The sequence below is a fragment of the Streptomyces sp. NPDC005141 genome (assembly GCF_053599975.1).
This window is the reverse complement of sequence record NZ_JBSFYW010000033.1, coordinates 1-100,691: the sequence shown is the minus strand read 5'-3', so window position 1 is coordinate 100,691 and position 100,691 is coordinate 1. Positions and strand designations below refer to the sequence as shown.

Here is a 100,691-nt window from a genome sequence, read left to right as displayed (position 1 = left end):
CGCACAGCACCAGGACGATCAGCACCACCCCGGCCGCCGCCAGCACCGTGTTCCACAGCAGATGACCGAAGCCGTTGTGCAGGACGGTGTTGTAGCCCGGGCCGGGAACCGCGGCGCCCCAACTCACCTGCCCCTGCTGATCAGTTCGGCGAGGCGACGGCCGGTCAGACCTTGCCCCTGGTGACCACCCAGCGGCCCTTGACCCAGTTGCCGACGGTCTCGTAGCCGGAGCGGAAGAAGCCGAGCCGGTTCAGCGTCAGGTCCGCCTCGGCGGCGGACTTGACGGGGGTGTAGCTGCTCGCGTCCTCGACCGGGCCGCCCGTGGTGTTCTTCGCGACGTACGGGAAGGGGTAGACGGGGCGGGTGGCGGTGGTGTTCCCGCCGCTGTCGACGGACCTGGTCGTCAGGCTGGCGGGGGCCTCGCCCCTGGTGACCCAGTCGGTCATGGCGGTCAGCGCGTCGAAGGTGTTAGGCCCCTGGCCGCCGCCGCAGTGCGCGACACCCGGGAGCAGGAACAGCCGGGCGAAGGCGTTGGTCGCCTCGGCGCCGCCCATGGCCTTCTGTACGGCCTTGTAGTACGCCATCGTGCCGACGGCCGGGATGTGCTGGTCGCCCAGGCCGTGCCAGAGGATCAGCTTCCCGCCGGCCTTCCTGAAGGCCGTGAGGTCGGGGTCGGTCGCGTCGTACATGCCCTCGCCGAGCGCCATGACCTTCTTGTAGTAGGCCGCGGTGAACCGGACGTCCTTGTACGTCAGGGTGGGCTGCGGGCTGTCGAAGATCTGGTACCTGAGGGTCTCGCGGACGAAGCTGATGTCCCCCGAGTTGCCGGTGGCCGTGGCCGGTGTGATGATCCCGGCCCAGTTCAGCTCGGAGCCGCGCAGCTGATAACCCGGGTACAGGAGCCTGCCGTTCTCGTCCGTCGGGCCCGCGTAGATCCGGCGCAGGGTCGTGACCTGGTCCGCCGTCAGGCAGTAGTCCGCGGACGTCGAGGTCCGGCCGGCCGCGCACCGGATGGCCGCCGGGTCCCAGGTGCAGCTCAGCGGGTCGGCGAGGATTCCGTCGGCGGGGGCCCCGCAGCCCTGGAGGACGGCCTTGTGCAGGTCCGCGAGGTCGGCGTTGGTGATCGTGGCCGGGCCGCCGCGGAGGTAGACGGACTGGGCGGTCCAGGCGTGCGAGAAGGTGTTCAGCGCGGTGAAGTTGTTGGCCGGAGCGCCGGCGATGATGCCGTCGAAGTCGGTCGGGTATCGCTGGGCCTCGGTCAGTGCCTGGTGGCCTCCCTGCGAGCAGCCGTCGAAGTAGGAGTGGGCGGCGGGCCGCCCGTAGTAGACCTTGATGATCGCCTTGGCCGCCTGCGCGAGCAGGTGGTCGGACTTGTAGCCGAAGTCCGCGCGCAGGGTCGGGTCGGTGGAGAAGAGTCCACCGCCCTGGTAGTGGCCCTCGTCGCTGGAGGCGACGGCGAAGGCGCCGCTGGTCAGCGGGACGCAACCGGCGGACGCGGGGGCGCTGTTCACGCTCGTGCTGCCGCAGAGGCCTCCGCAGCCGACCTGGAGGTAGTCGGCCTGCCAGCCGGTCTGGGGCAGCTTGATCTCGAAGTGGATCTGGGGGGCGATGACGCCCTTCACATCACAGGCCGCCCAGGCGCCGAGCGTGTTGGCGGATGCCGCGAGCTCCGTGGCCGAGGTGATCTCGAAGGGCACGCCGGGGGCGGCGGCGGCCAGGTCCTGCGACGCGACACCCGCGCAGGGCAGGACCGGTGCGATGCCGGAGGCCGTGTCGGTCGCCACGGCGGCGGACGCCGCGACGGACGTCCGGGTGCTGTCGGCCGAGGCGTTGGCGAGCGCCACGCTCGCTCCGGTCACGAGCGCGAGGGCGGTGGCGAGGGTCGCCATGAAGGTGGCTGATGTCCACCGGGGCCATCTGAGGAGCGTGGCCATGCTCGGTCTCCATTCGATCGTCGGAGGTGCGGGGGCGGGGGCGGGGGCGGAGGTGCGGGTGTGCGGAGGTGCGGGTATGCGGACGCAACCGTCCGCGGGCAGGGCGAAGCCGCGGCGGGCAGCGCGGATCGGACCGCGGCGGCGGCCGGTGCGTCGAGCGGGGAAGCGGCGCGCGTGGGTGCCCTGGAAGGTGTGGGTCGGGTCGGCCGCGCCCGTGGCCCGGGGCGGTGGGAGTGAGCGCCCGGGATCGGCGGCGGCGTGAACGACCGGGCCGGACGGGGAACGAGCGCCGGACTCGGCGCCGAGCGAGTACCCGGGACCGGGCGGGAACAGGGCGAGCGGTGCGTGACCGTGACCGTCGGTCAGCTCGTCCTGGCCGCGGACTCCGCTCGCGCGCGGACGTCCGCGCAGGATCGGCGCACGACCGCGGCTCCGGGTTTCGGCCTCCTTCCGCGACTCCGGCTTTGCAGTGGCGGTACAGCGAAGGAACGTAGCCCGGCGTCCGCGGCGACGCAATACCTGTCGACGGAATTGTCGACGATTTTGTCAGGAATCTTGGTTCCGGGGTGGTCCCGAACGCGCCGCGGCCACCATCGGGCGGGTGCCCGATGGTGGCCGCGGTGTACTGGCCCGGCTCGAAGGATCAGCCCGTGAGCCCCAACTCCCGGGCGATCAGCATCCGCTGGACCTCGCTCGTGCCCTCGCCGATCTCCAGGATCTTCGAGTCGCGCCACATGCGGGCGACCGGGTACTCGTTCATGAAGCCGTAGCCGCCGTGGACCTGGGTGGCGTCACGGGCGTTGTCGACGGCGATCGTGGAGGAGTAGAGCTTGGCGACCGCCGCCTCCTTCTTGAAGGGCTCGCCCGCCACGAGGCGGGACGCCGCGTCGCGCCAGCCGACGCGGGCCATGTGGGCCTTCATCTCCATGTCGGCGATCTTGAACTGGATCGCCTGGTTGGCGCCGATCGGACGCCCGAACGCGTGCCGTTCCTTGGCGTACTTGACCGACTCGTCGACACAGCCCTGAGCGAGACCCGTGGCCAGCGCCGCGATGGCGATGCGGCCCTCGTCCAGGATGCGCAGGAACTGCGCGTAGCCGCGGCCCTCCTCGCCCAGCAGGTTGGCCGCCGGGACACGCACGTCCGAGAAGGACAGCTCACGGGTGTCGGAGGCGTTCCAGCCGACCTTCGAGTACGGGGCCGCGACCGTGAAGCCCGGGGTGCCCGAGGGGACGATGATCGCGGAGATCAGCGGCTTGCCGTCGGGCTTGCGGCCGGTGACCGCGGTGACTGTCACCAGGCCCGTGATGTCCGTGCCGGAGTTGGTGATGAAGCACTTGCTGCCGTTGATGACCCACTCGTTCGTCTCGGGGTCGAGCCGGGCCGTCGTGCGGGTCGCGCCCGCGTCCGAGCCGCCGTCCGGCTCGGTGAGGCCGAAGGCGCCCAGGATCTCCCCGGAACACAGCCGGGGCAGCCACTCGGCCTTCTGGGCGTCCGTGCCGAAGAGATGGATCGGCATGGCGCCCAGCGAGACGCCCGCCTCCAGGGTGATGGCCACGGAGGAGTCGACCCGGGCCAGCTCCTCCAGGGCGATGCCGAGGGCGAGATAGTCGCCGCCCATGCCGCCGTACTCCTCCGGGAACGGCAGCCCGAACAGGCCCATGCGGCCCATCTCCCGCACGATCTCGTACGGGAATTCGTGCCGCTCGTAGAAGTCGCCGATCTTCGGCGCCACGACGTCATGGGCGAACTCCTCGACCGTACGACGGAGTTCTTCGAGTTCGGGGGAGAGGCGGTGGTCCAGGGACATGCGGATCACTCCTGGTGGGACTGAGTCGTTTTACCGAGTGCTTTGACGGTGCGGGACGGGCTGGGTCGGCCCAGTTGTCCGGCCATCCACACGCTTGTGGCGGTGAGGCGGCCGAGGTCGACCCCGGTGTCGATACCGAGGCCCTGGAGCATCCATACGAGGTCTTCGGTGGCGAGGTTGCCGGTCGCGGACTTCGCGTACGGGCAGCCGCCGAGGCCGCCCGCGGAGGCGTCGACGGTGCTGACGCCGTGCTGGAGGGCGGCCAGGGTGTTGGAGAGCGCCTGGCCGTAGGTGTCGTGGAAGTGCACGCCGAGCGCGCTGGTGGGCACGCCCTCCTCGTTCAGTTCGGCGAGCAGGGCCTGCACATGGCCCGGTGTGGCCACGCCGATCGTGTCGCCGAGGCTCAGCTCGTCACAGCCCATGTCCATCAGCGCCTTGCAGACGCGGACGACCTGATGGACCGGGACCGGGCCCTCCCAGGGGTCGCCGAAGCACATCGAGACGTAGCCGCGGACCGTGAGGTGCGCGGCCTTCGCGCGGCTCACCACCGGTTCGAACATCGCGAGCGACTCGTCGACCGTCCGGTTGAGGTTGGCCTTCGCGAAGGATTCCGTCGCGCTGGCGAAGACAGCCACGTGCCGGGCGCCGAGCGCCAGTGCCCGCTCCAGTCCGCGCTCGTTCGGGACCAGCACCGGAAGCGCCACCGGCAGATCGGTCACCTGCGGGAACAGCTGCTCCGCGTCGGCCAGTTGGGGAACCCACTTGGGGTGGACGAAGCTGGTCGCCTCGATCGTGGTCAGCCCCGCGTCCGCGAGGCGCCGGATGAACTCCGCCTTGACCTCGGTCGGAACGGTCTCCTTCTCGTTCTGCAGCCCGTCGCGCGCGCCGACCTCGTAGATCCGCACCCTGGCGGGCAGGTCCTGGGCCGGTACGGCCATCGGCAGGCCCGGTTCGGAAGTGCTCATGCCGTCTCCTCCACGGGAGTGATGACCGCCAGTACCTGGTCCATGGCGACCGTCGTGCCCGGTGTGACGTCCAGCTCGCTGACCGTTCCGGCGTGCGGCGCGGAGATGACGTGCTCCATCTTCATCGCCTCGACCACCAGCAGGCTCTGCCCGGCGGTCACCTCGTCGCCGACGGCGACCTTCACGACGGTCACCGTGCCCGGCATGGGGGCGGTCAGCGAATCGGCCCCGGAGTGCGCGGCGCCGGTGAGCGACGCGGCCACCGGGTCGTGATCGCGCACATGCCAGGCGTCGCCGTCGCGGCCGATCCAGTCGGCGGCGCGGTGGAAGGTGTGGCGCACCCCGTCGAGGGTCACCGCGACCCGGTCGGCGGTGACCGTGTGGGTGCCGCGCGGGGTGTAGTCCACGGGGTCGGCCACGCGGAGGGAGAAGCCCACCGGCCTGGGTGTGCCGCCGAGCCGCCATCCGCTCGGCACGGAGAACGGGTCGGTCCAGCCCTGGCCCGCCGGAGCCAGCCCGGCGAGCCGTACGGCCGCCGCCGCCTCGTACACCTCCTCCGGCACCTCCGCCGGGACCAGGCCCGCCGCCTCCCGCTCGACCAGACCGGTGTCCAGGTCGCCCGCCACCACGTCCGGGTGGGCCAGCAGACGGCGCAGGAAGCCCGCGTTCGTCTGGACCCCGAGGGTGACCGTCTCGGCCAGAGCGGCCCTGAGTCTGCGCAGCGCCGTCGGGCGGTCGGGGCCGTACGCGATGACCTTGGAGAGCATCGGGTCGTAGAGGCTGCCGACCTCGGTGCCCTCGGACAGGCCCGAGTCGGTGCGCACTCCGTCGCCCTGCGGCTCGCGCAGGGCGAGCACGGTGCCTCCGGAGGGGAGGAAGCCGCGCGCCGGGTCCTCGGCGCAGATACGGGCCTCCACCGCGTGTCCGGTGAGGCTGATGTCCTGCTGTTCGTAGGGCAGCCGCTCGCCGGCCGCGACCCGCAGCTGCCACTCGACGAGGTCGAGGCCCGTGACGAGCTCGGTGACCGGGTGCTCCACCTGGAGGCGGGTGTTCATCTCCATGAAGTAGTACGACGACGGGTCGCCGCCGGGGACGATGAACTCCACCGTGCCCGCGCCCCGGTAGCCGCAGGAGCGGGCCGCCTGGACGGCCGCCTCACCCATCGCGGCCCGCGTGGCGGGGTCGAGCAGCACGCTGGGCGCCTCCTCGATGATCTTCTGGTGGCGTCGCTGGAGGGAGCACTCGCGCTCGCCCAGATGCACGACGTGGCCGTGCCCGTCCGCGAGGACCTGGATCTCGATGTGCCGGGGGCGGTCGACCCAGCGCTCGACGAGGAGTGTGTCGTCGCCGAAGGAGGCACGCGCCTCGCGCCGGGCGGCGGCGATCTCGTCGGCCAGGGCCGCGGTGTCGCGCACCAGGCGCATGCCCTTGCCGCCGCCGCCCGCGCTCGGCTTCAGCAGCACCGGCACGCCGATCTCGCGGGCCGCCGCGATCAGCTCGGCGTCCGTCAGGCCGCTGCCCGACGAGCCGGGGACGACCGGGACCCCGGCCGCCTTCACCGTCTCCTTGGCGCGGATCTTGTCGCCCATCAGCGAGATCGCCTCGGGGGACGGCCCGATGAAGACGAGTCCGGCCTCCGCGCAGGCCCGCGCGAACGCGGCGTTCTCGGCGAGGAAGCCGTAGCCCGGGTGCACCGCCTGGGCGCCGGACCGGGCCGCCGCCTCCAGCAGCCGCTCCACCGACAGATAGCTCTCCGACGCGGGCGCCGGCCCGATGCGTACGGCCGTGTCGGCCTCCCGGACGTGCCGGGCGTCGGCGTCCGCGTCCGAGAAGACGGCCACCGAGCGCACGCCGAGCGCGCGCAGGGTACGGATGACGCGTACGGCGATCTCGCCCCGGTTGGCCACAAGCACCGTGTCAAACATGGGTCCCCTCACATCCGGAAGACGCCGAACTGGGGGTCACCCAGGGGCGCGTTGGCGCAGGCGGTCAAGGCGAGTCCGAGGACCTGCCGGGTCTCCATCGGGTCGATGACTCCGTCGTCCCAGAGCCGGGCCGTCGCGTAGTAGGCGTTGCCCTGACGCTCGTACTGCTGCCGGATCGGCGCCCTGAAGTCCTCTTCGTCCGCGGCCGGCCAGGACTCGCCGCGCGCCTCGATCTGGTCGCGCTTGACGGTCGCGAGGACCGAGGAGGCCTGCTCGCCGCCCATCACGGAGATCTTGGCTCCCGGCCACATCCACAGGAAGCGCGGCGAGTACGCCCGGCCGCACATCGAGTAGTTGCCCGCGCCGTACGAGCCGCCGATCACGACGGTCAGCTTCGGCACGCGGGTGCAGGCGACGGCCGTCACCATCTTGGCGCCGTGCTTGGCGATGCCGCCGGCCTCGTACTGGCGGCCCACCATGAACCCGGAGATGTTCTGCAGGAACACCAGCGGGATGCCGCGCTGGTCGCACAGCTCGATGAAGTGGGCGCCCTTCTGGGCCGATTCGGAGAACAGGATGCCGTTGTTGGCGACGATCCCGACCGGGTGTCCGTGGATCCGCGCGAAGCCGGTGACCAGGGTCTGCCCGAACTCGGCCTTGAACTCGGCGAAGCGCGAACCGTCGACCACGCGCGCGATGACCTCGCGCACGTCATAGGGGGTGCGGGAGTCGACCGGCACCGCGCCGTACAGCCCGTACGGGTCGACCTTGGGCTCGGTCGACGGCTCCACGGACCACGGGAGCGCCCCGCGCGCGGGGAGGGTGGCCGCGATGTTCCGGACGATCCGCAGCGCGTGCGCGTCGTCCTCCGCGAGATGGTCGGTGACGCCCGACACGCGCGCGTGGACCTCGCCGCCGCCCAGCTCCTCTGCCGTGACGACCTCGCCGGTGGCGGCCTTCACCAGCGGTGGGCCCCCGAGGAAGATCGTGCCCTGGCCGCGCACGATCACGGCCTCGTCGCTCATCGCCGGGACGTAGGCGCCGCCCGCCGTGCAGGAGCCGAGGACGGCCGCGATCTGCGGGATCCCGGCGCCGGACATCCGCGCCTGGTTGTAGAAGATCCGCCCGAAGTGCTCGCGGTCGGGGAACACCTCGTCCTGCATGGGCAGGAAGGCGCCTCCGGAGTCGACGAGGTAGATGCAGGGCAGGCGGTTCTCCAGCGCCACCTCCTGGGCGCGCAGGTGCTTCTTCACCGTCATCGGGTAGTACGTGCCGCCCTTGACGGTGGCGTCGTTGGCGACGACCACGCACTCGCGTCCGCTGACCCGGCCGATCCCGGCGATGACGCCGGCGGCCGGGGCCTGTCCGTCGTACATCCCGTCGGCGGCGAGCGGCGCCAGCTCCAGGAACGGGGAGCCGGGGTCGAGGAGGGTGTCCACGCGGTCGCGGGGCAGCAGCTTTCCGCGCGCGGCGTGCCGCGCGCGTGCCTTCTCGCCGCCGCCGAGCCGCGCCGCGGCCAGCTTGTGGCGCAGCTCCTCGCCCAGCGCACGGTGTGCCGCCTCGTTGGCCCTCCAGGCCTCCGACGCGGGATCTGCCGCGCTCGTCAGCTCCGGTGCCTCTTGCATCCTGCGGTCCCCTCACCAGTGGTCGACCAGTTAATGAGCGTTAACGCATTTCCTTCAGGTTAACGACCGCTAACCTCCCTGTCTAGAATTGATTTCATGGCCACCAGAACCGACGCCCCCACCCGTCGCGAGCAGATCCTCAAGGAAGCCGCCCGGCTCTTCGCCGAGCGCGGCTTCCACGGTGTGGGAGTGGATGAGATAGGAGCGGCGGTCGGCATCAGCGGCCCCGGGCTCTACCGGCACTTCGCCGGCAAGGACGCGATGCTCGCCGAGCTGCTGGTGGGGATCAGCGGGCAGCTGCTCACGGGCGGCAAGCGCAGGGTGGCGGAGGCCGGAGGGGGTGCCGAGGCGCTCCTCGACTCGCTCATCGAGGGGCACATCGACTTCGCGCTCGACGACCGCCCCCTGATCACCCTGCACGACCGCGAGCTGGACCGCCTCCGGGACAGTGACCGCAAGCTCGTGCGGCAGCTCCAGCGCCAGTACGTCGAGCTGTGGGTGGGGGTGGTGGTCGAGGTGTACCCGGAGCTGACGGAGCCGGCCGCCCGGTCGGCCGTGCACTCGGTCTTCGGCCTGCTGAACTCGACCCCTCACCTGGGGCGGCCGGGCGCGCTCCCGGGGCGCGCGGTGACCGCCGAGCTGCTGCACCGGATGGCGCGGGGGGCCTTCGGGGCGGCCGCGCCGGCTCCCGGGCGTGACGAGGGTCTCGGGGGGTGGCCCCTGGACGACTCTCGTGACTGACGGGTAACGTGATATCTGAGCAAGCGCTTAGACATGACCCAGGTATTCAGGCGGAGGTGGCGGCGGTGCGCCGTACTGTGTTCAACGAGGACCACGAGGCGTTCCGGGAGACCCTGCGCGCCTTCATCGAGGCCGAGGTCGTCCCGGTCTACGACGAGTGGTTCGCGGCCGGCCAGGCGCCGCGCGACTTCTACTACAAGCTCGCCGAGCTCGGCGTCTTCGGCATCCGCGTCGACGAGGAGTTCGGCGGCGCCGGCATCGACTCGTACAAGTTCGAAGCCGTGATGTACGAGGAGACCTCGCGCGCGGGTGTCCAGTTCGGCGGCTCCGGTGTGCACGTGCTGCTGGGCCTGCCCTACATCAAGACGCTCGCCACCGACGAGCAGAAGAAGCGCTTCCTGCCGAAGTTCGTCAGCGGCGAGGAGATGTGGGCCCTGGCGATGACGGAGCCGGGCACCGGCTCCGACCTCGCGGGCATGAAGACCACCGCCAAGCTCTCCGAGGACGGTACGCACTACGTCCTCAACGGCTCCAAGACCTTCATCACCGGTGGCGTCCACGCCGACCGCGTGATCGTCTGCGCCCGCACCTCCGCGCCCACCGCCGAGGACCGCCGCTTCGGCATCTCCCTCTTCGCCGTGGACACCAAGTCCGAGGGCTACTCCATCGGCCGCAAGCTGGACAAGCTCGGCCTGAAGACCTCCGACACCGCCGAGCTGGCGTTCGTCGACGTGAAGGTGCCCGTCGAGGACCTGCTCGGCGAGGAGAACAAGGGCTTCTACTACCTCGGCCACAACCTCGCCTCCGAGCGCTGGGGCATCGCCTTCGGCGCCTACGCGCAGGCCAAGGCCGCCGTCCGGTTCGCCAAGGAGTACGTCCAGGAGCGCACCGTCTTCGGCAAGACCGTCGCGTCCTTCCAGAACACCAAGTTCGAGCTGGCCGCCTGCCAGGCCGAGGTGGACGCGGCCGAGGCCGTCGCCGACCGCGCCCTGGAGGCCCTCGACGCGGGTGAGCTGACGCCGGCCGAGGCCGCCAGCGCCAAGCTGTTCTGCACCGAGGCCGCGCACCGCGTCATCGACCGCTGCCTCCAGCTGCACGGCGGCTACGGCTTCATGAACGAGTACCCGATCGCGCGCCTGTACGCGGACAACCGTGTCAACCGCATCTACGGCGGTACCAGCGAGATCATGAAGTCGATCATCGCCAAGGACATGGGCCTGTAAGGTCCGCGAAAAGACTGCACGGTACAACTGCCCCATGAGTGAGGCACTTGAGTCTCTCCTCGATCTGCTCGATCTCGAGCGGATCGAGGAGAACATCTTCCGCGGCCAGTCCCGGTCCGCCGTCGTTCCGCGCGTGTTCGGCGGACAGGTGGCGGCGCAGGCACTGGTCGCCGCCGGGCGCACGGTCCCCGAGGACCGGCTCGCCCACTCCCTGCACGCGTACTTCCTGCGGGTCGGGGACCCCGGCGCGCCGATCGTGTACTCCGTGGACCGCATCCGCGACGGCCGGTCCTTCACCACGCGCCGGGTGGTCGCGGTCCAGCACGGACAGCCGATCTTCCATCTCTCCGCGTCCTTCCAGACGTACGAGGAGGGCATGGAGCACCAGGCCCCGATGCCGCCCGCGCCCGACCCGGAGACGCTGCCCACGGCCGCCGAACTGCTCCCGCTGTACGCCGACGTCCTGTCCGACGCCGACGTCGTGGAACGCATCCTGGAGGCCCGCGAGTCCGTCGACCTGCGCTATGTCGACGCGCCGCCCTACGGCACCGTCGGCGAGGTCCGCGAGCCGCGCTCCCAGGTGTGGTTCCGCACCAACGGCAAGCTCGCGGACGACCCCCTGCTGCACGTCGTCCTCGCGACCTACGTCTCCGACATGACGCTCCTCGACTCCATCCTGCTCGCCCACGGGCGCGGCGGCTGGGTGACCGGCGACGTCGTCGGGGCCTCGCTCGACCACGCGATGTGGTTCCACCGCCCGTTCCGCGCCGACGAATGGCTGCTGTACGACCAGGAGTCGCCCTCGGCGTCGGGCGGCCGCGGCCTCGGCCAGGCCCGGATCTACACCCAGGACGGCAAGCTCGCCATCTCGGTGATCCAGGAAGGTGTGGTCCGCGTCCCGCGGTAGGCGGCCTTCCCCGGTAAGACTGAGGCATGACCGACACAGCGCAGGACGGCGGCGGCGAGAGCGTCTTCACGGTGATCGTCGCCGCCGTCGCCAATCTCGGGATCGCCCTCGCCAAGGCGGTCGCCGGTGTCATCAGCGGATCCAGCGCGATGCTGTCGGAGGCCGCCCACTCCGTCGCCGACACCGTCACGGAGCTGCTCCTGCTCACCGCGCTCAAACGCAGCGAGAAACCGGCGGACGAGGACCATCCGCTGGGCTACGGACCCGAGCGTTACATCTGGGCGCTGCTCGCGGCCGTCGCCACCTTCGTCGGCGGCGCGGTCTTCTCGATCTACGACGGCATCCACACCCTGGTGGCGGGGGAGGAGCTCGGCGACCCGCTCGTCTCGTACATCGTGCTGGCCGTCGCCTTCCTCCTGGAGGGCTTCTCCCTGCGGACGGGGCTGCGGCAGGCACGCGGCGAGGCCGCCCGCGTCGACGCCTCCTTCAAGACCTACCTCCGGCGCACGCCCGACACCGCCGTGAAGGCGGTCGTCATGGAGGACTCGGCGGCGCTGGTCGGACTGGTCCTCGCGGCGGGCGGCCTGCTCGGCGGACAGCTCACCGGATCGGGCGTCTGGGACGGCGTCGCCTCGCTGCTTATCGGGCTGCTGCTGCTCTACGTCGCCTGGGTGCTCGGCCGTTCCAACGCGGAGCTGCTGATCGGACGGCCGCTGCCCCGACCGATGCGGGAGCGGATCAGGGCGGAGCTGCTGGCGGTGGAGCACGTGGAGGCCGTGCTGGAACTGATCACGCTCATGCAGGGACCGCGCGAGGCGCTCATCGCCGCCAAGGTCGACTTCCGGGACGCGTCGACCGCGGCGCAGATCGAGTGGGCCTGCGAACAGGCCGAGGACCGGCTCCGGGCGGTGTTCCCCTCGGTGAGCAGGGTCTATCTGGACCCGACGCCGGGGTACGCCCAGCGGCGGTCCGAGGGGCTGAACCCCTGGCCGTGAAAGGCGGTTGAGGCGGTCCGGCGGTGCGGGTTGGATGGTGGCCATGACCTACGGGGAAGAGTCGTGGAGCCGGCGCGGGACCCGCGTCCGGGAAGCCTTCCTGGAGGCCGCCGACACGGTCGTCGGGCTGCTCGCCGAGCCCGCCGTCGCCGCGGCCTGGGAAAAGCCCAGCGCGCTGCGGGACTTCAGCGTCCAGGGACTGGCGGGGCACACCGTCTGGCAGGAACTCGCCCTGCCGGACCTGCTGGCGCGGCCGGTTCCGGTGGAGCCGGTGGTGTCGCTCCGGGAGTACTACCTGGAGCGGGTGACCTGGCTCGACGCCGGCGCCGACGGCGCGGTCGGCGTCCGTATCCGGCGCGGCGGAGAGGCGACGGCGGCGGACGGCCACGAGGTGCTCGTGGGACGGGCCCGAGCGGCGGTCGAACGGCTGCGGACCGAGCTGCACGGGACCCCCGCCGTACGGCCGGTCCGGATGCCGTCCTGGGGCGACTGGTCCCTCGACCTCGACGACTTCCTGCTCACCCGGCTGATGGAACTCGTCGTGCACGCTGACGACTTGGCCTGCAGCGTGGGCCTGCCGGCACCGGACTTCCCCGAGCGGGTGACCGCGCCGGTGGTCGACCTGCTCGCCCGCCTCGCGGTCCGGAGGCACGGGCCGCTGCGGGTGATCCGGGGACTCGCTCGCGCCGAACGCGCCCCCGGATCGATCGCCGGGATCTAGGACAGGTCCCAGGGGGCGCCGGGGCTCACGCCAGGCCCGCCGCGTCGAGCAGGTACGCCGTCATCGGGTCGTAGTGGCGCGGGCTGAGGACGTGGTCGTCGAGCGGGACCACGACCTGGAGCGTGCCCTCCGACTCGGCGAGGAAGAGGGCCGGGTCGTTGCTGTCGGCGTAGCCGACGGAGTCCAGACCGTGCCGGCCCGCGTAACCCGCCCAGCCGTGGTCGGCCACGACCAGATCGGGCAACGGGCGTCCCTCGCGCTCCAGTCCGGTGAGGATCGCGCGCATCGGCTCGCCCGAGTGCGTGTGCCACAGCGTGGCACCGTGCTCCAGGACCGCCACGTCCGCGAACTGCATGACATAGCCCTCGTCCGTCTGCAGCCCGTCCGGGATCACCACGATCTCGCAGCCGGCGGCGCGCAGGGCGGCGGCCGTGGCACGGTGCACGTCCAGCAGTCCGCCGGGGTGACCGGTCGCGAACAGCACCCGCTGCCGGTCCTCGGCCGCCTTGCGCAGCCGGGCCGCGAGGCGGTCCAGCGCGTCCACGGTCAACTCGGGGTCGATGGTGTCCTGGCCGTACCGGTATTCCGGGTCGTCGTTGACGCCGACCCGCTCCGCCATCACCGCGAGCACGTCCTGCTCGTCGGTCCAGCGGTCGCCGAGTTCCAGGCCGAGCCACCAGTTGCGCTCGCCGTTCGCCAGCTTGCGGTAATGGGAGAGGTTGTTCTCGCGGGGCGTGGCGACATCGCCCGCGATACGGGTCTTCACGAGATGGTCGACAAGTTCGGCGCGGCTGGGAGTCCCGGGTATCGGCATACGCCCATTGTGCCGGTGCGTTCCCGCCGAGGGCGCCGCTGTCCCGGTCGCTGGGACGTGCGTCACTCGGGTGTGCGGGACCCGGGGCGCGGCGGCGCCGGCCGACGGGCGGTCGGCTCCGTGCCGGCGCGCGCTGTCCGGCGGTCTCCGGCGGCGCGGAGGCCGGGACCGGCACGTCCTCGCGACGCCGGTTCCCGTGTCTCCGGCTCAGTCGTCCCGCAGCGCGAACCACAACTCCATCCGTACGTCGGGATCGTCGAGGTCCGTGCCCAGCAACACCGCACAGCGGGAGATGCGTTGGCGGACGGTGTTGCGGTGGACCGAGAGGGCCACCGCGGTGCGGTCCCAACTGCCGTGCAGGGAGAGCCAGGTGCGCAGGGTCTCGGTCAGGGCGGGGGTCCCGGCGACGGGAGCGAGGAGGGCGTGGGCGTGGGCCTCGGCGTCTTCCGGGGGAATGAGGTCCGCGAGCGCGGGCCGGTCGCCGTGGTGGACCAGGGGCGCCCGGGTCGCGCGGGCGCGGGCCAGCGCGCGGGCCGCCTGGGTGTCGGCGGCCGCCCACGCGTGCGGGCCCGCGGGCGCGCTGACCCCGCAGGTCCAGCCCGGCTGCGCGGTGGGCTCGCGGTCGCCGGGGACGAGGACGCGGACGACGTCGCCGCCCACGTCGACCAGCGCGGAGCCCAGCGCGGCCGCCAGCGCGGAGGCGGTGACGGCGTCCGGGGCGGGGCCGTCCCCGGCGGGGCGCGCGTGCACGACCACCCACCGCTCGCCGCCGAGCAGTGGTGCCACCGTCTCCGGCGCGGCCCCGAGCAGCAGCCGCACCAGGGCCGCCGACCGTGCCGCCCCGCTCCCGCTCTGGTGCTCTCCGGTCAGGAGGGAGAGCAGCACGGACGCGACGGAGGCGATCGTGTGGTCGCCGGGGTCGCGGCGCGGCGCGGCGACCCCCAGGACGAAGCCCTGGCCGCTGCCGAGGGCGTAGGCCGCGAGGTGGACGCCGCCCACGGTGTCGGTGGCGGAGGCGGGCGTGGGGCCGTGGGTCGCCCCGGGCCGCACGACACCGGCGAGCTCGGCGAGCACCTCCTCCAAGGGCGCGGGGGCGGGGGGTGCGTCGAGGGGGGGCCCGGTCGAAGGCGCTCCGGGCGAGGGCGTGCCGGGGGAGGGCGCTCCGGGTGACGGTGTTGCGGGCGAGGGTGCCTCGGTCCGGGGTGCCGGGCCCGGGACGGTCTCGGCCGCGGGTGTCCCGTCCGCGGGTCCCGCTGCTGTCGGGTGGGCCGGGGGCGTCGGCAGCGCCGGGTCCGTCGGGTGGGCGGCGGTCGCCGGGTGGGCCGGGTCCGTCGGGCATGCCGGGTCCGTCGCGGTTGCCGGGTGAGGCGAGGTCATCGGGGGTGCGGGTGCGGGGGGCGTCGGGCGTGCTGTCCTCGGCGGGCCGGACGGCGGGACCCTTCCGGCCCGGGCGAGCTCCGTGCCCTCGGGGCCGTAGAGCACGGCCCAGCCTCCCACCCGCCGGGCCAGCTGCCGGAGCACCGCCGGTACCGGATCGGGGCGGGCCGCTGCCGCCGCCAGGCTCTGCTGGGCCTCGGTCACCCGGCGGAGTTCGGCCAGCCGGGCCTGGGCCATGAGCTGCCACACCGCGCGGGCGACCCCGGAGAACGTCGTCTGGGGCGGGACCTCCAGCAGGGGCAGCCCGTACGTGTCGCAGGCCGCGACGAGGGCGCGGGGGACCGTGTCGTGGACCGGGGCCAGGCCGAAGCCCAGCGCAGCGCCGCCCGCCGCGACGATGCGGGAGACATAGCCGTCGAAGTAGTCCGCCAGGCCCTCGGCCTCGCTCGACCGGGGCGTGCCCCCGTCCGGGCCGGCCGCCTCGGGGACGTGGACCCCCGCCGTCAGCAGCAGCTCGCCGCCCAGCAGGTAGGGATAGGGGTCGGCCATCTCCGACGTGTGCGCCCAGTGGATCACCGTGTCGGGCTCGGCCGGCCCGGCGATCAGGCGCAGGGCCAGGTCCTCGCGGGCGAGGAGCGCCGACAGCGGCACCGGAGGTGTCGGTGGCACGGCCGGGACGGACGGTGACTGTGAGTCCGGCACGATGGACGGTTCCTCCATCCCGTTCGGGTCGAATGGATGAAACGTACACTTCGCAGTCGCTTTCCGGCCACCTAGTGTCGGTCCCGACCGGCAGCCGTGGGTACGGGCGGATGTCCCCGCGATCAGTTGCCGGCTCGTCCCCACCCCATCTGCACGACACGCCACCGAGCGCTCGGAGGAGACCCATGGCCGTCGACTACACAGTGATCGTCGTCTATCTGGCCGGCATGCTGGCCATGGGCTGGTGGGGCATGCGCCGCGCCAAGTCCAAGAGCGAGTTCCTCGTCGCGGGGCGCAGGCTCGGGCCCGCCATGTACTCCGGCACCATGGCCGCCATCGTCCTCGGCGGCGCGTCCACCATCGGCGGCGTCGGGCTCGGCTACCAGTACGGGCTCTCCGGTGCCTGGATGGTCTTCACCATCGGCCTCGGCCTGCTGGCGCTCAGTGTCTTCTTCTCCGCCCGCATCGCCCGCCTGAAGGTCTACACCGTCTCCGAGATGCTCGACCTGCGCTACGGCGGCCGGGCCGGTGTCATCTCCGGTGTCGTCATGTGGGCGTACACCCTGATGCTGGCGGTCACCTCGACCATCGCGTACGCCACGATCTTCGACGTCCTGTTCGACATGAACCGCACGCTCGCGATCGTCCTCGGCGGCTCCATCGTCGTCGCGTACTCGACGCTCGGCGGCATGTGGTCGATCACCCTCACCGACATGGTGCAGTTCGTGGTCAAGACCGTCGGCGTGCTGCTCCTGCTCCTGCCCATAGCGGTCGTCAAGGCCGGCGGGTTCAGCGAGATGAAGGCCAAGCTGCCCACCGAGTACTTCGACCCGCTGGGCATCGGCGGCGAGACGATCTTCACCTACGTGCTGATCTACACGTTCGGCATGCTGATCGGGCAGGACATCTGGCAGCGCGTGTTCACCGCGCGCAGCGACAGGACCGCCAAGTGGGGCGGCACGGTCGCCGGTACCTACTGCCTGGTCTACGCCGTGGCCGGTGCCGTCATCGGCACGGCGGCCAAGGTCATGTACCCGAAGCTGCCCAGCGCCGACACCGCCTTCGCGACCATCGTCAAGGACGAACTCCCGGTCGGCGTGCGGGGACTGGTGCTCGCCGCGGCCCTCGCCGCTGTGATGTCCACCTCCTCCGGCGCGCTGATCGCCTGCGCCACCGTCGCCAACAACGACATCTGGTCCCGGCTGCGCGGCGCCGTGAAGCGCGACGCGGACGACCACGACGAGGTCAAGGGCAACCGCGTCTTCATCCTCGTCATGGGCATCGCCGTGATCTGCACGGCGATCGCGCTCAACAACGTCGTCGAGGCGCTGACCGTCGCCTACAACCTGCTCGTCGCGGGCCTGCTCGTGCCGATCCTCGGCGGTCTGCTGTGGAAGCGCGGCACGGTGCACGGCGCGCTCGCCTCCGTCGTCGTCGGCGGTGTCGCCGTCATCGGCCTGATGGCCGTGTACGGCATCCTCGCGAACGAGCCGGTCTACTACGGACTGCTCCTCTCGCTGGCCGTGTACGTGATCGTCTCGCTGGCCACGCCGGCCACCGACGCCGCGGTGCTGGCCGCCTGGCGGGAGCGGCTCGCGGGCCGCGCCGCCGAACCCGTGTCCGAACCGGTCCCGGTTCCCCAGTAGAGTCGTACTAGTTGTACTTAGTTGTACATACGCGACGAAGCGTAGGAAAGAAGGCAATACCTCATGAGCAGCAACGAGACGCCCCGCGGCCCTGTCGACTCGTCCCGCATCCCGCGGTACGCCGGTCCCGCGACCTTCGCCCGGCTGCCGCGCCTCGACGAGGTCGGCACCGCCGATGTCGCCGTGGTCGGTGTGCCGTTCGACTCCGGCGTCTCGTACCGGCCGGGCGCCCGCTTCGGCGGCAACGCGATCCGCGAGGCGTCCCGGCTGCTGCGCCCCTACAACCCGGCGCAGGACGCCTCCCCGTTCGCCCTCGCGCAGGTCGCGGACGCCGGTGACATCGCGGCGAACCCGTTCAACATCAACGAGGCCGTGGAGACGGTGGAGGCCGCCGCCGACGAGCTGCTCGGCACCGGCGCCCGCCTGATGACCCTGGGCGGCGACCACACCATCGCGCTGCCCCTGCTCCGCTCCGTCGCCAAGAAGCACGGTCCGGTCGCGCTGCTCCACTTCGACGCGCACCTCGACACCTGGGACACGTACTTCGGCGCCGAGTACACCCACGGCACCCCGTTCCGCCGCGCCGTCGAGGAGGGCATCCTCGACACCTCGGCGCTGTCCCACGTCGGCATCCGCGGCCCGCTGTACGGCAAGCAGGACCTCACCGACGACGAGAAGATGGGCTTCGGCATCGTCACCTCGGCGGACGTCTACCGCCGCGGCGCCGACGAGGTCGCCGACCAGCTGCGCCAGCGCATCGGCAACCGGCCGCTCTACATCTCCATCGACATCGACTGCCTCGACCCGGCGCACGCGCCCGGCACGGGCACCCCGGAGGCGGGCGGCATGACCTCCCGCGAGCTCCTGGAGATCCTGCGCGGCCTCTCGTCCTGCAACCTGGTCTCGGCCGACGTGGTCGAGGTCGCGCCGGCGTACGACCACGCGGAAATCACCGCGGTGGCGGCTTCCCACACCGCCTACGAACTGACCACCATCATGTCCCGCCAGATCGCGGAGGCCCGGAACAAGTGACCCACGACCACGACCTGGTGCTCCGTCCGTCGGTGGCACAGACGGAGGCCGCGCTCAACTCGCCCCCCGGCCGCAACGGCGGAGACCTGGTCGTGGAGACCCTTTCCGGTCTCGGTGCGACGACCGTCTTCGGGCTGCCGGGCCAGCACGCGCTGGGCATGTTCGACGCGCTGCGCCGCTCCTCGCTCCGGTACATCGGCCTGCGCGTCGAGAACAACGCCGGGTTCGCGGCGGACGCCTACGGCCGGATCACCGGCGAGGCCGCGCCGCTGCTGCTCTCCACCGGCCCGGGAGCGCTGACCTCGCTCGCCGCGCTCCAGGAGGCCCGCGCCGCCTCGGCCCCCGTGCTCGCCATCAGCAGCCAGATCCCGACCGCGGGACTGGGCGGCGGCCGCCACGGCTATCTGCACGAACTCCCCGACCAGCAGGCCTCGTTCCGGGGTGTGGTGAAGTCGGTCCACACGGTCCGTACGCAGTCCCAGATCCCCTCCGCGATCGCGGAGGCCTGGGAGTCGGCGCTGACCGCCCCGCACGGGCCGGTCTGGGTGGAGATCCCGCAGGACGTCCTGCTCGCCGAGACGAGCCTGCCGGTGGTCACGGCGATGGACGCGACCCCCGAGGACGTGGTCCCGCGCCCCGAACTGACCGCGCTGGCCTCCCACTTGCTGTCCTCGGCCGTCCGCCCCGCGATCATCGCGGGTGGCGGCGTCGTCCGGTCGGACGCGTCCGGCAAGCTGCGCGCGCTCGCCGAGAAGCTGAACGCGCCGGTCGTCACCACCTTCGGTGGCAAGGGCGCCTTCCCCTGGGAGCACCCGCTCTCCCTCCAGTCCTGGCTGGAGGACCGGTACACGACCGACTTCCTGGAGGACGCGGACGTCCTGCTGGTGGTGGGCTCGGGCCTCGGTGAACTCTCCTCGAACTACCACACGTTCAAGCCCCGCGGCCGGGTGATCCAGATCGAGGCCGACCTCGGCAAGCTGGAGTCCAACCACCCGGCGCTCGGCATCCACGCGGACGCCCGCCTCGCGCTCTCCGCGCTCCTGGAGACGGTGGAGGAGCGGTCCGACGCGACGGCGGCGGACCGCGTGACCTCGGTGCTCGCCCGGGTCGCGGACCGTATCGCGGGCCAGGAACTCACCCTGGAACAGGACGTGCTGGCGTCCGTCCGCCGGGCCCTGCCCGCCACGTCGCCGTCCTTCTGGGACATGACGATCCTGGCGTACTGGGCGTGGTCGGCCTTCGACCCGCGCGGCGCCAACACCATGCACTCCGCCCAGGGCGCCGGCGGCCTCGGCTACGGCTTCCCGGCGGCTCTGGGCGCGGCGGCGGCCGACCCCTCCCGCCCGGTCCTCGCGGTCTCCGGCGACGGCGGCGCGCTGTACTCCATCGCCGAGCTGGCCACGGCGAAGCAGTGCGGTCTCCCGGTCACCTGGCTCATCGTGGACGACGGCGGCTACGGCATCCTCCGCGAGTACATGACCGGCGCCTTCGGCCAGGCCACCGCCACGGAGCTGTCCCGCCCGGACTATGTGGCCCTCGCCGAGTCGTTCGGGGTCCCGGGGGTCCGTACGAGCCCCGAGACGCTGGAGGAGGACCTGGCCAAGGCCCTGGCCGCCCCCGGTCCCTCGGTGGTCGTCCTCCCGGCGGTGCTGAAGATGTTCGCCCCGACCCACCTGGACTGACCGACCCACCTGGACTGACCGACCTGCCCGGACCGACCGCCGGGGAGCGTGCGACACACTCCCCGGCGCTTTGTCGTGCGAGGCCGCTCAGCGCAGGGACGAGCCGAACAGCGCCTTCGTGTCGGGCGCCGAGAGGGTCCTCGGGCCGAACGCGAGGGCGGACGTGGTGGTCAGGCCGGTCGTCGTGCCGCGCAGGACCCAGACCGCGCCTGCTGAGGCGTTCTCCGCGGTCGAGGACGCGGCGAGGTCCGGGTGGCCGTTGCCGTTGACGTCCAGGAGCGCGGTGCTCACGCCGAACCTGTCGTTCTTCTCTGCGACCCCGGAGATCCCGGCCGTGTTCTGGTGGAACGTCTGCGCGCCGGTGCCGGTGACCCCGGAGGCGCTGCCGTGCAGCAGGGCGATCGAACCGGCGTCCTTCAGGCCGTCGAAGTCCTCGCCGGGGATGCCGAGCGCGATGTCCGCGTAGCCGTCGCCGGTGACGTCGCCGACGGAGACGGCGGTGCCGAGCGCGTCGCCCTGCTCCTGGACACCCGGGAAGCCCGGCAGGTCCTGGTCGAAGGACTGCACGTTCGCGTCGGACAGGCCGGAGGCCGAGCCGAAGGCGACCCGCACCTTCTTGTTCCAACCGTCGGCGCCGACCACCACGTCGTCGAAGCCGTCGCCGTTGACGTCACCGATGCCCGTGCCCGTGCCGGTGCGGTTGGTGTCCGCCCCGGGAACCTGGCCGCGCGTGAAGCCCGCGCCGCCGCCGTACAGCAGGCGGTTGGCCCACTCGCCGTCTCCCGCGTAGGTCCACTGGACGATGTCGTCCTTGCCGTCGCCGTTGACGTCGCCGACCTCGCCGGAGGCGACGGGGCCGGTGATCGAGGACGGGCCGTCCTCGCAGCCGCCGTTGGTGGCGCAGGTCTCGTCGTCCGCCTCGTAGCCCCACCACAGGGATTTGTCGAGCAGGTTCAGAACGGCGGCCGGCTTGCCGGCACGCGACACCGGGCCCTTCCACAGGGCGGCCGGAGCGCCCGCGGGGTCGTCGCCGCCGACGTTCTGCGCGGAGAACAGGGCGAGGTCCGTCTTCCCGTCGCCGTCGAAGTCGCCGGCTTGCGGAGAGGCGCCGTACCCGGCGAGGGCCGTGCCGCCGGTGAGCCCGGAGGCGGAGCCCCACAGGACGACCGAGCCAGCCGTGCCGCCCCCGATCACGAGGTCGCTGAATCCGTCGCGGTCCAGGTCGCCCTTGGTGAAGGTGGCCCCGAAGCGCTGGTTCGCGGTGGCGGCGCCGGGAACCCCGCTGGTGGAGCGGCTGACGATCTTCTTGCTCGAGGTGGACAGGCCGCCGGCGGAGCCGTACACGACGGCCACGTAGCCGGCCCGGGCCTTGCTCGAAACGGTCGCGTCCGGGGCGCCGACGACCAGGTCGGCGTAGCCGTCCCCGTTGAAGTCGTCCCGGGCGTCCGCCGATCCGGGGGCGGCCTGGGCGGTGGCGGCGGTGAGGGCCCAGGTGCCGACCCCTCCGGCCAGCAGCGTGGCGGCGGCCAGGGGCGCGGTCAACCGCGCGGAGCGGCTTCTGCGTCGTGCTCGGGACATCGGGTGCCTTTCGTCGTTCCGGTGGGACGCGGTGGTCCGGCGCGTCCACGGAGTGCGACTCGGGCGGGGCGTCACTGGTTGTACGCCCTGAGGCCATTCATTTGTCACCTTCCGGCGCCCGAGGGCCCCGGTAGCCGTCTGGGCTCCCTTTACTACGGAGGGAGTCCAGACGGCTACTTCGCCTACCAGATCGCTTTCACCCATTCCGGGTGGTCGATGAACGGGTTGCGGTTGTGCTGGTAGGTGTCGTAGATGGCCTGGTTGCGCTTCTCCTCGAAGGCGCTCGGCGGGTCCTCGTCGTTCCACTGCTTGAGCACGGACAGCTTGCCGATGTAGGGGTTGCTGCCGTTGTTGACCTTCTCGTTGGGCTCGAGGTCGGCCCAGCCGTCGCCGCCCTCGTAGCGCACGGCCATGTAGAGGATCATGCGGGCCACGTCGCCCTTGTCAGCGTCGCGCGGCTCGAAGGAGTCGGAGTCGACGAGGCTGCCACCGCCGTTGGTGACCGTGCTGCCGCCGTTGTCGAAGTCCAGATTGCCCCGGATGCTGTTGACCTGGACGTCGGCCGGGCGCAGGTGGTGCAGATCCGTGCCGGGGCCGGTCGCCTCGCCGAAGTCGCCGTGCGACTTGGCCCAGGTGTGCTCGCGGTTCCAGTCGCCGACGTCGCCGCCGTTGAGGGACTTGCTGCGCGAGACACCGCTGTACAGCAGGATCACGTTGCTGCTGTTGTTCGGGTCCTGGTCGGTGACCTTCAGGGCGTTCCAGACCGCGGAGTACGAGATCTTGGTCTGGCTGCTGATGATCGTGTGCAGCGAGGACTTCAGGCTCGTGCCGGTCTTGCCGACCGCGTTCTTGTAGTACGTGCTGTCGTACGCGGTCGTCGTGGCGCTCGCGGGGGTCGCGGCCATGGTCGGCAGGGTGAGGCCGACGAGGACCGCGGAGGTACTCAGCGCCAGGGTCTTCCAGCGGCGTATGTGCGTGGCGGGCATCGTGGGGTGTCCGTTCTACGCGGGTTGAATGGAGCGGATAAACGGGAGGGTGACATGCACATGAGGTACCTGGGGTTAAGGAAAGGTGTCGGTTCTGTGTCGGGATTCAACAACTCGCCCGGCACGCGCCAGACTTGACATAAGGGACGGCCCCTGACCGGGAACGTGGGTCAGGGGCCGCCGGGTTACCGGTCGTGCGGGTCAGCCGACGTCGGACGGGTCCAGCCGGTAGAGCGTCGAGGTCGGCTGGCCACTCCGCGCGCCGGATTCGGAGTCGGACCCGGCGCCCGACTCGGACCCGGACCCGGAGTCCGAAGTGGACCCGGACTCCGAAGTGGAGCCGGACGACGCGGATTTGTCGTACACGCTCTCCTTCACCGCTGTGCCGTTCTTCTCCACCCACGTGGTGATCTGCGAGCTGAGCGTGTTGTTTCCGCCCATCCCGCCGCCCATGCCGCCGCCGAGCTGGATGTAGTGCAACTCGCCCTTGCGCACGAGCTCCTTGAGCTTGGTGAGGGTCATCGCCTTGTCGGAACCGGTGAAGCCGAACATGGAGATGACGGGCTTGCCGGTGCTCATGATCAGCTGTGCCGCGCCCTGCGAGTTCGACACCGCCAGCAGCCACTTGGCGCCGTCCTGGTGCTTCTCCAGATAGGAGACCAGGGCGCTGCTGGTGGTCCCGCCCATGCCGCCGCCTCCGCCACCACCGGAGGAGCCCGCGCCGCCGGGCCGCTCCGCGGTACCTCCCGGGACGCTGCCGCCGTCCGCCTGGCCGCCACCGGGGAACTCCCCGTTCCCGGCGTCCTGTTGGTCCGCATCCTGGCCGCCGCCGGGGGAGCCGCCCTGAGGCGGCCCGCCGTTCCCGCCGGGTGCCTGGCCTCCATTGCCGGGTGCCTCGCCCCCTCCGGGGAAGCCGCCCGTCTGTCCGCCCGCCTCGGCGTTCGGACCGCCCTGCGCGTTGCCGCCGGGGGCCTCGCCGCCGAATCCGCCCCGGCCGCCGCCGGGACCGCCGCCGAATCCCCCGCTGCCGGTGGCCGGCCCCGCGGTCGGGTTGGTGCCGCCCATACCGCCGCCACCGGCGGACGCGGGTTCGGCGACGGCGTACGCCGCCGGGCCGGCGAGGGCCGCGACGATCGCCGCGGCCACGGACGCGGTGAGCAGCCGGGCACGGTTGCCGGACCGGAAGAGGAACAGGCCGGTGATCGCCAGTGCCATGACCACCGCGACGGCCGGCCACAGCCAGCCGTTCCAGTCCGCGGCCCGGCGCAGCAGCACGACCGCCCAGATCGCGGTGACCGCGAGTCCGGCGGGCAGCACCCACCGCCAACGGGCGTCCTGGCCGCGGAAGGCGCGCAGCAGCATGACGCCGCCCGCGCCGGTCAGAGCCGCGATGCCGGGGGCCAGCGCGGTCGTGTAGTAGGGGTGCATGGTGCCCTCGGCCATGCTGAACGTCAGGTAGTGCAGGACGGTCCAGCCGCCCCACAGCACCAGCGCGGCGCGCTTGGGGTCGGTTCGCGGCGCCCGTCCGCACAGCACCAGGCCGCCGGCGAGCGCGATGCCCGCGAAGGGCAGCAGCCAGGAGATCTGGCCGCCGAGGATGTCGTTGAACATCCGGCCGAGGCCCGCGGTCCCGGCGAAGGTGCCCCCTCCGCCGCCCCCGCCGCCTCCGCCGTTGCCCTCGCCGCCCAGCACCCGGCCCAGGCCGTTGTAGCCCATGATCAGGTCCCAGGCGGAGCCGTCCGTGGAGCCGCCGATGTACGGGCGCTCGTCGGCCGGTACGAGCGAGACGGCGGCCGCCCACCAGAAGCTCGCGACGGCCAGGGCCACGGTGGCGAGCAGCAGGTCGCGGACCTTCTTCGCCCAGCCGAGGCGGGAGGCGTACACGTACACGGCGAGGACGGGTGGCAGGGCGATGTACGCCTGGAGCATCTTGGTGTTGAACGCGAGCCCGAAGCACACCGCCGAACCGAGCAGCGGCAGCAGCCGGCCGTCGCGGGTGGCCCGCAGGCCGAGGGCCGCGGCCGCGACCATCAGCAGGACGAGGGTGGTGTCGGGGTTGTTGTCGCGGTTGATGGCGACCGTGATCGGGGTGAGGGCGAGCACGAGCGCGGCGACCGCGGCGGCCGCGTGCCCGAAGTACCGCTTCACGCTCGCGTGCAGGATCCAGATCGTGCCGAGCGCGGCGGCGATCATCGGCGCCATCATCTGCCAGGTCCCGAAGCCGAGGACCCGGCAGGACAGACTCATGATCATGAGCGCGAACGGCGGCTTGTCGACCGTGATGAAGTTCCCGGCGTCGAGCGAGCCGAAGAACCAGGCCTTCCAGCTCTGCGTACCGCTGAGCACCGCGGCGCTGTAGAAGCTGTTGAGGCCGGAGGCCGACAGGTTCCAGGAGTACAGGACCGTGGCCAGGACGAGGATCGCGAGCAGCGCGGGCAGCGACCAGCGCGGCGCGGCCGGCACCGTCTCCGCGGGCTCCGCGTGCACGGGCGCCGGCGGCGGGGCGTGGGGAGTCGTGGGGGCGTCGGGCAATGGGTCAGTGGCAGACGTCACCACCGCACCATGACGCGAAGTGATGGGTGCGGACTGTGGTCCGCCTGGGGGTGAGCTGTGTGTCCGGACCCCTGTCCCCGTAACGCCCGGACCCCTGTCCCCGTAACGCCCGGACTCCACCCCTGGAACACCCGGACCCACACCCCTGGAACACCCGGATCGCGTGCTCGGAAAGCCCGTACAACTTTCGTACGTCCCTGCGAGTCATCTGGGGCGAGCGCGCCGGGGGCGCGTTCGTATCGGTTCAAGGGGATGGGAAGCCTCCATGACTCACCGGATAGCCCGGGGTGCCCGTGTGCTCGCAGCGAGCCTCGGTGCCGGGGTGATCGTGCCGTTCGCGTTCGCCGCGGCCCCCGCCGCCGCGACGGCGCCCACGGTCAGCTGTACATCGGCCAAGGCCGGCCTCGCCACCAAGCTGCAGAGGGACATCACCGCGGCTCTCGCGAACCGCAGGGGCACGGTCGCGGTCGCTCTCTACGACCGTACGACCAAGACCACCTGCACACTCCGCGCCACCACATCCTTCGACTCGGCCAGCACGGTGAAGGTCACGGTCCTCGCCGCGCTGCTCTGGGACGCGAAGAAGCACAACCGCTACCTGACGAGCACCGAGACGTCGCTCGCCACCGCCATGATCACAAAGTCGGACAACGCCGCGACCAGCAAGCTCTGGCAGCAGCTCGGGCTCACGAAGATCAAGGGCTTCCTGACCGCCGCGGGGATGACGAAGACCACGCCGGGCGCCGGCGGCTACTGGGGTCTGACGCAGATCAACGTCACCGACGAGCAGAAGCTGCTCAAGCTCGTCACCGCCAAGAACACGGTGCTCAGCGACAACTCGCGCGCGTACATCCTGAAGCTCATGGGCAAGGTCATCTCCTCGCAGCGCTGGGGGACACCGGCCGGGGCGCCCTCGACGGTCGCCGTGCACGTCAAGAACGGCTGGCTCTCGCGCTCCACGAACGCCTGGCGGGTGCACAGCCTCGGCACCTTCAACGGCGGCGGCCACGACTACATGATCTCGGTGCTCACGCACGGCAACAGCACCATGGACTACGGCGTCGCCACGATCCAGGGCGTCGCCAAGGCCATCCACAAGGACCTCGTGCCGGTCACCGTCACCGCCCAGCGGTACACGCCGACGACGACGCCGAAGGAGGCGTTCCCGGCCGTTCCCGCGAACTGAACCGGGCCGTACCTCCTCGTCCGCCCGCCGGCCGCCCCGCCCGGCGGGCGGCCGAATTGTTGCGGAGGGATGAAATCCGCTCCTTCCGGCGTTGGTGCCTTCCGGCGGAGTGAGATCTACGGAAGGCACCGGAGTGACGACGGAGCGGGGATGGGCACGGCGGCTCGCCGGGTACGCATGGCGGTACCCGAAGGACGTGGTGCTCGCGCTCGGCTCCTCGCTGGGCGGCATGGCCGTGATGGCGGTGGTCCCGCTGATCACCAAGGTGGTCATCGACGACGTCATCAGTGATCACAGCCGAGGCATGGCCCCCTGGGCGGGCGCGCTCCTCGGCGCGGCCGTCCTCGTCTACGCCCTCACCTTCATCCGCCGCTACTACGGCGGCCGGCTCGCCCTCGACGTCCAGCACGATCTCCGTACCGACATGTACGGGACGATCACCCGGCTGGACGGGCGGCGCCAGGACGAGCTGTCCACCGGGCAGGTCGTGGGCCGCGCGACCAGCGACCTCCAGCTGATCCAGGGTCTGCTCTTCATGCTCCCGATGACCATCGGGAACATCCTGCTCTTCCTGATCTCCCTCGGGATCATGGCCGCGCTGTCCCTGCCGCTCACCCTGGTCGCGCTGGCCGTCGCCCCGGCCCTGTGGTTCGTCGCCAAGCGCAGCCGCTCCAAGCTGCACCCGGCCACCTGGTACGCGCAGGCGCAGGCCGCCGCCGTGGCGGGCGTGGTCGACGGCGCGGTCAGCGGGGTCCGAGTGGTGAAGGGCTTCGGGCAGGAGGACCAGGAGACCGGCAAGCTGCGCGAGGTCGGGCGGCGGCTCTTCGCGGGGCGGCTGCGGACCATCCGGCTGAACGCCAAGTACACCCCGGCCCTCCAGGCCGTGCCCGCCCTCGGCCAGGTCGCGATGCTCGCCCTCGGCGGCTGGCTGGCGGTACGCGGCCAGATCACGCTGGGCACCTTCGTGGCGTTCTCCACGTACCTCGCGCAGCTCGTCGGGCCGGTGCGGATGCTGGCCGTCGTCCTCACCGTCGGGCAGCAGGCCCGCGCCGGCGCCGAGCGGGTCCTCGAGCTCATCGACACCGAGCCGTCGATCAAGGACGGCACCAAGGCCCTGCCGGCCGACGCGCCCGCCACCGTCGAGTTCGACGACGTGTCGTTCGGGTACGAGGAGGGCCGGCCGGTCCTGGACGGGCTGAGCTTCGAGATCCGGTCCGGCGAGACCCTCGCCGTGGTCGGCTCGTCCGGCTCCGGCAAGTCGACGGTCTCGCTGCTGATGCCCCGCTTCTACGACGTGACGCACGGCGCCGTCCTCGTCGGCGGGCACGACGTCCGCGAGCTGACCACCCAGTCGCTGCGCGCCGCGATCGGGCTCGTCCCCGAGGACTCCTTCCTCTTCTCCGACACCGTGCGCGCCAACATCGCCTACGGCCGCCCCGACGCCACCCAGGACGAGATCGAGACCGCGGCCCGTGCCGCCCAGGCCGACCGGTTCATCGCGGAGCTGCCAGGCGGCTACGACACCACGGTCGGCGAGCACGGACTCACCCTCTCCGGAGGGCAGCGCCAGCGCGTCGCGCTCGCCCGCGCGATCCTCACCGACCCGCGGCTGCTCGTCCTCGACGACGCCACCTCCGCCGTGGACGCCCGGGTCGAGCACGAGATCCACGAGGCTCTGAAGCACGTCATGGAGGGCCGCACGACCCTGCTGATCGCGCACCGGCGCTCCACCCTCAACCTCGCCGACCGCATCGCCGTCCTGGACGGCGGCCGGCTCGCCGACATCGGTACCCACGAGGAACTCCAGGCCCGCTCCGCCCTCTACCGGCGGCTGCTCACCGACCCCGACGAGCTGGGCGGGGTCTCCCCGGGACACGCCCTGCCGGCGGCACCGCGGGAGGACACCTCCGTACGCGACGAGCTGGACGCCGAGTTCGACGCCGAGCGCGGGCTGACACCGCGTCTGTGGACCGGCGACCGCGAGCCCAGGGACACCGCGCTCGACGGCATGCCCGGCACACCCGGACTCCTCGCCCAGGTCGAGGCGCTGCCCCCGGCCACCGAGCTCCCGGACATCGACGAGGCGGCCGCGGTCCGGGCCGAGGACTCGTACGGTCTGCGCAGGCTGCTGCGCGGCTTCCGGGCCCCGCTGCTCATCAGCCTCGCCCTGGTCGCCGTCGACGCGGTGATGACGCTGCTGCTGCCCGTGCTGATCCGGCACGGCATCGACGACGGCGTCACCCGGCTCGCGTACAGCGCCGTGTGGGTGGCGGCCGGGTTCGCGCTGGTCACCGTGCTCGTCCAGTGGGCGGCGCAGATCGGCGAGACCCGGATGACGGGCCGGACCGGCGAGCGGGTCCTGTACGCGCTGCGCCTGAAGATCTTCGCGCAGCTCCAGCGCCTAGGCCTCGACTACTACGAGCGGGAGCTCACGGGCCGGATCATGACCCGGATGACGACCGACGTCGACGCGCTGTCGACGTTCCTGCAGACCGGTCTGGTCACCGCCTTCGTCTCCGTCGTCACCTTCTTCGGCATCATGTTCGCCCTGCTCGTGATCGACGTACAGCTGGCGCTCGTCGTCTTCGTGACGCTGCCGCCGCTGGTCATCGGCACGTTCTTCTTCCGCCGGGCGAGCGTCAAGGCGTACGAACTGGCCCGCGAGCGGGTGTCGGTGGTCAACGCCGACCTCCAGGAGTCGGTGTCCGGGCTGCGGATCCTCCAGGCGTTCCGGCGCGAGGACGCGAGCGGGCGGCGGTTCGCGGAAGGCAGCGACAGCTACCGCAGGGCGCGGATCCGCGGGCAGTGGCTGATCTCCGTCTACTTCCCGTTCGTGCAGCTGCTGTCCTCGGCGGCCGCGGCGGCGGTGCTGATCGTCGGCGCCCACCGGATCGACGCCGGCACGCTCAGCACCGGCGCGCTGGTCGCCTACCTCCTCTACATCGACCTGTTCTTCGCTCCCGTGCAGCAGCTCTCGCAGGTCTTCGACGGCTATCAGCAGGCCACCGTCTCGCTGGGCCGCATCCAGGAACTGCTCCGGGAGCCGACGTCGACGAAGGCCGCCGACGAGCCGCTGGAGGTGCCGTCGCTGCGGGGGGAGATCGCCTTCGAGGACGTCGACTTCGCGTACGGCCCCGCGGACGAGGCCGAGGAGGCGCTCAGCGCGGTGTCGTTGCGCATCCCCGCCGGGCAGACCGTCGCGTTCGTCGGTGAGACCGGCGCGGGCAAGTCGACGCTGGTGAAGCTGGTCGCGCGCTTCTACGACCCGACGGGCGGGCGGGTGACGGTCGACGGCACGGACCTGCGCGACCTCGACATCACCGCCTACCGGCACCGGCTCGGTGTCGTCCCCCAGGAGGCCTACCTCTTCCAGGGCACCGTCCGCGACGCCATCGCCTACGGTCGTCCGGGCGCCACCGACGCCGAGGTGGAGGCCGCCGCCCGCGCGGTCGGCGCCCACGACATGATCGCCACGCTGGACGGCGGCTATCTCCACGAGGTCGCCGAGCGCGGCCGCAACCTCTCCGCCGGCCAGCGCCAGTTGATCGCGCTGGCCCGCGCGGAGCTGGTCGATCCGGACGTCCTGCTCCTCGACGAGGCGACGGCGGCGCTGGACCTGGCGACGGAGGCCCTGGTCAACCAGGCCACCGACCGGCTGGCGGGCCGCCGGACGACGCTGGTGGTCGCCCACCGGCTGACGACGGCCGCCCGCGCGGACCGGGTCGTGCTGATGGACCACGGCCGCGTCACCGAGGACGGCACCCACGACGAACTGCTCCGGCTCGACGGCCGTTACGCCGCGTTGTGGCGGACGTTCGTGGGTGCCCCGGAACCCGAGGAGCCCGTCAGCTCTTCGGCTTGATGTCGGAGATCTTCTTCGTCGCCAGATCCGACTGCACCGTCAGATAGGTGTACGTCGGATGCCGGTCGGAGCCCCAGGTCAGCCGGACCGTCGACCACGTGTGCCCGGCGCCGCTGTCGCCCGGCGTCACCTTCCAGGCGCGCGGCACGTCCTGGGCGCGCAGCACCCCGTCGGCGTGCCGGCGGTTCTCCCAGGTCGTCAGCCGGGAGCGCAGCCCCGAGCTCAGGTAGAAGGACCGCAGCTGGGTGCTGAGGCGGCCCGAGCCGGAGTCGGTCACGGAGTCGATGTAGGCGCCGTAGAAGTCGGCCACGCGGTCGTAGGCGGGACCGTTGCTCCCGCTGCGGGCGGGCGGTGGGGCGGTGGAACGCGCGACGGCCGGTACGGAGGCACCGGCGGTGATCAGAAGGGCCGCGGCGACGAGTGCGCGGCTGGTCGTGCGGGAGGGCTTGATGCCGGACATGGACTACCGCCTTTCGTTTCCTGATCAGTTGGACCCCGGGTAAACGGGCACGGTTGCCCCGAAAAAGGAAAAAACCTCGCACGGGTGAAGCGCGGACCGACCAAGCCGCTCCAGCGGTGCGCAACCATCCGCCATACGTTCCGCGTCCGTACACCAGTACGCTGATTGCTGCGGGAGGGACGACAGTGGACAGTGGTGCGATACGCCGACGGCTGGCGCTCGGCGTGGCCGTGCTGACCGCGTCCGGGCTGCTCGCGCTCACGAGCCCGGGAAGCGCCCACGCCGCCCCCTCCTCCTGCTCGGGCCGCAAGGTCCGCACGCTGCCCTTCACGACCGGTTCCGTGCACGTGTACAAGCGCGGCGGCTACGTCTGCGCCGCGACCTTCCCCAAGGCGCACGGCTCCCGCAAGCGGATGTCCGTCAGCGTGCAGGCACGCGGCGGCCGGCCGGTGATCGACGCGGGGCACTTCGCGCATCACGCGGGCCCGGTGACCGTGTACGCGGGCCACCGCTGCGTCCGGATCAAGGGCTCGGTCGGCTCGGGCTCGATGAGCTCCGGCTGGATCCTCTGCTGAACCCCCTCTGCCGAGCGGTACGCCCTCGGAGCTGAGCCGTGCGCCCACGGAAACCCTCGCGCCCTGACGGCAGCCCGGCCCGGCGTGCTCGGCCGCTCACCGAAAGCTCACAGTGTTGGCCCAAGAACCCCTGGTGTCACGGGAGTTGCTCCGCTAGGTTCCGGCGGACATCTGCGTATTCCCAGGGGAGGGTGCATGCGCAAGGCGCTCAGATGGCTGCTGGCGCTCACTGTGTTCATAGGCACGTTGAGCACGGCCGGGGCGGCCACCGCCGCCCAGCCGGAGGCCACCGCCACGACCGGTACCACCGCCACGACCGGTACCACCGGCACGACCGACGAGGACATCCTGGACCGGCTTCTCGCGATCCCGGGCATGAGCCTGATCCAGGAGAAGCCGTACACCGGCTACCGGTTCTTCGTCCTGAACTACACCCAGCCGGTCGACCACCGGCACCCGTCCAAGGGCACGTTCCAGCAGCGCATCACGGTGCTGCACAAGGACACCGCGCGCCCGACGGTCTTCTACACCGGCGGCTACAACGTCTCCGCCAACCCGAGCCGACGCGAGCCGACCCAGATCGTGGACGGCAACCAGGTCTCGATGGAGTACCGCTTCTTCACACCGTCCCGGCCCGACCCGGCCGACTGGTCCAAGCTCGACATCTGGCAGGCGGCCAGCGACCAGCACCGCATCTTCCAGGCGCTGAAGCCCGTCTACGGCAAGAAGTGGATCTCCACAGGCGGCTCCAAGGGCGGCATGACCGCCACGTACTACGAGCGCTTCTACCCGCGCGACATGGACGGAGTGGTCGCCTACGTCGCGCCCAACGACGTCGTCAACGACGAGGACCCCGCGTACGACCGCTTCTTCGCCGCCGTCGGCACCAAGGAGTGCCGCGACAAACTGAACGCCGTGCAGCGCGAGGCCCTCGTGCGCCGGGAGCCGCTGGAGAAGAAGTACGCGGCGTACGCCGCCGACAACGGCTACACCTTCACCACCGTCGGCAGCCTCGACAAGGCGTACGAGGCGGTCGTCCTCGACTACGTGTGGGGCTTCTGGCAGTACAGCCTGCTGTCGGACTGCGACGCGATCCCGGCGGACGCCGCGCACGCGAGCGACGACGACATCTGGAACTCCGTCGACGGCATCTCCGGCTTCTCCGCCTACACCGACCAGGGCCTGGAGACGTACACCCCGTACTACTACCAGGCGGGCACCCAGCTGGGCGCGCCGACGATCCACTTCCCGTACATCGAGAAGAAGTACATCCGCTACGGCTACCAGCCCCCGCGGAACTTCGTGCCGCGCTCCATCCCGATGAAGTTCCACCCGTCGGCGATGCGTGACGTGGACGGCTGGGTCCGCCACCACGCGCACCACATGCTGTTCGTCTACGGCCAGAACGACCCGTGGGGCGCCGAGCGCTTCCGCCTCGGCTCCGGGGCGCGCGACGCGTACGTCTTCACGGCGCCCGGTCTGAACCACGGCGCCAATGTCGCGGGGCTCGTCGCCGACCAGAAGGCGCTCGCCACCGCCCGAATCCTGGAGTGGGCGGGTGTCGCCTCCGCGGCGGTCCAGGCGAACCCGTCGGCGGCCAGGCCGCTCGCGACGTTCGACGCGAAGCTGGACCGGCGTGACGTCGAACGCGACATGACGTAGCGTCCCGGCTGCGTCCGCCCCTGCTCACACCGGGCGGGCGCAGCCCACCGGCCTGGTACCGCCGAGCTCGACATAGAGCTCCGTGGAGGACGGGCACGTGGAGCGGGCCGTGACCGCCGACGTCACCTTGTACTCCGGGCGCCTCTTGCCGGTGCCGTCGCACGCCGTCTCGCGGACCTGCCCGCGGCCCGCGCCGTAGACGCAGTCGCCGACGACGGTGCGGGGCCCTCCGCCGCCGCCCGGGTCTCCGGGATGCGGGGGTTCGAGCTTGCGCATGCAGGCGTAGCCCTGCGGCACGGCGCCGTCGCCGTTCTCGTCGGAGGCGGGCCCGGACTCGCTGATGTGCAGGACGAAGTCCGTGGTCGCCGGGCAGGACGGGCCGTCCGCGACCTTGCCTTCGTAGCGGGCGATCACCCGGGCGGCGGCCCGTTCACTGGTGCAGGACACCTCCGTGAAACTGGTCGTGCCGAAGGAGCTGCACTCGTCGCGGGCGAGGAAGACCGATCCGTAGCCGGAGGGGCGCGTCGCGGCCGGTGCCGGGCCGGGTTCGGCCCCCGGGCCCGACCAGCGGTCGCAGCCCGCGAGGACGGCCGAGGCCAGCAGGAGAGCGCACGCGATTCCTCCGGAACGCCGACACACCGAGCTGGCTCGCATGGCTTCCCCCCGACCCCCGCCCAGCGTGACCCGCCGGGGCAGGCACACGCCAGACATGCGGGCCCCTTTGGCTCACTTGGGGGTGGGGCACCGGGTGGGCTGCGTACGGCTAGTACGTCAACCCGTACCCGATCGGATACAGCACCTGCGCCGGGTCGTCCGCCCGCTGCACCGGAACCGGCAGCTTGCCCCGCGGGTCCACCCGGCCGGCGATCACCCGGGCGGCGGCGCGCAGTTCGACGTCGGTCCAGGAGTAGGCGGCCAGACAGGCGCCGACGCCGGGGAGCTGGGCGACGTCGTACGGGTTGCGGATGGCGACGGCGATCACCGGGACACCCGTGGCGAGGAGGCCCTCGACAAGGGTCTTCTGGGACCCGGTCGCCGTCACGTTGTACGTCCCGACGACCACCGCGTCCGCGTCGGCCGCCGCCGCGACGGCCTTGGCGATCGTCGCCGCCGACGGTGCCGTACCCGTGGACAGGGCCGTCGCCGTGAAGCCCAGCTCGGTCAGCGCACCGGCGAGAACGGTGGTGGGCGGCCCGTCGGACAGCGAGGGGGAGGCGGGGTCGGCGCCCACCACCAGCACCTTCGGGGTGCGCCGCCGGGACAGCGGGAGCAGCCCCTCCTTGTTGACCAGCAACGTGGTGGTGCGCTCGGCGATCCGGTCGGCCGCTTTGAGGTGCGCCGGAGTGCCGACCGCACGGTCGACGCCCGCGTCACGGACGTAGGGGTCGGTCAGCAGCCCGAGCTTCGACTTGAGCCTCAGAACGCGCAGGATCGACTCGTCGAGGCGGGCCTCGGTCAGCTCGCCGCCGCGTACGGCGTTCAGCACCGCGTTCCACGCGACGTTCAGGTCTGGCGGGTTGAGGAGCTGGTCGACACCGGCCTTGAGGGCGAGGACGGGGACGCGGTCGTCGCCGTACTTCGTCCGGACGCCCTCCATGCCCAGCGAGTCCGTCACCACGACGCCGTCGTAGCCGAGTTCCCCGCGCAGGATGCCGGTGAGGATCGGGTGCGAGAGGGTCGCGGGGTCGCCGGCCGCATCGAGCGCCGGGACCATGATGTGCGCGGTCATGATCGAGTCGATGCCGGCGCGGACGGCCGCCCGGAAGGGCACCGCGTCGAGCGTCGACCACAGGTCGCGGCTGTGGGTGATGACGGGGAAGCCGAAGTGGCTGTCGACGGCGGTGTCGCCGTGGCCGGGGAAGTGCTTGGCGGTGGCCGCGACACCCGAGCCCTGGTAGCCCTTCACCTCGGCCGTCACCAGGCCCGCCACCGCGTCCGGGTCGGCGCCGAAGGAGCGGACACCGATCACCGGGTTGGCCGGGTTGACGTTCACATCGGCGACGGGGGAGTAGTCCTGGCGGATGCCGAGCGCGCGCAGTTCGGCGCCGCCGATGCGGCCCACCTCCCGGGCGTCGGCCCGCGAGCCGCCCGCGCCCAGCGCCATGGCGCCCGGGAACAGCGTCGCGGGCTTGCCCACACGAGCCACTATCCCGTGTTCCTGGTCGGTAGAGATGAGCAGGGGCAGTCCGCGCGGCTGTTCCAGCGAAGCCCGCTGGATCCCGTTCGACAGCGCGGCGATCTGATGCGGATCGTGGGTGTTGTGCGCCCAGCTGAAGTAGATGATGCCGCCGACGCGGTACTTGGCGATCAGCTCGGCGGCCGTGCGGACGCCGATCTCCTTGAGGTTGGCGTCGATGTCGGCCTGGTCGGGTGCGGTGGCCGAATGGCCGTACACCCGCATCACGAACAGCTGGCCGACCTTCTCCTCCAGCGTCATACGGGAGATGAGGGCGCGCAGTGCCTTGTCGCCGTACGGGCCGGTCCCGGCCGCGTGGGCGTGCGGGCCCGCGGCCAGCGCGGCGGTGACGCCCGCCGTGGCGGCGAGAACCGTACGCCGGGAGGGTCCTGACGGTCTGTCCGGCTCGGTGGGTCCGGACGGTCTTGCGGTGCTTCCCGTGCTGGAGTCGCGCACAAGCGCTCCTTCCCTCGTGAAGGAAACTTCCAAGGAGTCACGATTATCCGGGAAGTTTCTTCCAGTCAAGGGTGTGCACAGTATCCGGGAAGGGGCCGTCACCGGCGCAGTTGGAGGGGGGCGCGCCGGTGACGGCGTGCTGCCGGCCGCAGGCGGCGGAGAGGGTTGGTCAGCGATCGCAGCCAGCAGCGAAGCCGACACCGCACTGCGGTGACTCATCCGGCAGCATGCGGATGGGACGAAGCGGGAGGGGCCCGGGTTCCCCGGATCGGGGGGAACGCCGGAAGTCGGTGCGGCTGGGGTGACTGAGGACGGTGGGCCCTCTCAACCGCGCGCCGACACCGCAGGCCAGTGGGACCGGAGCGTGCGGACCGTCTCGGCGATGGCCGGCCGGCGCGCCGCCCCGGAGCGCCACAGCGCGTACAGGCGGCGGACGGGCAGGGGGTCGAGCGGTACCTCCACCACACCCGCGGGCAGGGGGCCCCGGCCGAGGCGCGGGATGAGGGCGACGCCGAGGCCGGCGCCGACGAGGGCGACGAGGGTCGGGTTCTCCTCGGCCTGGTGGACGATGTCCGGCTCGTGGCCCGCCTCGCGCAGCGTGCGGACCAGCCAGTCGTGGCAGACCCGCCCCGGCGGCTGGCAGATCCACCGCTCACCGACCAGCTCGCCCCGCCGTACGGAGGTCCGCCCCGCGAACGGGTGCCCGGCGGGTACGAGCAGATCGCACAGGTCGTCACCGATCACCGCCTGCTCCACCCCCGGTGGGGCGGGCAGCGGGGCGATGTCCCAGTCGTGCGCGACGGCCAGGTCGACCGCGCCCTTGGCGACCAGATCGACGGACAGATGCGGGTCGACCTCCGTCAGGCGGGTGTCCAGGGCCGGGTGCCGCGCGGCCAGATCGGCCAGGACGGCGGGCATCAGACCACGCGCCGCCGAGGCGAACGCGGCCACGGTCAGCCGCCCCGCGGGCATCCCCCGGCGCTCTTCCAGCTCGGTCTCCGCCCGCTCCACGATCGCCAGCAACTCCTGTGCGGTGGTGGCGAGTTGTTCGGCCTGCTCGGTGAGCCTGACACCGCGTCCGCGCCGCTCCAGCAGGACGGTCCTGGTCTCCCGCTCCAGCTTCGCGATCTGCTGGGACACGGCGGACGGGGTGTAGCCGAGCGCGGCCGCGGCGGCGCCGACCGTGCCGTGCACCGAGACGGCGTGCAGGGCGCGCAGGCGCTGGAGATCGAGCATGGGGGCCTCCCGGGATGCGGCATCGCTCACCTCCCAGCTTACGTAAGCATTGCTTCATCCATCCATGCAGATATTCGCGCTGGTGCTACATGGTGGTGGCGTCGGATGCTCGACGCATGCGACCCGCCCACATCAGCCTCGCCGTTCTCGTCGCCGCCGTCTGGGGCGTGAACTTCACCGTCATCGAGATCGGGCTCGACCACTTCCCGCCCCTGCTCTTCTCGGCCCTGCGCTTCCTGGTGGCAGCCCTGCCCGCCGTGTTCCTCGTCGGCCGCCCCAAGGTGGCGTGGAAGTGGATCGTGGCGGTCGGACTCGCCCTCGGTCGCGAAGTTCGGGCTGCTGTTCATCGGCATGGACGCGGGGATGCCCGCCGGACTGTCGTCCCTCGTGCTCCAGATCCAGGCCGTGTTCACCGCGCTCATCGCCTTCGCCTTCCTCGGCGAACGCCCCACCCGCGTCAAGCTGTGCGGCATGGCGGTGGCCCTGTGCGGAGTGGGCCTGGCCGCCGTCGACGAGGGCACGGCCGGTCCCCTCGGCGCCTTCGCCCTGGTCATCGCGGCGGCGGCCTGCTGGGGTCTGTCCAACGTCCTCACCCGCAAGGCGTCCCCACCCGACCCGCTGAACTTCATGGTGTGGGTGAGCACCGTCCCCGTCCTCCCGCTGCTCGGCCTGTCCCTGCTCACCGAGGGCCCCACCCGCGACCTCGACGCCCTGCGCGCCCTGGACTGGCAGGGCGCCGGAGTCGTCGTCTACGTCGCCTGGATCACCACCGTCTTCGGCTTCGGCGCCTGGGGCTGGCTGCTGCACCGGCACCCCGCGTCCACGGTCGCGCCCTTCTCGCTCCTCGTCCCGGTCTTCGGGATGTCGTCGGCGGCGCTGTTCCTGGGCGAGCCGATCGGCCCGCTGCGGTGGGGAGCGGCGGCCCTGCTGGTGGGCGGGGTGGCGCTCACCTCGCGGGCGCCACGGAAGGTCCAGTCGGCGGACGTTCCAGCGCGGGAGCGGGCCGGGACGCCAGCATGACCACATGGCCGTTGTCGACATTCCCGGTTCCAAGTCCATCACCGCCCGCGCGCTCTTCCTGGCGGCGGCGGCCGACGGGGTCACCCGCCTCGTCCGCCCGCTGCGCTCGGACGACACCGAGGGCTTCGCGGAGGGCCTGACCCGGCTCGGCTACCGCGTCGGCCGGACCCCGGACACCTGGCACATCGACGGCCGCCCGCAGGGTCCGGCGGCGGCCCGGGCGGACGTGTACTGCCGGGACGGCGCGACCACGGCCCGCTTCCTGCCGACACTCGCCGCCGCCGGCCACGGCACCTACCGCTTCGACGCCTCCGCCCAGATGCGCCGCCGTCCGCTGGGGCCCCTGTCGAAGGCGTTGCGCGACCTCGGCGTGGACCTGCGGCACGAGGAGGCGGAGGGCCACCACCCGCTGCGTATCGCGGCGTCCGGGGTGGAGGGCGGCACGGTCACCCTCGACGCCGGCCAGTCGTCCCAGTACCTCACCGCCCTGCTCCTGCTGGGACCGCTGACCCGCAAGGGCCTGCGCATCGAGGTCACCGACCTGGTCTCCGCGCCGTACGTCGGGATCACCCTCGCGATGATGCGCGCGTTCGGGGCGGACGTACGCGTGGACGGCGACGTCTTCGAGGTGGCGCCCGGCGGCTACCGGGCCACCACCTACCCCGTCGAGCCCGACGCCTCCACCGCGAGCTACTTCTTCGCGGCGGCCGCCCTGACCGGCCGCGAGATCACCGTCCACGGCCTCGGCGCGCCGGCGCTCCAGGGCGACCTCGGCTTCGTGGACGTCCTGCGCCGGATGGGCGCGCACGTGGCGAGCGGGTCCGACCGCACGACGGTGCGCGGCACCGGTGAACTGCGCGGTCTCACCGTCAACATGCGGGACATCTCCGACACCATGCCGACCCTCGCCGCCATCGCCCCCTTCGCCTCGGGCCCGGTCCGGATCGAGGACGTCGCCAACACACGGGTCAAGGAGTGCGACCGGCTGGAGGCCTGCGCGGAGAACCTCCGGAGGCTCGGCGTCCGTGTGGAGACCGGTCCCGACTGGATCGAGATCCACCCGGGCACCCCGGCCGCCGCCGAGATCAGGACGTACGGCGACCACCGCGTCGTCATGGCCTTCGCCGTGACGTCGCTGCGCACCCCGGGCATCGGCTTCGACGACCCGGGATGCGTCCGCAAGACCTTCCCGGCCTTCCACGAGGTGTTCGGGGCGTGGGCGGCCGCCGGGGAGGACGGCTGAGCCGGACCGGTGAGCGCCGCGAGGGTCTTGTCGCGGAGATCCCGGGCGGTTAGCTTCGCGACGGACAGCGCCAACCGCGCCTGCGACCCGACTGGGAAAGCGGTCCACAGATGTCCTCCGTCGCCTCCGTTGTCACACTCGCCGTCGTCGGTGCCGGGGACCGGGGCACAGGCCACGCGCGCTGGGCCCTGGCCCGCCCCGGGCGGGCCAGGGTGGTGGCCGTGGCCGAACCGCGGGAGACCCGGCGGCGCCGGTTCGCGGCGGCCCACGACCTGGAACCGGACGCCGCGGTGGACGACTGGCGGGTGCTGGCCGCCCGCGGCCGGATCGCGGACGCCGTGCTGATCTGCACCCTCGACCGCGAACACCTCGAACCCGTCCTGGAGTTCGCGGCCCTCGGCTATCACATCCTGCTGGAGAAGCCGATGGCCCTGACCGAGGACGAGTGCCGGCGGATCGTCGACGCCGTGGAGAAGGCCGGGGTGATCCTCGCGGTCGGGCACGTCCTGCGCTACACCCGGTACACCCGCGCCGTGAAGGAGGTCGTCGACTCCGGCCGGCTCGGCGACATCGTCAATGTCCAGCACCTGGAACCCGTCGGCTTCTGGCACCAGGCGCACTCCTTCGTCCGCGGCAACTGGGGCCGTACGGACCGGGCGACGTCCATGCTGATGGCCAAGTCGTGCCACGACCTGGACTGGTTGCAGTACATCCTCGGGCAACCCCCCGTACGCGTCTCCAGTTTCGGACGTCTCTCGCACTTCCGGCCCGAGAACAGGCCCGAGGGCGCCGCCGACCGCTGCCTGGACTGCGCGGTGGAGAGCGACTGCCCCTACTCCGCCCGGCGCGAGTACGGCGACCGGCTCGCCCGCGGCGAACACCACTGGCCGCTGAGCGTGCTGGTCGACGACTTCACGCCCGAGGCACTGGAGACCGCCCTGCGCGAGGGCCCCTACGGGCGGTGCGTGTACGCCTGCGACAACGACGTGGTCGACCATCAGGTGGTGTCCATGGAGTTCGCCTCCGGGGCCACCGCCAGTTTCACCATGACCGCCTTCACCGAACAGGCCGACCGCCGGACCCGGATCTTCGGGACGCGGGGCGAACTGCGCGGCGACGGCGCCGGCGTGAGCGTCTACGACTTCCTGACCCGGACCGAGGAGACCGTCGACCTCGCGGGCCTGGGCGGCATGGACGCGGCGGGCGGCCACGGGGGTGGTGACGCCGGGCTGATGGACGCCTTCGTCGCCGCCGTGGCCACCGGGAACCCCGACCTGGTGAAGTCCGGCCCGCGCGAGTCCCTGACCAGCCATCTCACCGTCCTGGCCGCCGAACGAGCCCGGTACGCGGGCACCGTCGAGGACGTATAAGCGCTGGACACGGGCCGCTCCCACCGCATAGGAATCGCAGCTCGGACACATACCGGGCGACAAAGGGGTGCGGGGCGTTGGGTTTCCAGATGAAGGGGCCGGTTCTCGAAGGCGCGCTGGTACGGCTGGAGCCGCTCGGCCACCGGCACGCGGCCGACCTCGCCGAGGCCGCGGAGGAGCACCGGGACTCGTACGCGTTCACCTGGGTGCCCCGGGCCGAGGAGATCGGGGACTACGTCGACGCGCAGCTCGCCCGCGCCGCGACGGGCATGCTCGCGCCCTACGCGCAGGTGTCCCTCGCCTCCGGACGGGCGGTCGGCGCCACGGCGTACTGGGAGCCGCGGTGCTGGCGGTCGGACGACCGGCTCGACGCCGTCGAGGTCGGGTTCACCTGGCTCGCGTCCTCCGCGCAGGGCACCGGGGTGAACGCCGAGTCGAAGCTCCTGCTCTTCCGGCACGCCTTCGAGGAATGGGGCGTCGCCCGCGTTGACCTGAAGACCGATGCCCGCAACTCCCGCTCCCGCGCCGCGATCGAGCGCACCGGCGCCCGCCCGGAGGGTGTCCTGCGCAACTGGTCGCGCTCCTGGGCGCCGGGCGAGGACGGCCTGCTCCGCGACTCCGCGATCTACTCGGTGACGGCGGCGGAGTGGCCCGAATGCCGGGACCGGCTGTCCGAGCGGGTGCGCGGAGCGGTTCGCGCGGCCGGGGCGATCGCGCGGTAGGACGGCACCTCCGGCGCGCCGCTCACCCGAACAAGTCGTCAGCCGTGGCCCGCAGTTGATCGCGTACGGCGGTCAGTACCGGATCCGACTCCGCGCCCGCGCGCACGGCGGCGAAGACGTTACGGGACGGTGGCGTGCCCTCCGTGGCCGGCAGGGCGAGCCGGCGGTGGGCGTACAGCGGGCGGACGAGCCGGGGGATCAGCGCCACGCCCCGGCCCGCCTCGACGAGGGCGGCCAGGGCGCCCCAGTCGTCCACGGCGTGCCGGATGTCCGGCGTGAAACCGGCGGCGGCGCAGACCGAGCGGGTCACCGCGCCGCAGCAACTGCGCGCGTCGCCCACGATCCAGGGGTCGGTGGCGAGCTCCCGCAGCGCGACCCGCTCGCGGTCGGCGAGGCGGTGGCCGGCCGGCACGGCGAGATCCAGGACGTCCCGGAGCACGTCGACGCGGTGGTAGCGCCGGTCGGTGTGCGGGGGCGCGGCCGCGAAGTCGACGGCCACGGCGAGGTCGAGCTGCCCGGCGTCCAGCGCCGTGAACAGGTCCGGCGGCTGCGCCTCGACGACGTCGATCCGGACATGCGGGAGCCGCTCGGCCAGTGCCGTCAGCGCGTCCGGGAGGAGGCCGAGGACGCCGCTGGAGAAGCAGCCGATCGTGACCGACCCGCGGCCGCCTCTGTCGTAGGCCGCCAGATCGGCGCGCGCCCGCTCCAGTTGGGCGGCGATCAGATCGGCGTGGGCCAGCAGGATCTGCGCCTGCCCGGTCAGTCGGACGCCCCGGCCGTCCCGCTCGGTCAGCGGCGCGCCCAGCTCGCGGGCCAGTGCGGCGATCTGCTGCGAGACCGCCGAGGGCGTCAGATGCAGGGCCTGCGCGGTGCGGGCCAGACTGCCCCGGCGCCGCAGTTCGCGCAGCACGGTGAGGCGACGCAGATCGACGGTGAAGGGCTCGCTTATCTGTTCCACCAGGAAAGATTAACTGGACCGAAAGGCCGGGAACCGGAAACCATCGGCCCATGAGCACGCCCCTGAACACGCGCCACACCGATGACCTCGCCGAAGGCCCGCGCGCCTTCCTGATCCTGCACGGCTGGCAGAACCACCGTCCGGAAGGCCACTGGCAGCACTGGCTCGCCGGCCGGCTCGGAGAGCTGAACCAGCACGTCGTCTATCCGCAGCTGCCGGACCCCGACGACCCGGACCTGGAGGTGTGGCTGGCGGAACTGGCCCGCCATCTGGACGCGTTGGCCGGCGCCGAGCGGGTGGTCGTCGCCCACAGCGCCTCGGCCGTGCTGTGGCTGCACGCGGCCGCCCGCGGGCTGCCGGGCCTGGCCGGCGTCGACCGGGTGCTGCTCGTCGCACCGCCGTCCGCCTCAGTCCTCGCGGGGCTGCCGGAGATCGCCGCGTTCGCCCTGACCGGGCTGGACTTCACGCTTCCCGGCCCCACCCTGCTGGTCGCGGGTGACGACGACCCTTACTGCCCCGCGGGCGCCGACACCGTCTACGGCGACCCCCTGGGCGTACCGACGCGGATGCTGCCCGGGGCCGCGCACCTCGACCTGGACGCCGGGTACGGACCGTGGCCCGCCGTGCTGGACTGGTGCCTCGACGGGACGGCGGAACTCACCGCCCGCGCGGGGTAGTGTGCCGGCCCGTCCGCCGGTCCCGGGGATCGAACAGGGAGTCGGCGTGCCGGGGGCGCGCCGCGGGGCTCTCGGGCGTGGTGGCCGCGACAGGGCGCCGACGCGAAGCCGCCCGGCTCCAGTCCCCGTCGCCGAGGACGAGCTGGGGGTCGAACATCACCACCACTCCGGCCAGGATCAGGAAGACGACCGGGCCGATGAGCAGGGGGAGCAGGATCGAGACCGGCGAGTCACCGCCGTACGACCCGGTCATGTACGACGCGTCGGTCGCGCCGTGCAGGTGTACGTCGAGGGCCGCCATGCCGGTGTAGTGCATGCCGGTCACGGCGATGCCCATGAGGAGACTGGCGCCGAGGGCGGCCAGGAAGCCCCGGTACGACGCGGCGGCCCACAGCGCGGCGGTCGCGGCGACGACCGCGATCAGTACGGAGAGCCCGACCGTGATCCAGTCGTACCGGAGGTACCCGTTCAGCTGGAGTGCCGCCATGCCGAGGTAGTGCATGGCGGCCACGCCGAGTCCGGTGAAGATCCCGGCGGCGGTCAGGGTGGTGCTGGTGGCGCCGCGGTATCCCACGGTGAAGACGCCGACGCCGACCACCGCGATCGCCACGACGAGGCTGAGCGCCGCGAGACGGACGTCGTAGTCGATCCCGATCCCCTGGACGCGGAAGCCGGTCATCGCGATGAAGTGCATGGTCCAGATGCCGCAGCCGATCGTCGTCGTCCCCAGCGCCAGCCAACCGGGCTTCCACGACTGCCGGTTGTTCAGGGAACGGACGACGCAGCGCAGCCCCAGAGCACTGCCCAGACAGGCGATCAGACAGGAGGCCACCGGGGTCACCGCCCCGTATCCGAAGCCGTCCACTGTGCCTTGCATATATGCCAACTCCCCCTGAGAACGGGCTACTTGAGGAGAGCAAGGTCTCGCATCCAGGTTGCGTGGACAGTCACTTACAGTAGGCATTTGAGTTAATTCTGTGATGCGGCTTCGCTCGGCAGGCGGGTGAGATGTTCACGCCCCGGGCCCGGCGGACGCCCACCCGCGCCGCGGAGGAGGTCCGCGCCCCGGCCGGCGTCCGGGCCGCGTCACTCCGGGTCGGCGCGCAGATCCAGCCGCCAGTCCTGACCCACCAGATCCGCGCCGAAGGAACGGTGCGGCTTCTCGGCGACCAGGACGAAGCCGTGGCGCTGGTACAGGCGGCGGGCGGCGGCGAGGACGTCGTTGGTCCACAGGACCAGGTCGTGGTAGCCGACGCCGCGCGCGAAGCCGGTGACGGCCCCGACGAGACGGTCGCCGACGCCGAGACCCCGTGTCTCCGGCTCGACGAGCAGCAGACGCAGACGGGCCGTGCCGGGAGCGTCGTCCCGAACGCACATCACGCACCCGACGGGCCGCCCGTCGAGCTCGGCGATCCACACCCGCTCCAGGTGGGGGTCGTGATCCTCGGCGAAGTCGGCGACGATCCTCGCGACCAGGCCCTCGTAGTCGGTGTTCCAGCCGTACTCGGCCGCGTACAGCGCCGCGTTGCGCTGCACGATCCAGCCGAGGTCGCCGGGGCCCGGTTCGCGCAGGACGACGTCCTCGCGGCCGGGCGCGGCCCGCCCGCCGCCCAGCAGCGTCCGCACCGTGCGCATCGCCTCCGCGAGCCGTGGCCGGTCGGCGGGGGGCACGGTCTCCAGCAGGGAGGCCACGGTCCGGCGCGCCCGCTCGTCGAGCAGCGCGGCGGCTTCCCGGCCGCGCGTGGTGAGCGTGATCCGCCGACGCCGCGGGTCCTTCTCGGACGCGGTGCGCTCGACCAGCCCGTCCTGCTCGAACCTGTTCAGGATCCGGCTCAAGTAGCCGGAGTCCAGCGAGAGTTCGGCCCGGAGGTCGGCGGCGTCCGTCCGGGGCGTGTGCGCCAGCTCGTAGAGGACGCGGGACTCTGTCAGCGTGTACGGCGCGTAGAGATGGCGGCCGTAGTCGAGCGCGCCGATGACGTTCGTGTAGAAGCGGTTGAAGGAGCGGATGTCCTGGACGGTCATGATCGGCCCCGGAGGTCGGCTCTGGATGGTCGCGGCGGCCGGTTCGGCCCGGATGACTGACTCAGTCAGAGGTATTGCCCGCCTCGAGCATAGAACCCCCGACCGCGCACCGCCTACCCCTCCGCCCCGACCGAACCTCCGCCCACCCCACGGCCGGCCCGCCCCGCCGTCCGGGCCACCCCGGGGCCTGCACCGACGCGCCGATTCCCGGCCTCTTCGGCAGGCGCAAAGCCCCGAGCCCGCCCCCGTAGGCGCACATCGGCTCTGAACGGAACCCGCGCGGTGGCACACCTCAGCCCTGAGAAACCCGGGGAACCCGAGGAACCCGAGGAACGCGATAGGAACGCGAACGCGGGCCTGCGCCCTCAGGAACTTCTGGCGGGAACGGGATACTTCCAACCCCTCGGGAACCCCGGACCCCGGGAACCCCGGCCTCTCGGGAACCCCAGCCCTCGGGACCCCCGGACCCCCGAACCCCGGGAACCCCGGCTCTCGGGAACCCCGGCTCTCGGAAACCCCGGCTCTCGGGAACCCCGGGACCCCCGGACCCCCGGACCCCCGGACCCCGGGACCCCCGGACCCCCGAACCCCGGACCCCCGAACCCAGGGACCCCCAGCCCTCGGGACCCCCGGACCCCCGAACCCCGGGAACCCCGGCTCTCGGGAACCCCGGCTCTCGGGAACCCCGGGACCCCCGGACCCCGGGACCCCCGGACCCCCGGACCCCGGGACCCCCGGACGTCAGTCCCGGGGGGCCCCGGTCGAGCCCCGCACCATCAGCTCCCCGCGCACCGTCGCGATCCCGCCCGGCGGCGGCTCCTCGCGGCCCATGGCGATGCGCCCGGCGCGGGCGCCCGCCTCGGAGAGCGGCAGCCGCACGGTCGTCAGGGCGGGCACGGCGTCGATGCTGAACGGCAGATCGTCGAAGCCCGCGACGGACACGTCGTCCGGGATGCGCAGCCCCGAGTCGCGCAGGGCCGCGCACGCGCCCAGCGCCACGGTGTCGTTCGCGGCCAGGACAGCCGTCAACGACGGGTCGCGGCGCAGGAGTTCGAGCGTCGCCTCGTATCCGGAACGGCGGTCGTAGCGGCCGTGCACCGTGCGCCTCGGATCGTCCTCGATGCCGTGGGCGCCGAGCGCGGCGCGGTGGCCCTCCAGACGGTGGCGGGTCGTCGTGCGTTCCTCGGGGCCCGCGATGTAACCGAGCCGCCGGTGGCCGAGGCCGATCAGATGCCCGGTGAGCTGCCTGCCGCCGCCGCGGTTGTCGAAGGTGAGCGCGATGGCCTCCGGTGCCTCCGGAGCGGGCGGCCGCCCGCACAGCACGACCCGGGTCCCCGCCTCCGTCAGCCTGCGCAGCTTCGCGGCGACGGCGGTGGCGTGGGCGGCGTCCTCGATGGCCCCGCCGGTCAGCACGACCGCGGCGGCGCGTTGGCGCTGCAGCAGCGTGAGGTAGGTGAGTTCGCGCTCCGGGGAGCCGCCGGTGTTGCACACGACGCCGAGCCGTTCGCCGCCCGCGCGCCCCCCGGGACCGCCGATCTCCGACTGGATCGCGGCCGCCATGATCCCGAAGAAGGGGTCGGCGATGTCGTTGACCAGGATTCCGACGAGGTCGGAGGTCGCCGCGGCCAGCGAGCTCGCGGGCCCGTTCAGCACATAGTCCAGCTCGTCCACCGCGCGCAGCACCCGCTCACGTGTGGAGGAGGCCACGGGATAGTTCCCGTTCAGCACGCGCGACACCGTCGCGGGAGAGACCTGCGCGCGGGCCGCCACGTCCGCCAGGGTCACCGTCATCTCGTCGTCCTCCGGTCGCGCATCTCGTCGTACCTCTTCGTACGTCTCGTACGTCGTCGTGCCTGGTCATGCCTCGTCGTACGGCGTCGAACACGGAGTCGAAGGCCGAGTGCGCCGCTTCCCGTGGCCAGGGTCCGTGCAGACCATACGGCCATCGGACCCGAGTTGTTCGCCCCCTCGAACAACTCGTCCTTGCGGTGGTCTTGTCCAGACCGCTGCACAGAGGCTAGCTTCTCAGCAGTAGAAAGCGCTTGCTGTCACGCTCACCTGTTCGGCGTGCGCGGCGCCTGACGCGTACGAAGGGAATGACGTGACACGCAAGACGGTGCGTATCGCCATGAACGGCGTGACGGGACGCATGGGCTACCGCCAGCACCTCGTCCGGTCGATTCTCGCCCTGCGCGACGAGGGCGGCCTCGACCTCGGCGACGGCACCGTGCTGTGGCCCGAGCCGGTCCTCGTCGGCCGCCGCGAGCGTGCCCTGAGGGAACTCGCCGAGCGGCACGGCCTCGAGCACTGGTCGACGGACCTGGACGCGGTCCTCGCCGATCCGGCCGTCGACCTCTACTTCGACGCCCAGGTGACGTCCGCCCGCGAGGAGGCCATCAGGAAGGCCGTCGCCGCGGGCAAGCACGTCTACACCGAGAAGCCGACCGCCACGGGCCTCGACGGAGCCCTCGAACTGGCCCGGCTCGCGCACGCCGCCGGCATCAAGCACGGCGTCGTCCAGGACAAGCTGTTCCTCCCCGGCCTGCTCAAGCTGAAGCGGCTCATCGACGGCGGCTTCTTCGGGCGGATCCTGTCCGTCCGCGGGGAGTTCGGCTACTGGGTCTTCGAGGGCGACTGGCAGCAGGCCCAGCGCCCCTCCTGGAACTACCGCGCCGAGGACGGCGGCGGCATCGTCGTCGACATGTTCCCGCACTGGGAGTACGTCCTGCACGAGCTCTTCGGCCGCGTCACCTCCGTGCAGGCGCTCACCGCCACCCACGTCCCGCAGCGCTGGGACGAGGGGGGCAAGCCGTACGACGCCACCGCCGACGACGCCGCCTACGGCATCTTCGAGCTGGAGGGCGGCGCGGTCGCCCAGATCAACTCCTCCTGGGCCGTGCGCGTCAACCGCGACGAGCTCGTCGAGTTCCAGGTCGACGGCACGGAAGGATCGGCCGTCGCCGGACTGCGCAACTGCCGCGTCCAGCACCGCAGTTCAACCCCCAAGCCGGTCTGGAACCCGGACATCCCGGCCACCTACTCCTTCCGTGACCAGTGGCAGGAGGTCCCCGACAACGCCGAGTTCGACAACGGCTTCAAGGCCCAGTGGGAGCTCTTCCTGCGGCACGTCTACGCCGACGCCCCCTACCGCTGGGACCTCCTCGCCGGTGCCCGCGGTGTGCAACTCGCCGAGCTGGGCCTGAAGTCCTCGGCCGAGGGCCGCCGTCTCGAGGTGCCGGAGATCGCGCTGTGACGATCCGGCTCCCGGGCACCGACGGCCGGTTGCGGACCTACGAGCCGCGCACCGACCCCCTCGCCGTCCTCCCCGACGGCGCGCCCCTCACCTCCCGCAAGGTCTTCTCGGCCGCGCATGTCGTCGCCGACCCGTACGCGGACATCTCGCCCGACGCGCCCGCCGCCGTCGACTGGGACGCCACGCTCGCCTTCCGGCGCCACCTGTGGTCGCACGGGCTCGGTGTCGCCGAGGCGATGGACACCGCCCAGCGGGGGATGGGCCTGGACTGGGCCGGGGCGGCCGAACTCGTCCGGAGGTCCTCGGCCGAGGCCCGGGCCGTCGGCGGCCGGATCGCCTGCGGCGTCGGAACGGACCAGCTCACCGGCCCGGCCACGCTCCACGAGGTGCGGGCCGCGTACGAGCAACAGCTCGCCCTCGTCGAGGAGTCGGGCGCGCAGGCGATCCTGATGGCCTCCCGCGCGCTCGCCGCGGCCGCCACCGGACCCGAGGACTATCTCGACGTCTACGGCCACCTCCTGCGCCAGGCCGCCGACCCGGTGATCCTGCACTGGCTGGGCCCGATGTTCGACCCGGCGCTGGAGGGCTACTGGGGGTCGCCCGACCTGGACGACGCGACGGAGGTGTTCCTGGAGGTGATCGCCGCCCACCCGGACAAGGTGGACGGCATCAAAATCTCTCTGCTGGACGCCCGCCGGGAGGTCGAGCTGCGCCGCCGTCTCCCGGACGGCGTCCGCTGCTACACCGGTGACGACTTCAACTACCCCGAGCTGATCGCGGGCGACGAGCGGGGCTTCAGCCACGCGCTGCTCGGCATCTTCGACCCGCTCGGTCCGGCGGCCGCGCGGGCGGTACGGGTCCTGGACACGGGCGACGTCAAGGGCTTCCGCGAACTCCTGGACCCCACCGTCGAGTTGTCCCGCCACCTCTTCCAGCCCCCGACCCGCTTCTACAAGACGGGCGTCGTCCTCCTGGCCTGGCTCGCCGGTCATCAGGAGCACTTCGCGATGGTGGGCGGCCTGCAGTCGGCGCGCTCGCTGCCGCACCTCGCGCGCGCCTACGAACTGGCCGACGGACTGGGCCTGTTCCCGAACCCGGAACGCGCCGAGTCACGGATGAAGACCCTGCTGGCCCTGTACGGAGTGACCTCATGAGCAGCCTCGCCCGATTCTCCGTCAACCAGATGACGGTCAAACAGCTGTCGATGCCCGAACTAGTCGAGGCCTGCCTGGAGACGGGGGTTCCGGGCGTCGGTCTCTGGCGCGAGCCCGTGCGCACGTACGGCCTCGACGCCACCGCGAAACTCGTCCACGACGCGGGTCTGGCCGTCACCACCCTCTGCCGGGGCGGCTTCCTCACGGCGATCGACCCGGGGGAGCGACAGCGTGCCCTGGACGACAACCGGGCGGCCGTCGACGAGGCCGCGACCCTCGGCACCGACGCCCTCGTCCTGGTCTCCGGCGGTCTGCCGGCCGGCTCGAAGGACCTGCACGGCGCCCGCGAGCGCATCGCCGACGCGCTCGCCGAGCTGGGCCCGTACGCGGCCTCCCGCGGCGTGCGCCTGGCCATCGAACCGCTCCATCCGATGTACGCCGCCGACCGCTGTGTGGTCTCCACCCTCGCCCAGGCCCTGGACCTCGCGGAACGCTTCCCCGCGGAACAGGTGGGCGTCACCGTCGACACGTACCACCTCTGGTGGGACGACACGGCCCCCGCGCAGATCGCCCGCGCGGGGGCCGGCGGGCGCATCCACACCTTCCAGCTCGCCGACTGGACCACCCCGCTTCCCGAGGGCGTCCTGAACGGCCGCGGCCAGCTCGGCGACGGCTCGATCGACTTCCGCGCGTGGCGGGGCCACGTCGAGGCGGCGGGGTACGCCGGACCCATCGAGGTCGAACTCTTCAACGACGCGCTGTGGGCCCGGGACGGGCGCGAGGTGCTGGCCGAGACGGCGGCGAGGTTCGTGGAACACGCCGGGTAAAAAATCTTCAGAAGTCCGTGCAACCCTTCCCCGACTCCGCGGGTCGTACTTGGCATCAGGACTTCTGGAGGGGGATCCGGGGGGATCGCGGGGGTTCTGATGAGGAGGGGAAGCCGAGGGGCCCGGTCGACGGACCGGGCCCCTCGAAATGCTTTCGCGCGCCGCGACCGGACCGCGCCGCGACCGGACCCGGGGCGGCGGCCCGGACCGACGGCACCCCTGTTCGTCCACAGCGGCCGAGCGCTGTCGGAGGCGGGCGGTACCGTCGGATCATGTCCAATCAGGCGGGGGCCGCCCAGACCGGCGAGCGGCGACTGGCCACGCTGGAAGGCGTGCTCGAACGCATCACGTACGCCAACGAGGAGAACGGATACACGGTCGCCCGGGTGGACACCGGCCGGGGCGCCGGTGATCTGCTCACCGTCGTCGGATCGCTTCTCGGCGCCCAGGTCGGCGAGTCCCTGCGCATGGAGGGACTCTGGGGCTCCCACCCGCAGTACGGCAAGCAGTTCACGGTGGAGAACTACACGACGGTGCTCCCGGCCACGGTCCAGGGCATCCGCCGTTATCTCGGCTCCGGCCTGGTCAAGGGCATCGGCCCGGTCTTCGCCGACCGCATCACCCAGCACTTCGGGCTGGACACCCTGCGGATCATCGAGGAGGAGCCGAAGCGGCTCATCGAGGTCCCGGGACTCGGGCCCAAGCGCACCGGGAGGATCGCCGACGCCTGGGAGGAGCAGAAGGCGATCAAGGAGGTCATGCTCTTCCTCCAGACCGTCGAGGTGTCCACCTCCATCTCGGTCCGCATCTACAAGAAGTACGGCGACGCGTCGATCTCGGTCGTGAAGAACCAGCCCTACCGCCTGGCGTCCGACGTCTGGGGCATCGGCTTCCTCACCGCCGACAAGATCGCCCAGTCCGTCGGCATCCCGCACGACAGCCCGGAGCGCGTGAAGGCCGGCCTTCAGTACGCCCTGTCGCAGTCCACCGACCAGGGCCACTGCTACCTCCCCGAGGAACGGCTGATCGCGGACGGGGTGAAGCTGCTCCAGGTCGACACGGGCCTGGTCATCGAGTGCCTGGCCGAGCTGGCGGCGCCCGCGGAAGAGGGCGAGGACCCCGGTGTCGTACGGGAGAAGGTCCCCGGCCCGGACGGCGGAGACCCGGTGACGGCCGTCTACCTGGTCCCCTTCCACCGCGCGGAACTCTCGCTCTCCGCACAGCTGTTGCGCCTGCTGCGCAGCGACCGTGACCGGATGCCCGGCTTCCACGACGTGGCCTGGGACAGGGCCCTGGCATGGCTGAAGGGGCGTACGGGCGCGGAGCTGGCCCCCGAGCAGGAGGCGGCGGTCCGGCTCGCGCTCACCGAGAAGGTCGCCGTGCTCACCGGAGGCCCGGGCTGCGGCAAGTCGTTCACGGTCCGCTCGATCGTGGAGCTGGCCCGCGCCAAGGGGGCCAAGGTGGTCCTCGCCGCGCCCACCGGCCGTGCCGCCAAGCGGCTCGCCGAGCTGACCGGGGCCGAGGCCTCCACCGTGCACCGGCTCCTGGAGCTCAAGCCGGGCGGCGACGCGGCCTACGACAAGGACCGCCCGCTGGACGCCGACCTGGTGGTGGTCGACGAGGCCTCCATGCTCGACCTCCTCCTCGCCAACAAGCTGGTCAAGGCGGTGGCCCCGGGCGCCCATCTGCTCTTCGTCGGCGACGTCGACCAACTGCCGAGCGTCGGTGCGGGCGAGGTGCTGCGCGATCTGCTCGCCGACCGCGGCCCGGTCCCGGCGGTCCGCCTCACCCGGGTCTTCCGCCAGGCCCAGCAGTCCGGGGTGGTGACCAACGCGCACCGGATCAACTCCGGACAGCACCCGCTCACCGACGGTATGAAGGACTTCTTCCTGTTCGTCGAGGACGACACCGAGGAGGCGGGGCGGCTCACCGTGGACGTGGCGGCCCGGCGGATTCCGGCCAAGTTCGGGCTCGACCCGCGCCGGGACATCCAGGTCCTCGCTCCCATGCACCGGGGCCCGGCCGGCGCGGGCCACCTCAACGGCCTGCTCCAGCAGGCCATCACCCCCGGCCGCCCCGACCTCGCCGAGAAGCGGTTCGGCGGCCGGGTCTTCCGGGTCGGGGACAAGGTCACCCAGATCCGCAACAACTACGAGAAGGGCGAGAACGGCGTCTTCAACGGCACCGTGGGCGTCGTCACCTCGCTCGACGCGGTCGAGCAGCGCCTGACGGTGCGGACGGACGAGGACGAGGAGGTGCCGTACGAATTCGACGAACTCGACGAACTCGCCCACGCCTACGCAGTGACCATCCACCGCTCCCAGGGCAGCGAGTACCCGGCGGTGGTGATCCCGGTGACCACGGGCGCGTGGATGATGCTCCAGCGCAATCTGCTCTACACGGCCGTCACCCGGGCCAAGAAGCTGGTCGTCCTCGTCGGTTCACGCAAGGCGATAGGCCAGGCGGTGCGTACGGTGTCAGCGGGACGCCGGTGCACGGCCCTGGACTTCCGGCTGTCCGGCTCATGAACCAAGGGTGTCCGGCGGTGTGGACCAAGGCCGTCCGGGGTGCGGACCGGGCCCGTCCGGGCGCCGAACGGGGCCTTTCGGGCGCGGGACACGCCCCGTCACAAAAAATGATCGATCAAATGAGTCATGAAGGTCACAGAGCACTTCCAGATGCTGGACGGACGGGGCAGGATGAGCAGGTTGGCGGCACTGAGTGCCGCCAGTAGGCCCAATGGTCGACCCCGAGTGCACTCTCCAGGGCCAAATGGGGGATGGTAGAGACAGTCAGGGCACCTCGAAGAAGAGGCACAACGTCGGTGAGGGATGACGTGAGCGACAACTCTGTAGTACTGCGGTTCGGCGATGGCGAGTACACCTACCCGGTGATCGACAGCACCGTCGGCGACAAGGGCTTCGACATCGGCAAGCTCCGGGCCCAGACCGGTCTGGTGACTCTGGACAGCGGGTACGGCAATACCGCCGCCTATAAATCCGCGATCACCTATCTCGACGGTGAGCAGGGCATCCTCCGGTACCGCGGCTACCCGATCGAGCAGCTGGCCGAGCGTTCCACCTTCCTGGAGGTGGCCTACCTGCTGATCAACGGTGAGCTTCCGAACGTCGACGAGCTCTCCACCTTCAAGAACGAGATCACCCAGCACACCCTGCTGCACGAGGACGTCAAGAACTTCTACAGGGGCTTCCCTCGCGACGCCCACCCGATGGCGATGCTGTCCTCGGTCGTCTCGGCGCTGTCGACCTTCTACCAGGACAGCCACAACCCGTTCGACGAGAAGCAGCGCAACCTCTCCACGATCCGGCTGCTCGCCAAGCTTCCGACGATCGCGGCGTATGCCTACAAGAAGTCGATCGGCCACCCCTTCGTCTACCCGCGCAACGACCTCGGGTACGTCGAGAACTTCCTGCGCATGACCTTCTCGGTCCCCGCCCAGGAGTACGAGCTCGACCCGGTCGTCGTCTCCGCGCTCGACAAGCTGCTCATCCTGCACGCGGACCACGAGCAGAACTGTTCGACGTCCACCGTGCGTCTGGTCGGCTCCTCGCAGGCGAACATGTTCGCCTCGATCTCCGCCGGCATCTCCGCCCTGTGGGGCCCGCTGCACGGCGGCGCCAACCAGTCCGTCCTGGAGATGCTCGAGGGCATCCAGGCCAACGGCGGCGATGTCGACTCCTTCATCCGCAAGGTGAAGAACAAGGAGGACGGCGTCCGCCTGATGGGCTTCGGCCACCGGGTGTACAAGTCCTTCGACCCGCGCGCCAAGATCATCAAGGCGGCGGCGCACGATGTCCTCTCCGCTCTCGGCAAGTCCGACGAGCTGCTGGACATCGCCCTCAAGCTGGAGGAGCACGCGCTCTCCGACGACTACTTCGTCTCGCGCAACCTCTACCCGAACGTCGATTTCTACACCGGCCTGATCTACCGCGCCATGGGCTTCCCGACCGAGATGTTCACGGTCCTGTTCGCCCTCGGCCGGCTGCCGGGATGGATCGCGCAGTGGCACGAGATGATCAAGGAGCCCGGCTCCCGCATCGGCCGCCCGCGTCAGATCTACACGGGTGTCGTCGAGCGCGACTTCGTGCCGGTCGAGGCTCGCTGACGCCTGCACGACACATCGCCGGGTCCCGTACGCGGGGCCCGGCGATCTCGTACGGAGGCAGAAAAACGGAAAGCGCCCTGCTACTGGTCCCCCCACGGGCCGGCAGTCAGGGCGCTTTCCTGTCCCGGTGCGGATTCCCCCCACGGGATCCGGCCGGGCGTCTGTGGGACAGCGCCTGAATCGCTGTGTGCCGGCACGGGGCCGACGGTGAGCCGAGCGAGCGGAGCTCGCTGTACTGCGGTGGTGCGGTGCGATCTGCCGGGACGCGTACGGATCGGGAGGGCCGCTCAAAGCTCCCCGGTGTACGTGCCCCGGCGACGCAATTTCCGGGAACGTCCCCCAAGACATCCCCAGATGCCAGTCACGCCCCCCAAGACGCTTCTGACATCGCCAAACTTAGACCGACGAACCCCTTCGATGGTTACGTTCACATCACTGTGATCTGTGTCTCTTGCATATGTCCTGAAGATAGGCAAGAGCCCCGATATGGGAATCGAGAACCAAGCGTAAGGAAGATGCGCGAGCCTTGTGAAGAGCTTATGTGAGGCTCCCGTTGGACTCTAGGGGGACTCATACATCGTCGTCACGAGAATGCTCTGAGTCGAAGGCTGTTCGTGACCACGAACACCGACGAGAAGGCCATCGCCGCCCCCGCGATCATGGGGTTGAGCAGGCCCGCCGCGGCCAGCGGCAGTGCCGCCACGTTGTAGCCGAAGGCCCAGACCAGGTTTCCCTTGATCGTCGACAGGGTGCTGCGCGCCAGCCGGATCGCGTCCGCGGCCACCCGCAGGTCGCCGCGCACCAGCGTCAGATCGCTCGCCTCGATCGCCGCGTCCGTCCCCGTGCCCATCGCGAGGCCCAGATCGGCGGTGGCGAGCGCGGCCGCGTCGTTCACCCCGTCGCCGACCATCGCGACGGTCCGCCCCTCGCCCTGGAGCCGTCGCACCACGGCGACCTTGTCCTCGGGCAGCACCTCGGCGATCACCTCGGCGGAGTCGATGCCGACCGCCCGCGCCACGGCCTCGGCGACCGCCCGGTTGTCCCCGGTCAGCAGCACCGGCGTGAGCCCGAGGGCGCGCAGCTCCCGTACGGCCTCGGCGCTGGACTCCTTGATCGTGTCGGCGACGGTCAGGACACCCACCGCCGCGCCGTCCCGGGCGACCACGACCGCCGTGCGGCCCTCCGTCTCGGCCGCGCTCTTCGCGCGTGCAAGCACCTTCGGAAGCGCGTCCGGGAACCGGCCGACGGTGATGTCGTGGCCGTCCACCCGCCCGCGTACGCCGCGGCCGGGCACGTTCTCGAAGTGTTCCGGTACCGGAAGGCCGCCGACGCGCTCCTGAGCGCCTGCCGCGATCGCCCGGGCGATCGGATGCTCCGAGGCGTGTTCCAGGGCTCCGGCGAGGCGCAGGACGTCCTTCTCGGCGGTGCCGTCGGCGACGTACACCTCGTGGAGGCTCATACGTCCCGTGGTCACCGTGCCGGTCTTGTCCAGGACGACGGTGTCGACGCGGCGCGTGGACTCCAGGACCTCGGGCCCCTTGATGAGGATGCCGAGCTGGGCGCCGCGGCCGGTGCCGACCATCAGGGCGGTCGGGGTGGCCAGGCCGAGCGCGCACGGGCAGGCGATGATCAGCACCGCGACGGCGGCGGTGAAGGCCGCGACGGTGTCGCCGGTGACCGCGATCCAGGCCCCGAAGGTGCCGATCGCGATGAGCAGCACGACGGGCACGAAGACCCCGGAGATCCGGTCGGCGAGACGCTGCACCTCGGCCTTGCCGTTCTGCGCGTCCTCGACGAGCCGGGCCATCCGCGCGAGCTGGGTGTCCGCGCCGATCCGGGTGGCCTCGACGACGAGCCGGCCCCCGGCGTTCACGGTCGCACCGGTGACGGTGTCCCCGACGGTCACGTCCACCGGCACCGACTCGCCGGTCAGCATGGACGCGTCGACGGCCGACACGCCCTCCACCACGGTCCCGTCGGTGGCGACCTTCTCGCCCGGCCGTACGACGAAGCGGTCGCCGACCGCCAGCCGTTCCACGGGGACGCGGACCTCACGGCCGTCCCGCAGGACGGTGACGTCCTTGGCGCCGAGCTCCATCAGCGCCCGCAGCGCCGCCCCCGCGCGCCGCTTGGAGCGGGCCTCCAGGAAGCGGCCGAGCAGGATGAACGCGATGACGCCCGCGGCGACCTCGAGGTAGAGCGTGGACGCCCCGTCCGTACGGGAGACGGTGAGTTCGAAGCCGTGCCGCATGCCCGGCATCCCCGCGTCGCCGAAGAACAGCGCCCACAGGGACCAGCCGAACGCGGCGAGCGTGCCGACCGAGACCAGGGTGTCCATGGTGGCCGCGCCGTGCCGCGCGTTCGTCAGGGCGGCCCGGTGGAAGGGCAGCCCGCCCCAGACCACGACGGGGGCGGCGAGCGTCAGCGAGAGCCACTGCCAGTTGTCGAACTGCAGGGCCGGGATCATCGACATGAGGACGACGGGCAGGGCGAGCAGCGCGGAGACGGTCAGACGCCCGCGCAGCGCGGCCGTTGCGGGATCGTCGGCGGCCGGCGGTGCCGTCTCCTCGGGTGCCACGGGCGCCACGGGCGGCGGGGGTTCCTCGGCGGTGTAGCCCGTCTTCACCACGGTGGCGATCAGATCGGCGACCTGTACCCCCACGGGGTACGAGACCTTGGCCTTCTCCGTCGCGAAGTTGACGGTGGCGCTGACGCCGTCCATCCGGTTGAGTTTCTTCTCGACGCGGGCCGCGCAGGAGGCGCAGGTCATCCCGCCGATGGAGAGCTCGACCTCCGAGGCCGTGCCTATGGGTGTCTCGGGTGCTGCGGTGGTCATGGTCCGGCTCCAGGAATGAGCCGGACCGCGCGGAGCCGGTATCAGCCGGTCGGCACGGCCCGGTACGGAGGAGAGGGGCTGCTGGGTCCGTTCAGGCCGGGCCGACGAGCTCGAAGCCCGCCTCGTCCACCGCGGCGCGGACGGCGTTCTCGTCGAGCGCGGTCTCGGAGACGACGGTGACCTCGCCCGTCGAGGCGACGGCCTTCACCGAGCTGACCCCGGGGATCTCGGAGATCTCGCTGCTGACAGAGCCTTCACAGTGTCCGCAGCTCATCCCGCTCACCTGGTAGACGGCGGTGACGGAACCCGGGGTGTCGGTCTGCGCGGTCATGGCGTTACTCCTCGTCGAGGCGTCCGGTGCGTGCGTGTGGGGGAGGGACCCCTGGGAACCCAGGGTTCTCCTCGATGGTCACCACACTATACCCCTAGGGGGTATTAATCCAAGCGGGCCCGGGGAGCGCTCGACCCGATCGATTTGTCCGAACCCTATGGCAAAGGTCCCCGATGTCGCGGGCGGGAGTGCTGGTGCCGTCGATGTCCGGCGCGTCCGGCGTGGCTCAGTGGCCGACGGGGCGCTCGTGCCCGAGGAGCGGCTCCAGGTAGCGGTGCATGACCGTCTTCAGCTCCGCGATGTAGGCATCACGCTCGGCGCCCTCGTGGGACATGATCAGGGTGAGCCCGGCCTTGAAGAGGTGCAGCGTCATGTTCGCCGTGCGGGTGCGCTCGTCGGGCGGGAGGTCCGGCAGGCGGGTCGAGATCATCTCCTCGACGCGGGCGAGGAGGGCGCAGTGCACGCTGCCGATCTCCTCGACGATCGGTCCCGGGGTGTCGGGGCCGTGCATCAGGACGGCGAAGGCCGGGTTCTCGACGTTGAACGCGATCAGCGGGTCGAGGACCGCGTCGAGCATCCGGTCCAGCGGGAGGCCGATGTTCTCCGGCGTGAGCGCCTGTCCGTGCGACCGGGCCCAGTGCTCCAGCAGCTGGTCGCCGAGGCCGACCGCGATGGCCTCCTTGTTCGGGAAGAACTGGTAGAGCGTGCCGGGCGAGACGCCGGCCTCGCGCGCGATGGCGTTCGTGCTCGCCGCCGTGTAGCCGGACTGGCAGAACACCGAGGCCGCCGCCTCCAGGAGCTGGGCGATGCGGCGCTCGCCACGGGCCTGACGGCGGCGCGGCTTGTTCTCGGCGCGCTGCTGCCGCGTCGGTGACTCCTCGGTCTGCTGCTTATCCGGCACGGGTTATCCCCAGCTTCTCGGGACGCGATTGACAAACGCGAGTGGTCGCTCGCATTCTTGAAAAACGCGAGCGACGACTCGTGTTTGCCATTCTATGGCAATGGGCGATCCATGCTGCCTGCACGAGTGCGGTCACCAGGGTCACGGTGAAGGGGACACCGCATCATGTCCGAAGTCAACGACGCGGGAGACGGGCCCGGAGCGAGGTCCGGCGGGGGTGCGGGCGCGGGTTCGGGCGGGGGTGCGCGGCTCGGCGGATGGACCCGGTTCGTGACCGCGCGACCGCGGCTCTCCCTGCTCGTGGCCCTCCTGCTGACCGCGCTCGCCGTGGTCGCGGGCAGCGGGGTCGCCGACCGGCTGGGCAGCGGAGGCTGGGAGGACCCGACCGCGCAGTCGACCTACGCGACCAAGGCGCTGGAGCGGGAGTTCCCCGCCTCGCAGCCCAATCTGCTGCTCCTTCTCGACGCGGGCGCCGCCTCGGTCGACGACCCCTCCGTCGCCGCCGAGGCCAAACGGCTCGCGGCGCGCCTGGCCACCGAGCGGGGTGTCACGGGCGTCGGTTCGTACTGGCAGTCCGGTTCCCCCGCGCTGAAGGCGCGTGACGGCCACGAGGCGCTGATCGCCGCGCGCATCACCGGCGACGAGAAGACCGCGGCCGACACCCTGGACCGCCTCGCACCCTCCTACCGGGGAAGGAGCGGCCCCGTCGAGATCGAGGTCGGCGGACCGGTCGCCGTGCGGCACGAGATGCAGACGACCATCCGCGAGGACCTGACCCGGGCCGAGCTGATCGCCCTGCCGGTGACCCTCGTGCTGCTGGTGATGGTCTTCGGCAGCGCGATCGCGGCCCTGCTGCCGCTCGGGGTCGGCATCATCGCGATTCTCGGCACCAACGCGGTGCTGCGTGGACTCACCGAGGTCACGGACGTCTCGGTCTTCGCCATGAATCTGACGACGGCCCTCGGTCTCGGTCTCGCCATCGACTACGCCCTGTTCATCGTCCGCAGGTTCCGCGAGGAGCTGGCCACCGGCACCCCGCCGCGCACCGCGGTCGGCACCACCCTGCGCACGGCCGGCCGCACGGTGCTCTTCTCCGCCCTCACCGTCGCGGTGTCGCTGGCCGCGATGCTGCTCTTCCCGCAGTACTTCCTGCGCTCCTTCGCCTACGCCGGCATCGCCGTCGTGCTGCTGGCCGCGGCCGCCGCCCTGATCCTGCTCCCCGCGGCGCTGGTGCTCCTCGGCGACCGGGTGAACTCCCTGGACCTGCGGCGCCTGTTCCGGCGCGGAAGGCCGCGTCCGGCCGACGGCGGGGCCGCCTGGGGACGCATGGCCTCCCTCGTGATGCGCAGGGCCCCGCTCTTCGCGGTGGCCACCACGGCCGGCCTCATCGTCCTCGGACTGCCCTTCCTGGGCGTGAAGTTCGGCACGGCCGACGACCGCCAGCTGCCCTCGGGCGCGGAGTCGCACATCGTCCAACAGCACATCCGCGACGGATTCCCGGGCAGTCCCGGCGGCGGACTGGAGGTCCTGGCCGAGGGCGCGGCCACCCCGGCCCAGTACGCCCGGTACAAGGACCGGATCGCCGCTCTGCCCGAGGTGCTGCGCGTGGACGGGCCCCTGGTGAAGGGCGACGCGGCGTACTTCACGGTGCTGCCGAAGGGCGAGGCCGTGGACGAGGGGGCCCAGCGCTTGGTGGGCGAACTCCGGGCGACGGACGCCCCGTTCGAAACCTCCGTGACCGGCACGGCGGCCGTCCTGGTCGACTCCAAGCACGCGATAGCCGACCGGCTCCCGTGGGCGGCCGCGTTCATCGCGATCGTCACGCTGCTCCTGGTGTTCCTGCTGACCGGCAGCGTGCTGATCCCGGTGCAGGCGGTGCTGCTCAACGCGCTCAGCCTGACCGCGATGTTCGGTGCGGTGGTCTGGGTCTTCCAGGACGGCCATCTCTCCGGCCTCCTCGACTTCACCAGCTCCGGTTCGATCGAGACGACCCTCCCGGTCCTGATGTTCTGCGTCGCCTTCGGTCTCTCCATGGACTACGGCGTCTTCCTCCTCTCCCGCATCAAGGAGGAGTACGACCACACCGGCGACCACCGCGAGGCGGTCCGCTTCGGGCTTCAGCGCACCGGCGGGCTCATCACCGCCGCCGCGGTCATCCTCGCGGTGGTGATGGTCGCCATCGGCACCTCCCGGATCGCCAACACCAAGATGCTGGGTCTGGGTATCGCGCTCGCCGTGCTGATGGACGCGATGGTCGTCCGCAGCCTGCTGGTCCCAGCGGTCATGCGCCTGACCGGCCGGGCCACCTGGTGGGCGCCCGGACCGCTGCGGCGCTTCCACGACCGGTTCGGACTCAGCGAGGGGGCGGCGCCGGAGGCGGCCCCGGTACCGGCGCCCGAGCCCGGCAGGGACAAGGCGGGCGCGCGCGGATAGCGTTCCCGGGGAAGGTGATCTCCGGGCGGAGGGCGGAAGCCGATGCGGGCAGTGGTGTTCGAGCGGTACGGGGAGCCGGCCGAGGTGCGGGAGGTGGCGGACCCGGCGCCCGCGGAGCACGGGGTCGTGGTGCGGGTCGAGTCCACGGGGCTGTGCCGGAGCGACTGGCACGGCTGGATGGGCCACGACCCGGACATCACACTGCCGCATGTGCCGGGGCACGAACTCGCGGGGGTGGTCGAGGCGGTGGGTGCCCGGGTGACCGGCTGGCGTCCCGGCGACCCGGTCACCGTCCCGTTCGTCTGCGCCTGCGGAACCTGTCCCGCGTGCGCGGCGGGCGACCAGCAGGTGTGCGAACGTCAGACCCAGCCGGGGTTCACGCACTGGGGTTCCTTCGCCCAGTACGTGGCGCTCGACCACGCCGACGTGAACCTGATCGCGGTGCCGCCGGAGTTGTCCTTCGCGACGGCAGCCTCGCTGGGCTGCCGGTTCGCCACGGCGTTCCGGGCGGTGGCCGCCCAGGGAAGGGCGGCCGCGGGGGAGTGGGTCGCGGTGCACGGCTGCGGCGGTGTCGGCCTCTCGGCGGTGATGATCGCGGCGGCTTCCGGGGCCCGGGTCGTCGCCGTCGACGTGTCGTCCGCGGCGCTCGACCTCGCTCGGAAGTTCGGGGCGGCGGAGTGCGTGGACGCCTCTGCCGTGGCCGACCCGGCGCATGCGGTCCGTGAACTGACCGGCGGTGGCGCGCATGTGTCGCTGGACGCCCTCGGATCGCCCGCCACCTGCGCGGCCTCGGTGAACGGTCTGCGCCGTCGCGGCCGGCACGTCCAGGTCGGCCTGCTGCCCTCCCCGACCGGTACGACCCCGGTCCCGATGGCCCGCGTGATCGGCCTCGAACTCGAACTCCTCGGCAGCCACGGCATGGCCGCCCACGCCTACCCGGCGATGATGGAACTGGTCCGTGCCGGGACGCTCCGGCCCGACCTCCTCGTGACGTCCACCATCACGCTGGACGCGGCACCGACCGCACTGGCGGCGATGGGCTCGGCACCGGGCTCGGGGGTGACGGTCATCGAGCCGTGGAGCTGACGGTCGTCGAGGTGTGCGGGGGACGGTCTCCGAAGCCCGATGGGGCGGTCTCCCGGGCGGTCTCCCCGTAGCGGGCCGGCGGTCGGTGGCTGCGAGGGCCGGGGGCAAGCGAGTGCCGTGGGCCGGTGGTCAGTGAGCGTCGTGCGCCGGTGGTCAGTTGGCCGTGGGGCCGGCGGGGTGTCCCCGGTGGGCGGCCCACTCATGGGCGAGGACCGACATCCGTACGGCGTCGATCCACTCGCCGTCGTGCAGCAGCGTCTGGCGCTCGACGCCCTCGGCCACGAAGCCGGCCTTCTCATAGGCGCGGCGGGCCCGGGGGTTGAAGGCGAAGACGTACAGCGAGACGCGGTGCAGGGCCAGTCGCTCGAAGGCGTGCCCGACGATCAGCCGGGTGGCCTCGGTGCCCAGACCCCGGTCCCGGCCCCGCGGGCCGATGAGGATGCGGAACGTGCAGTTGTGGTTGTGCCGGTCCCACTCGTTCAGGACGGCCTCGCCGACCAGTTCACCGGTGGCGCGGTCCACCACGCCGAGGTCCAGCCTGTCCGGCTGTTCGCCGCGCGTCCCGTACCAGATACGCAGCCGTTCCGGTCCGAACTCCTCGTCGGGACTGCCGGTGAGCCGCAGGACCTCGGGGTCGGCCAGGATCTCCGCCATCACCGGGGCGTCGGCCACGGTGAACGGTCGCAGCAGGGTCTTCTCGCCGGTGAGGACGGGTTTCACGGAGAAGGTCACCGGTGGATCATCGGCGGGCGACCGGCACGGCGGCAATCGAATTAGGGCGGTGCCCCACCCGGAGGCGAGGCACCCCGGATGCGGCACGGAGGCGAGGCACCCCCGGAGGCATGAGGCACCCGGCGGAAGGGGTCACTCGTCTCTGCGGCCCCGGTTTCCCGGCCGGGAGGCGACCCAGGACCGGACGGTGTCCGCGTACCAGTAGGGCTTTCCGCCCTCGACATGGTCGGGCGGCGGCAGCAGCCCGTGCTTGCGGTAGGACCGCACCGTGTCCGGCTGCACCTTGATGTGCGCCGCGATCTCCTTGTACGACCAGAGCCTTCGGTCGGTCATGAGTGGCACCTCCCCGCGCGCGCCGCGGCGGCGGCCTGGGGGCGGCCGTCGGGGGAGCCGGGCGCTGCGCTGGTGATCACAAAGCGTCTGCCCCTTGAACGACGCAGCGTGAACGCAGGGCAGCGGCTGTTGACCGGGTGTGACGCAAGACCCGCGTACACGCGACATGTGTGACACGGCGGTGTTTTTTGTGACACGAGTGACACATTGGTCACCAAGGGGCGGGAGATAGTCGGTCGGGTGATGCGGGTGATGCGGGTGATGCGGGTGATGCGGGTGATGCGGGCGGGGCGGCGTGACCGCGGTCTCCCAGGAACCGCCCGGTCCGTCACCGGCCCGCACGGTGACTTCCGTGGCCGGCCGCGGGACAGACCCTTCCAGGTTCCGCGTGACGGCCCCCGCCGTCGCCCCGGCCGACGGCCCCCGCTCACCCGTGCGGCGGTCCCCGCCCGGCGTGCGCGCCCGGGCGGGCCGCAGGACCCGCCGGGCCCCGGGGGCTCGTCGGGTCCTCCGGACGCGGACGTCATGCCCCGCAGGACCTCAGGAACGCCCGGGTGCGCCGGGCGATCGGCAGTGGCTTGTCCGGCGGACACGGGTACATGTCCTGCTCGACGATCGCGAAGAGCTCGACGCCGAGCCGCTGCGCGGCGGCGAGGACGGGCTCCAGCGCCGGCACGCCGGACGGTGGTTCGCACATCACGCCGCGCGCGACGGCCGGCCCGAACGGCACCTCCTCGGCACGGACTCCGGCCAGCACCAGCGGGTCCACCTGCTTGAGGTGGAGGTAGCCGATGCGTTCGCCGTACGTCTCGATGAGCTTGACGCTGTCGCCGCCGCAGTAGGCGTAGTGGCCCGTGTCCAGACACAGCGACACCAGGGAGGCGTCGGTCGCGTCGAGGAAGCGCGTCACGTTCTCCTCGCTGTCGATGTGCGTGTCGGCGTGCGGGTGGACGACGATCCGCAGCCCGTAGCGCTCGCGGACCTCATGGGCGAGCCGCTCGGTCTGGGCGGTCAGATTGCGCCATTGGGACGGCGTCAGCGTGCTGTCCTCCAGCACCGCGCCGGTCTTGTCGTCGCGCCAGAAGGCCGGGATGACGACGAGATGCTCGGCGCCCATCGCCTGGGTGAGCGCCGCGATGTCCGAGACGTGCGCCCAGGTGGACTCCCAGACGTCGGGACCCCGGTGCAGCCCGGTGAAGACCGTGCCTGCCGAGACGGTGAGCCCGCGCCGCGCGGTCTCCTCTCTGAGGACGTCCGGATCCGTGGGCAGATAGCCGTACGGGCCGAGCTCGATCCACTCGTAGCCGGAGCCGGAGACCTCGTCGAGGAAGCGCTGCCAGGGGACCTGCCGCGGGTCGTCGGGGAACCAGACGCCCCAGGAGTCGGGAGCCGAACCGATCCGGATGCGCGACAGTGAGGACGGAGGCGACGACCGCGGTGACGACTCCGGCGAGGGCCGGGACTCGGGCCGCGGCGATGACTGAGGTGACAACGACGTCATGGGCGTCAGCTTCCGGCGGCTCCGGAGAGGTGTCAAGGCCTCGTCCGAATGTCTGGACAAAACGTTGACAGGCTCCGCGTGCGGGACTAGACCTGGGGACAGCCGTAGTGAAGGGAACTCGATGGCGTACGAGCTGATCACCATGGGGCGGATCGGTGTGGACCTCTACCCGTTGCAGACGGGAGTCCCGCTGGCCCGGGTGACGTCCTTCGGCAAGTTCCTCGGCGGGTCGGCGACCAATGTCGCGGTGGCCGCCGCGCGGCTCGGACGGCGTACGGCCGTCATCACCCGGACGGGTGCGGATCCCTTCGGTGCCTATCTGCGCGAGGCGCTGCGCGACTTCGGCGTCGACGACCGCTGGGTCACCTCGGTCCCCGGGCTGCCCACCCCCGTCACCTTCTGCGAGATCTTCCCGCCCGACGACTTCCCGCTCTACTTCTACCGGCAGCCCAAGGCCCCCGACCTGGAGATCGACGCGCACGAACTCGACCTCGACGAAGTGCGCGCCGCCCGCGTCTTCTGGATGACGGGCACGGGGCTGAGCGCGGAACCGAGCCGCACGGCCACGCTCGCCGCCCTGGCCCACCGGGCCCGGTCCGGTACGACGGTCTTCGACCTCGACTGGCGTCCCATGTTCTGGGGGGACACGGCCGGGAAGAACGCGGCGGGGAGGGACAGGGCCGGGAAGAGCGGAGCTCCGGAAGGCGGCGCGCGGAAGGACCTCGCCGCCTCGGCGCGTCCCTTCTACGCGGAGGCCCTGCGCCACGCCACCGTCGCCGTCGGCAATGTCGACGAGGTCGAGATCGCCACGGGCGAGCGCGAGCCGCACGCCGCCGCCGACGCCCTCCTCGAAGCCGGTGCCGAACTCGCCGTGGTGAAGCAGGGTCCCAAGGGCGTTCTCGCCGTCCATCGCGACGGGACCCGGGCGGAGGTCCCGCCCCTCCCGGTCGAGGTACTCAACGGCCTCGGCGCGGGAGACGCGTTCGGCGGCTCCCTCTGCCACGGACTGCTCGCCGGCTGGGACCTGGAGCGGGTCATGCGCCACGCGAACGCGGCGGGCGCCATCGTCGCCTCCCGGCTGGAGTGCTCTTCCGCGATGCCGACGCCGGACGAGGTCGAAGAGGCCCTCGCGGCGGGAGCGGTGCGGTGAGGGCGGGTCACGTCGGGGGAGCCCGCCACGAACAGGGCGGCGACGCGCCCCCGCCCCACGAGGCGGTCGAACACGCCCGGGCGGGCGCGCCGGCGAACACCGAGCCCGCCGGTGCCCCGCCCGGCGGACCGCTCTCCGCCACCCCCGTCACCCCCACCACCTACGACCGTCTGCGCCCCCCGTCCCCTCGCGTCGACGTCCTCGCGCTCGTCCAGGTCCGTGCCCGTCACCCCGAGGCGATCGCGGAGGCCGCCGCGCGGCGGGTGCGGCGGCCGCTGGTCGACGGCTCCGGGCGGCTGATGATCGTCGCCGCGGACCATCCGGCATGCGGCGCACTGGCCGTCGGCGACCGGAAGCTGGCCATGGCGGGGCGAGCCGATCTGTTGGAGCGGCTGTGTCTGGCGCTCTCCCGACCCGGAGTCGACGGCGTGCTCGCCACCGCCGACGTCCTCGACGACCTGCTGCTGCTCGGCGCGCTCGAGGGCAAGGTGGCCATCGGGTCGATGAACCGGGGCGGACTCGCGGGTTCCGCCTTCGAGCTGGACGACCGGTTCACCGGGCACCGCCCGAAGGACCTCGAGCGGCTCGGGTTCGACGCGGGCAAACTGCTGCTGCGCATCGACTACGACGATCCGGGCTCGCTGCGCACCCTGGAGTCCACGGCCCGGGTGATCGACGACATGGCCGAGCGTCAACTTCCGGTCTTCGTCGAACCGTTCCTCTGCCGTCGCCGGGAGGACGGTAGCCTGCGCAACGATCTGAGCGCCGAGGCCGTCACCAAGTCGATCGCCATCGCCAGCGGCCTGGGCGGCAGTTCGGCGTACACCTGGCTGAAGGTCCCCGTCACCGAGAACCCGGACGACATGGCCCGCGTCATGGAGACCTCCACGCTGCCCGCCGTCCTGCTGGGGGGTGATGTCGGCGAGGGTCAGGAGAGTGCGTACGAGAAGTGGCGCGGGGCACTCCAACTCCCCACCGTGCAGGGCCTGGTGGTGGGCCGTTCGCTGCTGTACCCCGCGGACGGCGATGTCGCCGCGGCCGTGGACACCGCCGTAGGACTGCTGTGAGGGCCGCATGAGTCGTCCGAGCAACGAGCTGTACGTGCCCAGCGGCACCACGGCCGACGCGTACTACGCCCTCGACATCGATCCCGTGCGGGCCGGCTGGACCCACAGCAGTCTGCGCGTCGTGGAGCTGGCACCCGGTGGTACCCACACCTTCACCACCGGGGACAGTGAGTGGATCGTGCTCCCGCTCAGCGGCGGCTGCACGGTGCGCGCCAAGGACGGCATGGAGCAGGAAGAGTTCCAACTCCTGGGCAGGGGAAGCGTGTTCGACGGAGTCTCCGACTTCGCGTACGTGCCCCGTGAGGCCCGGGTCCAGATCGCCTCCGGCGTGGGAGGCCGCTTCGCCCTGGCAGGAGCGAAGTGCGAGCGCCGACTCCCCGCCCGCTACGGCCCCGCGCCGGAGGTTCCCGTCGAAGACCGCGGCAGCGGCGACTGCGCCCGCCAGGTGCGCAATTTCGCCGCCGCCGACGTCTTCGACTGCGACCGGCTGATCGCCGTCGAGGTGATCACCCCCGGCGGCAACTGGTCCTCGTATCCGCCCCACAAGCACGACGAGCACCTGCCCGGTGTCGAGTCGCGGCTGGAGGAGATCTACTACTTCGAGATCGACGGGCCGAACGGTTTCGGCTATCAGCGCGTATTCCCTTCCCGTGAGGGCGGTTCCGACGTCCTCGCCGAGGTCCGCACCGGCGATGCCGTCCTCGTCCCCGACGGATGGCACGGTCCGTCCATCGCCCAGCCCGGCCACGCCATGTACTACCTGAACGTCATGGCGGGACCGGGCGGGGACAGGGAGTGGCGGATCCGGTTCCACCCGGGACACGTAGAGAGCACAGGGGGATACCGATGACCTCGACGAGGCTGACGGTCGCGCAGGCACTGGTGCGGTTCCTGGCCGCGCAGTACACGGAGCGGGACGGCGAGCGGCGCCGCCTGATCGGCGCCACCTGGGGCATCTTCGGCCACGGGAACGTCGCCGGGATCGGCCAGGCGCTCATCGAGTACGCCGATGAGATGCCGTACCACCAGGGACGCAACGAACAGGCCATGGTGCACGCGGCGGTCGGCTACGCGCGCCAGTGCGGCCGGCTGTCGACGCACGCCGTGACCACCTCCATCGGGCCCGGTGCCACCAACCTCGTCACCGGCGCTGCGCTCGCCACGATCAACCACCTCCCCGTGCTGCTCCTGCCCGGCGACGTCTTCGCGACCCGCCCCGCCGACCCGGTGCTCCAGCAGCTCGAAGTCCCCTCCGCGGGGGATGTGTCGGTCAACGACTGTCTGCGTCCGGTGTCGAAGTACTTCGACCGGATCACCCGCCCCGAAGCCCTGATCCCGGCGGCCCTCCAGGCGATGCGCGTGCTCAGTGACCCCGTCGACACCGGCGCCGTCACGCTCGCGCTGCCGCAGGACGTGCAGGCGGAGGCGTACGACTGGCCCGAGGAGTTCTTCGCCGAGCGGACCTGGGCCGTGCGGCGCCCGGCGGCCGACGCCGGCGAACTGGCCGGCGCCGTCGCGGCGGTCCGCGAGGCCAGGCGTCCGCTGATCGTCGCGGGCGGCGGCGTCCACCACAGCCGCGCCGAGGAGGCGCTCGCCGAACTCGCCTCCGCCACCCGCATCCCCGTCGCCTCCACCCAGGCGGGCAAGGGCTCGCTGCGCTGGGACCACCCCCAGGACGTCGGCGGCATCGGCCACACCGGCACGGCGACCGCCGACGAGCTCGCCCGCACCGCCGACCTGGTGATCGGCGTCGGCACCCGCTACACCGACTTCACCACCGCCTCCGGCACCCTCTTCGGTGCCTCGGGTGTCCGGTTCCTCAACCTCAACATCGCTCCGTACGACGGCCACAAGCTCGCCGGCACCCCGCTGATCGCCGACGCGCGCGCCGGTCTCGAAGCGCTCACCGAGGCGCTGCTGCTGCACCGCCACCGAGCCGAGCCCGCGTACGTCACCGAGTACACGGACGACAAGGAGCGCTGGGAGTACCGCGTCGACGCGGCCTACGAGGCCGAGGACGTCGACATCCGGCCCACCCAGCCGCAGGTCCTCGGCGTCCTCGACGAGCTGGTCACCGAGGACGACATCCTGATCAACGCGGCCGGCTCGCTCCCCGGCGACCTGCACAAACTGTGGCGGGCGCGGTCTCGGGACCAGTACCACGTCGAGTACGGCTACTCGTGCATGGGCTACGAGATCCCGGCGGCGATCGGCGTGCGGATGGCGGCCCCGGACCGGCCCGTGTGGGCGCTGGTCGGCGACGGCACCTATCTGATGATGCCGACCGAGATCGTCACCGCCGTCCAGGAGGGCGTCGCGATCAAGGTGATCATCATCCAGAACCACGGGTACGCCTCGATCGGCGGTCTCTCCGAGTCCGTGGGCGGCGAGCGGTACGGCACGGCGTACCGTCACCGCGCCGAGGACCGTACGTACACCGGGGCGCCGCTGCCCGTGGATCTCGCGGCCAACGCGGCCAGCCTGGGCATGCGCGTCCTACGCGCGAAGACCGTGCGTGACCTGCGTGCCGCCCTGGCCGAGGCGCGCGACGCGGACACTCCCACTTGTGTCTACGTGGAGACCGAAACGGCAGACACTGTGTCGGGCGCGCCCCCGGCCCAAGCCTGGTGGGATGTACCTGTGGCCGAGACCGCGACCCGATCGTCTGCGGTCAAGGCACGTGAGGAGTATGACCGGCACGTCGCCGCCCGACGCCGCCATCTGTGAAGGAGTAATTGGCCATGACGAAGACCGTCGACCACTGGATCGGTGGCAAGTCCGTCGAGGGTGCGTCGGGTACGTACGGGCCGGTCACCGACCCGGCGACCGGCGCCGTGACCACGCGGGTCGCGTTCGCGACCGTCGACGAGGTCGACGCGGCGGTGTCCGCCGCGAAGGACGCCTACGCGACCTGGGGCCTGTCCTCACTGGCCAGGCGGACCACGATCCTCTTCAAGTTCCGCGCCCTGCTCGACGCCAACCGGGACGCGATCGCCGAGCTGATCACCGCCGAGCACGGCAAGGTGCACTCGGACGCGCTCGGTGAGGTCGCGCGCGGTCTGGAGATCGTCGACCTGGCGTGCGGGATCACCGTGCAGCTGAAGGGCGAGCTGTCGACCGAGGTGGCCTCCCGGGTCGACGTGGCGTCGATCCGCCAGCCGCTGGGCGTCGTCGCGGGCATCACGCCGTTCAATTTCCCGGCCATGGTGCCGATGTGGATGTTCCCGATCGCCATCGCGTGCGGCAACACCTTCGTCCTCAAGCCGTCGGAGAAGGACCCGTCGGCCGCCATGAAGCTCGCCGAGTTGCTGGCGGAGGCCGGTCTGCCCGACGGTGTCTTCAACGTCGTGCACGGTGACAAGGTGGCCGTCGACCGTCTCCTGGAGCACCCGGACGTCGCCGCCGTGTCCTTCGTGGGTTCGACGCCGATCGCCCGCTACATCCACACCACCGCCGCCGCGAACCACAAGCGCGTCCAGGCCCTGGGCGGCGCCAAGAACCACATGCTCGTCCTGCCGGACGCAGACCTGGACGCGGCCGCCGACGCCGCCGTCTCCGCCGCCTACGGCTCGGCCGGCGAGCGCTGCATGGCGATCTCCGCGGTCGTGGCGGTCGGCTCGATCGGCGATGAGCTGGTGGACAAGATCCGCGAGCGCGCCGAGAAGATCAAGATCGGTCCCGGCAACGACCCGGCCTCCGAGATGGGCCCGCTCATCACGGCCGCGCACCGCGACAAGGTGGCGTCGTACGTGAAGGGTGCCGCCGACCAGGGGTCCGAGGTCGTCCTCGACGGCACGGGCCACACGGTCGAGGGCCACGAGGACGGCCACTGGATCGGCCTCTCGCTCCTGGACCGCGTGCCGGTGACGGCGGACGCGTACAAGGACGAGATCTTCGGCCCGGTGCTGTGCGTGCTGCGCGTGGACACCTACGACGAGGGCGTGGCGCTGATCAACGCGTCCCCCTTCGGCAACGGCACCGCGATCTTCACCCGGGACGGCGGCGCCGCCCGCCGCTTCCAGCTGGAGATCGAGGCGGGCATGGTCGGCGTGAACGTGCCGATCCCGGTGCCCGTCGGTTACCACTCCTTCGGTGGCTGGAAGGACTCCCTCTTCGGGGACCACCACATCTACGGCAACGACGGCACGCACTTCTACACCCGCGGCAAGGTCGTCACCACCCGCTGGCCGGACCCGTCGGAGGCGCCGGCGGGCGTCGACCTGGGCTTCCCGCGCAACCACTGAGGCGCCACCGGTGCCCCGCCCCGTCGTCCGGGGCGGGGCACCGTCGCGTTTCGCGGTCCGCGACGTCCGGAGTGCGGACCAATCCTGGCGGATTTCGAGACTCGGGCTGCGGTTCTCGTCATGGAGTGATGAAACGGGTAGCGCAGGCAGATTGATGATGTTCTCTTGGAAAACAAGGTCATGATCCGCCAGATATTGATGATTGCAACATGATGGCGTTGCAGCCTGGGAAAGTTATGTGGTGTGCGCTGCTCCGCTATTGCGGATTCCGTAGGTAAACGGCCATTGACGCAACGGTTTCCGTCAAGGTTCCATCAACGCGGGAGCGGACGAGAAGAAGCACGACGCGAGCCGCCGGAGGCGATAGCGCTCCCGCCCGAACCACCTGACGCACGAGTCGATCGGAACCGCTTCATGACCGACACGCTCCGCCCTGTCGAGACGGCCGTCCCGGACGCCGCCCCCACGGCGACCGGGAACCCCCAAAAGCTCAAGCGCTCCATCGGCATCGTCGGCGGCACCCTGCTGACGCTCTCGTGCGTGACCCCCGCGTCGACGCTGTTCGTCGTGGTGCCCGACCTCTTCTCGTCGCTCGGCACGGCGACCGCGCTGACCATCGCGATCGGCTCCCTGCTCTGTATCGCCGTGGCGTTCTGCTACTCGGAGCTGGGCACCCTCATCCCCAGCGCGGGCGGCGAGTACGCCATGGTCTCCATGATGGCCGGACGCCTCGCGGGCTGGCTCGTCTTCGTGCTCTCCCTGCTGGTCGTCATGATCGTGCCGCCGGTGATCGCGATGGGCACGGCCGACTATCTGGCGCCGATCGTCCATCTGAACCCCTCGATCGCCGGCGCCGCCGTGATGATCCTGGCCACCCTCGCCGGCCTGCTCGACCTGCGCGCCAACGCCTGGATCACCGGCATCTTCCTGGTCCTGGAGGTCATCGCCGCGGCGCTCGTGGCGGTCCTGGGCTTCGCCCACAGCGAGCGGGGCGTCGGCAGCCTGGTCTCGATGCAGGCCGCGGACTCCGGCGGCCACACGGACACCGTGACGGCCATGCTCGTCGTCTCGGGTCTCGCCATCGCCCTGTTCATCACCCAGGGCTTCTCGACCGCGGTCTACCTCTCCGAGGAACTGGAGAACCCGCGCCGCAACGTCGCCCGTACCGTCCTCGCCACCCTCGCCATCTCCACGGTCATCATCCTGGTCCCGGTCGTCGCGATCACCCTGGGCGCCTCCGACCTGTCCGCCCTGACCGGCGGTGACATCAGCGGCATGGTCACGGCCTGGTCCAACTCGGCCGTCGGCACCTTCGTCAGCCTCTGCGTCGCCCTCGCGATCATCAACGCGGGCATCGTCATGGTCATCCAGAACTCGCGCGTCCTGTTCGCCTCGGCCCGTGACAAGGCGTGGCCCGGCCCGGTCAACCAGGGCCTGTCCCGGCTCGGCCGGTTCGGTTCCCCCTGGGTCGCCACGCTGCTGGTGGGCGTCCCCGGCGCAGCCCTCTGCTTCGTCAACCTGGACACCCTGTACGGCGTGACGGGCGTGTCGGTGACGGCCATGTACCTGCTCGTCGCGGTCGCCGCGCTGCTGGCCCGGCGCGGCCACCACCGCCACACGCCCGCCTGGCGGATGCCGCTGTGGCCCGCGGTACCGGTCGTGCTCATCGCGGTCCTCGCCTACATCCTCACCCAGCAGGAGACGGTCTACCTGCTGTGGACCGGCGGCATCACTGCGGTCGCCACCCTCTACTGGGCCTTCTACCTGCGGCCCCGCCGAGACACCCGCTGGCTGGTGTCGATCCCCGAGGACGCGCGGGCGTAACCGCGCGGCACACCCGCCGGACCCGGCCCCGCCGCGGGAGGCCTCAGCCGAAGTCCCAGGTCACCACCGTGCACGTCCCGTCGTCCTTGCCACCCGCGCTGCGGTAGGTGGCAAGGGCGATGTCGTTCCCGGTGTCCACACCGACCCACATCCCGTAGCAGCCCCGTTCCCGGGCCAGGGCGGCGAGTTCGCGGATCAGCGCCCGCCCGGTGCCACGCCGCCGGAACACCTCGGCCACCGCCAGCTCGTACAGGAACATCTCGGTGCCCTTGTCGGGGTGGACCGTCTCCACGCCGCTGATGAAGCCGACGGGCACCCCGCCCTCGTAGGCCAGGTACAGGTGGTGGCCCCCGGTGTCCAGGAACCGTCGGGCCCACTCGGGACGCACGGGATGGTCGAAGAGGTACTCGGCGGCGGTCAGTTCCTCGACAGTGCCGGCGCGGCGCATCTCCATGGGGCGTTCCTACCACGGACGCGGTACGCGGGACCCACGCCGTACTCCCGTGGGAGGGGCACGGGTTCAACCCGGCGGCTGCCCCGGTTGCCGGCGGGCGCCCGTACCGTTGAGGCATGGATCTTCGACTGCCCCGGCCGCGCGGGCCGCTCCGGGGGCGCCTCCCCGCTCGCACCAAGGCGCGAGCCCGCGGGCGATGGGCCGCCGCCACCGCGGCCGTCGCGCTGCTCGCCGCCGCGGGCACCTGGACCGCCGTCGCCGACGACGGCGCTCCCGCCGTGCACCGCGCCGACCACGTCATGGCCATGGACGGCGGGGTGCGGCTCGACACCTCGTACTTCACCGCGGGCCCCTCCTCGCACCGCCGACCCGCCGTCCTCCTCGCGCATGGCTTCGGCGGCAGCAAGGCCGACGTACGCGGCGAGGCGGAGAAGCTCGCCCGCGACGGGTATGCCGTACTGACCTGGTCGGCGCGCGGCTTCGGCGAGTCCACCGGCAGGATCGGGCTGAACGCCCCCCAGGGCGAGGTCGCCGACGTCTCCCGGCTCATCGACTGGCTCGCCCGGCGGCCCGAGGTCCGGCTGGACGGGAGCGGCGACCCGCGTGTGGGCGTCGCGGGCGCCTCGTACGGCGGGGCCGTCTCCCTGCTGGCCGCCGCGAACGACCGGCGCGTCGACGCGATCGCCCCGTCGATCACGTACTGGAACCTCGCGGACGCCCTGTTCCCGAACGGCGTGTTCAAGAAGATCTGGACGGGCCTCTTCATCAACTCCGGCGGCGGCTGCGACCGGTTCGAGCCCGAGCTGTGCGCGATGTACAACCGGGTCGCGGAGGCCGGGAAGCCGGACGCGGCGGCGACGAAGCTGCTCCAGGAGCGCAGCCCCTCCGCCGTCGGCGACCGCATCAAGGTGCCCACCCTCATCGTGCAGGGCCAGTCCGACTCCCTCTTCCCGCTCGGGCAGGCCGACGCCATGGCCAAGGCGATCAAGGCCAACGGCGCACCCGTGGACGTCGACTGGATCTCCGGCGGCCACGACGGCGGCGACCGGGAGACGGACCGCGTCACCTCCCGGACCGCCTCCTGGTTCGACCGCTACCTGAAGGACGACAAGGGCGCCGACACGGGCCCCGCCTTCCGCGTCACCCGCACCGGAGGCATCGACTCCACCGACGGCGCCGCCCAGCTGCGCGGCGCGAGCGCCGACACCTACCCCGGACTGGCGAGCGTTCGGCACGCCATCACACTGACCGGCCGCGAGCAGAGCTTCGAGAACCCGGCGGGCGCCAGTCCGCCCGCCATCTCGGCTCTCCCTGGTCTCGGCGGCTCGGGCGGCCTCACCCAGTTCTCCTCCCTCGGCGTCGGGGTCTCCCTCGACTTCCCCGGCCAGTACGCCCGGTTCGAGTCCGCGCCCTTCCGCGACGACCTGCGGATCACCGGCTCCCCGACGGCGACGGTGCACGTCAGGTCGAGCACCGACGACGCGGTCCTCTTCGGGAAGGTGTACGACGTCGGTCCGGGCGGCAGCGGGCAGGTGCTGCCCTCCCAGCTGGTCACCCCGGTCCGCGTCGAGGGCGCGAAGACCGGCAGGGACGTGACCATCACCCTTCCCGCCGTCGACCACAAGGTCCAGCAGGGCCACCGGCTGCGCCTGGTCCTCGCCTCGACCGACCTCGGCTACGCCTCCCCGGCGGCCCCGGCGACCTACACCGTGTCCCTGAAGGGCGACCTCCGGGTACCGACGGCCCCCGGAGTGACGACCGCCGCCGCGCCGCTGCCCGCGTGGGTGTGGTGGCTGCCGCTCGCCGGCGCGCTGACCGCCCTGACGCTGCTGGTGACCGGCCGCCGCCGCACGAGCGCCCCGGCACCCGATCCCGAGTCCGCCGAAGTCCCGCTCCAGATCACCGGCCTGAGCAAGCGCTACGCCAAGTCGGCGGACCGGTACGCGGTACGGGAGCTGTCGTTCCGGGTGGAGAAGGGCCAGGTGCTCGGCCTGCTCGGGCCGAACGGCGCGGGCAAGACGACCACCCTGCGCATGCTCATGGGCCTCATCAAGCCCGACGACGGCGAGATCCGCGTCTTCGGGCACGCGATCCGCCCCGGCGCGCCGGTCCTCTCCCGGGTCGGGGCCTTCGTCGAGGGCGCGGGCTTCCTCCCGCACCTGTCCGGCCGCGAGAACCTGGACCTGTACTGGCGGGCCACCGGCCGTCCCCCCGAGGACGCCCATCTGGAAGAGGCCCTGGAGATCGCCGGACTCGGCGACGCTTCCCCAAGTTCTCGGCTCCGCTCGAACAGGGGAGAGCCCATTGACCGCGTGGTGCGCACGTACTCCCAGGGCATGCGCCAGCGTCTCGCCATCGCCCAGGCCATGCTCGGGCTCCCGGACCTGCTGATCCTGGACGAACCGACCAACGGCCTCGACCCGCCGCAGATCCGCGAGATGCGCGAGGTGATGATCCGCTACGCCGCCGCGGGCCGCACGGTCATCGTCTCCAGCCATCTCCTCGCCGAGGTCGAGCAGTCCTGCACCCACCTGGTGGTCATGGACCGCGGCCGGCTCGTCCAGGCGGGCCCGGTGTCCGAGATCATCGGATCCGGCGACACCCTGCTCGTCGGCATCGCCTCACCCGTCGACGAGCCGGTCGTCGAGAAGGTGGGCGCCCTGCCGGGCGTGTCCTCGGCCGTCGCGACCGACGGCGGGCTGCTGGTCCGTCTCGACGCCGACGGCAGCGCACAGCGCCTGGTCGTCGAACTCGTACGCCTCGAAGTACCGGTGGCGTCGGTGGGCCCCCACCGCCGTCTGGAAGACGCGTTCCTCACCCTGATCGGAGGCTCCGCATGAGCACGCTTGTCGAGCGGACCGAGACGGCGGACGGGTACCGGGCACGCCGCACCCTGCCGCTGCGCGTCGAACTCCTGCGCCAGTCGAAGCGCCGCCGCACCCTGGTGATGGGGGCGATCCTCGCGGTCCTGCCCTTCGTCCTGCTCGTGGCGTTCGCGATCGGCGGCGAGCCCGGCGGGCGCAACGGCCGGGTCACGCTGATGGACACGGCCACGGCGTCGGGCGCCAACTTCGCCGCGGTGAACCTGTTCGTCTCGGCGGGCTTCCTCCTGGTGATCCCGGTCGCGCTGTTCTGCGGCGACACCATCGCCTCCGAGGCGAGCTGGTCCTCGCTGCGCTATCTGCTGGCGGCCCCGGTGCCGAGAGCCCGGCTGCTGTGGTCCAAGCTCACCGTCGCGCTCGGGCTCAGCCTCGCGGCGATGGTCCTGCTCCCGGTCGTCGCGCTGGCCGTGGGCACCGCCGCCTACGGCTGGGGACCGCTGGAGATCCCCACCGGAGGAGCGCTCTCCGCGGGCACCGCCGCCCAGCGGCTCCTCGTGGTGATCGCGTACATCTTCGTGTCCCAACTGGTCACCGCGGGGCTCGCGTTCTGGCTGTCGACGAAGACGGACGCCCCGCTCGGCGCGGTCGGCGGCGCGGTCGGCCTGACCATCGTGGGCAACGTCCTCGACGCGGTCACCGCCCTCGGGCACTGGCGCGACTTCCTGCCCGCCCACTGGCAGTTCGCCTGGGCGGACGCCGTCCAGCCGACTCCGGAGTGGGGAGGGATGATCCAGGGCGCGGCGATTTCGGTAACGTACGCAGTTGTCCTGTTCGCCCTGGCCTTCCGTGGTTTCGGGCGCAAGGACATCGTGTCGTAGGTCTCCGGAAGATCACCGACCGGTCTCGAAGCCCCTCCGTCGTGGCCGCTTCGAAATCCTTCCGCAACGCATCCGAGCGCTCATCCCGGCCCCCTCGGCCGTCACAGTCACACATGTCGGCCCACACAAGGGCCGTACGCCGAGGGGGCACAGATGGGGATGAACCACATACGGACGGCGGCGGACGCAGGCCGCCGACGCGGGGGCGCGCGGAAGGCCGGCCTTCGACGGCTCAGTGGCTCGCTGCTCGCCGTGACGGCGGCGGGCGCGGTGCTGCTCACCGGATGCAGCGCGGGGAGCGGCGACAACTCCTCGGACGGCGGCGGAAACAAGTCCGGCGGCCGCAACCTCCCGCTGCCGGCCCCCGTCCAGCCGTCGGGCGGCGCGGCCGAGCGCGACCAGCAGGGAGAGCAGTCGGACGCCCCCGATGTCGCACCGTCGCCCGACTACCTCTCCACCTTCGCCCTCGACGTCGACACCGCGTCGTACGGCTACGCCCGCCGCGCCCTCGCGGACGGCCGCGTCCCCGACCCCTCCACGATCAGGCCCGAGGAGTTCGTCAACAGCTTCCGTCAGGACTACGAACGCCCCGACGGCAACGGCTTCTCGGTCACCGTCGACGGCGCCCGCACCGACGACGAACGCTGGTCCCTCGTCCGGGTCGGCCTCGCCACCCGGGCCGCCGAGAGCGAGCGCGAACGTCCGCCCGCCGCCCTCACCTTCGTCATCGACATCTCGGGTTCCATGTCCGAGCCAGGCCGTCTCGACCTGGCCCGGGAATCCCTCGGCGTGATGACGGACCGACTGCGCGACGACGACTCGGTCGCCCTGGTCACCTTCAGCGACGAGGCCGAGACCGTGCTGCCGATGACCCGCCTCGGCGACCACCGCGGCCGCGTCCACAAGGCGATCGACCGACTGGAGCCCACCGACTCGACCAACCTCGGCGCGGGCGTGAAGACCGGGTACGCGACCGCCGTCGAGGGGCTGCGCGAGGGCGCCACCAACCGGGTCGTCCTGATCTCCGACGCCCTCGCCAACACCGGTGACACGGACGCGGACAGCATCCTCGAACGGATCTCCTCCGCCCGCCGCGAGCACGGCATCACCCTCTTCGGCGTCGGTGTCGGCAGCGACTACGGAGACGCCCTCATGGAGCGCCTCGCCGACAAGGGCGACGGCCACACCACGTACGTCTCCAGCCGCGACGAGGCCTTCACCGTCTTCTGCGACCAGCTTCCGCAGAACATCGACCTCACGGCACGCGACGCCAAGGCACAGGTCGCCTTCGACCCCGAGACCGTCGAGCAGTTCCGGCTGATCGGCTACGACAACCGCAAGGTCGCTGACGAGGACTTCCGTGACGACCGGGTGGACGGCGGCGAGGTGGGCCCCGGCCACACGGTCACCGCGCTCTACGCCGTCCGCACTCGCCCCGGCGCCTCCGGTCGTCTCGCCACCGCGACCGTCCGCTGGCTCGACCCCGACTCCCGTGTCCCGCACGAGAAGTCCGGCCGCCTGGAGACCGGCTCCCTCCGGGGCGATGTCTGGACCTCGTCCCGCTCCTTCCAGGTGACCGCCGTGGCGGCCTACTTCGCCGACGCGCTGCGTTCGGGCGACGCCCGCTGGACCTCACTGCCCGGTGGCCTCCCGCTGGGCGAACTCGCCTCCCGCGCCCGCGACCTGGCGAGGGACACCGAGAACAGGGACGTCGCGGCTCTCGCCACCGCGATCGAACAGGCCGACGAACTGGACGTCTGCGACGCGGACTGCGCTCGGTAGCCGGCCCGGCAGCCCGGCAGCCGGCAGCCCTGGCCGGCAGCCACCGGGCGGCCGCCGGTTCGTCCGCCACCTGCCCGTGGGCCGCCCGTCGGACGCGGGAACGGCCCACGGGGACGGATCGTGCGCGGCCCATTGAAGTTCCGTTACGTGCGGGTAAGTTGACTCGGCAGTAAGGACCCTGCGACCGGGAGCCGTGATGGGTGTACGCAAGGAACTGAAACGGGCGAAGCGGCACGCGGACCTCGCGAGGCGCAGCCGGGTGGAGCTGGTCAGGGACGAGAGCGGTACGGTCCGCGAGGCGCGTACCGCCACCCTGGTGCCCACCCCCGCCACCGGCAGCACGGCCGACCTGCCGTTCACCAACGCGGCCGAGGCGCCCGGAGCGATCGTGCTGCGCCGGCCAGGGCACGGCGCCTGGACCCCGGTGACCGCGGCCGCCTTCGCCCGCGAAGTCACCGACACGGCAAAGGGGTTGATCGCGGCAGGCCTCGAACCGGGCGGCCGGGTCGCGGTGATGTCCCGTACGCGCTACGAATGGACGGTCCTCGACTTCGCGATCTGGGCGGCCGGCGGCCAGACCGTCCCCGTCTACGCGACCTCCTCCGCCGAGCAGGTGGAGTGGATCGTCCGGGACTCGGACGCGCGCTTCGTGATCGTCGAGACCCCCGGGAACGCGGACACCGTGGCTACCGGCACCGCCCGCCGGCCCGAACCCCCGCGCGTCTGGCAGTTCGACGCGGGCGCCCTCACCGAACTCGCCTTCCTGGGACGGGACATCAGCGACGAGGAGGTCGCCAAACGGCGCGCGGCGCTCACCCCCGAGACCGTCGCGACGATCTGCTACACCTCCGGAACCACCGGCAAGCCCAAGGGCTGTGTCCTCACCCACGCCAACCTGCACGCCGAGGCCGCCAACACGGTGGAGCTGCTGCACCCCGTCTTCCAGGCCGTCACCGGCCGGACCGCTTCGACGGTCCTCTTCCTCCCGCTGGCCCACATCATGGGCCGCACGCTCCAGATCGCCTGTCTGATGGGCCCGCATCGAACTGGGGCACTGCCCGAGCATCAAGCCGGACGAACTCAGGCCCGCACTGCGGGAGTTCCGTCCCACCTTCCTGGTCGGCGTCCCCTATCTCTTCGAGAAGATCCACGCCACCGGGCGCGCCACCGCCGAGAAGATGGGCCGCGCCGCCTCCTTCGACCGTGCCGACCGCGTCGCCGTGCGCTTCGGAGAGGCGTATCTGAACAAGTTCCTCGGCACGGGCAAGGGCCCGGGGCCCGGCCTGTACGTGGCCTGGGCGCTCTACGACCTGCTGGTCTACCGCCGTATCCGCAAGGAACTCGGCGGCCGCGCGCACTACGCCATCAGCGGCGGCTCCCCGCTCGACCGCGACCTCAACCTCTTCTTCTACGCCGCCGGAATCATCGTCTACGAGGGCTACGGACTGACCGAGACGACCGCCGCCGCCACCGTCGTCCCGCCGCTCGGGCCCCGCCCCGGAACGGTCGGTCTGCCGGTCCCGGGCACCGCCGTCCGTATCGCCGACGACGGCGAGGTGCTCATCAAGGGGAGCGTCGTCTTCGACGCCTACTGGAACAACCTGGCGGCGACCGACGCCGTCCTGACCGACGAGTGGTTCGCCACCGGCGATCTCGGCGCCCTGGACCAGGACGGCTATCTCACGATCACCGGCCGCAAGAAGGACATCCTCATCACCACGGGCGGCAAGAACGTCTCGCCCGCCGTCCTGGAGGACCGGCTGCGCAGCCGCGCGCCCGTCGGCCAGTGCCTCGTCGTCGGCGACAACCGCCCGTTCGTCGCGGCCCTGATCACCCTCGACGCCGAGGCGCTGGCCCACTGGCTCGCCGTCCGGGGGCTCCCCGCGGACACCCCGGTGCGGGACATCGTCCGTGACCCGCGGATGCGCGCCGACGCCCAGAAGGCCGTGGACCACGCGAACCAGGCGGTCTCCCGGGCCGAATCGATTCGCGCGTTCGCCCTGGTGGAAGGCGAGTTCACCGAGGACAACGGCCTGCTCACGCCGTCCCTCAAGGTGAAACGGCACGCGGCGACGGTGCTGTACGCGGCCGAGATCGAGGCACTGTACGGGAACTGAGGAAGCCCTGGCCCGAGCGGGGGAACAGCCCCTGCCCCCGGACACGGGACAGCGACGCCGAGCGCAGCCGCGTGCACGATCGACTGGAGGTTGGCCTTGGCCCGGCAGGCCGATGCAGGGCTTGTTCAGGGAGCCCTGGACCAGCCCGAGCTGGGGGCTCTGGTCCTGTCTGCGAAAGAGATTCCTGCTCTCACCCCGACAGCGGCCCGATGGATTGGTTGCGCGACGTCAGCCGAGGCGTTCAGGCGGGCGATCCGGGCGCCGCTGCGTTTTCCCGTCGTTTGTGTGAAATCCATTTCTTCCGAGTTGACATTCCCTCCCGGGCGAAACGCTCCCCCTTCCAGGGGAGCGTTTCGCCTGGTGTGAAGCTTCCGTGCTCATTCGGCGCGGGGCGATTCGAGTGAATTCCCAATTGGCCTACGTTCCACAGTTTCTTGGGCCATCCATCCCTCGTTTACAGCATGCAGGTCATGGTGCGAGCCGCTCAAGTCGTGCTCGCTCGGCTTCGGCCGACAAAGGGGCATGGCCGCAGAGAAGGGAAGTTCGTGCTGAACCCGGCGTTCGGCAACCGCTGCGTCAACCGCTGACGCTTCGGCACATCAGCCGCTCCGGCTGTGCCACGGCCGGCCTGGGACCGCTTCATGGGTCCGAGGGCCGGCTTCCTCACTTCTACCAGCAGGAAGAAAACAAGAGTGCGACAGAACCTGAGTAGGGGAGTGGTCGTGGCCGCGGCCGCGACGGGCATCATGTCCCTGTACGCCAGTCCGGCCTTCGCGGACTCGAACGCGGCCTCGACCGCCTCGGACTCACCCGGCGTCGCGTCGGGGAACAATGTCCAGGTGCCGGTGAACGTGCCGCTGAACGTCTGCGGCAACACGGTCGACGTCCTCGCCGCGCTCAACCCGGCGTTCGGCAACTCCTGTGCCAACGGCTCGGGTTCGCACGGCCGGCATGCCGCGTCGCAGCACCCCGCCCATCACGAAGCCGGCTCCGGACAGCACTCCGGGCAAGGCTCGGGACGCGGCCTGGGGCAGGGCGCCCATCACGGTGGCGGCGGCTACGGCGGCTACGGCGGCCACGGTGGCTACGGCGGGTACAACGGCGGTTCCGGCTACGGGGACTCCGGCTACGGCGACTCGGGATACGGGGACTCCGGCTACGGCCGCTCCGGACACGGAGGCTCGGAGTACGACAACTCGGGTGGCCATCACGGCGGTTGGGGCGGCTCCTCGTCGTCCGGCGGGGCGCACGGTTCGCCGGGTGTCCTGTCGGGCAACCACGCCGCCGCACCGGTGGACGTCCCGATCGAGCTCTGCGGCGACACCTTGAACGTGATCGGCCTGGGGAACCCCGTGTTCGGCAACGAATGCGGCCACCCCCACCCCCACGGGACGCCCCCGCACGCCCCCTGCCCCCCGCCGCCGGTTCATGAGCAGCCGCCGCCCGTTTCGCACACCCCGCCCGTCAAGGTCCACGAGCAGCCCCCCGCCCCGCCCGTCACGGTGCACCGCCAGTACACCCCGCCCACGCTGGCGGAGACCGGCGGTGAGGGCCTGCTCGCCACTTCGGCAGCCAGTGCCGCGCTGCTGGCGGGCGGCGCCCTGCTGTACCGGCGAGCCCGGGCCGCGTCCCGTTCGTGACGCTCCGCTCCGGGTGCCGGACGCGTCCCCGCGTCCGGCACCCGGACGGTCCGCCCGCCCGGTGCGTCGCCGGTGTCAGCGCCCGGTGCCGAGCCCCAGCCCCGCCCCCTGCCGACTGCGTCCCCCGGGTGCCGGAATCCGCCCGCCGGTCGGCCCCGTGCGCAGCCGTCGCCGTACGCCGCGCACGAGCGTGTCCGCCGTGAAGCCGGCGCCCTGCACGAAGCGCATGGCGGGGCCGAAGCCGGAGGCGGTGATCAGGCCCGCCATGAAGAGGCCCGGCACCGACGACTCGAAGTCCTGGCCGATGTACGGGGAACCGTCGGGTACCGACGCCAGGTTCGCGCGTAGATCGTCGGCGAGCAGGCCGAGCCGCTCGCGCCGCGCCCTGAACCCCGTGGCCGCGATGACGTGGTCGGTCTCCAGACACGTCGGCGTGCCGTCCCGGTCCACCGTTTCGAGCCGTACGCCGATGCCCGAGGTGTAGGCCGACGTGACCTCGTGACCCAGCAACAGCTCGACCACCGGTTCGACGCGGTCGCGCACCCACCAGGCACCCGCCGGGCCCAGCGCTCCGGCCGCGATCCGCGTCCGGGTGGGTTCCGGGAGCCGGCGGAAGAGGCCGGGGCGCTCGGCGTAGAACCAGTTGCGCCAGCCGCAGCCCAGGCCGCTGTGCGGCGCGCGTGCGGACCGCCACCACGACCGCTCCAGGGCGGGCGGCACGTCGTTCCAGTTCAGCCGGTCGGCGCGGGCCAGGACCCTTGCCCGGGTGCCCTGTTCGGCGAGCAGGGCCGCCGTCTCCAGGGCGGCCTGGCCGCCGCCGATGACCGTGACGTCACGGCCCCGGAAGCGGGAGAGCTCGCCGTGGTCGCTGCTGTGCGACGCCTGTTCGGGTCCGAGGCCGCTCAGCGCGGCCGGCATCTCGACGAAGGGCATCACGCCGATGGCCAGGGCGACCGTGCGGGCGCGCAGCACCTCGCCGTCGTCGACCAGGGCCTCGAAGCCCCCGGGACACGTCCGCACGTGTACGACCATGCGTTCGTCGACGTCGGGCACGGCGTTGCGGGCGAACCACAGGCCGTACGAGGCGAACATCTCGACCGGGATCGGCTCGCCGTGCCGGACCGCCACACCCCGGCCCGCGCAGTACGTCTCCAGGCGCCTGCGGCCGTCGGGGTCGGAGAGGCTGGATGCCCACGGCTCCGACTTCAGGAACATCCCGCGGGGCATGTGGTCCCGCCAGGACGCCATGGGCCGGCCGAGGACGCGCAGGCTCAGCCCGGCCGCCGCGGCGTGGGACGCGATGGACAGGCCGTAGGGGCCGGCTCCCACCACCAAGAGGTCGAACATCAGCAGCTACTCGCTTTCTCGTCGTCGGCAGGGGAGTGGGCCAGGGACCCCGCGGGCAGGGCCGTCAGGGCGGTGGGCACCTGGGCGGAGCGGGGGTCCATGCGAGGAACCGGCTCGCCGCGCGGTCGTACGACGGTCGACTCCGCGCGGACCGCTCTCTCCACCGCGGCCGCCGTCACCTCGGGCCCCCGGACCGCCACCTCGGCCGCCTTCCGCGGCGGCCCGACCACCGCCCCGGGGGCATTCACGGCCTTCACCGTCCCGGCCGTGTCCGCAGCCTCGGCCGCGTCCGCCGCCGCGGCCGGTCCGCGCACCAGCCCGCCGGCGCGCTGCGTCAGGCGCAGCGACACATGGCGGGCCCACAGGCCCCACATCGCCCGCCCGGGGGCGCGGTCGTCCACCGCGTACCAGGCCAGTTCGCGCCCCGCGGACCGGGGGCGCAGCGCGCCGAACGGCGCGTAGTTCTCCACCACGAACGCGCGGTCCGGAAGGGGCACAGGCGTGGGCAGCGGACGGTGGGTCAGATCCAGGTGCAGGGCGCGTACGACGTCCAGGCCCGCCCCGTCCTCGAAGAGCCGGAACTGGGCGCCGGGGCGGGGGTTGAAGTCGAGCAGGTGATAGCGGCCCGCGGCGGCGTCCCTGCGGAAGTCGAGGTCGAAGATGCCTCGGTAGCCGAGAACCTCGGTGAGCCGCTCGACGAGGGACTGGAGTTGCGGGTTGGGCGTCCAGCGGCCGACCGCCGTGAGGCCCGCACCGCGGGGCCAGGCACGGTGCTTGCGGCCCGGGCCGCCGCCGTGCGTCACGCCGCGCCGGTCGACGTATCCGTGGAAGAACCAGTCGCGGTCGGGCCCCGGCGGCAGGAAGGCCTGGAGCAGCAGCCGGCTGCCCGCGTCCTCGGTGCGCAGATACAGCGCCCGCGCCTCGTGTGCGGAGCGGACCACCACCGTGCTGCGCAGGCCCGTTCCGGCCGGGATCAGCCAGGGGCGGCTCCACTTGGCCACCAGGGGCAGCCCCAGCAGCCCGGCCGCCACGGCCGCCTGCGCCGGGCTCTCGGGAATCAGCGTCACCGGGTGCGGAACACCCACGCTCTCGCAGACGGCGGCCAGTTCGGCCTTGTCGGCGACGCGTTCGGCGAGGGTGCCGGGCTGCTTCGGCAGCAGATACCCGGCGGCGAGTTCCTCGCCGAGGCGGCTCACCGCGAGGGCGCTCGCGTCATCCATCGGGACCAGTACGGCGGGGCGGGAAACCCGGGCGGCCACTCGGCGCAATACGGCGGCGATGTCCGCGGTGGAGGAACCGGGCGGTGGCGGGGGGTGCATCGCGCACACAAAGCGCGATCTGCGGACGGGACTTCCCTCGGAATCGGCGACGACGTGCACCTCCACACCGGCTCTGCCGAGTGAGCGTACGGCCCCCAGCGTTCCGTGGTGAAAGGGATTTTGGTCGATGCGCAGCAGGACGGCGGGTACCCGGGTGTCGAGAATCGGCACGGGCTTTCCTTCGGATCGGCGACAGTGTCGGCGACGGGATCGGGAACGGATCAGGAACGGGATACGGCCCACGGTCGGGAGTAATCGGGAGACACGCGGTGACCGTGCGAATCACCCTTGCGAGTGATCGTCAGGGCTGCGGGCCGAAGCCTCGGTTGGCTGAATCGGTATTCATGTGACTGATTGTCAGTAATCGGAAATGAACATCCGAGGATCAAGAGGGAGATAGGAGCAGGCATGGCCCCACAGCAGCAGCGGCCCCGGAGCAGAAGGCTGGCGTTCGTCGCGGCCGGCATCGTCACGTCGGTCGCCCTTGCGTCGGGTCCGGTATACGCCGTGGGCGCCGGGGTGGTGCGGGTCGGCGACCCGCCGGCTCCGACACCCAAGGTGGTGAGACCGCCCGCGACTTCCTCGGTCACCGGCGGTGTCGTGACCGCGACCCCGCCGCCGACGCCCACACCCGCTCGCACCGAGCCGGTGACGGCTGCCGCCGTACCCGCGCGGTCCGTCGCGACCGGCTTGAAGCCCACGCCGCCCGTCAAGAAGGCCCCCGCCGCGCCGCCCGCCTTCGGCGCCTACCTCGACTACGGGGCCAGTGGTATCGCCCGCATGGAACAGCTCAGCCAGTGGCTGGGCGGCACCGAACTGCGGGTCGGGCACACGTATCTGCCCGGCGACCGGTGGAGCAACATCGAGGGAGCGCCCGGATTTCTGGACGCCTGGGCGGACTGGCGCCGCGAGCGGAACGACCGGATGCTCGTCCTCAACGTCCCGATGATGGAGCGCAACGAGGAAGGGATCTCCGACGACCACGTCCGTCTGCTGCTGAGTGAGGCCGTCGCCGGGGACTTCGACCACCATTTCCGCGCGCTCGCCGAGCGGCTCGTCGAGCTGAACGTGCCCGACACCGTCATCGTGCTCGGCTGGGAAATGAACGGCATCACGTACACCCATCGCTGCGGTCCCGACCCGGAGGCCTGGAAAAAGTACTGGAACAGAATCGTCACCACCATGCGGGCGGTGCCGGGACAGAAATTCCGGTTCGACTTCGCCCCGAACCGAGGCCTGGACGGTATTCCCTGGACCGAGTGCTATCCGGGGGACGACACGGTCGACATCATCGGCATGGATGCGTACGACCAGCCGTCGGGGCTCTCGTTCGACGAACAGGTGAAGGAGCCGTACGGGCTTCAGGAGCAGGTCGACTTCGCGAAAGCCCACGGGAAGGCCATTTCCTATCCTGAATGGGGACTCTTCCACAACGGCGACAACGCGACGTACGTGAAGCGCATGCTCGCGTGGATGGACGAGCACAGGCCGCTGTACAACACGCTCACCGACTACTGCCCGCACGGCGTATGGCAGTGCGAGGACAACCCGGAGGCGTCCCAGGCCTACCGTGCCGCGCTGTCCCACTTCACCGATCCGACCACCGATCCGACCACCGATCCGGCACCGGACCCGATGCCGACACCTGAGCCGACACCCGAACCGGCTTCGACGCCGACACCCGAACCGGCTTCGACGCCGACACCCGAGCCGACCTCGACCCCGACGCCCGAGCCGACGCCGACCCCGACGCCGGAACCGGCATCGACCCCGACCCCGACGCCGGTGCCAGAGTCGACCCCGACCCCGACCCCGACGCCGACCCCGACGCCTGAGCCGACGCCGACGCCGACCCCGACGCCGACCCCGACCCCGACGCCTGAGCCGGCTTCGACGCCGACCCCGACGCCCACACCTGAGCCGGCTTCAACGCCGACGCCGACCCCGACCCCGACCCCGGCCGAGACTCCGGTGCCCGAGCCGGCCTCGACGTCGACACCTGAGCCGGCTTCGCCCCACACGCCGACCCCCACACCCGAGCCGGCCCCGAATCCGACCTGTTCGTCGCTGGATCTCGGCGACTGGGTGGAGTACTGGATCGGCGGGAAGGTGTGCGTGAACCTCGACTTCTGGTCGAGCGACTGGTGGTCGGGCGACTGGTGACACCTGGGTGGCGGCGGGTCGTTCAGGGCCTGCCGCCATCGCGCTCCTTCCAGCTCCGCAGCAGCTCCTTGCCCCGCCGGCGCGCGGCGACGTCGCAGACGACCGCCGAGATCAGCGCCGCCGTACGCCGACGGGCGAGGAGCAGCCGCTGGTTGACGACGGGCTCCGGGCGCCAGTGGTGCTTGTAGGGCTCGTCGCCGCGCAGCAGGCTCAGTGCCTCGCGGCCGCCCGTCTCGGTGTGCCGGGAGCAGGCGTCGAGCAGTATCACCGCCACGTCCGCCTTGCGCTCGCGCAGCTGCGGATGGGCACCGTACAGATAGCCGCCCGCCAGGCGCCGCGACAGCAGGGTGAGGTCCACGGCCATCACGGTGCCGTCGAGCCGGAACTCGGTGACCACCGCGTCCCCGGAGTGCACCATCGGGCCCACCGAGCGGACCAGATGCTCAGAGAACCGCTCCTGGAGGTGCTCGGACGTCACCTTCCGGCCCTCCCACTGCAACCGGTGCAGTTCGAGCAGCCGGTGCAGGGCCGCGTCCACCTCGTCGTGGGCCACCACCCGCTGTTCGACCCCGAGCGCGGCGAGTTTGCGCAGCTTGGCCCGTACACGCTGGGCCTTGGCCGAGGGGAGACGGTCCACCAGCTCGCCCATCGAGGTGGCAGGCAGCTCCAGGCACAGGGAGTCCCGGACCTGGCGACGCGGGCCGCGCCAGCGCTCGTAGATCCGCTCCACCGCGCCGCCGGGGCGGACCTCGCGGAAGTCGATCAGCGCGGTGCGGGCGGCGGCCGACAGGCCCTCCGTGAGGATCGCCGCCGCCCGGTCGGCGTGTTCGTCGTCGAGGAGCACGTCCGCGAAGTCGGAGATCGCCCCGCCGAGCGGCACGAGCGCGGGCAGGAGACGGCGGACCCGCATCAGGGGCGCGACCGCGAGCAGTTCATCCCCCTCGCGCACGACCACCAGCCGCAGCCGTCCCGGCGTCCCGTACGACAGCCACCAGGAATGCAGCCACGCGTGGCTCTGGAACGCGGTGGCGGCGCCGCACCGGCGGTGCAGGCGCCCCCAGGCCGGTCCCAGCTCGGCGAACTCCCGCTCATCGGTGACGAGTTCGGCTCGGGCGGCTCTCCGCACGCCGGCGTGGAGCGTCCCGTTCACAGCTGTCCGTGCACATCGGCCGCGGTGGCGGGGCCCGGCACGGAGGCCGGGCGTGCGGTGGCGGTGGACCGCCGGGGACGGACGAGCAGCACCAGACCGCCGAGCAGGCCGCCCGCGCTCGCCCCGACCAGACCCGTCACCGTCGCGGGCGCCGAGGAGGCCGAGGTCGGCTTCACCGCGCGGGAGAACGACAGGAGTTCGACGTGGGTGCTGTTCCGGCTGCCGTTGGCGTGCTGGGTCAGTGAGCGGGTGACGGCGTTGGCCATGTCGGCGGCGCGGTCGGGGCGCGAGGAGGTGGCCGAGACGGCGACCATCGGAGCGTCCGGGGAGGTCGCCGTCCGCACACTCGTCTGCAGCGTCTTCACCGGAACACCGGCCCACACCTGCGCGTCCCCGAGCACCGCGAGCTGCGTGGCGACCCGGCCGTACGCCTGGGCGAAGCCGAGCGCGGCAGACGGGTCGCCCTTGTCGGTCGGTACGGCGATGACGTAGCTCGTGGCCGTATAGGTCGGGGTCTTCACCACGCCGTACGCGCCGCCGAGCAGGCCGCCGAGCACGGCTCCGGCGGCGAGCACCGACCACGGCGGCGTGGTCTTCGCCCGGGCGAGGGCCGTTCCCGGGGAACGGTGGCCCCTGGTGAGGTTTTCGGACATGAGGAACTCACTCCAGTCAGGTGCGCGAGACGGCGGCCGCGTACACGTCCATGAGCTGTGCGGCGCTGCGGGTGATGCAGTAGTGGTGGGCGGCCTCCGCGGCCGGGCGGAGGGCGGGACCCTCCGCGCGGACGCCGGTCAGGGCGCGGGCGAACGACTCCGGGCCGCCCTGGATCCGGACGGCACCGCGGGCCGCCTCGGGCGGCAGGTCCTCGACGGCCGGGCAGGAGACGTACAGCACCGGCAGCCCGGACGCCATCGCCTCCACGACGGCCAGCCCGAACGCCTCTTCGGGGCTCGGCGAGGCGAGGACGTCCATGGCTCCTATCAGCGACGGCAGATCGGCGCCGGGAGCGCCGCCGGTGGGGCGCTCGCCGGTGAACAGCACCCGGTCCGCGACCCCGGCGTCGTGCGCGGCGCGCCGCAGGACGCTCTCCTCGGTGCCGCTGCCGACCAGCAACAGCCAGCAGTCGTCGGGCAGTTCGGCCAGCGCGCGGATCAGGACGTCGAACCGCTTGCCCGCCGCGAGCCGCCCGACGCCGCCGATCACGTACGCGCTCTCCGGCAGCCCGAGCCTGCGGCGGGTGCGTTCGCGCAGCACCTGGTCGAAGCGGAAGCGGGCGAGGTCGACGCCGTTCGGCACGATCTCGATGCGCGGTCCGGGCACGCCCCAGCGGCGCAGCCGTTCGGCGACCGTGGGCGAGACGGCGACGGTGGAGCGGCCGAGCCGCTCGCTGGCCAGATACAGGGCGCGCACGCCCGAGCTGAGCCGGCGGCCCTCCATCTGCGAGTCGCCGAGCGAGTGCTCGGTGGCCACGACGGCCTTCACCCCGGCCAGCCGGGCGGCGAGCCTGCCGTACACGCAGGCCCGGTAGAGGTGGGTGTGCACGAGGTCGTAGCGGCCCGCGCGGATCACCTTCACCAGGCGGGGGAGCGCGCCGAGGTCGCGGTTGCCGGTCATGCCGAGATGGATGACGCGCACACCGTCGTCGGTGAGCCCGTCGGCGACCGAACCCGGGTTGGTGAGCGTCACGACGTCGCATTCGACGGGCAGGTGCCGGAGCAGCAGCCGCAGTTGCTGCTCGGCGCCGCCGACACCGAGACCGGTGATGATGTGCAGCGCCTTCATCGGACTCCCTCGACCGGGCGTCGGCGCAGGCGGTGCAGCTTGTGCTTCAGGAACAGGCGTACGGGCGTGTCGTTCTCGCCGATGTGCACGCGGGGAAGGGCGTACGGGCCGGTCAGCGGGCCGGGGTCGATCGCGCAGCCGTAGCTGTATCCGGCGTCGCGGACGGCGTCGACGACCCGGCGGTCGATGGTTCCGTACGGGTAGCAGAAGCCGTCGACGTCGGTGCCGATCAGGTCCGAGAGCACTGCTCTGCTCCCCGCGACCTCGGTGTGCAGCACGGCGTCGTCGGCCTTGGTCAGATCGACATGGGTGAGTCCGTGCGAGCCGACCTCGATGCCCTCGGAGGCGGCGGCGAGCCGGATGCCCTGCTTGCTCAGCAGCGGCTTGCGGGGGCCCAGCGGATCCCAGGCGTTGTCGCCGCCGAGCCGTCCGGGCAGGACGAAGAGGGTGGCGCCGAAGCCGTGGCGGTGCAGGAGGGGGAGGGCGGTCCCGACGAAGTCGGCGTACCCGTCGTCGAAGGTCAGGCCCACCAGATCCTGCCCCTGGCCGCGGGCGCGGGCCGCGAGCAGCTCCGTCATACGGACCCCGCGCAGACCGTGCCGGCGCAGCCAGCCCAGCTGCTGGTCGAGACGGTCCGGCGAGACCGTGATGCGGTACGGGTCGTCGGAACAGTCCCCGACGGAGTGGTACATCGCCACCCAGGGCGGTGCTTCGAGGGAGCTCGTGCCGGTACGTCTGCTGCTGTCAGCGGAAACGGGCATGCGAAACCCTTCGTGTGACGGAACGGAGTGCGGATGCGAACCCCTCGACCCGGAAGGCCCAGGCCAGCAGGGCGAAGACGACGGTCACGACCGTGCCGCCGACGACGAGTCCGAGCAGCGGGGAGTCCACGCGGTTCGCGCACAGTCCCCCGGCCGGCGCGGCGATCAGCGCGGCCCGCAGTGGTTTGCCGATCTCGGCCACCACCCGGCGGGTGCGGATCGGCACACTGCGCGGCCCCATGCCGTACACCAAGAGCAGTGCGCTGATGGTGATGCCGGTCGCGTTGGCGACGGCGATCCCGCACACCCCCCAGGGACCGACGGCCAGGACGCCGATCCAGGAGGTCGCGATGATCCCGGCGGTCATCGCGAACAGCGGGTACCAGGTGGGCCGGCCCGAGGAGAAGTAGGAGCGCACGAGCGCGCCGACCAGGGTGTGGCCCAGCAGTCCGAGGGCGTACACGCGCATCACCGCCGCCGTGGCCGCCGTGTCGTCGGCGTTGAACGCGCCCCGCTGGAACAGGAGCTGGATGATCTGCGGGGCACACGCGACGACCGCCGCCGCGCCCAGCAGCACCGTGCAGGAGACGAGCGCCAGATCGCGTTCCACCCGGTCGCGGGCCCGCTCGGTGTCGCCCTCGGCGATGGCCTGCGCGACCACCGGGAAGGTGACCGTGCACAGCATCAGCGAGAGCACCATCGGCATCTGGGCCACTTTCTGGGCGTAGTTCAGATGCGAGATGGCTCCGGCGGGGAGCGAGGAGGCCAGGAAGCGTTCGACGAGGACCTGGGACTGCCGGCACAGCGCGAAGAGCAGGACCGTGCTGACGAGGGTCAGATCCATCGGGCGGGCCGGCTCGCCGCCCAGGGCGTCGCTCGTCGACCGCCCGCGCCGGAGCTGCCGCCACAGGGAGGGCCCCTGTGCCACCACCATGAGCGCGCCGCCGACCGCGACACCGAGGGCCGCCGAGCGCACGCCCCAGCGGCCCCCGAGGACGAACATCGCCGTGATGATGCCGGTGTTGTACGCCACGTAGATCGCCGCCGGCGCCACGAAGCGCCGGTGCGCCCGCAGGGCCGCGCTGCAGTATCCGGCGAGTCCGAAGGAGAACACACAGGTAGCGGTCAGCCGTGTGCAGTCCACCGCGAGGCGGGGGTCGGGCAGGCCGGGCGCGAGAGCCTCGACCAGGTACGGCGCCCCCGCGATCAGCAGTGCGCCGGCGGCCGCGAAGGCGAGCGTCAGCCGGGGCAGGGTGGCGGCGACCAGTGTGCGTACGGGATCACCGGTGGCTCCTCGCGCGCGCCGCGTCACGGCCACGCTGAACGCCGGGATCAGCACGAAGGCCAGCCCGTCCTCGATCAGCAGCGTCGCCGCGAACTCCGGCACCGTCCAGGCGACGAGGAACGCGTCCGTTTCCGACCCGGCCCCGAACAGATGCGCCAGCGCCTGATCCCGGCCGAGGCCCAGCAGGGCTCCAGCGATGGAGAGCGCGACGGTGACGAGAGCGGCCTTGGCGAGAAACCGACTGGAGGCGGCTTCGGGCCGGCCCGCCCCCTTCGGGGGGGCCTGGTGCCCGCCCCGGGGACCGGGAGGATCGGCGGCGCCGGGCGGAGCGGTCCGGGCGGAGGGCAGAGGGAGGGAAGGAGGGGAGGGATCGACACCGACCCCGGCACCGGCACCGCCCCCGACCCCGGCACTTGCACCGACCCCGGCACCGGTGTGGACCCCGGCACCAGGTGCGGTCCCGAAGGCGGCTGCGATCGTGCTGTCCGGTCCGGGCCCGATGCCTGCCGCGGGCCCGATGGCGGCGGCGGACGCGATGTCCGCCGCAGGGTCGAAGCCGGGTGCGGTGTCGGTGTCCGTCGCAGTGCCGATGGCCGCTGCGGTGCGGCCGGGTGCGGATCCGGGTGCGGGGCCGGTGCCCGCCGCAGCGCCGATGGCTGCCGCGGCGCCGCAGCCCGCTGTGGTCCCCCCGTCCGGTGCGAGTCCGACGGGGGTGGGCGTGACGTCCGGGGCGGGGGCGGGGCCGGGTGCGGAACCCGGGCCGGCCGCAGTGCCGATGGCCGCCGGGGGGCCGATCGCTGCCGCCCTGCCGGTGCCGGTGCCGGCTTCGGTTGCGGAGGGGTGGGCGGGTTTGCCTCCCGGTCGCGGCCCGCTGCCCGTGACCGGCCGGGCGGTGCCGCCCGCGTTCGTGTCCGTGACGGGCCGAGGGTTCCCGCCCGCGTCTGTGTCCGGTCCCGGGCCCGTGCCGGTGTCCGCGCCTGTCCCCGTGCCCGTGTCCGGGCCTTCCCCCGCCCTGGGAGGCGTCACCGTCATCGCGCCGCGGCCTCTTCCATCACGGAGGAGGCCGTCGCCGTCGCGTCGATGCCGGCCGGTGCCGACGGGTCCATCAGCGCCCACCAGCCGATGAGGCCGAAAGCGACGGCCGTCAGGACCGTCGAGGGGCCGCCGATGTCCGCGTAAACGAAGTCGACCAGCTGCCAGACGAGCAGCCCGCACGCGACGAGCGCGCAGTCCGTGCCGGGCGGGGTCCGTCCTGAGGGGAGGCGGAGACCCGCGGCTTCCGGTGGCGTGCGGCGCACACGGACGAGCCCGCGCAGTGCGCACACCAGGAGAGCGAGCCAGCTGCCTCCGAGGGCGAGCAGCCCGATCAGGCCCTGTTCGCCGAGGACGAGGAGGTACATGTTGTGGGGCGAGAGCAGCGGCTGCTTGTGGTAGGCGGCGCCCGCGCCCGCGATGTCACTGCCCGAGGAGAGGGCGAGCGAGGCGTGGCCGTCCCGGTTGTCGGGGAAGCCCTTCAACCCGACGCCCGTCAGGGGGTGTTCCCTCCACATACCGGTGGCCGCCGCCCACATCGTGTACCGGTCGACCACCGACTGGTCCGGGGCGTCGGCGACCTGCGTGATGCTGGTGATGCGCTCCTGGAGCATCTCGGTGCCGACGCCCAGCCCGCCCACGAGGATCACCCCGGCCGCGGCCACCACCGCGCCCACCTTCACCGCGCGCCGCAGTCCCGCCAGCACCAGTTGCGCGCCGCAGGCCACGGCCGTGGCGATCCACGCGCCCCGGCTGAACGACAGCGCGAGCGGCGGCAGCAGCGCCAGCGCGCAGAGCACGGCGACGGCGCGCTGCCGTGCGGCACCGGTCCCCAGCGCCAGCGCCACCGCGCACACCAGCCCGAACGCGACCACCGACGCCATTCCCATCACGTCGGTCGGCCCGAAGGTGCCGACCGCCCGGATGTACTCGCCCTGGTACGAGGCGCCGGTCCCGGTGACGTACTGGTGCACCCCGATCGCCCCCTGCCACAGCGCCAGGGCGACGAACGACCAGGCCAGCAGCCGGAAGTCACGCCGGTCGCGCACGAGCAGCAGGACCGCGGCCGGCACCAGCACGAAGATCTGCAGGTAGCGGGCCAGGCCCGTGATCCCGGCCCCCGGGTCCGCCGCTCCGGCCGCCGCGACCGCGATGCCGACCACGGGGAGCCCGATGACCAGCGCGGCGGTCACGGACAGGGGGCGCCGACGGGCCCGTACGAGATGGATCGCGCAGCAGACCACCACGAGACCGGACACGGCGTCCGCGAGGTTCGCGCCGCCCTCGTCGGTCGGCGCGACCGGCAGCCCGAGCAGCGCGATCACCGCGACGACGGGCAGCACCGGCAGCGCGCGCCGGAGACCGGCGGTCAGGGTCTCCAGGGGAGTGACGGGCAGGGCGTGGCTCATCGGCTCAGCTTCCCGTCGGGCGGACGAGCGCGGCGGCCGTGCGCAGCAGGATGCAGATGTCCTGCCACAGGGACCAGTTGTCGATGTACGCGTTGTCGAACCGGCAACGGTCCTCGATCGAGGTGTCGCCGCGCAGCCCGTGCACCTGGGCGAGCCCGGTGATCCCGGTCTGCATCCGGTGGCGGGCCTCGTAGCCCGGATGGGTCTGGCTGAACTTGGCCACGAAGTAAGGCCGTTCGGGGCGCGGTCCGACCAGGCTCATGTCGCCCCAGAGAACGTTCAGCAGCTGGAGCAGCTCATCGAGCGAGCTGCGTCGGAGGAACTGGCAGAAGGGGCTCATCTCCTGTTCGTTGGCCACACTCCAGCGGGTCGCGGCCTCGTGCGCGTCGACCGGGCGGTGGGTGCGGAACTTCAGCAGCGTGAACGGTTGTCCGTCCTTGCCGATGCGTTCCTGGCGGAACACCACACCGGGCCCGTCGGTCAGTCGTAGGACCGCCGCGCACACCAGCAGGAGCGGACTGACCAGCAGCAGCAGCGTGCCGGAGACGACTACATCGAGGAATCGCTTGCCGAAGCTGGTGCGCCGCCGGAGGATCGACAGCCGCCGGCAGGAGAAGCCGGCCAGCGTGTACCGGCCCTCCCCGTCGTACGACGGGGATTCCGCGTCGACCGTCCACAGCTCGCACCCCGCCTCGGCCAGCGCCCGCAGCATCGGCCCGCGTTCACCGCGCGGCTCCACCACGAGCACGGTCCGCACACTGTTCTGGATGAGCGCGCGCTGCACCTCCTCGCCGGTGGTGAGGACCGGCAGTCCGTCGAAGCCGGACGGCTGGTCCGAGACGACACCGACCGGCCGTACCCCGCAGCTCGGATGGCGCAGAAAGGCCGCGGCGACCCGCTGGGCCGTCGCCGCGGGACCGATCACCAGGGCGGCGCGGGGGCGCAGCACGAGGGCCCGGCGACGCCGCCAGTGCACCGTGCCGCGGCCGGCGCAGCTGATGGCCGACTGCGCGGCGCACCCCAGGGCCAGCGTGGGGGCCGACAGCGCGCCGTCCGGGACGAACGCGGCGACCACGGCGGCCAGCGCGCACCAGGCGATCACGATCCGCGCGCAGACGGTGGGCAGTTCGTCGAGTAGGGCCGGCACGGGTGCGGGCCGGTACAGCGACGCCCGCGCGTTCAGGGCGACCACGCCGAACAGCAGCGCGACGACGAACAGCGGGTGCCGCTGGATCTCCGCGAAGGCCTGTCCGGTCGCGAGCGCCGCGACGGCGTCCACGGCGGCCGGCGGCAGCCAGGAGGCACGCCGGGCGGTGGTCCGCTGCCCGGCGGGGAATCTGAAACCGCCGCCGGCCTCGCGCGGAGGGATGACCGAGACGGGCGAGAATCCGTACTCCTGGGGCTGTCCGCCGGGGGAGGGAACGGTGCTTTCCGCAGTCACGAGTGGATGGACTCCCTGCACTCGGTGTGGTCCCCGCACATGGCGCTCCCGGCGTGCTGCGCCGGTCGGCCGGCCAGCAGGTCGCGGTACACCCCCGCGACCGCGTCGGCCGTGAGGCGCACGTCGTGCGTGGTCAGGACGTGGCGGCGCCCCTGGTGGCCGAGCGATTCGCGCAGCAGCGGATCGGACAGCAGCGTGCCGATCGCGTCCGCCAGCGGCTCCGGCTCCCGCGACGGCACCAGGCAGCGGGTGTCGTGATCCGGCGGCAGGCTCTCGCGGGCGCCGTCCACGTCCGTCGTCACGACCGGGCGCCCGCAGGCCATGGCCTCCAGCGGAGCCAGCGCCATGCCTTCCCAACGGGACGGCAGCACCACCAGATCGGCGGACTGGTACCAGGGCACGGCATCGGTGGTGGCCCCGGCGAACAGCACGCCACGCGGTGCCCCGGCACGCAGCCGGGCGGCGTCCGGACCGTCCCCGACGAGCACGAGCCGGGCGCCGGGCACCCGCCGCAGCACCGAGGGCCATGCCTCCAGCAGGACGTCCTGCCCCTTCTGCCGGCACAGCCGCCCCACGCACACCACCAGCGGAGCCGCCGGACCGACTCCTCCGAGCAGCGGAATCCCGGCTCGTACGGTGTCCACCGACGCGGGGTGGAAGCGCTCCGGGTCGACGCCGTTGGGGATCACCTGCCAGGGGGCGCGGATTCCGGCGCGTACGCCGGTCGTGCGCTCCGCTTCACTCACACACACCAGCCGGGACGCCCAACGGGCCCCCCATCGCTCCCACCGCAGCGCGAGCGCCGCGGCGGCACCGTCGACGGCCTCGAACGACCAGGCGTGCGGCTGGAACACCGTCGGCACCCGTCCGCGCAGCGCCAGCCGGGCCGCCAGCCCCGCCTTGGCGCTGTGCGCGTGCACCACATCGGGCCGCACCCGTGCCACGACCCGGCCGAGCCGCCTCACCTCCTGAGCCAGCTGCGGCCCCGGCGCCCGCGTCGCGTGCCAGGGCCGTACGTCCGCGCCGAGCGCCCGCACCTCGCGGGCGAAGTCGTTGCCGTCCGGGCAGGCGAGAGTCACCCGCGTTCCGGCGGCGAGTTGGGCCCTGATGAGGTCGGTGACCACCCGGGCGACGCCGCCGTCGACCGGCTGCGTGACATGAAGGACCCGCGGCGGAGGGTCTGTTGGCAGATGCATGCGCGGTTCCTTGCTCACGGGCGGCGCGCCGGGGCGCGCGTCACTGCTTCGCGTCGACGGCGGCGAACAGTGCTCCGACCCAGGCCGCGTCCCGCTGCGAAACGATCCGGAAGGCCAACTGGTCACCCCTGCGACGGATGCCCTTGCCAAATTCGAGGACGTCAGAGTCGTAACCGAGCGTGTTCGAGTAAGCGGGCACCCGTTTGATTGCGGCGGGTCCGGGCCCGCCGATGGTCGAATTCAGTACGTCGTCCCGGGGGTTGGCGGAGTCGCCCAGTAGGGTCGGCGCGCCGGAGCCCGTCGAGACGGCCAGTGAGTCGCCCTTGCTTCCGCGGTCGCCGTTGTACGCGACCAGGCCCACCCGGCCCTTCACGGTCTGCGGGAGGGTCAGCGGGCCGAGCGGGACGACGTGCCCCTCGCGCGGGCCGAGCGCCTCGAAGCCGTCCCAGATCGCCAGATGCCTGAGCGGCTCGGCCTTCTTCGCGTACGCCACCATCAGCGTCCAGCCGCCCCACGCCCCGGCGGCCGACCGGCCCTTCGCCACATTGACCTGGGCCACCGTGTAGAGCCCCGAACCGTTCGCCCGCACCAGCTTGGTGACGTCCGCCGAAGCCTGGAACGCGTCGGCCCCCTGTGCCACCCGGTGCCCGACCACACTGTCCGCGAGCAGATCCTTGTACGCGCCGCCGGGCTCGGCGATCAGCACCCTTCCATTGGCCTTCGGCGGCTTCTGCTCGCCGACGCGGAGGTTGCCGCCCCAGTACAGCCGCGCGTACGTGACGCGCGCGCCCTTGGGCAGACGGATCTCCGCGCGGCTGGAGTTGTAGGTGTTCGGGTCGTTGTCGACATCGATGTAGAGCATGTCGAAGTCGCCGTTCGCGGCCGGTCCGCCCTCGCGCGCCCCGGGGCAGGTGAGCGCCGTGGCGCGGGCGGTCCCGGCCGCTCTCACGGGGCCGCGGGGCCGGGTGGACGTCGAGGAACTCCGACAGCTGATCGAGGAGTTCGCGGCCCGCACGATTCCGCCGTGCTGGAGGGCGCGGTACCGCTGCGTGAACGCCGGCCTCTCAGCCTCGGCGGTGGGTGCCTTCGGGGAGGGCGCCGCCGTAGCGGGCACCGCCGCGGTCGCGGGGCCGCCCGGTGCCCAGAAGGCGGCGAGGACGGTGCAGCCCACGATCGTGTGGCGCAGCAGCAGGCCCGGGGAATTACGCATGACCGGCGGTGCCCTTTCGGGGGAAAAGGTTCTGGACCAGCGGACGGACGGAGATCTGCGGATCAGATGGGTGTGCGCCGGCTCCCCGTCCGCTTCCGACGCCGGTCGGCGCCTGCTTCCAGGCGCCCCCTGAGGTGCCCGACTCTAGCCGCTGTCCGTATTTATGAGTGAAAGTCGCTATGTGTGTCGGAATCGTGAAGCTCGACCGCTTGCGAGATCACCCCTTTGGAGGCACAACCCGTGTGGGTGCCGTGCGTTGAATCCAGAGCCGGGCATCCCGCCCGGATGCTGTGTCGACTTCCAAGGAGCACTTCTCCATGTCGCGTATCGCTAAGGGCATGGCCCTGACCTCCGTTGCCGCTGCCGCTGTGGCCGGCACCGCCGGCATCGCCGCCGCCGACAGCGACGCGCACGGCGCGGCCGCCCACTCCCCGGGCGTCCTGTCGGGCAACGTCCTGCAGGTTCCCGTTCACGCTCCGGTCAACGTCTGCGGCAACACCGTGAACTTCATCGGTCTGCTGAACCCCGCGTTCGGCAACACCTGCTTCAACGACTGACGTCAGCGCGGATCCTTCTGCCGGCCGTGCTCCCGAAAGGGAGGGCGGCCGGTTCGCGTTGCCCCGCTTCTGGCGCGGGTCCAGTCCCTGGCGGACATGGGTCGGTGTCCTGACGCCGGATACCGCCCGGGGCTCGGATGAGGATGCGCCACACCGTTCATTCGGGTGGGGTGCAGGAAACCTCTGCACGCGGAGTTTCCCTCGCGTTCGGGGCTCGTTAGTCAGCGCAAAGAGAAATTCCCCCGGGTGACATGAGTCGCCGAAGAAAGGAACACGATGAAGTTTCTCAAGGCCGCCGCTGTGGTCGCCGGCTCCCTGGCCGTCGCCGGTGCCGCCGCGCCCGCGTTCGCGGCCGGAGCCACCGACCCCACGCCCTCCAGCCTCAACGGCGCCCTGGAGACCCTCACCAGCCAGCGTTCGCTCAGCGCGCAGGACGTGATGCCCCTGCAGCACCAGTCGAACGCGCTCGACACCGAGAACAAGAATTCCCTGCTCGGCGCCGTGAGCGACACGACGAAGGTGCTCAACACGGCCGGCGGCCCCGCGCAGTTCCTCGGCGGGCTTCCCCTTCAGGGCTAGTCGTATTCTTTCGATGCGTGTCTTTCCGTATCCCTTGCGGGCATTTACCTAGGCTCTGAACAAAACCTCCGAGGAAAAGGCTGACAATGAACACCACCAAGAAGGCCGCACTTATTTTCGCCACCGCCGGAATGGCCGCGGGTGCCGCCGCGGGCAGCGCCGTCGCGGACGCCGGTGCCGAGGGCGCCGCAATCAAGTCCCCGGGCGTCGCCTCCGGAAACGTCATTCAGGTCCCCGTGCACGTTCCGGTCAATCTCTGCGGCAACACGGCCTCCGTCATCGGCGCGCTCAACCCTGCATTCGACAACGCCTGCTTCAACGACTGACGTCGTACGCCGATGTGGCGAAAGGGCCGATTCCGCACCCGCGGAATCGGCCCTCGCGCTGTTCGAGCCGCGTCCCTCGTTCGTGTGGTCACCCGCCCGGTCATCGCCCGGGCGGGTGAGATTGGCGCCGTACCCGAACGGGTGCGTCGATAGGGTTCCGCGGTGACCTCAACCTCAAGCGAAATGCGGGACGCCGACCTCGGCACGCTCGCCGTGATGGCTTTCAGCGGTGAAGCCCCCGACGGCGACATGCCCTATCTCCTCGCCTATTCCCTGGGCGACGGCGAAGGCGGCCCGGAAGGATCCGCGGCCGCCATCCGGCAGCTGCTGATCGACAACGGACTGCCCGTGGGCGACACGCTCATCGACGCCTCCCGGCAGCCGAGCCTGCCGCTCAGCCTGCTCGTCGAGGCCGGTCAGGCCGTCGTCACGATGCCGCACCTCAACGCCCAGTGCATCGCTCCGCCGGAGTGGCTCGCCGCGGTGGGTGAACGCGGCTACGCCTACTTCCTGTTCGCCACTCGCGCCTGGCCCGTGGCCGAGCCGGGCAAGCCCGTCGCGCCGGAGAGCCTGACGGCCTTCGCCGGCGACGAGGAGACCCTGCTCAGCGCGGCGCACGTGCTGCTGCCCGCGCGCAGCCTGCGCGGCTGATGACGGCCGCCGCGGGACGGGGGGTGAGCGGCGGCAGCGGTGCCCACGGGCGCACCGCCGGCGGCAGCCGTGCCCTCGCCCTGCTGCTGGTGATCACGGGTGCGGCCGGTCTCCTTGCCGCGTGGGTCATCACGATCGACAAGTTCAAGCT

Annotated in this window: 75 protein-coding genes and 3 pseudogenes; 42 read left to right on the top strand and 36 right to left on the bottom strand. The window is 71.9% G+C overall.

Going from position 1 to position 100,691, the window contains the following annotated elements; genetic code table 11:
- Positions 1-164 precede the first annotated feature (164 nt).
- The 5 genes from ACWD68_RS24770 to ACWD68_RS24750 all read right to left on the bottom strand — a co-directional run bounded on the left by ACWD68_RS24770 (position 165) and on the right by ACWD68_RS24750 (position 8,259).
- Complete coding sequence (locus tag ACWD68_RS24770) at positions 165-1,934, bottom strand: tannase/feruloyl esterase family alpha/beta hydrolase (protein ID WP_451808626.1); 1,770 nt, start codon at positions 1,932-1,934, stop codon at positions 165-167.
- A 643-nt stretch (positions 1,935-2,577) separates the two neighbouring features.
- Complete coding sequence (locus ACWD68_RS24765; RefSeq protein WP_356748374.1) at positions 2,578-3,738, bottom strand: acyl-CoA dehydrogenase family protein; 1,161 nt, start codon at positions 3,736-3,738, stop codon at positions 2,578-2,580.
- A gap of 11 nt (positions 3,739-3,749) precedes the next feature.
- Positions 3,750-4,709 carry a hydroxymethylglutaryl-CoA lyase gene (locus ACWD68_RS24760; protein ID WP_451808625.1) on the bottom strand — a complete coding sequence of 320 codons (960 nt, stop codon included), beginning with the start codon at positions 4,707-4,709 and terminating at the stop codon, positions 3,750-3,752.
- A complete protein-coding gene (locus tag ACWD68_RS24755) occupies positions 4,706-6,634 on the bottom strand; it encodes an acetyl/propionyl/methylcrotonyl-CoA carboxylase subunit alpha (RefSeq protein ID WP_451808624.1) in 1,929 nt (642 codons plus the stop codon). Before ACWD68_RS24755 ends, ACWD68_RS24760 begins: the two co-directional genes overlap by 4 nt.
- Before the next feature lie 8 nt (positions 6,635-6,642).
- Positions 6,643-8,259, bottom strand: a complete 1,617-nt coding sequence (locus ACWD68_RS24750; RefSeq protein WP_451808623.1) for a carboxyl transferase domain-containing protein — start codon at positions 8,257-8,259, stop codon at positions 6,643-6,645.
- Positions 8,260-8,355: 96 nt separating this feature from the next.
- Between ACWD68_RS24750 and ACWD68_RS24745 the strand changes: the two genes are divergently transcribed.
- The 5 genes from ACWD68_RS24745 to ACWD68_RS24725 all read left to right on the top strand — a co-directional run bounded on the left by ACWD68_RS24745 (position 8,356) and on the right by ACWD68_RS24725 (position 12,846).
- Positions 8,356-9,000 carry an SACE_7040 family transcriptional regulator gene (locus ACWD68_RS24745; RefSeq protein WP_451808622.1) on the top strand — a complete coding sequence of 215 codons (645 nt, stop codon included), beginning with the start codon at positions 8,356-8,358 and terminating at the stop codon, positions 8,998-9,000.
- A 65-nt stretch (positions 9,001-9,065) separates the two neighbouring features.
- Complete coding sequence (locus ACWD68_RS24740) at positions 9,066-10,223, top strand: acyl-CoA dehydrogenase family protein (RefSeq protein ID WP_451808621.1); 1,158 nt, start codon at positions 9,066-9,068, stop codon at positions 10,221-10,223.
- A 34-nt stretch (positions 10,224-10,257) separates the two neighbouring features.
- Entirely contained in the window at positions 10,258-11,130 is an 873-nt protein-coding gene (tesB, locus tag ACWD68_RS24735) for an acyl-CoA thioesterase II (RefSeq protein ID WP_351542084.1), read from the top strand.
- A 26-nt stretch (positions 11,131-11,156) separates the two neighbouring features.
- Complete coding sequence (locus tag ACWD68_RS24730) at positions 11,157-12,125, top strand: cation diffusion facilitator family transporter (RefSeq protein ID WP_451808620.1); 969 nt, start codon at positions 11,157-11,159, stop codon at positions 12,123-12,125.
- Positions 12,126-12,168: 43 nt separating this feature from the next.
- Positions 12,169-12,846, top strand: a complete 678-nt coding sequence (locus tag ACWD68_RS24725; RefSeq protein ID WP_451808619.1) for a maleylpyruvate isomerase N-terminal domain-containing protein — start codon at positions 12,169-12,171, stop codon at positions 12,844-12,846.
- 25 nt (positions 12,847-12,871) lie between these two features.
- Here ACWD68_RS24725 and ACWD68_RS24720 read toward each other — a convergent pair whose 3' ends face one another.
- A complete protein-coding gene (locus ACWD68_RS24720) occupies positions 12,872-13,660 on the bottom strand; it encodes a phosphatase (protein ID WP_451808618.1) in 789 nt (262 codons plus the stop codon).
- 207 nt (positions 13,661-13,867) lie between these two features.
- Positions 13,868-15,757: a helix-turn-helix domain-containing protein gene (locus ACWD68_RS24715; RefSeq protein ID WP_451808617.1), complete on the bottom strand. Its 1,890-nt coding sequence runs from the start codon at positions 15,755-15,757 to the stop codon at positions 13,868-13,870.
- A gap of 167 nt (positions 15,758-15,924) precedes the next feature.
- Here ACWD68_RS24715 and ACWD68_RS24710 point away from each other — a divergent pair, with 167 nt between their 5' ends.
- The 3 genes from ACWD68_RS24710 to ACWD68_RS24700 all read left to right on the top strand — a co-directional run bounded on the left by ACWD68_RS24710 (position 15,925) and on the right by ACWD68_RS24700 (position 20,099).
- On the top strand, positions 15,925-17,385 hold the full coding sequence (locus tag ACWD68_RS24710) for a sodium:solute symporter (RefSeq protein WP_451808616.1): 1,461 nt from the start codon (positions 15,925-15,927) through the stop codon (positions 17,383-17,385).
- A 63-nt stretch (positions 17,386-17,448) separates the two neighbouring features.
- The gene (gene speB, locus ACWD68_RS24705) at positions 17,449-18,417 is read left to right on the top strand and encodes an agmatinase (RefSeq protein WP_451808615.1); all 969 of its coding nucleotides are present in this window, start codon (positions 17,449-17,451) and stop codon (positions 18,415-18,417) included.
- Positions 18,414-20,099, top strand: a complete 1,686-nt coding sequence (locus tag ACWD68_RS24700; RefSeq protein ID WP_451808614.1) for a thiamine pyrophosphate-binding protein — start codon at positions 18,414-18,416, stop codon at positions 20,097-20,099. Before speB ends, ACWD68_RS24700 begins: the two co-directional genes overlap by 4 nt.
- Before the next feature lie 87 nt (positions 20,100-20,186).
- Here the strand turns inward: ACWD68_RS24700 and ACWD68_RS24695 are convergent, their stop codons facing one another.
- The 3 genes from ACWD68_RS24695 to ACWD68_RS24685 all read right to left on the bottom strand — a co-directional run bounded on the left by ACWD68_RS24695 (position 20,187) and on the right by ACWD68_RS24685 (position 25,216).
- Complete coding sequence (locus ACWD68_RS24695) at positions 20,187-21,677, bottom strand: FG-GAP-like repeat-containing protein (protein WP_451808613.1); 1,491 nt, start codon at positions 21,675-21,677, stop codon at positions 20,187-20,189.
- A 182-nt stretch (positions 21,678-21,859) separates the two neighbouring features.
- Positions 21,860-22,663 (bottom strand): endonuclease I family protein, encoded by an 804-nt coding sequence (locus tag ACWD68_RS24690; protein ID WP_451808612.1) that lies wholly within the window; start codon positions 22,661-22,663, stop codon positions 21,860-21,862.
- A 201-nt stretch (positions 22,664-22,864) separates the two neighbouring features.
- Complete coding sequence (locus ACWD68_RS24685; RefSeq protein ID WP_451808611.1) at positions 22,865-25,216, bottom strand: glycosyltransferase family 39 protein; 2,352 nt, start codon at positions 25,214-25,216, stop codon at positions 22,865-22,867.
- Positions 25,217-25,481: 265 nt separating this feature from the next.
- On the opposite strand from ACWD68_RS24685, the gene ACWD68_RS24680 reads away from it, so the two are divergent.
- Entirely contained in the window at positions 25,482-26,402 is a 921-nt protein-coding gene (locus ACWD68_RS24680; RefSeq protein WP_451808610.1) for a serine hydrolase, read from the top strand.
- A 133-nt stretch (positions 26,403-26,535) separates the two neighbouring features.
- Positions 26,536-30,264, top strand: coding sequence for an ABC transporter ATP-binding protein (locus ACWD68_RS24675; RefSeq protein ID WP_451808609.1), 3,729 nt, complete (start codon positions 26,536-26,538; stop codon positions 30,262-30,264).
- On the opposite strand, the gene ACWD68_RS24670 is transcribed toward ACWD68_RS24675, so the two are convergent.
- Positions 30,248-30,724: a hypothetical protein gene (locus ACWD68_RS24670; protein ID WP_451808608.1), complete on the bottom strand. Its 477-nt coding sequence runs from the start codon at positions 30,722-30,724 to the stop codon at positions 30,248-30,250. The two genes, ACWD68_RS24675 and ACWD68_RS24670, sit on opposite strands and share 17 nt — an antisense overlap.
- Positions 30,725-30,909: 185 nt before the next feature.
- On the opposite strand from ACWD68_RS24670, the gene ACWD68_RS24665 reads away from it, so the two are divergent.
- Complete coding sequence (locus tag ACWD68_RS24665; protein ID WP_451808607.1) at positions 30,910-31,299, top strand: hypothetical protein; 390 nt, start codon at positions 30,910-30,912, stop codon at positions 31,297-31,299.
- Positions 31,300-31,494: 195 nt separating this feature from the next.
- Positions 31,495-32,961, top strand: coding sequence for a S28 family serine protease (locus tag ACWD68_RS24660; protein ID WP_451808606.1), 1,467 nt, complete (start codon positions 31,495-31,497; stop codon positions 32,959-32,961).
- A 24-nt stretch (positions 32,962-32,985) separates the two neighbouring features.
- Here ACWD68_RS24660 and ACWD68_RS24655 read toward each other — a convergent pair whose 3' ends face one another.
- The 3 genes from ACWD68_RS24655 to ACWD68_RS24645 all read right to left on the bottom strand — a co-directional run bounded on the left by ACWD68_RS24655 (position 32,986) and on the right by ACWD68_RS24645 (position 36,829).
- The gene (locus ACWD68_RS24655) at positions 32,986-33,615 is read right to left on the bottom strand and encodes a hypothetical protein (protein ID WP_451808605.1); all 630 of its coding nucleotides are present in this window, start codon (positions 33,613-33,615) and stop codon (positions 32,986-32,988) included.
- A 109-nt stretch (positions 33,616-33,724) separates the two neighbouring features.
- Positions 33,725-35,593 carry a glycoside hydrolase family 3 protein gene (locus ACWD68_RS24650; protein ID WP_451808604.1) on the bottom strand — a complete coding sequence of 623 codons (1,869 nt, stop codon included), beginning with the start codon at positions 35,591-35,593 and terminating at the stop codon, positions 33,725-33,727.
- Positions 35,594-35,917: 324 nt separating this feature from the next.
- The gene (locus tag ACWD68_RS24645) at positions 35,918-36,829 is read right to left on the bottom strand and encodes a LysR family transcriptional regulator (protein ID WP_451808603.1); all 912 of its coding nucleotides are present in this window, start codon (positions 36,827-36,829) and stop codon (positions 35,918-35,920) included.
- Positions 36,830-36,945: 116 nt separating this feature from the next.
- On the opposite strand from ACWD68_RS24645, the pseudogene ACWD68_RS24640 reads away from it, so the two are divergent.
- The 4 genes and pseudogenes from ACWD68_RS24640 to ACWD68_RS24625 all read left to right on the top strand — a co-directional run bounded on the left by ACWD68_RS24640 (position 36,946) and on the right by ACWD68_RS24625 (position 41,184).
- Positions 36,946-37,849, top strand: a pseudogene (locus tag ACWD68_RS24640) (EamA family transporter).
- Positions 37,850-37,853: 4 nt separating this feature from the next.
- A complete protein-coding gene (gene aroA, locus ACWD68_RS24635; protein WP_451808602.1) occupies positions 37,854-39,092 on the top strand; it encodes a 3-phosphoshikimate 1-carboxyvinyltransferase in 1,239 nt (412 codons plus the stop codon).
- 110 nt (positions 39,093-39,202) lie between these two features.
- Positions 39,203-40,462: a Gfo/Idh/MocA family protein gene (locus ACWD68_RS24630; protein WP_451808601.1), complete on the top strand. Its 1,260-nt coding sequence runs from the start codon at positions 39,203-39,205 to the stop codon at positions 40,460-40,462.
- Positions 40,463-40,551: 89 nt separating this feature from the next.
- Positions 40,552-41,184, top strand: coding sequence for a GNAT family N-acetyltransferase (locus ACWD68_RS24625; protein ID WP_451808600.1), 633 nt, complete (start codon positions 40,552-40,554; stop codon positions 41,182-41,184).
- A 22-nt stretch (positions 41,185-41,206) separates the two neighbouring features.
- On the opposite strand, the gene ACWD68_RS24620 is transcribed toward ACWD68_RS24625, so the two are convergent.
- Positions 41,207-42,142, bottom strand: coding sequence for a LysR family transcriptional regulator (locus tag ACWD68_RS24620; RefSeq protein WP_451808599.1), 936 nt, complete (start codon positions 42,140-42,142; stop codon positions 41,207-41,209).
- 50 nt (positions 42,143-42,192) lie between these two features.
- Between ACWD68_RS24620 and ACWD68_RS24615 the strand changes: the two genes are divergently transcribed.
- Entirely contained in the window at positions 42,193-42,819 is a 627-nt protein-coding gene (locus tag ACWD68_RS24615; protein WP_451808598.1) for an RBBP9/YdeN family alpha/beta hydrolase, read from the top strand.
- Here ACWD68_RS24615 and ACWD68_RS24610 read toward each other — a convergent pair.
- From ACWD68_RS24610 to ACWD68_RS24600, 3 genes are all read right to left on the bottom strand, one after another.
- Complete coding sequence (locus ACWD68_RS24610) at positions 42,800-43,696, bottom strand: MHYT domain-containing protein (protein ID WP_451808597.1); 897 nt, start codon at positions 43,694-43,696, stop codon at positions 42,800-42,802. The two genes, ACWD68_RS24615 and ACWD68_RS24610, sit on opposite strands and share 20 nt — an antisense overlap.
- Positions 43,697-43,905: 209 nt before the next feature.
- Positions 43,906-44,841: a bifunctional helix-turn-helix transcriptional regulator/GNAT family N-acetyltransferase gene (locus ACWD68_RS24605; protein ID WP_451808596.1), complete on the bottom strand. Its 936-nt coding sequence runs from the start codon at positions 44,839-44,841 to the stop codon at positions 43,906-43,908.
- Between the two features lie 741 nt (positions 44,842-45,582).
- The gene (locus ACWD68_RS24600) at positions 45,583-46,632 is read right to left on the bottom strand and encodes a LacI family DNA-binding transcriptional regulator (protein WP_451808595.1); all 1,050 of its coding nucleotides are present in this window, start codon (positions 46,630-46,632) and stop codon (positions 45,583-45,585) included.
- A gap of 310 nt (positions 46,633-46,942) precedes the next feature.
- On the opposite strand from ACWD68_RS24600, the gene ACWD68_RS24595 reads away from it, so the two are divergent.
- The 5 genes from ACWD68_RS24595 to ACWD68_RS24575 all read left to right on the top strand — a co-directional run bounded on the left by ACWD68_RS24595 (position 46,943) and on the right by ACWD68_RS24575 (position 54,201).
- Entirely contained in the window at positions 46,943-48,094 is a 1,152-nt protein-coding gene (locus tag ACWD68_RS24595; protein WP_451808594.1) for a Gfo/Idh/MocA family protein, read from the top strand.
- Complete coding sequence (locus tag ACWD68_RS24590; RefSeq protein ID WP_451808593.1) at positions 48,091-49,248, top strand: dihydrodipicolinate synthase family protein; 1,158 nt, start codon at positions 48,091-48,093, stop codon at positions 49,246-49,248. The genes ACWD68_RS24595 and ACWD68_RS24590 overlap by 4 nt, the downstream gene beginning before the upstream one ends.
- Complete coding sequence (locus ACWD68_RS24585; RefSeq protein ID WP_451808592.1) at positions 49,245-50,075, top strand: sugar phosphate isomerase/epimerase family protein; 831 nt, start codon at positions 49,245-49,247, stop codon at positions 50,073-50,075. The genes ACWD68_RS24590 and ACWD68_RS24585 overlap by 4 nt, the downstream gene beginning before the upstream one ends.
- 272 nt (positions 50,076-50,347) lie before the next feature.
- On the top strand, positions 50,348-52,603 hold the full coding sequence (recD2, locus tag ACWD68_RS24580; protein WP_451808591.1) for an SF1B family DNA helicase RecD2: 2,256 nt from the start codon (positions 50,348-50,350) through the stop codon (positions 52,601-52,603).
- A gap of 308 nt (positions 52,604-52,911) precedes the next feature.
- The gene (locus ACWD68_RS24575; RefSeq protein WP_451808590.1) at positions 52,912-54,201 is read left to right on the top strand and encodes a citrate synthase; all 1,290 of its coding nucleotides are present in this window, start codon (positions 52,912-52,914) and stop codon (positions 54,199-54,201) included.
- A 583-nt stretch (positions 54,202-54,784) separates the two neighbouring features.
- Here ACWD68_RS24575 and ACWD68_RS24570 read toward each other — a convergent pair.
- The 3 genes from ACWD68_RS24570 to ACWD68_RS24560 form a co-directional block, all read right to left on the bottom strand.
- On the bottom strand, positions 54,785-57,037 hold the full coding sequence (locus ACWD68_RS24570) for a heavy metal translocating P-type ATPase (protein ID WP_451808589.1): 2,253 nt from the start codon (positions 57,035-57,037) through the stop codon (positions 54,785-54,787).
- A gap of 91 nt (positions 57,038-57,128) precedes the next feature.
- Positions 57,129-57,368, bottom strand: a complete 240-nt coding sequence (locus ACWD68_RS24565; RefSeq protein ID WP_451808588.1) for a heavy-metal-associated domain-containing protein — start codon at positions 57,366-57,368, stop codon at positions 57,129-57,131.
- Positions 57,369-57,594: 226 nt separating this feature from the next.
- Complete coding sequence (locus ACWD68_RS24560; protein WP_451808587.1) at positions 57,595-58,269, bottom strand: TetR family transcriptional regulator; 675 nt, start codon at positions 58,267-58,269, stop codon at positions 57,595-57,597.
- 165 nt (positions 58,270-58,434) lie between these two features.
- Here ACWD68_RS24560 and ACWD68_RS24555 point away from each other — a divergent pair, with 165 nt between their 5' ends.
- Positions 58,435-60,702, top strand: a complete 2,268-nt coding sequence (locus ACWD68_RS24555; RefSeq protein WP_451808586.1) for an MMPL family transporter — start codon at positions 58,435-58,437, stop codon at positions 60,700-60,702.
- A 42-nt stretch (positions 60,703-60,744) separates the two neighbouring features.
- Positions 60,745-61,788: a zinc-dependent alcohol dehydrogenase family protein gene (locus ACWD68_RS24550; protein WP_451808585.1), complete on the top strand. Its 1,044-nt coding sequence runs from the start codon at positions 60,745-60,747 to the stop codon at positions 61,786-61,788.
- Positions 61,789-61,941: 153 nt separating this feature from the next.
- Here the strand turns inward: ACWD68_RS24550 and ACWD68_RS24545 are convergent, their stop codons facing one another.
- The 3 genes from ACWD68_RS24545 to ACWD68_RS24535 form a co-directional block, all read right to left on the bottom strand.
- Positions 61,942-62,520: a GNAT family N-acetyltransferase gene (locus ACWD68_RS24545; protein WP_451808584.1), complete on the bottom strand. Its 579-nt coding sequence runs from the start codon at positions 62,518-62,520 to the stop codon at positions 61,942-61,944.
- A 132-nt stretch (positions 62,521-62,652) separates the two neighbouring features.
- Complete coding sequence (locus ACWD68_RS24540; protein WP_351553114.1) at positions 62,653-62,853, bottom strand: helix-turn-helix transcriptional regulator; 201 nt, start codon at positions 62,851-62,853, stop codon at positions 62,653-62,655.
- 523 nt (positions 62,854-63,376) lie between these two features.
- Positions 63,377-64,354 carry a sugar phosphate isomerase/epimerase family protein gene (locus tag ACWD68_RS24535; RefSeq protein ID WP_451808583.1) on the bottom strand — a complete coding sequence of 326 codons (978 nt, stop codon included), beginning with the start codon at positions 64,352-64,354 and terminating at the stop codon, positions 63,377-63,379.
- A 121-nt stretch (positions 64,355-64,475) separates the two neighbouring features.
- Between ACWD68_RS24535 and iolC the strand changes: the two genes are divergently transcribed.
- The 6 genes from iolC to ACWD68_RS24505 all read left to right on the top strand — a co-directional run bounded on the left by iolC (position 64,476) and on the right by ACWD68_RS24505 (position 72,639).
- Positions 64,476-65,504 (top strand): 5-dehydro-2-deoxygluconokinase, encoded by a 1,029-nt coding sequence (iolC, locus tag ACWD68_RS24530; RefSeq protein ID WP_451808582.1) that lies wholly within the window; start codon positions 64,476-64,478, stop codon positions 65,502-65,504.
- Between the two features lie 170 nt (positions 65,505-65,674).
- Complete coding sequence (locus tag ACWD68_RS24525) at positions 65,675-66,571, top strand: Cgl0159 family (beta/alpha)8-fold protein (protein ID WP_451808629.1); 897 nt, start codon at positions 65,675-65,677, stop codon at positions 66,569-66,571.
- Positions 66,572-66,578: 7 nt separating this feature from the next.
- A complete protein-coding gene (iolB, locus tag ACWD68_RS24520; RefSeq protein WP_451808581.1) occupies positions 66,579-67,421 on the top strand; it encodes a 5-deoxy-glucuronate isomerase in 843 nt (280 codons plus the stop codon).
- Positions 67,418-69,298: a 3D-(3,5/4)-trihydroxycyclohexane-1,2-dione acylhydrolase (decyclizing) gene (iolD, locus tag ACWD68_RS24515; RefSeq protein WP_451808580.1), complete on the top strand. Its 1,881-nt coding sequence runs from the start codon at positions 67,418-67,420 to the stop codon at positions 69,296-69,298. Before iolB ends, iolD begins: the two co-directional genes overlap by 4 nt.
- Positions 69,299-69,312: 14 nt before the next feature.
- The gene (gene mmsA, locus ACWD68_RS24510) at positions 69,313-70,815 is read left to right on the top strand and encodes a CoA-acylating methylmalonate-semialdehyde dehydrogenase (protein WP_451808579.1); all 1,503 of its coding nucleotides are present in this window, start codon (positions 69,313-69,315) and stop codon (positions 70,813-70,815) included.
- A 414-nt stretch (positions 70,816-71,229) separates the two neighbouring features.
- The gene (locus tag ACWD68_RS24505; RefSeq protein WP_451808578.1) at positions 71,230-72,639 is read left to right on the top strand and encodes an APC family permease; all 1,410 of its coding nucleotides are present in this window, start codon (positions 71,230-71,232) and stop codon (positions 72,637-72,639) included.
- Positions 72,640-72,682: 43 nt separating this feature from the next.
- Here the strand turns inward: ACWD68_RS24505 and ACWD68_RS24500 are convergent, their stop codons facing one another.
- On the bottom strand, positions 72,683-73,093 hold the full coding sequence (locus tag ACWD68_RS24500; RefSeq protein WP_451808577.1) for a GNAT family N-acetyltransferase: 411 nt from the start codon (positions 73,091-73,093) through the stop codon (positions 72,683-72,685).
- A gap of 116 nt (positions 73,094-73,209) precedes the next feature.
- Between ACWD68_RS24500 and ACWD68_RS24495 the strand changes: the two genes are divergently transcribed.
- The 6 genes and pseudogenes from ACWD68_RS24495 to ACWD68_RS24470 all read left to right on the top strand — a co-directional run bounded on the left by ACWD68_RS24495 (position 73,210) and on the right by ACWD68_RS24470 (position 82,332).
- Complete coding sequence (locus ACWD68_RS24495) at positions 73,210-75,933, top strand: alpha/beta fold hydrolase (RefSeq protein WP_451808576.1); 2,724 nt, start codon at positions 73,210-73,212, stop codon at positions 75,931-75,933.
- A complete protein-coding gene (locus ACWD68_RS24490) occupies positions 75,930-76,793 on the top strand; it encodes an ABC transporter permease (protein ID WP_451808575.1) in 864 nt (287 codons plus the stop codon). Before ACWD68_RS24495 ends, ACWD68_RS24490 begins: the two co-directional genes overlap by 4 nt.
- Positions 76,794-76,952: 159 nt before the next feature.
- Complete coding sequence (locus tag ACWD68_RS24485; RefSeq protein ID WP_451808574.1) at positions 76,953-78,575, top strand: YfbK domain-containing protein; 1,623 nt, start codon at positions 76,953-76,955, stop codon at positions 78,573-78,575.
- A 196-nt stretch (positions 78,576-78,771) separates the two neighbouring features.
- Positions 78,772-80,110: pseudogene (locus ACWD68_RS24480) on the top strand (AMP-dependent synthetase/ligase); the annotation flags it as partial.
- Positions 80,111-80,131: 21 nt separating this feature from the next.
- Positions 80,132-80,692 carry a hypothetical protein gene (locus ACWD68_RS24475; RefSeq protein WP_451808628.1) on the top strand — a complete coding sequence of 187 codons (561 nt, stop codon included), beginning with the start codon at positions 80,132-80,134 and terminating at the stop codon, positions 80,690-80,692.
- Positions 80,693-81,384: 692 nt separating this feature from the next.
- A complete protein-coding gene (locus ACWD68_RS24470) occupies positions 81,385-82,332 on the top strand; it encodes a chaplin (protein WP_451808573.1) in 948 nt (315 codons plus the stop codon).
- A 75-nt stretch (positions 82,333-82,407) separates the two neighbouring features.
- Here ACWD68_RS24470 and ACWD68_RS24465 read toward each other — a convergent pair whose 3' ends face one another.
- Both ACWD68_RS24465 and ACWD68_RS24460 read right to left on the bottom strand, forming a co-directional pair.
- A complete protein-coding gene (locus ACWD68_RS24465) occupies positions 82,408-83,679 on the bottom strand; it encodes an FAD-dependent oxidoreductase (protein WP_451808572.1) in 1,272 nt (423 codons plus the stop codon).
- A complete protein-coding gene (locus ACWD68_RS24460; RefSeq protein ID WP_451808571.1) occupies positions 83,679-85,169 on the bottom strand; it encodes a carboxylate--amine ligase in 1,491 nt (496 codons plus the stop codon). Before ACWD68_RS24460 ends, ACWD68_RS24465 begins: the two co-directional genes overlap by 1 nt.
- Positions 85,170-85,406: 237 nt before the next feature.
- Here ACWD68_RS24460 and ACWD68_RS24455 point away from each other — a divergent pair, with 237 nt between their 5' ends.
- Entirely contained in the window at positions 85,407-87,161 is a 1,755-nt protein-coding gene (locus ACWD68_RS24455) for a glycoside hydrolase family 26 protein (RefSeq protein ID WP_451808570.1), read from the top strand.
- 22 nt (positions 87,162-87,183) lie between these two features.
- Here ACWD68_RS24455 and ACWD68_RS24450 read toward each other — a convergent pair whose 3' ends face one another.
- The 9 genes from ACWD68_RS24450 to ACWD68_RS24410 form a co-directional block, all read right to left on the bottom strand.
- On the bottom strand, positions 87,184-88,287 hold the full coding sequence (locus tag ACWD68_RS24450) for a GNAT family N-acetyltransferase (RefSeq protein WP_451808569.1): 1,104 nt from the start codon (positions 88,285-88,287) through the stop codon (positions 87,184-87,186).
- 20 nt (positions 88,288-88,307) lie between these two features.
- Positions 88,308-88,964 (bottom strand): lipopolysaccharide biosynthesis protein, encoded by a 657-nt coding sequence (locus ACWD68_RS24445; RefSeq protein WP_451808568.1) that lies wholly within the window; start codon positions 88,962-88,964, stop codon positions 88,308-88,310.
- A gap of 16 nt (positions 88,965-88,980) precedes the next feature.
- Positions 88,981-90,093, bottom strand: a complete 1,113-nt coding sequence (locus ACWD68_RS24440) for a glycosyltransferase (protein WP_451808567.1) — start codon at positions 90,091-90,093, stop codon at positions 88,981-88,983.
- Positions 90,090-90,854: a polysaccharide deacetylase family protein gene (locus ACWD68_RS24435; RefSeq protein WP_451808566.1), complete on the bottom strand. Its 765-nt coding sequence runs from the start codon at positions 90,852-90,854 to the stop codon at positions 90,090-90,092. The genes ACWD68_RS24440 and ACWD68_RS24435 overlap by 4 nt, the downstream gene beginning before the upstream one ends.
- Positions 90,838-92,487: a murein biosynthesis integral membrane protein MurJ gene (gene murJ / locus ACWD68_RS24430; RefSeq protein ID WP_451808627.1), complete on the bottom strand. Its 1,650-nt coding sequence runs from the start codon at positions 92,485-92,487 to the stop codon at positions 90,838-90,840. The genes ACWD68_RS24435 and murJ overlap by 17 nt, the downstream gene beginning before the upstream one ends.
- Before the next feature lie 680 nt (positions 92,488-93,167).
- A complete protein-coding gene (locus ACWD68_RS24425; protein WP_451808565.1) occupies positions 93,168-94,580 on the bottom strand; it encodes an O-antigen ligase family protein in 1,413 nt (470 codons plus the stop codon).
- Between the two features lie 4 nt (positions 94,581-94,584).
- Entirely contained in the window at positions 94,585-96,021 is a 1,437-nt protein-coding gene (locus tag ACWD68_RS24420) for an exopolysaccharide biosynthesis polyprenyl glycosylphosphotransferase (RefSeq protein ID WP_451808564.1), read from the bottom strand.
- Positions 96,018-97,217 (bottom strand): glycosyltransferase, encoded by a 1,200-nt coding sequence (locus tag ACWD68_RS24415; RefSeq protein WP_451808563.1) that lies wholly within the window; start codon positions 97,215-97,217, stop codon positions 96,018-96,020. The genes ACWD68_RS24420 and ACWD68_RS24415 overlap by 4 nt, the downstream gene beginning before the upstream one ends.
- Positions 97,218-97,257: 40 nt before the next feature.
- On the bottom strand, positions 97,258-98,427 hold the full coding sequence (locus ACWD68_RS24410; RefSeq protein ID WP_451808562.1) for a DUF3344 domain-containing protein: 1,170 nt from the start codon (positions 98,425-98,427) through the stop codon (positions 97,258-97,260).
- A 317-nt stretch (positions 98,428-98,744) separates the two neighbouring features.
- Between ACWD68_RS24410 and ACWD68_RS24405 the strand changes: the two genes are divergently transcribed.
- The 5 genes and pseudogenes from ACWD68_RS24405 to ACWD68_RS24385 all read left to right on the top strand — a co-directional run.
- Positions 98,745-98,984, top strand: coding sequence for a chaplin (locus ACWD68_RS24405; protein ID WP_451808561.1), 240 nt, complete (start codon positions 98,745-98,747; stop codon positions 98,982-98,984).
- Between the two features lie 276 nt (positions 98,985-99,260).
- Positions 99,261-99,563 (top strand): hypothetical protein, encoded by a 303-nt coding sequence (locus ACWD68_RS24400; RefSeq protein ID WP_451808560.1) that lies wholly within the window; start codon positions 99,261-99,263, stop codon positions 99,561-99,563.
- A gap of 86 nt (positions 99,564-99,649) precedes the next feature.
- Complete coding sequence (locus ACWD68_RS24395) at positions 99,650-99,889, top strand: chaplin (protein ID WP_451808559.1); 240 nt, start codon at positions 99,650-99,652, stop codon at positions 99,887-99,889.
- 162 nt (positions 99,890-100,051) lie between these two features.
- Complete coding sequence (locus tag ACWD68_RS24390; protein WP_451808558.1) at positions 100,052-100,540, top strand: DUF5949 family protein; 489 nt, start codon at positions 100,052-100,054, stop codon at positions 100,538-100,540.
- Positions 100,540-100,691: pseudogene (locus ACWD68_RS24385) on the top strand (vitamin K epoxide reductase family protein); the annotation flags it as partial. The gene ACWD68_RS24390 and the pseudogene ACWD68_RS24385, both read left to right, overlap by 1 nt.

Excerpts from the sequence above, each read along its gene's own strand:
- ACWD68_RS24485 (WP_451808574.1), top strand. The coding sequence starts at position 76,953 with ATGAACCACATACGGACGGCGGCGGACGCAGGCCGCCGACGCGGGGGC.
- ACWD68_RS24415 (WP_451808563.1), bottom strand. The coding sequence starts at position 97,217 with ATGCATCTGCCAACAGACCCTCCGCCGCGGGTCCTTCATGTCACGCAG.
- ACWD68_RS24425 (WP_451808565.1), bottom strand. The coding sequence starts at position 94,580 with ATGAGCCACGCCCTGCCCGTCACTCCCCTGGAGACCCTGACCGCCGGT.
- ACWD68_RS24710 (WP_451808616.1), top strand. The coding sequence starts at position 15,925 with ATGGCCGTCGACTACACAGTGATCGTCGTCTATCTGGCCGGCATGCTG.
- speB (WP_451808615.1), top strand. The coding sequence starts at position 17,449 with ATGAGCAGCAACGAGACGCCCCGCGGCCCTGTCGACTCGTCCCGCATC.
- ACWD68_RS24600 (WP_451808595.1), bottom strand. The coding sequence starts at position 46,632 with ATGACGGTGACCCTGGCGGACGTGGCGGCCCGCGCGCAGGTCTCTCCC.
- ACWD68_RS24455 (WP_451808570.1), top strand. The coding sequence starts at position 85,407 with ATGGCCCCACAGCAGCAGCGGCCCCGGAGCAGAAGGCTGGCGTTCGTC.
- ACWD68_RS24670 (WP_451808608.1), bottom strand. The coding sequence starts at position 30,724 with ATGTCCGGCATCAAGCCCTCCCGCACGACCAGCCGCGCACTCGTCGCC.
- ACWD68_RS24440 (WP_451808567.1), bottom strand. The coding sequence starts at position 90,093 with ATGAAGGCGCTGCACATCATCACCGGTCTCGGTGTCGGCGGCGCCGAG.
- ACWD68_RS24695 (WP_451808613.1), bottom strand. The coding sequence starts at position 21,677 with ATGTCCCGAGCACGACGCAGAAGCCGCTCCGCGCGGTTGACCGCGCCC.
- ACWD68_RS24495 (WP_451808576.1), top strand. The coding sequence starts at position 73,210 with ATGGATCTTCGACTGCCCCGGCCGCGCGGGCCGCTCCGGGGGCGCCTC.
- ACWD68_RS24405 (WP_451808561.1), top strand. The coding sequence starts at position 98,745 with ATGTCGCGTATCGCTAAGGGCATGGCCCTGACCTCCGTTGCCGCTGCC.
- ACWD68_RS24410 (WP_451808562.1), bottom strand. The coding sequence starts at position 98,427 with ATGCGTAATTCCCCGGGCCTGCTGCTGCGCCACACGATCGTGGGCTGC.
- ACWD68_RS24645 (WP_451808603.1), bottom strand. The coding sequence starts at position 36,829 with ATGCTCGATCTCCAGCGCCTGCGCGCCCTGCACGCCGTCTCGGTGCAC.
- ACWD68_RS24690 (WP_451808612.1), bottom strand. The coding sequence starts at position 22,663 with ATGCCCGCCACGCACATACGCCGCTGGAAGACCCTGGCGCTGAGTACC.
- ACWD68_RS24535 (WP_451808583.1), bottom strand. The coding sequence starts at position 64,354 with ATGACGTCGTTGTCACCTCAGTCATCGCCGCGGCCCGAGTCCCGGCCC.
- tesB (WP_351542084.1), top strand. The coding sequence starts at position 10,258 with ATGAGTGAGGCACTTGAGTCTCTCCTCGATCTGCTCGATCTCGAGCGG.
- ACWD68_RS24655 (WP_451808605.1), bottom strand. The coding sequence starts at position 33,615 with ATGCGAGCCAGCTCGGTGTGTCGGCGTTCCGGAGGAATCGCGTGCGCT.
- ACWD68_RS24465 (WP_451808572.1), bottom strand. The coding sequence starts at position 83,679 with ATGTTCGACCTCTTGGTGGTGGGAGCCGGCCCCTACGGCCTGTCCATC.
- ACWD68_RS24435 (WP_451808566.1), bottom strand. The coding sequence starts at position 90,854 with ATGCCCGTTTCCGCTGACAGCAGCAGACGTACCGGCACGAGCTCCCTC.
- iolC (WP_451808582.1), top strand. The coding sequence starts at position 64,476 with ATGGCGTACGAGCTGATCACCATGGGGCGGATCGGTGTGGACCTCTAC.
- ACWD68_RS24755 (WP_451808624.1), bottom strand. The coding sequence starts at position 6,634 with ATGTTTGACACGGTGCTTGTGGCCAACCGGGGCGAGATCGCCGTACGC.
- ACWD68_RS24615 (WP_451808598.1), top strand. The coding sequence starts at position 42,193 with ATGAGCACGCCCCTGAACACGCGCCACACCGATGACCTCGCCGAAGGC.
- ACWD68_RS24555 (WP_451808586.1), top strand. The coding sequence starts at position 58,435 with ATGTCCGAAGTCAACGACGCGGGAGACGGGCCCGGAGCGAGGTCCGGC.
- ACWD68_RS24540 (WP_351553114.1), bottom strand. The coding sequence starts at position 62,853 with ATGACCGACCGAAGGCTCTGGTCGTACAAGGAGATCGCGGCGCACATC.
- ACWD68_RS24660 (WP_451808606.1), top strand. The coding sequence starts at position 31,495 with ATGCGCAAGGCGCTCAGATGGCTGCTGGCGCTCACTGTGTTCATAGGC.
- ACWD68_RS24565 (WP_451808588.1), bottom strand. The coding sequence starts at position 57,368 with ATGACCGCGCAGACCGACACCCCGGGTTCCGTCACCGCCGTCTACCAG.
- ACWD68_RS24570 (WP_451808589.1), bottom strand. The coding sequence starts at position 57,037 with ATGACCACCGCAGCACCCGAGACACCCATAGGCACGGCCTCGGAGGTC.
- ACWD68_RS24720 (WP_451808618.1), bottom strand. The coding sequence starts at position 13,660 with ATGCCGATACCCGGGACTCCCAGCCGCGCCGAACTTGTCGACCATCTC.
- ACWD68_RS24400 (WP_451808560.1), top strand. The coding sequence starts at position 99,261 with ATGAAGTTTCTCAAGGCCGCCGCTGTGGTCGCCGGCTCCCTGGCCGTC.
- ACWD68_RS24585 (WP_451808592.1), top strand. The coding sequence starts at position 49,245 with ATGAGCAGCCTCGCCCGATTCTCCGTCAACCAGATGACGGTCAAACAG.
- ACWD68_RS24500 (WP_451808577.1), bottom strand. The coding sequence starts at position 73,093 with ATGGAGATGCGCCGCGCCGGCACTGTCGAGGAACTGACCGCCGCCGAG.
- ACWD68_RS24605 (WP_451808596.1), bottom strand. The coding sequence starts at position 44,841 with ATGACCGTCCAGGACATCCGCTCCTTCAACCGCTTCTACACGAACGTC.
- ACWD68_RS24610 (WP_451808597.1), bottom strand. The coding sequence starts at position 43,696 with ATGCAAGGCACAGTGGACGGCTTCGGATACGGGGCGGTGACCCCGGTG.
- ACWD68_RS24630 (WP_451808601.1), top strand. The coding sequence starts at position 39,203 with ATGTCCTCCGTCGCCTCCGTTGTCACACTCGCCGTCGTCGGTGCCGGG.
- ACWD68_RS24505 (WP_451808578.1), top strand. The coding sequence starts at position 71,230 with ATGACCGACACGCTCCGCCCTGTCGAGACGGCCGTCCCGGACGCCGCC.
- ACWD68_RS24750 (WP_451808623.1), bottom strand. The coding sequence starts at position 8,259 with ATGCAAGAGGCACCGGAGCTGACGAGCGCGGCAGATCCCGCGTCGGAG.
- ACWD68_RS24760 (WP_451808625.1), bottom strand. The coding sequence starts at position 4,709 with ATGAGCACTTCCGAACCGGGCCTGCCGATGGCCGTACCGGCCCAGGAC.
- ACWD68_RS24680 (WP_451808610.1), top strand. The coding sequence starts at position 25,482 with ATGACTCACCGGATAGCCCGGGGTGCCCGTGTGCTCGCAGCGAGCCTC.
- ACWD68_RS24550 (WP_451808585.1), top strand. The coding sequence starts at position 60,745 with ATGCGGGCAGTGGTGTTCGAGCGGTACGGGGAGCCGGCCGAGGTGCGG.
- ACWD68_RS24770 (WP_451808626.1), bottom strand. The coding sequence starts at position 1,934 with ATGGCCACGCTCCTCAGATGGCCCCGGTGGACATCAGCCACCTTCATG.
- ACWD68_RS24745 (WP_451808622.1), top strand. The coding sequence starts at position 8,356 with ATGGCCACCAGAACCGACGCCCCCACCCGTCGCGAGCAGATCCTCAAG.
- ACWD68_RS24725 (WP_451808619.1), top strand. The coding sequence starts at position 12,169 with ATGACCTACGGGGAAGAGTCGTGGAGCCGGCGCGGGACCCGCGTCCGG.
- recD2 (WP_451808591.1), top strand. The coding sequence starts at position 50,348 with ATGTCCAATCAGGCGGGGGCCGCCCAGACCGGCGAGCGGCGACTGGCC.
- ACWD68_RS24625 (WP_451808600.1), top strand. The coding sequence starts at position 40,552 with ATGAAGGGGCCGGTTCTCGAAGGCGCGCTGGTACGGCTGGAGCCGCTC.
- iolD (WP_451808580.1), top strand. The coding sequence starts at position 67,418 with ATGACCTCGACGAGGCTGACGGTCGCGCAGGCACTGGTGCGGTTCCTG.
- ACWD68_RS24490 (WP_451808575.1), top strand. The coding sequence starts at position 75,930 with ATGAGCACGCTTGTCGAGCGGACCGAGACGGCGGACGGGTACCGGGCA.
- mmsA (WP_451808579.1), top strand. The coding sequence starts at position 69,313 with ATGACGAAGACCGTCGACCACTGGATCGGTGGCAAGTCCGTCGAGGGT.
- iolB (WP_451808581.1), top strand. The coding sequence starts at position 66,579 with ATGAGTCGTCCGAGCAACGAGCTGTACGTGCCCAGCGGCACCACGGCC.
- ACWD68_RS24730 (WP_451808620.1), top strand. The coding sequence starts at position 11,157 with ATGACCGACACAGCGCAGGACGGCGGCGGCGAGAGCGTCTTCACGGTG.
- ACWD68_RS24715 (WP_451808617.1), bottom strand. The coding sequence starts at position 15,757 with ATGGAGGAACCGTCCATCGTGCCGGACTCACAGTCACCGTCCGTCCCG.
- ACWD68_RS24445 (WP_451808568.1), bottom strand. The coding sequence starts at position 88,964 with ATGTCCGAAAACCTCACCAGGGGCCACCGTTCCCCGGGAACGGCCCTC.
- aroA (WP_451808602.1), top strand. The coding sequence starts at position 37,854 with ATGGCCGTTGTCGACATTCCCGGTTCCAAGTCCATCACCGCCCGCGCG.
- ACWD68_RS24395 (WP_451808559.1), top strand. The coding sequence starts at position 99,650 with ATGAACACCACCAAGAAGGCCGCACTTATTTTCGCCACCGCCGGAATG.